The 113152-nt window shown below is 63.4% G+C and carries 101 protein-coding genes and 2 pseudogenes (2 of these 103 running past the window's edge); 51 read left to right on the top strand and 52 right to left on the bottom strand.

Annotated elements, in window-relative coordinates:
* The 8 genes from AC3EML_RS23540 to AC3EML_RS23505 form a co-directional block, all read right to left on the bottom strand.
* Window positions 1-1739, bottom strand: the 5' portion of a protein-coding gene (locus AC3EML_RS23540) for an ASKHA domain-containing protein (RefSeq protein ID WP_352520537.1). Its footprint begins 331 nt before the window's first position; 1739 of the gene's 2070 nt are visible here — the first part of the coding sequence; its start codon is at window positions 1737-1739; its stop codon lies beyond the left edge, outside the window.
* 380 nt (window positions 1740-2119) lie between these two features.
* Window positions 2120-3100, bottom strand: coding sequence for a methyltetrahydrofolate cobalamin methyltransferase (locus AC3EML_RS23535; RefSeq protein WP_023688111.1), 981 nt, complete (start codon window positions 3098-3100; stop codon window positions 2120-2122).
* Window positions 3101-3180: 80 nt separating this feature from the next.
* A complete protein-coding gene (locus tag AC3EML_RS23530) occupies window positions 3181-4272 on the bottom strand; it encodes a methylenetetrahydrofolate reductase (protein WP_023744709.1) in 1092 nt (363 codons plus the stop codon).
* Entirely contained in the window at window positions 4269-4892 is a 624-nt protein-coding gene (locus tag AC3EML_RS23525) for a methylenetetrahydrofolate reductase C-terminal domain-containing protein (protein WP_023696447.1), read from the bottom strand. Before AC3EML_RS23525 ends, AC3EML_RS23530 begins: the two co-directional genes overlap by 4 nt.
* Window positions 4885-5187: a virulence factor gene (locus AC3EML_RS23520; protein ID WP_023670397.1), complete on the bottom strand. Its 303-nt coding sequence runs from the start codon at window positions 5185-5187 to the stop codon at window positions 4885-4887. The genes AC3EML_RS23525 and AC3EML_RS23520 overlap by 8 nt, the downstream gene beginning before the upstream one ends.
* A gap of 188 nt (window positions 5188-5375) precedes the next feature.
* Window positions 5376-6158 (bottom strand): formyl transferase, encoded by a 783-nt coding sequence (locus AC3EML_RS23515; protein ID WP_023751614.1) that lies wholly within the window; start codon window positions 6156-6158, stop codon window positions 5376-5378.
* A 110-nt stretch (window positions 6159-6268) separates the two neighbouring features.
* Entirely contained in the window at window positions 6269-6844 is a 576-nt protein-coding gene (locus AC3EML_RS23510; protein ID WP_023670399.1) for a DUF4893 domain-containing protein, read from the bottom strand.
* Window positions 6845-6958: 114 nt separating this feature from the next.
* Window positions 6959-7588, bottom strand: coding sequence for a DUF1638 domain-containing protein (locus AC3EML_RS23505; protein WP_023691015.1), 630 nt, complete (start codon window positions 7586-7588; stop codon window positions 6959-6961).
* Window positions 7589-7653: 65 nt separating this feature from the next.
* On the opposite strand from AC3EML_RS23505, the gene AC3EML_RS23500 reads away from it, so the two are divergent.
* Window positions 7654-7794 carry an entericidin A/B family lipoprotein gene (locus tag AC3EML_RS23500; protein WP_023670401.1) on the top strand — a complete coding sequence of 47 codons (141 nt, stop codon included), beginning with the start codon at window positions 7654-7656 and terminating at the stop codon, window positions 7792-7794.
* Between the two features lie 88 nt (window positions 7795-7882).
* Here AC3EML_RS23500 and AC3EML_RS23495 read toward each other — a convergent pair whose 3' ends face one another.
* Window positions 7883-8581 (bottom strand): corrinoid protein, encoded by a 699-nt coding sequence (locus AC3EML_RS23495; protein WP_023688118.1) that lies wholly within the window; start codon window positions 8579-8581, stop codon window positions 7883-7885.
* Window positions 8582-8840: 259 nt separating this feature from the next.
* Here AC3EML_RS23495 and AC3EML_RS23490 point away from each other — a divergent pair, with 259 nt between their 5' ends.
* The 7 genes from AC3EML_RS23490 (at window position 8841) to AC3EML_RS23460 (ending at window position 16690) form a co-directional block, all read left to right on the top strand.
* Window positions 8841-10415: a trimethylamine methyltransferase family protein gene (locus AC3EML_RS23490; RefSeq protein ID WP_023670403.1), complete on the top strand. Its 1575-nt coding sequence runs from the start codon at window positions 8841-8843 to the stop codon at window positions 10413-10415.
* 89 nt (window positions 10416-10504) lie between these two features.
* A complete protein-coding gene (locus AC3EML_RS23485; RefSeq protein WP_352520536.1) occupies window positions 10505-11191 on the top strand; it encodes a 4Fe-4S dicluster domain-containing protein in 687 nt (228 codons plus the stop codon).
* A 104-nt stretch (window positions 11192-11295) separates the two neighbouring features.
* A complete protein-coding gene (locus AC3EML_RS23480) occupies window positions 11296-12033 on the top strand; it encodes a dienelactone hydrolase family protein (protein ID WP_023691017.1) in 738 nt (245 codons plus the stop codon).
* A gap of 95 nt (window positions 12034-12128) precedes the next feature.
* Window positions 12129-13307 carry a BaiN/RdsA family NAD(P)/FAD-dependent oxidoreductase gene (locus AC3EML_RS23475; protein WP_352520535.1) on the top strand — a complete coding sequence of 393 codons (1179 nt, stop codon included), beginning with the start codon at window positions 12129-12131 and terminating at the stop codon, window positions 13305-13307.
* A gap of 215 nt (window positions 13308-13522) precedes the next feature.
* A complete protein-coding gene (locus tag AC3EML_RS23470) occupies window positions 13523-14083 on the top strand; it encodes an RNA polymerase sigma factor (RefSeq protein WP_023688122.1) in 561 nt (186 codons plus the stop codon).
* Between the two features lie 2 nt (window positions 14084-14085).
* Window positions 14086-16197 carry a vWA domain-containing protein gene (locus AC3EML_RS23465; RefSeq protein WP_352520534.1) on the top strand — a complete coding sequence of 704 codons (2112 nt, stop codon included), beginning with the start codon at window positions 14086-14088 and terminating at the stop codon, window positions 16195-16197.
* 226 nt (window positions 16198-16423) lie between these two features.
* Window positions 16424-16690 carry a hypothetical protein gene (locus AC3EML_RS23460; RefSeq protein WP_023724232.1) on the top strand — a complete coding sequence of 89 codons (267 nt, stop codon included), beginning with the start codon at window positions 16424-16426 and terminating at the stop codon, window positions 16688-16690.
* A gap of 8 nt (window positions 16691-16698) precedes the next feature.
* Here the strand turns inward: AC3EML_RS23460 and bmt are convergent, their stop codons facing one another.
* Window positions 16699-17721: a betaine--homocysteine S-methyltransferase gene (bmt, locus tag AC3EML_RS23455; RefSeq protein ID WP_352497847.1), complete on the bottom strand. Its 1023-nt coding sequence runs from the start codon at window positions 17719-17721 to the stop codon at window positions 16699-16701.
* 114 nt (window positions 17722-17835) lie between these two features.
* Entirely contained in the window at window positions 17836-18693 is an 858-nt protein-coding gene (locus tag AC3EML_RS23450) for a helix-turn-helix domain-containing protein (RefSeq protein WP_352520533.1), read from the bottom strand.
* A gap of 224 nt (window positions 18694-18917) precedes the next feature.
* Here AC3EML_RS23450 and AC3EML_RS23445 point away from each other — a divergent pair, with 224 nt between their 5' ends.
* Both AC3EML_RS23445 and AC3EML_RS23440 read left to right on the top strand, forming a co-directional pair.
* Window positions 18918-19928, top strand: coding sequence for a fatty acid desaturase (locus AC3EML_RS23445; protein ID WP_031200512.1), 1011 nt, complete (start codon window positions 18918-18920; stop codon window positions 19926-19928).
* Window positions 19929-20019: 91 nt separating this feature from the next.
* Window positions 20020-20847: a phosphate/phosphite/phosphonate ABC transporter substrate-binding protein gene (locus AC3EML_RS23440; RefSeq protein ID WP_352520532.1), complete on the top strand. Its 828-nt coding sequence runs from the start codon at window positions 20020-20022 to the stop codon at window positions 20845-20847.
* Here AC3EML_RS23440 and AC3EML_RS23435 read toward each other — a convergent pair.
* The 4 genes from AC3EML_RS23435 to AC3EML_RS23420 all read right to left on the bottom strand — a co-directional run bounded on the left by AC3EML_RS23435 (window position 20812) and on the right by AC3EML_RS23420 (window position 28010).
* Window positions 20812-22119: a M24 family metallopeptidase gene (locus tag AC3EML_RS23435; protein WP_023706078.1), complete on the bottom strand. Its 1308-nt coding sequence runs from the start codon at window positions 22117-22119 to the stop codon at window positions 20812-20814. The genes AC3EML_RS23440 and AC3EML_RS23435 overlap by 36 nt on opposite strands.
* A gap of 55 nt (window positions 22120-22174) precedes the next feature.
* Window positions 22175-23704, bottom strand: a complete 1530-nt coding sequence (locus AC3EML_RS23430; RefSeq protein WP_352520531.1) for an ArnT family glycosyltransferase — start codon at window positions 23702-23704, stop codon at window positions 22175-22177.
* 84 nt (window positions 23705-23788) lie between these two features.
* Complete coding sequence (locus AC3EML_RS23425; RefSeq protein ID WP_352520530.1) at window positions 23789-26359, bottom strand: GcvT family protein; 2571 nt, start codon at window positions 26357-26359, stop codon at window positions 23789-23791.
* A gap of 73 nt (window positions 26360-26432) precedes the next feature.
* On the bottom strand, window positions 26433-28010 hold the full coding sequence (locus tag AC3EML_RS23420) for a trimethylamine methyltransferase family protein (protein WP_023753424.1): 1578 nt from the start codon (window positions 28008-28010) through the stop codon (window positions 26433-26435).
* Between the two features lie 273 nt (window positions 28011-28283).
* On the opposite strand from AC3EML_RS23420, the gene AC3EML_RS23415 reads away from it, so the two are divergent.
* The 5 genes from AC3EML_RS23415 to AC3EML_RS23395 all read left to right on the top strand — a co-directional run bounded on the left by AC3EML_RS23415 (window position 28284) and on the right by AC3EML_RS23395 (window position 34499).
* Window positions 28284-29477: an MFS transporter gene (locus AC3EML_RS23415; RefSeq protein ID WP_352520529.1), complete on the top strand. Its 1194-nt coding sequence runs from the start codon at window positions 28284-28286 to the stop codon at window positions 29475-29477.
* A 110-nt stretch (window positions 29478-29587) separates the two neighbouring features.
* Window positions 29588-30745, top strand: a complete 1158-nt coding sequence (locus tag AC3EML_RS23410; protein ID WP_023730703.1) for an MFS transporter — start codon at window positions 29588-29590, stop codon at window positions 30743-30745.
* A gap of 97 nt (window positions 30746-30842) precedes the next feature.
* Window positions 30843-32912 (top strand): prolyl oligopeptidase family serine peptidase, encoded by a 2070-nt coding sequence (locus AC3EML_RS23405; protein WP_352520528.1) that lies wholly within the window; start codon window positions 30843-30845, stop codon window positions 32910-32912.
* 32 nt (window positions 32913-32944) lie between these two features.
* Entirely contained in the window at window positions 32945-33067 is a 123-nt protein-coding gene (locus AC3EML_RS23400) for a hypothetical protein (protein ID WP_023670422.1), read from the top strand.
* A gap of 52 nt (window positions 33068-33119) precedes the next feature.
* Window positions 33120-34499 carry an aspartate aminotransferase family protein gene (locus AC3EML_RS23395; protein ID WP_352520527.1) on the top strand — a complete coding sequence of 460 codons (1380 nt, stop codon included), beginning with the start codon at window positions 33120-33122 and terminating at the stop codon, window positions 34497-34499.
* Between the two features lie 425 nt (window positions 34500-34924).
* Here the strand turns inward: AC3EML_RS23395 and mmsB are convergent, their stop codons facing one another.
* The 3 genes from mmsB to AC3EML_RS23380 form a co-directional block, all read right to left on the bottom strand.
* Complete coding sequence (gene mmsB / locus AC3EML_RS23390; RefSeq protein WP_023691030.1) at window positions 34925-35809, bottom strand: 3-hydroxyisobutyrate dehydrogenase; 885 nt, start codon at window positions 35807-35809, stop codon at window positions 34925-34927.
* Between the two features lie 63 nt (window positions 35810-35872).
* Window positions 35873-36241 (bottom strand): four helix bundle protein, encoded by a 369-nt coding sequence (locus AC3EML_RS23385; protein WP_352520526.1) that lies wholly within the window; start codon window positions 36239-36241, stop codon window positions 35873-35875.
* A gap of 35 nt (window positions 36242-36276) precedes the next feature.
* On the bottom strand, window positions 36277-37446 hold the full coding sequence (locus tag AC3EML_RS23380; RefSeq protein ID WP_352520525.1) for an isobutyryl-CoA dehydrogenase: 1170 nt from the start codon (window positions 37444-37446) through the stop codon (window positions 36277-36279).
* Between the two features lie 149 nt (window positions 37447-37595).
* On the opposite strand from AC3EML_RS23380, the gene AC3EML_RS23375 reads away from it, so the two are divergent.
* The gene (locus AC3EML_RS23375; RefSeq protein WP_352520524.1) at window positions 37596-38204 is read left to right on the top strand and encodes a dimethylsulfonioproprionate lyase family protein; all 609 of its coding nucleotides are present in this window, start codon (window positions 37596-37598) and stop codon (window positions 38202-38204) included.
* Between the two features lie 2 nt (window positions 38205-38206).
* A complete protein-coding gene (locus AC3EML_RS23370; RefSeq protein ID WP_352520523.1) occupies window positions 38207-39682 on the top strand; it encodes a cobyric acid synthase in 1476 nt (491 codons plus the stop codon).
* 150 nt (window positions 39683-39832) lie between these two features.
* Here the strand turns inward: AC3EML_RS23370 and AC3EML_RS23365 are convergent, their stop codons facing one another.
* Both AC3EML_RS23365 and AC3EML_RS23360 read right to left on the bottom strand, forming a co-directional pair.
* Window positions 39833-40003: a hypothetical protein gene (locus AC3EML_RS23365; protein ID WP_023670429.1), complete on the bottom strand. Its 171-nt coding sequence runs from the start codon at window positions 40001-40003 to the stop codon at window positions 39833-39835.
* A 52-nt stretch (window positions 40004-40055) separates the two neighbouring features.
* Window positions 40056-40841, bottom strand: coding sequence for a TSUP family transporter (locus AC3EML_RS23360; RefSeq protein WP_023733743.1), 786 nt, complete (start codon window positions 40839-40841; stop codon window positions 40056-40058).
* Between the two features lie 195 nt (window positions 40842-41036).
* Here AC3EML_RS23360 and AC3EML_RS23355 point away from each other — a divergent pair, with 195 nt between their 5' ends.
* Window positions 41037-41468 (top strand): TerB family tellurite resistance protein, encoded by a 432-nt coding sequence (locus AC3EML_RS23355; protein ID WP_023688142.1) that lies wholly within the window; start codon window positions 41037-41039, stop codon window positions 41466-41468.
* Between the two features lie 115 nt (window positions 41469-41583).
* Here AC3EML_RS23355 and AC3EML_RS23350 read toward each other — a convergent pair whose 3' ends face one another.
* The 5 genes from AC3EML_RS23350 to AC3EML_RS23330 all read right to left on the bottom strand — a co-directional run bounded on the left by AC3EML_RS23350 (window position 41584) and on the right by AC3EML_RS23330 (window position 48219).
* Window positions 41584-43206, bottom strand: a complete 1623-nt coding sequence (locus AC3EML_RS23350; protein ID WP_352520522.1) for an ABC transporter ATP-binding protein — start codon at window positions 43204-43206, stop codon at window positions 41584-41586.
* Window positions 43203-44072, bottom strand: coding sequence for an ABC transporter permease (locus AC3EML_RS23345; protein ID WP_023691037.1), 870 nt, complete (start codon window positions 44070-44072; stop codon window positions 43203-43205). The genes AC3EML_RS23350 and AC3EML_RS23345 overlap by 4 nt, the downstream gene beginning before the upstream one ends.
* Window positions 44069-45016 carry an ABC transporter permease gene (locus tag AC3EML_RS23340; protein ID WP_352520521.1) on the bottom strand — a complete coding sequence of 316 codons (948 nt, stop codon included), beginning with the start codon at window positions 45014-45016 and terminating at the stop codon, window positions 44069-44071. Before AC3EML_RS23340 ends, AC3EML_RS23345 begins: the two co-directional genes overlap by 4 nt.
* A 325-nt stretch (window positions 45017-45341) precedes the next feature.
* A complete protein-coding gene (locus tag AC3EML_RS23335; RefSeq protein ID WP_352520520.1) occupies window positions 45342-46817 on the bottom strand; it encodes an ABC transporter substrate-binding protein in 1476 nt (491 codons plus the stop codon).
* Between the two features lie 121 nt (window positions 46818-46938).
* Window positions 46939-48219 carry an acetylornithine deacetylase/succinyl-diaminopimelate desuccinylase family protein gene (locus tag AC3EML_RS23330; RefSeq protein WP_023706064.1) on the bottom strand — a complete coding sequence of 427 codons (1281 nt, stop codon included), beginning with the start codon at window positions 48217-48219 and terminating at the stop codon, window positions 46939-46941.
* Between the two features lie 222 nt (window positions 48220-48441).
* Between AC3EML_RS23330 and AC3EML_RS23325 the strand changes: the two genes are divergently transcribed.
* Window positions 48442-48873, top strand: a complete 432-nt coding sequence (locus AC3EML_RS23325; protein WP_023681747.1) for a L,D-transpeptidase — start codon at window positions 48442-48444, stop codon at window positions 48871-48873.
* 13 nt (window positions 48874-48886) lie between these two features.
* Here AC3EML_RS23325 and AC3EML_RS23320 read toward each other — a convergent pair whose 3' ends face one another.
* The 7 genes from AC3EML_RS23320 to AC3EML_RS23290 all read right to left on the bottom strand — a co-directional run bounded on the left by AC3EML_RS23320 (window position 48887) and on the right by AC3EML_RS23290 (window position 57716).
* Window positions 48887-49894, bottom strand: coding sequence for a lipid A biosynthesis lauroyl acyltransferase (locus tag AC3EML_RS23320; protein ID WP_031196351.1), 1008 nt, complete (start codon window positions 49892-49894; stop codon window positions 48887-48889).
* A gap of 4 nt (window positions 49895-49898) precedes the next feature.
* On the bottom strand, window positions 49899-50927 hold the full coding sequence (locus tag AC3EML_RS23315; protein WP_023815478.1) for a zinc-binding dehydrogenase: 1029 nt from the start codon (window positions 50925-50927) through the stop codon (window positions 49899-49901).
* A gap of 36 nt (window positions 50928-50963) precedes the next feature.
* Window positions 50964-52235 (bottom strand): beta-ketoacyl-ACP synthase, encoded by a 1272-nt coding sequence (locus AC3EML_RS23310; RefSeq protein WP_023706061.1) that lies wholly within the window; start codon window positions 52233-52235, stop codon window positions 50964-50966.
* A 42-nt stretch (window positions 52236-52277) separates the two neighbouring features.
* Window positions 52278-53471: a beta-ketoacyl-ACP synthase gene (locus tag AC3EML_RS23305; RefSeq protein WP_023735253.1), complete on the bottom strand. Its 1194-nt coding sequence runs from the start codon at window positions 53469-53471 to the stop codon at window positions 52278-52280.
* 55 nt (window positions 53472-53526) lie between these two features.
* Window positions 53527-53808 carry an acyl carrier protein gene (locus AC3EML_RS23300; RefSeq protein WP_010909964.1) on the bottom strand — a complete coding sequence of 94 codons (282 nt, stop codon included), beginning with the start codon at window positions 53806-53808 and terminating at the stop codon, window positions 53527-53529.
* A gap of 209 nt (window positions 53809-54017) precedes the next feature.
* Window positions 54018-54566 carry a histidine phosphatase family protein gene (locus tag AC3EML_RS23295; RefSeq protein ID WP_023670442.1) on the bottom strand — a complete coding sequence of 183 codons (549 nt, stop codon included), beginning with the start codon at window positions 54564-54566 and terminating at the stop codon, window positions 54018-54020.
* Window positions 54567-54665: 99 nt separating this feature from the next.
* Complete coding sequence (locus AC3EML_RS23290) at window positions 54666-57716, bottom strand: caspase family protein (protein ID WP_352520519.1); 3051 nt, start codon at window positions 57714-57716, stop codon at window positions 54666-54668.
* A 143-nt stretch (window positions 57717-57859) separates the two neighbouring features.
* Between AC3EML_RS23290 and AC3EML_RS23285 the strand changes: the two genes are divergently transcribed.
* The 3 genes from AC3EML_RS23285 to AC3EML_RS23275 all read left to right on the top strand — a co-directional run bounded on the left by AC3EML_RS23285 (window position 57860) and on the right by AC3EML_RS23275 (window position 61738).
* Window positions 57860-58810: an AEC family transporter gene (locus AC3EML_RS23285; protein WP_023735255.1), complete on the top strand. Its 951-nt coding sequence runs from the start codon at window positions 57860-57862 to the stop codon at window positions 58808-58810.
* A 251-nt stretch (window positions 58811-59061) separates the two neighbouring features.
* Window positions 59062-60519 (top strand): NAD-dependent succinate-semialdehyde dehydrogenase, encoded by a 1458-nt coding sequence (locus AC3EML_RS23280; protein ID WP_023670445.1) that lies wholly within the window; start codon window positions 59062-59064, stop codon window positions 60517-60519.
* 193 nt (window positions 60520-60712) lie between these two features.
* Window positions 60713-61738 (top strand): aldose epimerase family protein, encoded by a 1026-nt coding sequence (locus AC3EML_RS23275; protein ID WP_023681740.1) that lies wholly within the window; start codon window positions 60713-60715, stop codon window positions 61736-61738.
* Window positions 61739-61747: 9 nt separating this feature from the next.
* Here the strand turns inward: AC3EML_RS23275 and AC3EML_RS23270 are convergent, their stop codons facing one another.
* Window positions 61748-62668, bottom strand: coding sequence for a sugar kinase (locus AC3EML_RS23270; protein WP_352520518.1), 921 nt, complete (start codon window positions 62666-62668; stop codon window positions 61748-61750).
* A 154-nt stretch (window positions 62669-62822) separates the two neighbouring features.
* On the opposite strand from AC3EML_RS23270, the gene AC3EML_RS23265 reads away from it, so the two are divergent.
* Both AC3EML_RS23265 and AC3EML_RS23260 read left to right on the top strand, forming a co-directional pair.
* A complete protein-coding gene (locus AC3EML_RS23265; RefSeq protein WP_023696485.1) occupies window positions 62823-63266 on the top strand; it encodes a FixH family protein in 444 nt (147 codons plus the stop codon).
* A gap of 4 nt (window positions 63267-63270) precedes the next feature.
* Entirely contained in the window at window positions 63271-64470 is a 1200-nt protein-coding gene (locus AC3EML_RS23260; protein ID WP_023696486.1) for a cytochrome-c peroxidase, read from the top strand.
* Between the two features lies 1 nt (window position 64471).
* Here the strand turns inward: AC3EML_RS23260 and AC3EML_RS23255 are convergent, their stop codons facing one another.
* Window positions 64472-64924, bottom strand: coding sequence for an Lrp/AsnC family transcriptional regulator (locus AC3EML_RS23255; RefSeq protein WP_352520517.1), 453 nt, complete (start codon window positions 64922-64924; stop codon window positions 64472-64474).
* Window positions 64925-65087: 163 nt separating this feature from the next.
* Here AC3EML_RS23255 and putA point away from each other — a divergent pair, with 163 nt between their 5' ends.
* Complete coding sequence (gene putA / locus AC3EML_RS23250; RefSeq protein WP_352520516.1) at window positions 65088-68696, top strand: bifunctional proline dehydrogenase/L-glutamate gamma-semialdehyde dehydrogenase PutA; 3609 nt, start codon at window positions 65088-65090, stop codon at window positions 68694-68696.
* A gap of 87 nt (window positions 68697-68783) precedes the next feature.
* The gene (locus AC3EML_RS23245) at window positions 68784-69848 is read left to right on the top strand and encodes a glycosyltransferase (protein WP_352520515.1); all 1065 of its coding nucleotides are present in this window, start codon (window positions 68784-68786) and stop codon (window positions 69846-69848) included.
* Between the two features lie 45 nt (window positions 69849-69893).
* On the opposite strand, the pseudogene hmuQ reads toward AC3EML_RS23245, so the two are convergent.
* The 4 genes and pseudogenes from hmuQ to AC3EML_RS23225 all read right to left on the bottom strand — a co-directional run bounded on the left by hmuQ (window position 69894) and on the right by AC3EML_RS23225 (window position 73931).
* Window positions 69894-70207 (bottom strand): annotated as a pseudogene (gene hmuQ / locus AC3EML_RS23240) (heme-degrading protein HmuQ).
* 55 nt (window positions 70208-70262) lie between these two features.
* The gene (locus tag AC3EML_RS23235) at window positions 70263-71222 is read right to left on the bottom strand and encodes an energy transducer TonB family protein (protein ID WP_352520514.1); all 960 of its coding nucleotides are present in this window, start codon (window positions 71220-71222) and stop codon (window positions 70263-70265) included.
* 127 nt (window positions 71223-71349) lie between these two features.
* Window positions 71350-71784, bottom strand: a complete 435-nt coding sequence (locus AC3EML_RS23230) for a hypothetical protein (protein WP_023673858.1) — start codon at window positions 71782-71784, stop codon at window positions 71350-71352.
* A gap of 5 nt (window positions 71785-71789) precedes the next feature.
* Window positions 71790-73931, bottom strand: a complete 2142-nt coding sequence (locus AC3EML_RS23225; protein WP_352520513.1) for a TonB-dependent hemoglobin/transferrin/lactoferrin family receptor — start codon at window positions 73929-73931, stop codon at window positions 71790-71792.
* A 272-nt stretch (window positions 73932-74203) separates the two neighbouring features.
* Between AC3EML_RS23225 and hemP the strand changes: the two genes are divergently transcribed.
* The 5 genes and pseudogenes from hemP (at window position 74204) to AC3EML_RS23200 (ending at window position 78322) form a co-directional block, all read left to right on the top strand.
* A complete protein-coding gene (hemP, locus tag AC3EML_RS23220) occupies window positions 74204-74410 on the top strand; it encodes a hemin uptake protein HemP (RefSeq protein ID WP_352520512.1) in 207 nt (68 codons plus the stop codon).
* Window positions 74411-74459: 49 nt separating this feature from the next.
* On the top strand, window positions 74460-75518 hold the full coding sequence (locus tag AC3EML_RS23215) for a hemin-degrading factor (protein ID WP_352520511.1): 1059 nt from the start codon (window positions 74460-74462) through the stop codon (window positions 75516-75518).
* Window positions 75519-75528: 10 nt separating this feature from the next.
* A pseudogene (locus AC3EML_RS23210) lies at window positions 75529-76411 on the top strand (heme/hemin ABC transporter substrate-binding protein).
* 4 nt (window positions 76412-76415) lie between these two features.
* The gene (locus AC3EML_RS23205; protein ID WP_352520510.1) at window positions 76416-77510 is read left to right on the top strand and encodes a FecCD family ABC transporter permease; all 1095 of its coding nucleotides are present in this window, start codon (window positions 76416-76418) and stop codon (window positions 77508-77510) included.
* 23 nt (window positions 77511-77533) lie between these two features.
* The gene (locus AC3EML_RS23200; protein ID WP_352520509.1) at window positions 77534-78322 is read left to right on the top strand and encodes a heme ABC transporter ATP-binding protein; all 789 of its coding nucleotides are present in this window, start codon (window positions 77534-77536) and stop codon (window positions 78320-78322) included.
* Window positions 78323-78430: 108 nt separating this feature from the next.
* Here AC3EML_RS23200 and rirA read toward each other — a convergent pair whose 3' ends face one another.
* Window positions 78431-78892 carry an iron-responsive transcriptional regulator RirA gene (rirA, locus tag AC3EML_RS23195; RefSeq protein WP_023672640.1) on the bottom strand — a complete coding sequence of 154 codons (462 nt, stop codon included), beginning with the start codon at window positions 78890-78892 and terminating at the stop codon, window positions 78431-78433.
* Between the two features lie 295 nt (window positions 78893-79187).
* Here rirA and AC3EML_RS23190 point away from each other — a divergent pair, with 295 nt between their 5' ends.
* The 3 genes from AC3EML_RS23190 to AC3EML_RS23180 all read left to right on the top strand — a co-directional run bounded on the left by AC3EML_RS23190 (window position 79188) and on the right by AC3EML_RS23180 (window position 81671).
* Window positions 79188-80483 carry a DUF445 domain-containing protein gene (locus tag AC3EML_RS23190; RefSeq protein WP_023714385.1) on the top strand — a complete coding sequence of 432 codons (1296 nt, stop codon included), beginning with the start codon at window positions 79188-79190 and terminating at the stop codon, window positions 80481-80483.
* 107 nt (window positions 80484-80590) lie between these two features.
* Window positions 80591-81013, top strand: coding sequence for a phasin family protein (locus tag AC3EML_RS23185; RefSeq protein ID WP_023672638.1), 423 nt, complete (start codon window positions 80591-80593; stop codon window positions 81011-81013).
* Window positions 81014-81173: 160 nt separating this feature from the next.
* Complete coding sequence (locus AC3EML_RS23180) at window positions 81174-81671, top strand: MaoC family dehydratase (protein WP_023681725.1); 498 nt, start codon at window positions 81174-81176, stop codon at window positions 81669-81671.
* Between the two features lie 15 nt (window positions 81672-81686).
* On the opposite strand, the gene AC3EML_RS23175 is transcribed toward AC3EML_RS23180, so the two are convergent.
* Window positions 81687-83159, bottom strand: coding sequence for an MFS transporter (locus AC3EML_RS23175; protein ID WP_352520508.1), 1473 nt, complete (start codon window positions 83157-83159; stop codon window positions 81687-81689).
* 131 nt (window positions 83160-83290) lie between these two features.
* Between AC3EML_RS23175 and AC3EML_RS23170 the strand changes: the two genes are divergently transcribed.
* The gene (locus AC3EML_RS23170) at window positions 83291-84184 is read left to right on the top strand and encodes a LysR family transcriptional regulator (protein ID WP_352520507.1); all 894 of its coding nucleotides are present in this window, start codon (window positions 83291-83293) and stop codon (window positions 84182-84184) included.
* A gap of 4 nt (window positions 84185-84188) precedes the next feature.
* Here AC3EML_RS23170 and AC3EML_RS23165 read toward each other — a convergent pair whose 3' ends face one another.
* Window positions 84189-85607: an aminotransferase-like domain-containing protein gene (locus AC3EML_RS23165; RefSeq protein ID WP_352520506.1), complete on the bottom strand. Its 1419-nt coding sequence runs from the start codon at window positions 85605-85607 to the stop codon at window positions 84189-84191.
* Between the two features lie 106 nt (window positions 85608-85713).
* Here AC3EML_RS23165 and AC3EML_RS23160 point away from each other — a divergent pair, with 106 nt between their 5' ends.
* Window positions 85714-86577, top strand: coding sequence for a DMT family transporter (locus AC3EML_RS23160; RefSeq protein ID WP_023725648.1), 864 nt, complete (start codon window positions 85714-85716; stop codon window positions 86575-86577).
* A 498-nt stretch (window positions 86578-87075) separates the two neighbouring features.
* On the opposite strand, the gene AC3EML_RS23155 is transcribed toward AC3EML_RS23160, so the two are convergent.
* From AC3EML_RS23155 to AC3EML_RS23145, 3 genes are read right to left on the bottom strand one after another with little or no spacing between them, the layout of a single operon-like run.
* Complete coding sequence (locus AC3EML_RS23155) at window positions 87076-88116, bottom strand: zinc-dependent alcohol dehydrogenase family protein (protein WP_352520505.1); 1041 nt, start codon at window positions 88114-88116, stop codon at window positions 87076-87078.
* A 33-nt stretch (window positions 88117-88149) separates the two neighbouring features.
* Window positions 88150-88800 carry a maleylacetoacetate isomerase gene (gene maiA, locus AC3EML_RS23150; RefSeq protein WP_352499600.1) on the bottom strand — a complete coding sequence of 217 codons (651 nt, stop codon included), beginning with the start codon at window positions 88798-88800 and terminating at the stop codon, window positions 88150-88152.
* A gap of 4 nt (window positions 88801-88804) precedes the next feature.
* A complete protein-coding gene (locus tag AC3EML_RS23145) occupies window positions 88805-89527 on the bottom strand; it encodes a fumarylacetoacetate hydrolase family protein (protein WP_352520504.1) in 723 nt (240 codons plus the stop codon).
* A 209-nt stretch (window positions 89528-89736) separates the two neighbouring features.
* Here AC3EML_RS23145 and AC3EML_RS23140 point away from each other — a divergent pair, with 209 nt between their 5' ends.
* The gene (locus AC3EML_RS23140) at window positions 89737-90420 is read left to right on the top strand and encodes a response regulator (RefSeq protein ID WP_023672627.1); all 684 of its coding nucleotides are present in this window, start codon (window positions 89737-89739) and stop codon (window positions 90418-90420) included.
* Window positions 90421-90543: 123 nt separating this feature from the next.
* Here the strand turns inward: AC3EML_RS23140 and AC3EML_RS23135 are convergent, their stop codons facing one another.
* Window positions 90544-91887 carry a hybrid sensor histidine kinase/response regulator gene (locus AC3EML_RS23135; protein WP_352520503.1) on the bottom strand — a complete coding sequence of 448 codons (1344 nt, stop codon included), beginning with the start codon at window positions 91885-91887 and terminating at the stop codon, window positions 90544-90546.
* Between the two features lie 3 nt (window positions 91888-91890).
* On the bottom strand, window positions 91891-93075 hold the full coding sequence (locus AC3EML_RS23130; protein ID WP_353622726.1) for an FIST N-terminal domain-containing protein: 1185 nt from the start codon (window positions 93073-93075) through the stop codon (window positions 91891-91893).
* Window positions 93076-93323: 248 nt separating this feature from the next.
* Between AC3EML_RS23130 and AC3EML_RS23125 the strand changes: the two genes are divergently transcribed.
* The 4 genes from AC3EML_RS23125 (at window position 93324) to AC3EML_RS23110 (ending at window position 98506) form a co-directional block, all read left to right on the top strand.
* Window positions 93324-93824, top strand: a complete 501-nt coding sequence (locus tag AC3EML_RS23125) for a (2Fe-2S)-binding protein (protein WP_023681712.1) — start codon at window positions 93324-93326, stop codon at window positions 93822-93824.
* A gap of 123 nt (window positions 93825-93947) precedes the next feature.
* Window positions 93948-96293, top strand: coding sequence for a xanthine dehydrogenase family protein molybdopterin-binding subunit (locus AC3EML_RS23120; protein WP_352520502.1), 2346 nt, complete (start codon window positions 93948-93950; stop codon window positions 96291-96293).
* A 104-nt stretch (window positions 96294-96397) separates the two neighbouring features.
* Window positions 96398-97195 carry an FAD binding domain-containing protein gene (locus AC3EML_RS23115; protein ID WP_023672622.1) on the top strand — a complete coding sequence of 266 codons (798 nt, stop codon included), beginning with the start codon at window positions 96398-96400 and terminating at the stop codon, window positions 97193-97195.
* 288 nt (window positions 97196-97483) lie between these two features.
* On the top strand, window positions 97484-98506 hold the full coding sequence (locus AC3EML_RS23110; protein ID WP_023688179.1) for an acyltransferase family protein: 1023 nt from the start codon (window positions 97484-97486) through the stop codon (window positions 98504-98506).
* Window positions 98507-98572: 66 nt separating this feature from the next.
* On the opposite strand, the gene AC3EML_RS23105 is transcribed toward AC3EML_RS23110, so the two are convergent.
* From AC3EML_RS23105 to AC3EML_RS23085, 5 genes are all read right to left on the bottom strand, one after another.
* A complete protein-coding gene (locus AC3EML_RS23105) occupies window positions 98573-99079 on the bottom strand; it encodes a GNAT family N-acetyltransferase (protein ID WP_352520568.1) in 507 nt (168 codons plus the stop codon).
* The gene (locus AC3EML_RS23100) at window positions 99079-99834 is read right to left on the bottom strand and encodes a copper homeostasis protein CutC (RefSeq protein ID WP_352520501.1); all 756 of its coding nucleotides are present in this window, start codon (window positions 99832-99834) and stop codon (window positions 99079-99081) included. Before AC3EML_RS23100 ends, AC3EML_RS23105 begins: the two co-directional genes overlap by 1 nt.
* A 124-nt stretch (window positions 99835-99958) precedes the next feature.
* Entirely contained in the window at window positions 99959-100393 is a 435-nt protein-coding gene (locus AC3EML_RS23095; protein ID WP_023823039.1) for a cupin domain-containing protein, read from the bottom strand.
* A gap of 77 nt (window positions 100394-100470) precedes the next feature.
* Complete coding sequence (locus AC3EML_RS23090) at window positions 100471-100857, bottom strand: hypothetical protein (RefSeq protein ID WP_023730737.1); 387 nt, start codon at window positions 100855-100857, stop codon at window positions 100471-100473.
* 64 nt (window positions 100858-100921) lie between these two features.
* Window positions 100922-101518 carry an alpha-ketoglutarate-dependent dioxygenase AlkB gene (locus AC3EML_RS23085; RefSeq protein ID WP_023672616.1) on the bottom strand — a complete coding sequence of 199 codons (597 nt, stop codon included), beginning with the start codon at window positions 101516-101518 and terminating at the stop codon, window positions 100922-100924.
* Window positions 101519-101666: 148 nt separating this feature from the next.
* Here AC3EML_RS23085 and AC3EML_RS23080 point away from each other — a divergent pair, with 148 nt between their 5' ends.
* The 9 genes from AC3EML_RS23080 to apnL all read left to right on the top strand — a co-directional run bounded on the left by AC3EML_RS23080 (window position 101667) and on the right by apnL (window position 111129).
* A complete protein-coding gene (locus AC3EML_RS23080) occupies window positions 101667-101894 on the top strand; it encodes a KTSC domain-containing protein (RefSeq protein ID WP_023691072.1) in 228 nt (75 codons plus the stop codon).
* Between the two features lie 136 nt (window positions 101895-102030).
* Window positions 102031-102414, top strand: a complete 384-nt coding sequence (locus AC3EML_RS23075; RefSeq protein ID WP_352520500.1) for a hypothetical protein — start codon at window positions 102031-102033, stop codon at window positions 102412-102414.
* A gap of 419 nt (window positions 102415-102833) precedes the next feature.
* Window positions 102834-103661 (top strand): phosphogluconate dehydrogenase C-terminal domain-containing protein, encoded by an 828-nt coding sequence (locus AC3EML_RS23070; protein ID WP_352520499.1) that lies wholly within the window; start codon window positions 102834-102836, stop codon window positions 103659-103661.
* A gap of 304 nt (window positions 103662-103965) precedes the next feature.
* A complete protein-coding gene (locus AC3EML_RS23065; protein WP_023681704.1) occupies window positions 103966-104907 on the top strand; it encodes a D-ribose ABC transporter substrate-binding protein in 942 nt (313 codons plus the stop codon).
* A gap of 95 nt (window positions 104908-105002) precedes the next feature.
* Window positions 105003-105647: a DUF2291 family protein gene (locus AC3EML_RS23060; protein WP_352520498.1), complete on the top strand. Its 645-nt coding sequence runs from the start codon at window positions 105003-105005 to the stop codon at window positions 105645-105647.
* On the top strand, window positions 105644-107200 hold the full coding sequence (locus tag AC3EML_RS23055) for a sugar ABC transporter ATP-binding protein (RefSeq protein ID WP_352520497.1): 1557 nt from the start codon (window positions 105644-105646) through the stop codon (window positions 107198-107200). Before AC3EML_RS23060 ends, AC3EML_RS23055 begins: the two co-directional genes overlap by 4 nt.
* Window positions 107193-108257 (top strand): ABC transporter permease, encoded by a 1065-nt coding sequence (locus AC3EML_RS23050; protein WP_023681701.1) that lies wholly within the window; start codon window positions 107193-107195, stop codon window positions 108255-108257. The genes AC3EML_RS23055 and AC3EML_RS23050 overlap by 8 nt, the downstream gene beginning before the upstream one ends.
* Window positions 108258-108259: 2 nt before the next feature.
* Window positions 108260-109294, top strand: coding sequence for a Gfo/Idh/MocA family protein (locus tag AC3EML_RS23045; protein WP_023681700.1), 1035 nt, complete (start codon window positions 108260-108262; stop codon window positions 109292-109294).
* Window positions 109291-111129: a D-apionate lactonase gene (gene apnL, locus AC3EML_RS23040; protein ID WP_023725662.1), complete on the top strand. Its 1839-nt coding sequence runs from the start codon at window positions 109291-109293 to the stop codon at window positions 111127-111129. Before AC3EML_RS23045 ends, apnL begins: the two co-directional genes overlap by 4 nt.
* Before the next feature lie 2 nt (window positions 111130-111131).
* On the opposite strand, the gene AC3EML_RS23035 is transcribed toward apnL, so the two are convergent.
* Window positions 111132-111845: a transcriptional regulator NanR gene (locus AC3EML_RS23035; RefSeq protein WP_023672607.1), complete on the bottom strand. Its 714-nt coding sequence runs from the start codon at window positions 111843-111845 to the stop codon at window positions 111132-111134.
* Between the two features lie 188 nt (window positions 111846-112033).
* Here AC3EML_RS23035 and oiaX point away from each other — a divergent pair, with 188 nt between their 5' ends.
* Window positions 112034-113152: the 5' portion of a 3-oxo-isoapionate-4-phosphate decarboxylase OiaX gene (gene oiaX / locus AC3EML_RS23030; protein ID WP_023688192.1), read on the top strand. 132 nt of this gene lie beyond the right edge of the window; only the first 1119 of its 1251 coding nucleotides appear in the window; it begins with the start codon at window positions 112034-112036; its stop codon lies beyond the right edge, outside the window.

Below are 113152 nucleotides of genomic sequence, written 5' to 3'. Positions count from 1 at the left end.
AGGCCGAGCACCATGGCGTATTTCGGATCGATGAACGAGCCGAAGGCGCCGGCGAAATGGATGCGGTCGACGTGTTCGGTGTTCTGCTTTTCCATCAGAAGCTTGGTGCCGGCATAGAGCGCCGCCTTGGCAAGCTGGATGGCGCGCACGTCGGTCTGCGTGATGGTGATCTTGGGTTCGCCTTCCTTCAAGACATAAGAGAAGGTGCGGCCGTTGACCGTGACGCGCGGCGACCGCTCGGCCAGCGACCCGTCGATGACGCCATCCTCGGAGATGATGCCGGCGAGGTACATTTCGGCCACGATCTCAATGATGCCGGAGCCGCAAATGCCGGTGACGCCGGTCGCCTGCACGCTATCGACGAAGCCGGGATCGTCGGACCAGAGTTCAGAGCCGATGACGCGGTATTTCGGCTCGAGCGTATCGGGGTCGATGCGCACGCGCTCGATTGCGCCGGGGGCGGCGCGTTGGCCGCCGGAGATTTCGGCGCCCTCGAAGGCGGGACCGGTGGGCGAGGAGGCTGCGACCACCCGCTTGCGGTTGCCAAGCACGATCTCGGCATTGGTGCCGACGTCGACGATCAGCATCATCTCGTCCTGGCGGTGCGGGCCTTCCGACAGCGTCACCGCCGCCGCATCGGCGCCGACATGGCCGGCAATACAGGGCAGCATATAGAGGCGGCCGCCCTGGTTGAGCTTCAGGCCGATATCGGAGGCCTTGATGCGCACCGCGCCCGAGACGGCGAGTGCGAAGGGCGCGCCGCCGAGTTCGGTCGGATCGATGCCGAGGAACAGATGGTGCATGATCGGATTGCCGACAAAGACGGAATCCAGGATGTCGTTGCGCTGGACATTGCCTTCGGCGCAGACCTTGTCGACCAGGCCCGAGATCGCCTCGCGCACGGCGACCGTCATGCCTTCGCGGCCGTCCGGGTTCATCATCACATAGGAGACGCGGCTCATCAGATCCTCGCCGAAGCGGATCTGCGGGTTGGAGGTGCCCGACGAAGCGGCGACGCGGCCCGACAGCAACGACACCAGATGCATGGCGATGGTGGTCGAGCCGATGTCGCAGGCCAGTCCATAGGCCTCGTTCTTGAGGCCGGGCCAGAGTGCTATGACGCGGGCGATGTCGCTTTCGGCGTCCTTGTGGATGGCGGCGGTGGCGGTCCAATTACCCTTGCGCAAGATGCCCTGCACCTGCGGCATCAGGTAGAAGTCAAATTCGAGGTTTTTGAAGCCCCAATCCTTCATCAGCGCGATCTTGAGGCGGTCGAGATCGCCGAGCGGCTTGTGCATGTCGGGCTCTTCGATCTCGACATAGCACATGCGGATCGCTGAATCGCGGGCGATGACGCGGGTGTCGGCATCCTTGCGGATGGTCTGTGCATTGATGACCGTGTCCTGCGGCACGTCGATGACGAGGTCGCCGAGGATCTGCGCCGAGCAGGAGAGGCGGCGCCGCTCGGGCAGGCCGCGGACGCGCTCGTAGCGCTCTTCCTTGGCGCCCTTGGGCGAGATGTGGTCGTTGGACGAGACGATCTTGTGCTTGGCGAAATTGCCTTCCTGCACCTCGATCTGGCAGCGCCCACAGGTGGCGCGGCCGCCGCAGACGCTTTCGACATAGACACCGAGCTGGCGCGCGGCGTCGAGCACCGGCGTGCCGACAGGAAACCGCCCGCGCTTGCCTGACGGCATGAACAGCACGAGCGGATCGGTAATGTTTGCAGGCGAGTTCATATTTTCATTACTCGACTAAGCCGGCACTGGGAAAAGATTTCACATATGCGAGGCTTGCCAGATAGGAAGCGATGAGCGGCAGCGGATACCATCGCAGCCAAAACATGGAGAAATTGTCCAGTCTTTGCCGGTCCAATGTCCTTGCGGGAATTGCCCCGAGCAGAAGTGGAAATGCGATCAGGACAAACATTAGCAAGGCAGTGGCGTAGATACACAGAACAAAATACCGGAGGTATCCATAACTCAGATAGCCGAAGGCATAGGACCCGGCCAAAAGCATAAATACGCTGCAAAAAGCCACTCGCAGAATTACCTGCCAGTTCGGCATTTCAGGCCTTGTGCGGTCTTGATCTGTCAAGAAAACCGTGTCCTGTCTCGCTCTATCCCCTGGCCATGCGGGCTTCACGGCCGCCGCGACGGCGACCGCCATTGCCATTGCCGCCGCCTTCGCCCGGAGCGTTAACCGCGGTGGGCGCTGCGACCGCCTGACCGCCTTCGGCCGGCTTGTAGTCCTTGTAGGTCCTGATCCAGTTGGTGCAGTTCTCGTCGGTGCCGTTGAGCACATTGGCGCCGCGCACGGCTTCCATTTCCTGCGGGCGCACCGGGTTCATGATCGCCGAGGTCATGCCGGCGCCGATCACCATCGGGATGAAGGCGGCGTTGATGCCGTGGCGGTGCGGCAGGCCGAACGAGATGTTGGACAGGCCGCAAGTGGTGTTGACCTTGAGCTCTTCGCGCAGACGGCGCAGCAACGCGAAGACCTGGCGGCCGGCATCGCCGAGCGCGCCGATCGGCATCACCAGCGGGTCAACGACGACGTCATGCGCCGGAATGCCGAAATCGGCGCAGCGCTGCACGATCTTCTTGGCGACGGCGAAGCGCACATCCGGATCCATCGAAATGCCGGTCTCGTCGTTGGAGATGGCGACGACTGGAACGTTGTACTTCTTGACCAGCGGCAGGATGGCTTCGAGCTTTTCCTCTTCGCCGGTCACGGAGTTGACCAGCGGCCGGCCCTTGGCGACCTTGAGCGCTGCCTCGATGGCGGCGGTCACCGACGAGTCGATCGACAGCGGCAGGTCGACCAGGCCCTGGACGATCTCCAGCGTCTGCACCAGCAGGCCGGGTTCGGTTTCGTTCGGATTAACGGAGGTGACGCCGGCATTGACGTCGAGCATTGTGGCGCCGCAGGCGGCCTGTTCCAGCGCATCCTTGATGACGGTCTCGAAATTGCCGGCGATCATCTCGGCGGCCAGCTTCTTGCGGCCGGTCGGGTTGATGCGCTCGCCGATGACGCAGAAAGGCTGGTCGAAGCCGATGATGATCTCTCGTGTCGCCGAGGCGACGATGGTCCGGGTCATGAAGTTTCTCCGCCTGATATAAAGATTTCTTTATATCGTTGTCTGGTTTCATTCAAGCGAATGGCTGGCCGTCCGCGCTGTCAGTGCGCGGTCTTCACCATATCCACCTGCGTTTCGGTAATGTCGTCGTGCAGTATGCTCTCGAGCCGGTCGGCGACCATCTGATCGTCGTGGCGGATCTCACGTTTCCATGGCTGGCGGCCTTTCAGCACACCCGATTCATCGACGATCTCGGCGACATATTCCTCCTGGCGGTAGGCCATCACATGGATGCCGGAGACACCAGGAATTTCCTTCACCTCGTTGATGATGTCGGTGCAGAGCTGCTTGCCTTCCTTCTTCTGGTCCTGCGCGCCTTCCAGCCGCTTGATGATGGTATCGGGAATATGAATGCCCGGCACGTTGGAGCGGATCCATTTGGCCGTCTTGGCCGAAGCCAGCGGGCCGACGCCGCACAGGATGAAAACTTTTTCCGTATGCCCCAAGTCCCGCGCCCTCTGCATGAAGGTTCTGAACATCGGCACGTCGAAGCAATACTGCGTCTGCACGAACTGCGCGCCGGCGGCGATCTTCTTGCCGAGATGGATCGGGCGGAAATCGAAGGGTGGCGCGAAGGGGTTGACGGCGGCGCCGAGGAAAATTTGCGGCGGCGTCGTCAACTTGCGGCCGGACAGGAACTTGCCGTTGTCGCGCATGATGCGGCAGGTTTCCAGCAACGACATGGAATCGAGGTCGAAGACAGGCTTGGCGCCGGGCTGGTCGCCGGCCTGGACGCCGTCGCCGGTGAGGCACAGCATGTTGGCGACGCCCATCGCCGCACCGCCCAGCACGTCGCCCTGGATGGCGATCCGGTTCCTGTCACGGCAGGCAATCTGCATGATCGGGGCATAGCCCATGCGGGTCAAAAGCGCGCAGATGCCGACCGAGGACATGTGGCAGTTGGCGCCGGAGGCATCGACGGCATTGATGGCGTCGACCCAGCCGTCGAAGATTTTCGCGCGGTTATAGACGTCTTCGGGATCGGCGCTGTCGGGCGGGTTGAGCTCGGTAGTGACCGCGAATTCGCCGCGCCGCAGCACACGCTCCAGTCGGCCACGTGAGGAGTGGCCGGGCAGGGGATCGAGCGGCAGATGGATGCCGGCCGGGTTTTCGTCGCGCTGGCGGCCGATCACGCGGCCGCTCCAGTGTTGGCTTTGGCAGCGGCTTCACGGGCCGCTGCCGACTGCGCCGTCACCCGCAGCCAGGCCGAGGTTTCGCGCAGCGACTGGTCTACGGGCTTCTGAACGGTCAGGATCCTGTCGCCATGCTCCATGTTCCGCGAACCTTCCCAGGCCTTGACCCAGACGCAAGGCATGTCGGGCTCGACCTCGCAATTGCCGTTGGCGCGCACGCCGCCACACGGACCGTTGCGCAGCTGTTTGGGGCAGTTCATCGGGCACGACATGCCGGTCGAGGACAATATGCACTGACCGCACATGCGGCAGTCGAACATGAAGCCTTTTACGCGTTTTTCAACGAACTTGATCGGCGCTTCGACGCGGCCGTAGCCAAGGCCTTTCCACAGCGGATGGAGCAGCAGGAACATGTCTGCGAATCTGGAGTAGAACCATTCGAGCAATCGCGAATGGCGGATCGACCACAGCCTGATCGCAAACGAGCGCTGCACGCGCCGCTGCGGCGATACGTCGGCCGGCTTGTAGTCCGATTTCGGCGCTGCTTTCTTGACCTGAGTGGCTTGGGTAACCGGCTGGGTAACCCTTGGCCCCTCTTTGGCAGGAGTGGTTTCAGACATTTTCTTTCCCGCCTGCCTTGACCAGAGCGACCAGCCGCTCGCGGTCGTATTTCGCGTCGATGTCGCTGAATGCCTTCTCGACCTCGGCTTCGAGGTCGTCGCCGACCGGGATCGGATCGGCCTTGCGCCATTCGGCGAGGTAATCGTCGGTGCCGCCGGCGCCGGTGCGCATGGCGCACATATCGATCGCCTCGGTGAAGCGCAGCGGCAGTTCGCGCTTGGCGTTCTGCCGGCCCTTCTTGACGATGACCTGGGCGGGGATGTCGCGCCAATAGACGACGATCAGATCGGCCATGAATTCTCTCACTCCCTGTAGGGCGCCGTGCGTCCATGAGGGAAACGACGCTCCACCACTTTGTCCAGCAGGTGCGAGCATTGCCGGATGCGCAGTGGGGCTGCTTGTTATGGGACGACGCGCGCGCATTCAAAAGCGACGCTATTGGACGTCGCAAAAAGAAAGGCGAGATTCCGAGGGAAGGCTGGCTACCAAACCCGCTTGGTCAGGCCGGTCCAGAGATAGAACCAGATCGTCGGATGGTACCATTGTTTCGAGGGCAGGTCCGGCTTGATCGTGGCCAACTTTCCGTCCAAGGCGTCGCGGATCGCCTCGACGCAGATGTCGCGCGAGAACGCCGCCTGGCGCAACGCATAGCTCGAAATCGTGTCGCCGGGCTCCGGCTTGCCGCGCGCCTGTTTCAACACGCCGCCGGTGTCGACGCCGGCGTCGACCAGATGCACGGTGGTGCCGAAATTCTGGAGATCGCCGCAGGCCAGCGCCCAGTAGCCGCCATTCATGCCGCGGTATTTGGGCGCGATGCCGGCGTGGTAGTTGAGCACCGGGCAGGGCATTTGCGCCAGCGTCTGCCGGGACAAAATCCGGCAGCCGGCGAGCAGCACCACGCCCGGGCGGATGTCGGCGACCGCCTGCAGGCAATCGGGCCCGTCGGCGGAGGAGACGTGGATGATCTTTTGTCCCGGCCTCGGCTCTGTCTGCAGTTTTTGCGCTGCGATCAGCCGCTCCGCGTGCCCGGCGAAGAAGCGTTTGCCGAGCCTGGTCAGCACCATCGTGCCAAGCTGGCCGATGGCCGAAAACAAGCCTTGGCGGCGCGCCCGGCCGAGCAGCAATTGTTTTTTGGATTCAGGGCTTTCGAGGATGACGCTGACAGGACCGAACTGGTCGGCGATGGCGTTGACGATGGCCCAGATGTGCGGCCCGCCTTCGGTGACGATGACGATCGCAGCACTTTTTTCAACCGCTGATGCCATGGCGCGCTTTCTTGCCGGCGCGCAACCATTTGCCGTGCGCTGCCCGGCTCAATTCTGTGCCGGGCGAGGTTAAATCTTGATGACCGCCCGGCCAGCGAGAGACCAACGGATCAGCGCTTGAACTCGATGATGTCAAGTTTCGATTCGTAGTAGGGCGCCGGGAATTCGATGCGCCATTCATTGGCGCTGGTGCGGAAGGCATAGCCGACCTGGTCGCTTTCCGGGCCGCTGCCATAGGGTTTTGGCTTGTTGTCATTGACATAGCCGGAGCCGAGATAGATCGCGCGTTTTTCGCTATCGTCGAAGAAACGGCCCTTGGTGCGTTGCGAGCCGCTGACCTTTTCCAGCTGCCAGCCGGAGCCATCGTCCGTGACCTTGCACTTGAACCAGCCATAGATGACCAGCGGGCCGGTCAGGCCCACCTTGATGGTTCGGCATTGCCAGTTGCCGCTCAGGTCCTTGTCGGAAAAGGCCACTATCGGCTTTGCCAGCAGCGCGTCGAGTTGGCTGACCTCAGCCGGGTCTCCCGCTTTTGCCTCGGCCAGCGCCGCCTTGCGGGTCTCGCCATATTTGTCGAGGCGAACCTTGTCGGCAGGCGTGATGATCTTCTGCACCTCGCCGTCGGCGCGAGCGGGCAAGACGAGGCAGAGGAGGCCAAGGGCGGCGAGCAGGACGCGAGGGGTCATCGGGACGTTCCGTGTTCGGATGGCTGAATCAGCCTGTTTGCTTGTTGCTCACAACTTAACCATCCGCGGCGGCCTGTCATCTGTTCTCGACAGCGTCCCGGCTCAAGAACCGCTTCAGGCGTGGGCGGCGGCCTGCGCCAGCCCGGCCGTCAGGTCGCCATAGCCCGTCGAGCGGCGCTCATAGGCGAGGCCAAGCATCTTCGCGGCCTTCTCGGCGACCTTGTCGAGTTCCGGATCGTCGGTCTGGGCGATGTAGATCAGCTTCTGGTAGTTGCCGAAATAGTCCTTGATCAGCTCCGGGTGCTTGTCGAGGCCGAGCGGCTTCATGAAGAAGGCGTCGAACTGGCGGCACAGGAAATCGGTCATGTAGAACGACATCATGTCGTCGTCGGCGACCTTCGCATAGGCGTCCATGCCCTGGTAGAAGGCAAAGCAGTGCGGCCCGGCCATGCGCTCGACGCCGTGCTTCTCCAGGACCCGGTCGAGCATGCCGCCGGTACCGCAATCGGCATAGCCAACGAAGATGTTGCTATAGCCTTCCGCCTTGGCCTTTTCGATCGCCTTGTCCATCGCCGGTGCGATGCGGTCGGGGTAGAAATGGAACTCCGCCGGCAGGCAGGTCAGGTCGAGATGGTCGAGCTTGAGCTGCTCCTTGACGGCCAAAACTTCGCGCGCAATCATTCCACAGGCGATGACCAGCAGCCTGTCGTCTTGATTCGGTTTCGTTTTTTGCATTCTGGCCATGGAACCCGGTCGAAGCGGCCTTCGTTGCTGTGGGGCGAATCTATCGAGAGAGGGATAAACCGTCCATGAAACTGTTACGCGTTGCGCCGATTGCAATCCTTGCCTGCGTCCTGGCGCTTACGGCCTGTGCCAACACCGTCCGTGGTGTCGGCCGGGATATCAAATCGACTGCGAAAGCCGTCGACGACACCGTCACCAAACCCTGACGCAGCCATCCGTTCCAATAGCTGGAACAAAAAAGCCGCGCTGCAAGGCGCGGCTTTCGATTGTGGCCCAGACGCCTTGCGTAACAGATCAGGCTGAAGCGCGCACGTTATGCTTGCGCTTCATGAAGTCCTTGGCGGTCTCGACCGCCACAGCCGCGTCGCGGCAATAGGCATCGGCGCCGACGGCCTTGCCGAATTCCTCGTTTAGCGGCGCGCCGCCGACCAGGACGACATAGTCGTCGCGGATGCCCTTTTCCTTCATCGTGTCGATGACGACCTTCATGTAAGGCATGGTCGTGGTCAAAAGCGCCGACATGCCGATAATGTCGGGCTGGTGCTGCTCGATGGCGTCGAGGTATTTTTCCACCGCATTGTTGATGCCGAGATCGATGACGTCGAAGCCGGCACCTTCCATCATCATGCCGACGAGGTTCTTGCCGATGTCGTGGATGTCGCCCTTGACGGTGCCGATCACCATCTTGCCCTGCTTCGGCGCGCCGGTGGCGGCCAGCAGCGGGCGCAGGATGAACATGCCGGCTTTCATCGCGTTGGCCGACAGCAGCACCTCGGGAACGAACAGGATGCCGTCGCGAAAGTCCTCGCCGACGATGCGCATGCCTTCGACCAGAGCTTCGGTCAGCACCTTGTAGGGCACCCAGCCGCGCTCGAGCAGGATGTTGGTGCCTTCCTCGATCTCTTCCTTCAGCCCGTCATAGAGATCGTCGTGCATCTGCTGCACCAACTCGTCGTCGGAAAGCTCGGAGAGGATGATCTCGTCGTCGGCCATTTTTCTCGGGCTCCTTGCCGCGCGGATGCGATCACGGCGGCTTAAAATAATCGCGTCAATACCTAACCCGGCGGGGGCAGGTATCCATAGCTGATTTGCGACTTCCCGCAAAAGGAAAGCGACCGCAAATCTATTGGAATTCTTGTCGATTTTGCGACAGGCGTTGGCGCTGGCGGGCCGTTTCGAATAGGGTGCATGACTACGATCCGGGCGAGAAGCCGCCTACGCGGCCGCAAACGGTTTTTAGGGAAAAACGATCATGAGTGAAAACGCGTCAGTCGACCAGGAAGCGTCCAATGCGCGACGTGGACGTGCTGCCAGCGGCGGCGCGGCTGCAAGGCGGGCGGCGCGCTCGGGCGGCGGACCGGGCACCCAGCTCACCTATATCAAGCGCAAGATCAACATCTATGAGGTCCTCAACGAGGAAGGCCTGGCGATTATCGAAAACAACACCGATACGGTGCTGGAAGAGATCGGCATCATCTTTCGCGACGACGCCGAGGCGCTGCAGCTTTGGAAAGAGGCGGGCGCCGACGTCAAGGGCGAGCGCGTGCATTTTCCCAAGGGCCTCTGCCGCTCGCTGCTGAAGACCGCGCCGCCCATCTACACCCAGCATGCGCGCAACGCCGAGCGTTCGGTGCAGATCGGCGGCAACGCCACGGTCTTCGCGCCGGTCTATGGTCCGCCCTTCGTGCGCGATCTCGACGGTGTCAGGCGCTACGCGACGATCGAGGATTTCCGGAATTTCGTGAAGCTCGCCTATATGGCGCCGTCGATCCACCATTCGGGCGGCACGGTGTGCGAGCCGGTCGATGTGCCGGTCAACAAACGCCACCTCGACATGATCTACAGCCACATCAAATATTCGGACAAACCGTTCATGGGTTCGGTGACGGCGCCAGAGCGGGCCGAAGACACCGTCGCCATGGCCAAGATCGTGTTCGGCGACGATTTCGTCGAAAACAACACCGTGCTGACCAGCCTGATCAACGCCAATTCGCCGATGGTGTTCGACGAAACCATGCTGGGCGCGCTGAAAGTCTATTCGCGCCACAACCAGGCTTGCATCGTCACGCCGTTCATCCTAGCCGGCGCGATGAGCCCGGTGACCGTTGCCGGCACGCTGACGCAGGTTCTGGCAGAGGTGCTGGCCGGCGCCTCTTTCACGCAGTTGATCCGTCCCGGCGCGCCGGTGCTGTTCGGCACCTTCGCCTCGTCGATCTCCATGCAGTCTGGTGCGCCGACCTTCGGCACGCCGGAGCCGTCGCTGGTTTCCTACGGCGCCGCACAGCTTGCGCGCCGCCTCGGCCTGCCGTTCCGCACCGGCGGCTCGCTCTGCGCCTCCAAGGTTCCGGACGCGCAGGCCGCCTATGAGAGCGCCAACACGCTCAACTCGACCATTCTTGCCGGCACCAATTTCGTCCTGCATTCGGCGGGCTGGCTCGAAGGCGGTCTCGCCTCCTGCTACGAAAAATTCATGATGGACATCGATCAGCTCGGCATGACGCAAAAGTTTTCCGAAGGCGTCGACCTCTCGGAAAACGGCCAGGCGATGGACGCCATCCGCCAGGTCGGCCCGGGCAGCCACTATCTCGGCTGCGACCACACCCAGGCCAATTTCCAGACCGCCTTCTACCGCTCCAGCATCGCCGACAACAATTCCTACGAGCAGTGGCTGGCCGAGGGCGAGAAGACAGCGCCGCAGCGCGCCAACGAACTCGCCCGCCGCTGGCTGGAGACCTACGAGGCGCCTTATCTCGATCCGGGCATCGACGACGGGTTGAAGGACTACATCGCAACGAAGAAGGCGTCGATGGCTGACGCCTTCACCTGAAAGGAGCCCGAGTCAGGCGGGGCTAAAGTCGCCAACATCATCCACAAGGAAGTCTGGCGGAGCGCTTTCTCCGACCCGGACAAGAAGGGATGATTGCGCGGCGCCGGGCTGACGAGATAGCGGCCGCGCTTTCCGCCGACGGCCTCATCCTGCGCGGCGGCTTCAATTTCGCAACAAGCGAAACGCCGCCGCATAGCCCTTCAGCCGCCCCTGCCAAATCCGTGCTGTTGGTCGGGCAGGCGGGAGCGGCACCCTGGCCGCATTTCCTGCGCTGGCGCGACCGGCAACCGCAAACCATTGCTAATCCGCTCGACACATGGTCGCGCGAAGTGATCGGTGCGGTGGCGGAGAAATTCGGCGCGCGCGCCGTTTCGCCTTCGGACAGACCTTATCTGCCGTTCCAGCAATGGGCGATGCGAGCGGAGGGGCTGAGACCGTCGCCGCTGGGCATCCTGATGCATCCGCAGTACGGGCTCTGGCATGCCTATCGCGGCGCGTTGCTGTTCGAAGACGAGATCGCGGCTCCAGAAGCTCACGCATCGATTCACCTTTGCGACGCCTGTGTGGCAAAACCTTGCCTGAAATCCTGTCCGGTTGACGCCTATTCCGCGGATGGTTTCGCTCATCAGGCTTGCCTGGCGCATGTGCGGGGATCGAAGGGCGAACCATGCCGCGGCGGCGGCTGCCTCGACCGCAACGCTTGTCCGTATGGCACGGCCCATCGCTATCCGCCTGAGGTTCAGGCCTTTCACATGACGGCGTTTGCCGGCCTGTAGCCGGGTCGAAAGCCCGCACAAAGTGTTGAACGGGATTGTCAGGGAACGGCTTGCCCTGACGGTGCCTGCTTATATGTATCGCACGACATTTAACGGAGCGGGCCATGGCGAAGCAGGACATTGAGATCAAGACCGGGGACGGCGTGGCGAAAGCCGGGCTGTTCCGCTCGGCGACCGCTTCCTCGTCCAGGGCCGGCATCATTCTCTATATGGACGCTTTCGGTCCGCGACCGGCGCTCGACGCAATGGCGGAACGGCTGGCAGGCGAGGGCTATGCCGTGCTGGTGCCGGATCTTTTCTATCGCAAAGCACCCTACGGGCCGTTCGAGCCCAAGACCGCTTTCGTCGTCGAGGAGACCAAGGTCGCGCTGACGGCGTTGGTCCACGGCACGACACAGGACATGACCATCCGCGACAGCAGGGCGTTCCTCGACACGCTTACCGCTGAAGGTGTCACCGGACCGGTCGGTGTCGTCGGTTACTGCATGGGCGGGGCGCGGGCTTTGAATGCGGCTGCAACCTATCCCGATCGCATCGTGGCGGCGGCGAGCTTCCATGGCGGCAATCTGGCCAGCGATGCCGCCGACAGCCCGCACCGCAAGGCCGCAATGATCAAGGCGCGCGTCTATGTCGGGACATCGGGCGTCGACCGCAGCTTTCCGCCGGAGCAGTCGGCGCGGCTGGTCGAGGCGCTGCGCGTGGCGGAGGTCGACCACGCCATCGAAAACTATGCCGGCATGGCGCATGGCTGGTGCGTGTCGGACCACAGCGTCTTCAACGCGGCCGGCGCCGAACGTCATTGGAAGCGACTGACGACGCTGTTCGCCGAGACGCTGATCTAACGAGGCGTTGCCTGAAGTCGCAACGAACGGGTAGAGACTGCACGATTGGCGCGGCCTGTTAAAACAGCGCCAGTCGAGCGGGAACGAACAGCCTGATGCAATCCTATGATGTCGTGGTGATCGGCGCCGGTGCGGCCGGAATGATGTGCGCCATCGAGGCGGGCAAGCGCGGCCGCTCGGTCCTGGTGCTCGATCACGCGGCAAAGCCCGGCGAGAAGATCCGCATCTCCGGCGGTGGCCGCTGCAATTTCACCAACATCCACACCAGCCCGAAGAATTTCATCTCCGGCAATCCGCATTTCTGCATTTCGGCGCTCAGCCGCTACACGCAAGGCGACTTCATCGCGCTCGTCGAACGCCATGGCATTGCCTATCACGAGAAGACGCTGGGACAGCTGTTTTGCGACGGCTCGGCGCGCCAGGTCATCGACATGCTGGTTTCCGACATGCAGGATTGGGGTGTGGAACTGGCGTTGTCGACCGAGGTGAGGAACGTCAGCAAGACCGCGGACGGGTTTGTGCTGACGCTCTCCGCTGGCAGCGTCGCTTGCAGCTCGTTAGTCGTGGCTTGCGGGGGCAAGTCGATCCCCAAAATGGGCGCGTCCGGTTTCGGCTACGAGCTTGCGGCGCAATTCGGCCTTGCGGTGGTGGAAACACGGCCTGCGCTGGTGCCGCTTACCTTCGACGCAAGAACGCTGGAGCGGCTGGCGCCTTTGGCCGGCAATGCCGTCGATGCCGAAATCGCCTGCGGCAAGACGCGGTTTTCAGAAGCGATGCTGTTTACGCATCGCGGCTTGAGCGGGCCTTCCATCCTGCAAATATCGTCCTATTGGCGCGAGGGCGACGAGATCCGCATCGCCATGCTGCCGGGGAGGGATGTGGCGGAACTGCTTCGCGCCGCCCGGCGCGTCAACGGCAGGCAAGCGGTGCAGACGGTGCTTGCAAACCATTTGCCGAAGCGCCTTGCGCAAGCAGTCGCCGAGCGCAGTGGGATCGATGGCAATCTCGCTGATTTGACAGACCTGCAAATGAAAACCGTCGAAGCCGCCGTCAACGACTGGCGCATCAAGCCGGCCGGCTCCGAGGGTTACCGCACGGCGGAAGTGACGCTTGGCGGTGTCGATACCAACGGGCTCGATCAGAAGACGATGCAGGCGAAATCCGTGCCGGGGCTGTTTTTCATCGGCGAAGTCGTCGATGTCACGGGCTGGCTGGGCGGCTATAATTTTCAGTGGGCTTGGTCGTCCGGCTGGGCCTCGGGCCAGGTGTGCTGATATTCAGGTGAGGCCGGCCTGCAAACGACGGCTTTCTGTGCTTCCGGTGCTCGCGCACCAAAAGTACGCTCCGCTCCGGTTCTCGAAATCCATCGTTTTCGGCTCGGCCTCACCTGAATCTCAGCGCACCTGTTGCGCGTGCATCCGTCGCCTCGGAAAAAAATCTTTCCATAACCCCAAGGATTGGCCATTAGCCTTCGTCCAACAGGCAAATGATGGCGATGATGCTGGATGAAAGCGAAGCCTCCGACGCCGAATTGATCGGGCGGGCGAAGGGCGGAGACAGGGGTGCCTTCGGCAAATTGCTGGAGCGGCACTACGACTTCGTCTATCGCGCCGCCTATCGCTGGTGCGGAAAGAAGGCCGATGCCGAAGACATCGCCCAGGAGGTCTGTGTCCGTCTCGGCAAGGCGATCCGCGACTACCGCGGCGGCGGCGCGTTTACGACATGGCTCTATTCCGTGACGCTGAACGCGGCGCGCGACATGATGCGCAAGACGACGCGCGAAAACGTCAAGACCGAGGCTTTCGGCGCCTACAGCATGATATCGGGAGAGGCATCCGCCGAGCCCGAAGATCCGACTGAGGCGCTCTGGGCAGCGGTGCGGCAATTGCCGGACAAGCAGCGCGATGCAGTACTTCTGGTCTATGGCGAAGGTTTGAGCCATGCGGCCGCCGCCGAGGCGATGGCAATCTCGGAGACGACGGTTTCCTGGCACATCCATGAAGCGAAGAAACGGCTGAAGACGTTGATTCGTTCAGCCGGGGAAGTGTGACCATGGTCGACGACAACGAACTCAACAGGCTGCGCGATGCAGCAGTACCTGCGCCGGGCGAGAGCGCGAAGACACGCGCCTTCGAAGCCGCCATGCGCGCCTATGATCAGGAAAATATTTCTGCCGTCACCCAAGGATCGGTCGGCGGGCTTCGTCTCACAGAGCGAGCACAAAAGCTCTGGAGCGAGATCATGCAAAAGAAACTCATCGCCACGCCAGCCATTGCCGGGCTCGTCGCCCTGCCGATCGCCGGATACGCCACCTTCCACATGCTGAGGGAACAGCCGTTGCCGTTCGGTAGCGACGAGAAGATCACTGAGACGCTGGCCGACAAGCCGGCAACCAATGGGCCGGCGATCAACGCGCCGGTAAAAGAAAAGCAGGCGCCTGAAGGCGACAAGAAGGCCGACGCCGATGTGCGAAGCCGCGACACCACTACGCCGCTTACGCCACCCGCGTCGCCGAAGCCCGAATCGACCGTTGCTGTCGCCCCGGCGCAGCAGGATGCGCTGGGACGCGGCGTGTTGGCCGAGCCTGCGCCAGTTGAGAGCCGCGAGTTGTCGCTTGACGGCACCGCTGCCCCGGCCGGCGGCGCGCGGGTCGACCGCATGGCCGGCGCGACCGAATCCAAGTACCTGGCGCAGCCTTCGACGATGCCGGCCGACCAGATAGCGCCGCAGGAGCCAAACCGCGACCGCGTCGAGGATTTCAAGACCAATCCTGTGCATGCAGCGCTTCAGGATCCGGTCTCGACCTTCTCGATCGACGTCGACACCGCTTCCTATTCCTTCGTCCGCGGCTCGCTGAAGCAGGGCTACCTGCCGCAGGCCGACACGGTGCGCGTCGAGGAGATGGTCAATTACTTCCCCTATGACTGGAAGGGGCCGGACTCGGCTTCGACGCCGTTCAATTCGACCGTCAGCGTCATGCCGACGCCGTGGAACGGGCACACCAAGCTGATGCACGTCGCCATCAAGGGCTTCGACATCAAGCCGGTCGAGCAGCCGAAGGCCAATCTGGTGTTCCTGATCGACGTCTCGGGTTCGATGGATGAGCCGGACAAGCTGCCGCTGCTCAAGTCGGCTTTCCGGCTGCTGGTCAGCAAGCTCAAGGCGGACGACACCATCTCGATCGTCACCTATGCCGGTGACGCCGGCACCGTGTTGATGCCGACCAAGGTCACCGAGAAGGACAAGATCCTCAACGCCATCGACAATCTGTCGCCCGGCGGCTCGACGGCCGGCGAGGCGGGCATCAAGGAAGCCTACAAGCTTGCCCAGCAGTCCTTCGTCAAGGATGGCATCAACCGTGTGATGCTGGCCACGGACGGCGACTTCAATGTCGGCCAGACCGATGACGACGATCTGAAGCGGCTGATCGAGCAGGAGCGCAAGACCGGCGTCTTCCTGTCGGTGTTCGGCTTTGGACGCGGCAATCTGAACGACCAGATGATGCAGACCATCGCCCAGAACGGCAACGGCACCGCCGCCTATATCGACACGCTGGCCGAGGCCGAGAAGGTTCTGGTCGAGGATGCTTCCTCGACGCTGTTCACCATCGCCAAGGACGTCAAGGTCCAGGTCGAGTTCAATCCGGACAAGGTCTCGGAGTACCGGCTGATCGGCTATGAAACCCGCGCCTTGAACCGCGAGGACTTCAACAATGATCGCGTCGATGCCGGCGATATCGGCTCCGGTCATTCGGTGACCGCCATCTACGAGATCACGCCGAAGGGCAGTGGCGGCGAGCAGATGGATCCGCTGCGCTACGGCCAGGCAACGGTCAACAATGGCGGCGTCGCCAATGCCGACGAATATGCCTTTGTGAAAATCCGCTACAAGCTGCCGAACGAAGACGTCTCGAAGCTGATCACCACGCCGGTGACCTCGGCCAACGAGGTCGCGTCCTTCGACCAGGCCAGCACCGACCAGCGTTTCTCCGTCGCTGTCGCCGCCTTCGGCCAGAAGCTGCGCGACGAGGATGCGACCGCGAAGTTCGGCTACGACAAGATCATGGAGATTGCCACCGCCGCCCGAGGAGCCGACCCGTTTGGGTACAGGTCCGAGTTCCTTTCGCTTGTGCGCCTTGCCTCGGCGCTGGGCGGTAACCGGTAGTGGCAATAACGCCGGTTCCTTTCAGACGGGGGTCGTTCTGATACGGGGAACCGGCTATGGGCGGGTGAGGCAGGCCGGCGGGGGAAACCCTGCCGGCCTTTTTTCCGGGTACTGGCGATGTCCGGCCGATCATTAAATTGTGTGGCTTTTCCGGAACGTCATCGCAATGCTCCGAATGTTATCCCATGGTTAGGGACTGGGCTTGGGGAGCCGGGAATTGCAGATCATGAACATTGGAAACACGACGCCGGCGGTGAGACACACGCAGGCGTCGGGAACGCTGTCGCCAGAATCCAGGCGCATCATGGATGACGTCGACGCAGCCCGGAATACCGCAAAGTCGGCGCTGACCAATGACCGCTTTCGCGTCATGCTGGAGCAGATCGGCAATCCGCAGTCGTCGGGTGACCTGGTGACGATGAATGAAAGCGCCGACAGCACCGCCCTGGATTTCACGACGGCGCTATCGCGTTACGCTGAAAACAGCGAATAAGTTCGATATCAGGCCCGGCTGCGGCGGCGTTCGCGGCGGGCTTCGCTGGTCTCGGCGGTGTTTTCCGTCGCCACCTTGTTGCGCATCGGACCGATGCGCTCGACGATCGCCGCGACGGTCGGGCGTTCGGATTTGGTGTGCGCGTCGAGCGCCTTGCGCATGGCGGCAAGGTGCTGGAACGACGTGCCGCAGCAGCCGCCGATGATCTTCGCGCCGCCATCCACCGCCAGCCGGACATAGTCGGCCATCAGCTCCGGCGTGCCGGAATAATGGATCTCGGTGCCACGAAATTCGGGAATGCCGCAATTGCCCTTGACGATCACCGTCGCTTCCGGCTTCGCCTCGGTCATGTCGAGCAGCGAGGCCAGGATGTCGGAGGCGCCGACACCGCAATTGGCGCCGACACCGAGCGGTGTCTCTGAAAGTCCGTCGACGACGCCGTGGATATCCCTGGGCAGCAGGCCCATCATGGTGCGGCCGGCAGTGTCGAACGAACCGGTATAGGTGTAGGGCAGGCCGACGCGGATGGCGGCCTCCGCCGCGGCGCGGATTTCGTCCGGCGCAGACATGGTCTCGATCCAGGCGACTTCGGCGCCACCTTCCTTGAGACCCTCGATCTGCTCGGCAAAAGCCTCGACTGCTTCGTCATAGGTCATGGCGCCGAGCGGCACCAGCAACTCGCCGGTCGGACCGACCGAGCCGGCGACGATGACTTTCCTGCCGGCCTTGTCGGCGACCGCGCGGGCAATCTCGGCGGCGCGCTTGTTCAGCGCATGCACGCGGTCCTGCGCATGATGCAGCTTCAGCCGGTGGCGGGTGCCGCCGAACGAGTTGGTGAGGATGATATCGGCGCCGGCGTCGACGAAATTCTGGTGCAGGCTGGTGATGGTGTCGGGCGCTGTCTCGTTCAGCAACTCGGGCGCTTCGCCGGCCTCGAGGCCCATGGCGAACAGATTGGTGCCAGTGGCACCATCGGCGAGCAGCACGCCCTTTTCGGCCAGCAGAGCATCGATGGGATTGTTCGCGGTCATCGGATCGACTTTCAGATATTTGAATGGAATAAGGATATAAAGAAGTCTTTATGTCCAGTCAATGTGTTTGCAACCTGCAATGCCGCGCGGCGCACCTTTCCGGGGCGTTGGGGATCAGGCATAACCCGATGGAAATGACGCGCCGGCCAGATTGCGCGCGTAGGCGGCGGCCTCATGCGGGTTGATGTCGGCGGCCCGGATCAGATTGTCGAAATGCTGGGTCAGCGCTTGGACCGGCTGGGTGGCGTTCAGCACGACATACATGTCGCCGACATAGATGGCGGCGCGGTAGGGACCGAAGATTGTCAGCGGGATCGAATAGCGCATGCGGCCGTCATAGAGGAACAGGCGGAAGGTGGGGTAGAGATCGTCAAGCAGCGTCGCCATATGGGCAAGCTGCTGCCGGCGGTCAGCCTCGGGAAAGCGGTCCCAGACGCCCAGGCCGCGGGCAAAGATCTCAAGCGTATGGCGCGGCATGCAGACCTCCATGTCGGTCTCAGGGCGCCGGTTGTACTCGATGCGGTACTGCGTCTCGCTGGCCTGCGCCAGACGGCTGCGGTTGGTGATGTTGGCTTCGTAGTCGACCAACTGGCGTGTGCGCAGGAGGTCTGGAATGCCGGCCGGCACATAGCGGATCTTGGTGCCGGCGGCCTCGGCGAACCATTTGGCCAAAAGCGTGCGGTCGAAGCCGTCGGGCGCCTCTTCGATCTCCAGGCTTTCGCGGATTTCGCCGGTGACGCCTTCGTCCTGGGAGAGGCCGAGCAGCCAGTCCAGCGAGATCTTGAATTCGGCGGCGATGTTGAGCAGCGTTTCGGCACGTGGCAGGCGCGTCGAGGCGCCGGACATCAGTTGCGACAGCGCCGACCGGTCGATGCCGACTGCAGACGCGAAAGCTGACTGGTTGAGATCGGACCGTGTCAGGAGCAGCTTCAGGCGCTCCCGGAAGATTGCCGAAAGGTCCCGTTTGTCCACTGTTCGTTCTCCGCACTCTCTTAGGAAAAATTTGCGCCCGAGCCGTCGAATCAGCACTTCCAGCGTAAATGAATCCGTAGGGTTGTTTACAATGCATAACATCTGCGGTCAAAAATGCGCAATCGCAACATTTTGTACACTTTGTCTCGTTGAGCGGAATCGCTTCTCCTGACACTATGCTGTCAGGAACCAATTCCGGCGACTGAGGGACAGTGGTCGATAGCATGACAGGCAAGCGCATCAAGCGACGCGACGCAGCGGCCATCGAGTGGCCGACCGTGCTCCTCGCTTTCTTCTGTTACGGAATGTGGCTCGCTGCCGGGCTCCTGCTCTGGCCCTCTTATCCGATCCCGGCACTTCTTCTCCTGGGCTTCATCCTGGCCTTGCAGTCGTCGATCATGCACGAAGTGCTGCATGGCCATCCGACGCGCAGCGCGCTCATCAACGAAGCCTTCGTCTTCCTGCCGATCGGCTTGGTCTGGCCGTTCCGTCGCTTCAAGACGCTCCATTTGCGCCACCACGCCGACGAGCGCCTGACGGATCCCCTCGACGATCCCGAGAGCTATTACCAGGCGTTGTGGATGCATGACGATCTGCCGCCGACGATGAAATTCCTGCTCAAGATCAACAACACCATGGCCGGCCGTTTCTTCCTCGGCCCCTGGCTGTCCTGCATCGGTTTCTTCGTCGACGATGCCAAGCATGTGATTGCCGGCGACAAGGTGATCGGCAAGGCATGGCTGCTGCATGCGATCGGCCTCGCCATCGTAGTGCCGATCGTGCAGTTCGGCTTCGGCATTCCCGTATGGCTCTACATTCTGGTGCCGGTCTGGCTCGGCCAGTCGCTGATCGCGGTCCGGACTTTCGCCGAACATCAGTGGTCCGAGCACCCTGAAGGACGCACGGTGATCATCGAGCGCTCGCCGCTGTCGTTCCTGTTCCTCAACAACAATCTGCACTTCGTCCACCACAAGACGCCGACGGTTGCCTGGTACAGACTTCCAAAACTGTTTGCGGACCGCCGCGACGAGTGGCTGCGGATGAACAATGGCTACGCCTATCCGAACTATTTCGCACTGATCAAAGCCTACGCATTCAAGGCCAAGGAGCCGATCGTGCACCCGGTGCTGCGCCGCCAGGCGGAGCCGGGCAGGGCGTTCAAGCCGCGCATCAGGGCGCGCAGCATCAGCGGGCTTGGCAGCGCGCCGGTTCCGGCCGAGCCGCCGAAGGAATAATCCCCGGACTTCCCGAACCCGTGTCGGCCAATTCTGATTGGACGCCGCGTTTTTGCGATCCTTTCCCGAGCCATGATGATTGAGTGTCGGCATGAGTGATTTGGTTGCGGCATTGCCGATGTACGACTGGCCCGAAGTGCGCGGCGAGGTCGACGCGCAATGGGCAGCGTTGCGCGAGGCTTTTCGGCACAAGGGCGTCGATGCGCCGCAGACAATCGTGCGCCGCAATGGCGACCTGCCGCCGGTGCCGGGGGGTATCCAGGACGCCGAGGGCAGACTGATCGCGCCCGATCCGGCGACACTGCCGCCGAACGAACTCGACCATCATCAGCTTTGGCTCCATCCGGCGCTGCTGTTCGCGCAGACCTGCTGGGGGCCGATGGAACTTGGCCTGAACAAGCATGTGCAGGTGGTCGGCCAGCCGAGCTACGACGCTTACGAAGGCGGCCAGGGCGAACTCTATTCCAGCGCGCTGGTGATGCGGACGGGCGAGGGACCGGAGGTTCGCTCGCCCGCGGATGGCAAAGCCTTGCTGCCGCTCGATCTGATGCGTGGCAAGCGTTTTACCTACAACAGCCTCGATTCGATGTCGGGCATCATCGCGCTGACGCGCGACCTGCAGGCCGCCGGCGAAAGCCTGGATATCTTTTCCTCACGCAGCGAAAGCGGTGGCCATCGCCGCTCGATCATCGCGGTCGCCGAGGGCAAGGCGGATATAGCTGCCATCGACTGTGAGAGCTGGGCGCTGGCGCAGCGTTTCGAGCCTGCGGCAAACGCCGTGAAGGTCGTCGGCTGGACGGCAAGGCGCAAAGGCCTGCCCTACATCACCGCCAGGACGACGCCGGAAAAGACGCTCAAGGCTCTGCGCGAGGCGCTTGCCGGATCAGCCGAGCAGCCTCGCATCCAACGGGTAGGTTGAAAGCTGCTCGTTACCGGTCTCGGTGATCAGGATCTGTTCCTCGATCTTGACGCCCTCATGGCCGCCGAGACGGCCGATATAGCTTTCCACGCACAGCACCATTCCCGGCTCCAGCACGCCATCGGGCGTGTCCGGCGTCCAGTCGCTGGCATGTGGCAGGGTTGGATACTCGTCGGCGAGGCCGACGCCGTGATAGAGCACGCCGTAGCGCGCCGGGAAGCAATCTCCCGGCGGCACCACGGAGCGTTCGACCAGGTCGCGGAAGGATATGCCGGGCTGCATCAATTGCGTGTTGTGGGCGATCTGGTCGGCGGCGATGTGGAAGAGGTCCCGTTGCTCGTTCGATGGTCTCGCATCGCCGCAAAGCCAGGTGCGGGAGAGATCGGCGCAGAAGCCGTAGGGACCGATCAGGTCGGTATCGAAGGCGACGAGGTCGCCTTCCTCGATCACACGCGATGAGCATTCCTGGAACCACGGATTGGTGCGCGGCCCCGAGGCAAGCAGCCGGGTTTCGATCCATTCGCCGCCGCGCGCAATGTTGCCGCGGTGGAGTTCGGCCCACAATTCGTTTTCGGAAATGCCCGGCGTCAGCGCCTTCTCCATTTCACCCATCGCCGCTTCGCAAGCGACGATTGCGCGGCGCATGGCGAGGATCTCGTCCGGCGATTTGATCAGCCGCGCATTTTCCATCACCGCTTCGCCATTGCCGATCGAAATGCCGAGCCGGGCGAGTTCCTCGACGCCTTCCGGGTTGATGTGGTCGACCGCAATGCGGCTGTTGCCGCCGCCATGCTCCTTGACCAGATCGGCGATGCCGGCCGCCCAGCGGCGGACTTTGTGCTCGGTCAGCTCGCCGCCATAGAGATACATCCACGACACTGCCGGCCGCACCTCGTCGACGACGCCGGAATGATCGGACAGATGCTCGCAGGAGAAATAGTCGAACAGCACCACGGGTCCCTCAGTGGCGACGAAGCAGTGGCGGGTCGGATTGTGCGCGACCCACAGCTGCATGTTGGTCGAATCGGTGGCGTAGCGGATGTTGACGGGGTCGTAGAGCAGCGCGCCGGCGTAGTTTCGGCGCCTCAGTTCGGCGCGGAGGCGCTCGAGCCGGTATTTGCGCATCGCGGCAAGATCGGGCGCGGCGATGCCTGCCGCTTGCCATTCGGCTTCAGCCAGCGCGCCATAGCCCAGCACATGCTGGTTCAGCGACGCCGCCTTCTGGCGCGATGTTTCGCGCAAGGCTTCGACGGAGCCGGGCTCGAACGGCATGATCTTGCGATGACGACCGAACCCTTGTTTCTCCACCCGACGCCTCCCTGCCGACTTACTGTGGCGCTGCGCCCGCGGCCGCTTTCTTCAGCCGCGTGACCGTCAGCGTGCGGGTGGGCGGCTCGCTGTCGAACAGCATCGGAACGACCAACTGCTGCGGCGAGCCGTCAGCGACATAGCCGGCCTCGCTCAAGGCCCGCAGGATGCCCTCGGGAGGTTCCTTGTCATTGGCCATCACGAGCACCGCCGGCTCGATCAGCAAATGGCCGAAGTCCGGCATCTCGTCGTCGAGCACGACCAGATCGGGATCGACAAGACGCAGATTTCCCACCCAGTGCCAGCTCGATATCGCCGTGCGAACCGGACCGTTTGCCGTCAGCTGGCCATAGAGCGACTGGTAGTCGACACGCACGATGCTGCCGCGGCTGTCGCCGCCATTGAGGTGCGTGTACCAGGTCACCGGCAGCACGAGGATGGCAAGCGTTGCGCCGACAAAGACGACGACGTCCTGCACCTTCCTTCCCTTGTCGCCTCTGGCATCCATCCGCGAGGCCAGCGCGACCGGCAGCAACACAAGAATGGGAAGCATCCAGCGATCGCGAAATTGCGTCGTCCCGCTCGCCAGGACGAGCACGATGGTCATCGCCAGGGCAAAAGCGATGGTGCGCCACACCAGTTTCTCGGTCCATGGCGCCGGTTGCAGCGCGGGCGCTGGCTTTTTCCATGCGATGAGCAAAGCCGCGACGAATATGCCGGCCGGCAACACGGCGAAATACAGGATAGCCTTGCCCAGTCCGCGCATTCCGTAGAATGCGGTTTGTATGGCGCTTTCTCCTCTGCCCATGCCGAAGCCGCCGCTGTGCGACAGCAACTGGTCGGTGTAGGTCAGGTTCCAGTAGAGCGTCGGCAGGCAAAGCAGCACCGCCACGACAAGGCTGATCGAAAACCGGCGGTTGAGGATGACGCCGCGCGTTTCGCGCAGCGACAGGGTGGACAGCATCAGCGCGCCGAGAAAGATCGCGTTGTTGTATTTCGACAGGATGGCGGCGGCCATCGCCACGCCAAACAGCACATAGGTGGCCAGCGAACGCCGCTGCACCAGTTCAACGAGCGCAAGAAACAGCACCACTGAAAAACAGAAAGCGGCGATCGAGTGGGTGAGGGCGTGCTGCATCTCCCACACCATCTGCGGAAACAACAGCAGGCCGAACAATGCGGCGGCGCCAGCGCGGCTGGAATAGCCCAGGCGGCGGACAGCGATGAAAACCGACGCCAGCGCCGCTCCGATCAGCAGGTACTTCACGATCTTGAGCGCCAGGATGTTCGTTCCGACCACGGCGGCGACGAGGCGGGCAAGCCAGGTGTAGAGCGGCGGCTGCGAGCCGCCATAGCCAGCCCAGAGGTAGTGCATGTACATCAGCTGTTCGGAATCGTCGACGCCGACACCGGTTCCTACGACATGGGACAGCAGCGCCATCACCACGATCTGGACGACGCAATAGACCGCGACGCAGACCAGTGCGGCGTTGAAGGGACCGACCTTGCCTTCGCCGAGCCAGTCCGTCCATTTCTCTAGATACTGCAAGGGGATCGTCTTCTCATCGAGGGAAAATGCCTGCGGCCAACTGCCGAAGGCCCCTTACACGATCTCACGCTCCCTGTCGCCTTTTCAGGTCCGCATCTTCTCGCCGCTGGGGTCGAAGGGCGCCTCGACATTGATGCGCGCCGGACGCCGGTGGCCGAGGATCTCGATCTCGAACAGTCCGGCACTTTCGTCCTCGGCGAGTGCCGCCGGCACATAGCCCTGCGCCATCGACTTCTGCACATAGTGCGCATAACCGCCCGAGGTGACCCAGCCGACCACGCGCCAGTCGCGGTCGACGATGCCGCGCACGGCGGAAGCTCCTTCGGCAGCCTTTGAGCCACGCACTTCCTTGCCTGCCGTATCGAAGCGTGGCGCGCCATAGCCATGCGGCTTTTCCACCGTGCCATAGTCCTTGCCGACCTTGGCCCAGATCGGCTCGTCGCCCATGACATCGGCGTCGGCCGCATCGACGATGAAGGAGACACGGCGCAGTTTCGGCCCTTCCGCCTGTTCCTTGGCAGCGGCCTCGCGGCCGATGAAGTCGTTCTTCTCCAGCTTGATGAAGCGGTCCATCCCGCCTTCGAACGGGCCGTAGATCGGCCGCAGTTCGCGGTACCAGGTCGGGAAGTTCTTCTCCAAGCGCATGGAGAGCAAAGCGCGCATGCCGAAATCGACGAGGCCGAACTCCTCGCCGGCGTCCTTGATCGCCTTGTAGACCAGGCGCTCATAGGCCGGCGCCATCCAGATTTCATAGCCGAGATCGCCGGTATAGGTGATGCGGTTGACCATGCAGGGCGCGCCGCCGACCGCCATTTCGCGGAAATCCATGAAGCGGAAAGCTTTCGTCGAGATGTCGACATCGACCAGCTTCTGCAAGAGGTCGCGCGATTTCGGACCGGCGATCGACAGGCCGACCAGCGTCTGATCGAAGCGGTGGATACGCACCGAACCATTCTTCGGCAGATGCGTCTCGAACCAGCGCATGTGGTATTTCTGCGCGGCGGACGAGCCCCAGATCATGAATCTGTCTTCGCCTGCCTTGGCGATGGTGAAGTCGCCGATCAGCTTGCCGAATTCGTTGATCATCGGCGTCAGCACGATGCGGCCGGTCTTCGGCATGCGGTTGGTCATCAGCCGGTTGAGGAAATCCTCAGCCGCAGGTCCCGACACTTCGTATTTGGCGAAGTTGGCGATTTCGGTGACGCCGACGCGTTCGCGCGTGGCGCGCACTTCCTCGCCGATAGGACCGAAATCGTTTGAGCGGTGGAAGGAGACGACGTCCTTCGGCTCCTTGCCCTTCGGCGCGAACCACAGCGGGGTCTCCAGGCCCCAGCTATCGCCCATGACGGCGTTGTTGGCGAGCATGGTATCGTAGAGCGGCGTCGTCTGCGCCGGACGCGCAGCCGGCAGCTCTTCATTGGGGAAGCGGATGGAGAAGCGGCGCGAATAGTTTTCGCGCACCTTTGCGTTGGTGTAGCGCAGGCCGGCCCACTCGCCGAAGCGGGCGACATCCATGCCCCAGACGTCGAAGCCGGGATCGCCATGCACCATCCAGTTGGACAAAGCGAGGCCGACGCCGCCGCCCTGGCTGAAGCCGGCCATGACGGCGCAGGCGCACCAGAAATTGGTCAGGCCCTGCACCGGCCCGACCAGCGGATTTCCGTCGAGCGCAAAGGTGAAGGGGCCGTTGATGATCTGCTTGATGCCGGCTTTCTCGATGCCGGGGAAATGCTTGAAGCCGATCTCCAGCGACGGCGCGATGCGGTCGAGGTCGGGCGGCAGCAGTTCATGGCCGAAATCCCACGGCGTGTTGACCGGCGACCATGGCTTGCAGGCCTTTTCATAGGTGCCGAGCAGGATGCCGTTGCGCTCCTGGCGGGTGTAGATCTCGCCCTTGAAGTCGAGCACGCCGATCATCTCGCGGCCGGTCGATTTGTTGAATTCCTCGACCTCGGGCATCGGCTCGGTGAGCAGGTACATGTGCTCCATGGCCAGCACCGGCAGTTCGACGCCGACCATGCGGCCGATCTCGCGCGCCCACAGGCCGCCGCAGTTGACGACATGCTCGGCGTGGACGGTGCCCTGTTCGGTGACGACGTTCCAGGTGCCGTCAACTTCCTGCGTCAGCTCGACGACGCGGTTGCGCAGCACGATCTCGGCGCCCAGCTTCTTGGCCGCCTTGGAGTAGGCGATCGTCGTGCCGGAGGGATCGAGATGGCCTTCGACCGGATCCCACATGGCGCCGACGAAATTGGTCTCGTCCATCAGCGGGAACATCGCCTTGGCTTCGGAGGGCGTGATCAGCTCGGTGTCCATGCCGAGATAGCGGCCCTTGGCGTGGGCCAGGCGCAGAAAATCCATGCGCTCGGGCGTATCGGCCATCATCACGCCGCCGGTCAGATGCAGCGAGCAGGACTGGCCGGAGATTTCCTCGATCTCCTTGTAGAGCTGCACCGTATAGGCTTGCAGCTTGGCGACGTTGGGATCGCCGTTCAGCGTGTGGAAGCCGCCGGCTGCGTGCCAGGACGAGCCGGAGGTGAGCTCGGAACGCTCGATCAGCATGATGTCGGTCCAGCCGGCCTTGGCCAGGTGATAGAGCACCGAGCAGCCAACGACGCCGCCGCCAATGACAACCGCTTTTACATGAGATTTCATGAGAGATAGGTCCGTTTTTGCGTAAATTGAATCAGGTGTGTCGGTTGGCAGGATGCCGCCAGTTGCTTGCCGATCAAAAATCGGTCGGCGCGCCGCCTTCGGCCGTGCGCTTTTCGACGAAGTCGTTGAGCTCTTCGCGGATCGCCGGGTCCATATAGGGTTCCTCGTAGGATGCCAGCCGCTCCTTCCAGACCTTGTTGGCCTTTTCCAGCGCGGTCGGCGATCCGGCTTCCGCCCAGGTCTCGAAATTGCGCCAGTCGGAGAGGATGGGCGAGTAGAAGGCTGTCTTGTAGCGGTCCTGCGTGTGCTGGGTGCCGAAGAAATGGCCGCCGGGGCCGACCGACTGGATGGCGTCGAAGCCGAGCGCTTCGTCGGACAGGTCGAGCGGGGTGAGGAACTCGGCCACCATCTGCAACAGGTCGATGTCCAGCATGGTCTTCTCGTAGGAACAGCGCAGGCCGCCTTCGAGCCAGCCGGCGCCGTGCATCATCAGATTGCCGCCGCCCTGGATGGCGCCCCACAGCGAGAACACGCTTTCATAGGCTGCCTGCGCGTCGACGGTGTTGGCGGCGCAGGTATTGGAGGTGCGGTAGGGGATCTTGTAACGGCGGGCAAGCTGGCCGCCGACAAGCTGCGCCTTCATATATTCAGGCGTGCCGAAGGCCGGCGAGCCCGACTTCATGTCGACATTCGAGGTGAAGCCGCCATAGCCAACCGGCGCGCCCTTTCTCACCATCTGGGCAAAGGCGATGCCGGACAGCGCCTCGGCATTTTGCTGCACCAGCGCACCGGCGATGGTCACCGGCGCCATCGCGCCGGACAGGGTGAAGGGCGTGATGACGACGACCTGACCCTTGCTCGACATCTGGATGATGCCTTCCATCATCGGCACATCCAGTTTCAGCGGCGAATTGGTGTTGATGATGGTGAAGACGGACGGCTCTTCGAGCATCTGCTCATGGCTGATGCCGCGGGCGATCCTGGCGATCTCGATGCCGTCGACATTGCGCTCCTTGCCGAGCGAATAGATGTGGAACACCTTGTCGGTCAGCGTGGCGAGGTCGCGGATGCATTCGAGGTGGCGCACGGAAGGATGGATGTCGGTCGGCTCGACCGGATAACCGCCGGTGCAGTTCAGGATGTTGTGCATCTGTGCCAGGCGCAGGAAGTTGCGGTAGTCCTGCTGGTTGCCCGGACGGCGGCCGCGATCGAGGTCGGAGCAGTTCGGTGCCGACGCCATCATCGACAGGATCACATTGTTGCCGCCGAAGCGCACATTGTGCGCCGGGTTGCGGGCATGGAGCGTGAATTCCGACGGGCAGTTGGAGATGAGATCGAGGATCATGTCGCTGTCGAAGCGCACGCGCTCGCTGCCCTCGCGGACATCGGCGCCGTTTTCCTTCATCATGCGGCGCGCTTCGTCATGCAGCACGTCGACGCCTATTTCCCTCAAGACGCGCAGCGAGGCGAGGTGGATCGATTCCAGCTCGTCGTCAGAGACCAGCTTGGTCGGCGTTAGCGGATTTCTCAGTTGCCGAAAAGCCGGCTGTTCGAAGGCGGCCGAGCCGCCGGCGCGCTTGCCCGCACGGCCACCGCGACGGGCCCGGTCGGTTGCCAAAGGCGGTTCGGCTGGATGCAGGGCGGCGGTCATGATGGTCCTCGTACGATGCTGGTAGCGGGCGGCATAATGGACCGGCGGCTGTCCGACCATTGCGGAGGCGGCGACCACTAGGACGAGGGAAGCGACATGCTCGAACGGCAGTCCGATAGCTGACAACCTTGCCGGGGATTGGCGGACAGGACGCGCCCCACTGCGGCTCTTTGCGCAAGGGGATTTCAGGCGCGGCCCTTCCTTTCCCTAAATCGAACCGCTAGCTCAGTGGTTTGCCGCTGGATGGGGCCGGCAATTTATGTGGAAGGCATCATGGCTGCGACCGGTTCGAGCGATGGCGAAGCGGGGACGCAATGGGCGGCGCTTGCCGGCGTAACTGCCGCCCTCGCGATGTTCGGTGCGGCGCAAGGGCTGAGCTCGCCGCTGTTTACGCTGCTGATGCAGAAGCAAGGCATGTCGCCGGCGCTGATCGGCTTGTCGGCAGCGATGATGCCGCTTGGCCTGATCCTTTCGGCCTCGTTCGTGCCGGCAGCCATTCGGCTGGTCGACGCGCGCAACCTGGCTGTGGGTTGCTCATTGATTGGGGCGCTGTGCTTCCTCGGCATCGGCTACCTGCAGGACTGGGTGGGCTGGTTCGTCATCCGCTTCATCATCGGTATCGTCATCAACCCGCTCTATATACTGGGCGAAGTATGGGCGCTGTCGCTGGCGCCGCCGTCGCGCCGCGGCAGGGTGATGGGGGCATTCAACACCGTGCTGGGCGCTGGCTATGCTGCGGGGCCTTTGGTCCTGACCGCGGTAGGGATATCGGGCTGGGTTCCTTTCCTGGTCGGCATGGCCGGCTTCATCCTGTGCGCCGCGATCCTTCGTGCTGTTTCCTCAAGCCTCGCCGGCTTCGAGGATGACGGCCAATTGCCCGGCGGCTTTTTCGGTTTCGCCAGGCTGGCGCCGGCGCTGTTGTTTGCCGTGCTGGTTTCGGCGGCGGTCCAGCAGGGCACCTACGCATTGATGCCGGTCTTCGGTGCTGCCTATGGCCTGCCCGAAAGGACGCTGGCGGCCCTGGTGATGGCACTGTCGCTGGGAAACATCTTCCTGCAAATCCCGCTCGGCCTGCTTGCCGAGCGTTTCGGCGGGCGGGCGATGATCATCTTCTGTGCGTTGGCGACAACGGCCTGCGCGGTTTTGCTGCCGTTGTTGATCACGACGCCGGCGATCTGGCTCGTCCTTCTCGTCATGGGAGCGGTCGGCTATGGCGTCTACACCATGGCGCTGGTGGAGCTCGGCAGCCGCTTCAAGGGAACCGTGCTGGTCGCCGGTAACGCCGCCTTTGCCTTGATGTGGGGCGCCGGCGGCATTGTCGGCCCGCCCGGCGCCGGTGCGCTGATGCAGGTCATCGGTCCGCTCGGCCTGCCGGTGGTGATCGCCGGACTCGACGCGCTGCTGGTGAGCTTCGCGCTTTACCGATCGTTCAAGCGCCAAACTCCTGACAGGCCCAAAAACTCCTGACAGGCCCAAACTCATGACAGGCCTTGTCTGGAGCAAACGGTTTTTACCGGGGCGGGGCTTACCCGCGTCGGACAGAAAAGCTAGTCCTGAGCCTGGTTTAGGTGCCAATGATGAACCTGGCGGAAGCTGACAACGAGAAGATGCAGTGGGCGGCGATCAGCGGCGTGATCGCGACCGTCTCGGTGTTCGCCATCGCGCAAGGCCTGTCCTATCCGCTGCTGAGCTTCATCCTGCAACGCCAAGGCGTTTCGCCGGCCATCATCGGGCTCTCGGCGGCAATGACGCCGATCGGCTTCATTGTCTCGTCGCCGCTGATCCCGGCACTGGCGCGCCGGTTCGGGGCAGGGCGCACCGCGCTTACCTGCGCGGCGCTTTCGGCTATTGTGCTTGCGCTGATCGGCTGGACCCAGAATGTCTATCTGTGGTTTCCGCTGCGCTTCTTGATCGGGGTGGTGACCAACCCGCTCTATGTCTTGAGCGAAATCTGGGTCATTGCACTGGCGCCGCCATCGCGCCGCGGTCGCGTCATGGGTGTCTATTCAACCATCATCTCGGCCGGCTTCGCTGCCGGGCCGCTCTGCCTGCTCGTTGTCGGCACCGTGGGATGGCCGCCATTCCTGGTGGGGATCGCCGCCTTCATCTTCTGCGGCGCCTGCCTGGCGCTGGTGCTGCCGCAACTGCCGAAGGTCGACGAAGCCGGGCGCAGGGTTTCGGTCATGGGCTTCATGCCACTGGCATGGCTATTGCTGTCGGCGGTGGTCGTTGCCGCCGGTTTCGAACAGGGCGTGCTGGCGCTGCTGCCGGTCTACGGCACGCACTATGGCATCGCGGAAGCGCGCATGTCGGCGCTGCTGTCGGTGATGATCGCAGGCAACATCGCCATGCAGGTGCCGCTCGGCTTGCTGGCGGAACGGCTGACGGCGCGTCTGGTGCGATTCATCTGCGTCGTGGTGACGGTGCTGGGCTGCGCCCTGTTGCCGCTGCTCATCGAGACGCCGCTGATCTGGCCTTGCGTCTTTATCTGGGGCGCGGTCTCCTATGGCATCTACACCATGTCGATCATCGAGCTCGGCGAGCGCTTTACCGGCTCGGCGCTGGTCGCCGGCAATGCCGCCTTCTCCCTGATGTGGGGCATCGGCGGCATCGTGGTGCCGCCGCTGGCGGGTGGCGTCATGGATGTGATCGGCGCCTCCGGTCTGCCGATCACGCTGGGCGCGATTTGTCTGGCACTGGCTGTGGCCACGGTCCTGCGCCGGCGGATGGTTTGAGGCCGCATTCCCCCGATGACCTGACGTACCATCTTGAATAAAACCGCTTGCAACGCGATGTAGGCAGGGCTGCCCGCCACTAGCCTGGAGACCATGCGTGACCCAATCGACGACAAAACGCCAGACGGATGCCACCGCGGAGGACAAGTTCCTCTGGCTGGAGGACCGGACCAGCAAGGAATCGCTCGACTGGGTGCATCGCCAGAACCAGATCACCGTGGCCGAACTACAGGGCGATCCGTCCTACCAGGCGGCCTTCGAGACGGCGCTCGACCTGATGACGGCCGAGGACAACATTGCGGTCGGTGCCGCGCTCAACGGCCAAGTCTATAATTTCTGGCAGGACAAGACCAATGTGCTCGGCCTCTGGCGCCGCGCGACGGTTGCTTCCTACAAGACCGAGAAGCCTGTGTGGGAGACGATCATCGACTTCGACGTGCTGTCGGCCAAGGAGGGGGTGAAGTGGGTGTTCAGCGGCGCCAGCCGCCTTTACCCCGATTTCAACCTTTGCCTGGTGGCGATGTCGCCGGATGGCGGCGATGCGAGCGAGATGCGCGAATTCGACATCGAGACCAAATCATTCATCGAGGGCGGCTTCCGCGCTCCCGCCTCGAAATCCGGCTTTTCCTGGCTGGACAGGGACACGGTCATTGTCTCGGCTGCCTTCGATGAAGACGACAAGACCCAGTCCGGTTATCCGCGCGTCGTCAAGCTGTGGAAGCGCGGCACCCGGTTGGAGGAGGCGACGCCGATCTTCGAGGCCGAGAAGCAGGATCTCGCGGCCGGCGCGGGGGTCGAGCATGATGGCGACAGGCAGTATTTGTTTCTGGCCCGCACGATCGCCTTCTTCTCCTCGCACAGTTTTCTGCGCCTGCCGTCGGGCGAAAACCGGCGCATCCCGCTGCCGGACGATGTCACCGACACCGCGCTGTTCAAGGGCCGGTTCGTGTTCGGGGTGCGCAGCCCATGGACGGCGCCGGGCGGCACTGAGTGCTTGCCGGACGGCCTCTATTCCTTCGATTTCGAACACTGGATGGACACCGGCGACCTGGGCCCTGTTGAAACCATGCTCGCGCCAGCGCACCGTGTTTCGGTCGCCGGCATTGCCCGCACTCAGGACCGGCTGTTCATCAATCTGATGGACAATGTGCGCGGCAAGGTCGTTGTCGCCGAGCGCAGCGGCGACCGCTGGTCGCTGAAGCCGGTGGCGCTGCCCGAGAACGGCAATGTCGGCATCGCGCATGCCGAGCATTTCGGTTCCAGCGTCTCCTTCTCCTTCACCGATTTCCTGACGCCGAGTTCGATCATCTGGTCGGACGATGACGGGGTGACGCTGGCCACCGTGAAATCGCAGCCGGCGCGGTTCGACGCCGCGCCGCTGGTCTCGGAACAGTTCGAGGCGCGCTCGAAGGACGGCACCATGATCCCGTATTTCGTCGTCAGGCGGCGCGACCAGAAGGGTCCGGTACCGACGCTTCTCTATGGTTATGGCGGCTTCGAAATACCGCTGCTGCCCGGCTATGCCGGCGTGCGCGGCAGGCTGTGGCTGGAGAAGGGCAATGCCTATGTGCAGGCCTGCATTCGCGGCGGCGGCGAGTTTGGGCCGGCCTGGCATCAGGCGGCGCTGAAGGGCAATCGCCAGACTGCCTTCGACGATTTCGCCGCGGTGGCGCAGGACGTCGTCAGGCGCGGCATAGCCACGGCTGCTTCCCTCGGCATCCAGGGCGGCTCGAATGGCGGCCTGCTTACCGGCGTTTCCCTGACGCAGCATCCCGAACTGTTCGGCGCCGTCATCATCGAGGTGCCGCTGCTCGACATGCTGCGCTACACCGAACTGCCGCCAGGCGCCTCGTGGATCGGCGAATATGGCGATCCGGCAAAACCGGAAGAAGCCAAGTGGCTCGCCGCCTATTCGCCGTACCATCATGTCTCGGCCGATGCCGTCTATCCCCCGGTGCTGCTCACGACATCGACCGCCGACGACCGCGTCCATCCCGGCCACGCCCGCAAGATGGCGGCGAAGCTGCAGGAAGCAGGTCACGGCAAGACGTTGTTCTTCGAGGAGACGGAAGGCGGCCATGGCGGTCGCGGCGACCGCCGGCCGCAAGCGGCGCAAACCGCCATGAAATACGTGTTCCTGCAAAGGGTATTGAGCGGCACCGCTTGAATTCCGGGCCTCGGGCGGCATAGACTGCCGCCATGGTCTACATGAGCACATCCGGCGCCTTCGGGGTCGCGGTGACACCGTCGCCGCGCACGCTGCGCGCCGAACTGCTCAGGCTGTGCGCCCGCATCGGCTATTCGCCGCCCGCCGTCCTCTGACGAAGTCGCCCCGGCAGCTTGCCGGTTTGATTCCAGAGGAAAGAGCAAACCCATGACTTACCAGAATTATTCGCTGAAGCAGCTTCAGCAGATTGACGCCGCGCATCATCTGCATCCCTTCACCGACCACAAGGAATTGCGCGAGACCGGCTCGCGCATCATCACCCACGCCAACGGCCCGTTCATCTACGATGCCGACGGCACCGAAATACTCGACGGCATGGCCGGGCTGTGGTGCGTCAATGTCGGCTATGGCCGCGACGAGCTGGCCGACGCCGCTTACGCGCAGATGAAGGAATTGCCCTACTATAATTCCTTCTTCAAATGCTCGACGCCGACGCCCGTGCTGCTGTCGAAGAAGCTGGCCGAGCTGGCGCCCAAGGGCATCGCCCAGGTGTTTTACGGCTCCTCCGGCTCGGAGGCCAACGACACGGCGCTGCGGCTCGTGCGCCACTATTGGGTGCTGGAAGGCAAACCGGAGAAGAACCGCATCATCTCGCGCAAGTCGGCCTATCACGGCTCGACCGTCGCCGGCACGTCGCTCGGCGGCATGGATTTGATGCACAAGCAGCTCGGCGGGGCGGTTCCCAACATCGTCCATGTGATGATGCCCTATGCCTATGAGTTGGCGCTGCCTGGCGAAAGCGACCATGATTTCGGCCTGCGCGCGGCCAAGGCGGTCGAGGATGCCATTCTGGAGGCCGGCGCCGACAAGGTGGCGGCCTTCATCGGCGAGCCGGTGATGGGAGCGGGCGGGGTGAAAATACCGCCGATGAGCTATTGGCCGGAAGTGCAGCGCATCTGCCGCAAATACGATGTGCTTTTGATGCTGGACGAGGTCATCACCGGCTATGGCCGCACCGGCGAATGGTTTGCGGCGCAGACCTTCGGCATCGAGCCCGACACCATCACCACGGCCAAGGCACTGACCTCGGGCTATCAGCCGCTGTCGGCGCTGCTGGTCGGCGACCGTATCGCGGCGACGCTGGTCGAAAAGGGCGGCGAATTCTACCACGGCTATACCTATTCGGGTCACCCGGTGGCCTGCGCGGTGGCGCTGAAGAATCTCGAGATCATGGAGCGAGAAGGCCTGGTCGACAGGGTCAGGAACGACACTGGACCTTACTTCGCCCAGGCGCTGCAGGAGCGCATTGCCGGCCACGAACTGGTCGGCGAGGTGCGATCGATCGGGCTGATGGGCGCGGTCGAGATCGTCAAGGACAAGGCGACCAAGGAGCGCTTCCTGCCGGCGGGCAGTGCCGCCGTCACCGTCCGCGACCACGGCATCGCGCAAGGCCTGATGCTGCGCGCCACCGGCGACACGATGATCCTGTCGCCGCCGCTGATCTGGACCCGCGCGACGATCGACATGGCTTGCGATCGCATCGCCAAAGCGCTGGATCTGGCGCAAGCGGATTTGCGCAAGAAGTAGATGGAACGACAGCCGGACGCCTTGCAATCAGGGCGCCCGGACTGTGCGCCTGCTTATCGTCAGGGTCGAAGGGGTCAGCGCACCGATCGTGCTGGTCAATGAAGACCATCAGGCAATTCCGAACGCTGCAATCGGAATATAATTCAGACCGAACAGTATAGGACTGCAAAACGCAAAAAACCGCGCTCCATCGGAACGCGGCTTTGCCAGATACGCATGGCATTTCGCCAACAATACACTTGCGAAACTTACGGGCTCCGGTACGCGAGACCTGATCCGGAGCGCCGGGCGGATGCGATATGTCCGCCTCGCCATCCGTTATATAGGCACATCGTTACCGCCGGGTTATCGAGAGCTTAAGCAAATCTAAATTTGCAATTTTTCCGGGCAATAAAAATCGAGAAAAGCTCTGCCAAATTCGAAACTTATAGAGAACTGCCGCGAAGGAAATTTATGATGCCGGAAAAATCCGATCCGCCATTTCCCTGGGCGTTGAACAGCGCATAAAGCTGGGCCGCTTCGGCCCCCATTGGCGTCACCGCGCCGGCGCTTTGGGCCGCCTCCTGCGCCAGTTTCAGGTCCTTCAGCATGAGTGCTGCGGCAAAGCCCGGTTTGTAGTCGCGGTTGGCGGGTGAGGCCGGCACGGGACCCGGCACCGGGCAATAGGTGGTCAGCGACCAGCACTGGCCCGACGAGGTCGAGGCAACGTCGAACAGGGCCTGATGCGAGAGGCCGAGCTTTTCGGCCAGCACGAAGGCCTCTGCGACGCCGATCATCGAAATGCCGAGCATCATGTTATTGCAGATTTTGGCTGCCTGACCGGCGCCGTCGTCACCGCAATGGACGATGCGGCCTGCCATCGGCTTCAGGACCGGTTCGGCCTTGGCGAAGGCATCCTTGGCGCCGCCGGCCATGAAGGTCAGCGTTCCCGCAGCAGCACCGCCGGTGCCGCCGGAGACGGGGGCGTCGATCGAATGCAGCCCGTGCTTCCTTGCTACGGCATGCGCCTTGCGGGCCGACTCGACATCGATGGTCGAGGAATCAATGAACAGGGCGCCTGGTTTGGCCTTGGGTGCGATGTCCTCGTAGACCGAGAGCACGTGCTTGCCGGCGGGAAGCATGGTGATCACGACATCGGCGTCCTTCACCGCCGCCACGGCATTCGCCATGACAATGACGCCATGCTCGCGGGCGACGGTGAGGTTTTCCGGCATCAGGTCAAAGCCGTGCACCGCGTGCCCCGCCTTGACGAGATTGGCAGCCATCGGATTGCCCATATTTCCGAGACCAATGAAGGCGATGGTGGTCATAGCGGTGCTCCATGATGAGTAGGCAGTAGGCAGTAGGCAGTAGGCAGTAGGCAGTAGGGCGACCTATTCGGGTGCGAGTTTGAGAATAAGTTGGCGAAGCATTTTTCCGATGGCCTCGGCCGCCAGAAGCAGGTGCTCAGCTTGCCCATGCGTGGCAACGCCAATGCGTTGAGCGATTTGGAGGTGTGTCTCGAACTCCTTAAGCGAGCCTTGGGCTATCCTGAGAAATTGCTGATAGGAGCCTCGGTTGTCTCGGCCATAGCCTTCCGCGATGTTTGCAGGGATAGAGGTTGCTGAACGGCGGATTTGGCTGGTCAGCCCATACAATTCCTCTTTGGGCCATGTCTTGGTCAATGAGTAGGTGCTGACAGCCAGATCCATCGCCTGCTGCCATACGATAAGATCCTTGTACGAGTTGATCTTGCCGGTCATCCTTTGCCTACTGCCTACTGCCTACTGCCTACTGCCTACTGCCGTCCAATCAACGCCCGCGCGATGATGACGCGCATGATCTCGTTGGTGCCTTCGAGGATCTGGTGGACGCGCAGGTCGCGCACCAGTTTTTCGATACCGTAATCATGAAGATAGCCATAACCGCCATGCAGCTGCAGCGCCTCGTTGGCGACGTTGAAGCCGATGTCGGTGACGAAGCGCTTGGCCATGGCCGACCATTTGCCGGCATCCGACGCCTTGCGGTCGAGTTTCGAGGCGGCGGCGTAGAGAAAGATCCGCGCTGCCTGCAATTCGGTCTCCATGTCGGCCAACCTGAACTGCAGCGCCTGGAACTGGTTGATCTTCGAGCCGAAAGCCTTGCGCTCGGCGGTATAGGACAGCGCCTTGTCGAGCGCAGATTGCGCGCCGCCGAGCGAACAGGCAGCGATGTTGAGGCGGCCGCCATCAAGCCCGGCCATTGCGATGCCGAAACCGGCGCCTTCGCCCGACAGCAGGTTTGCGGCCGGCACCTTGCAGTCCTCGAAGATCACCTGGCGGGTCGACTGCATGTGCCAGCCCATCTTGTGCTCGTTGGCGCCGAAGGACAGGCCGGGCGCATCCTTTGATACAACGAAGGTGGAAATGCCTTTCGGCCCGTCGGCGCCGGTGCGCGCCATGACGACATAGAGGTCGCTGTCGCCGGCCCCGGAGATGAACTGCTTGGCGCCGTTAAGCACATAGTCGTCGCCGCTCTTCACCGCGCGCGTCGTCAGCGCCGCGGCATCCGAGCCTGAGCCCGGCTCGGTCAGGCAGTAGCTCGCCAGCCATTCCATCGAGGTCAGCTTCGGCAGGAAGCGTTGGCGCTGCTCGTCGTCGCCGAAGCGGTCGATCATCGACGCCGCCATATTGTGGATCGAGATGAAGGAGGAAAACGCCGGATCGGCGTGCGACAGTGCCTCGAAGATCAGCACGGCGTCGAGCCGGCCGAGCGCCGAGCCGCCGACATCGTCCCTGACATAGATGCCGCCAAGGCCAAGCGGGCCGGTCTCGCGGATTACATCGGCGGGAAAGTGTCTTGCCCGGTCCCATTCGAGCGCATTGGGCGCAACGCGATCGGCGGCGAAGGCCTGTGCCATCTCCTGGATGGCGCGCTGCTCCTCATTGAGTTCGAACTGACTGGTGCTCGCATCGACCGCGGCGTCCATGGCGTGCTCCCTGTGTTTCCCCAGCTGGGGTTGGCTTGCTGGCCTGTTGTTTTTGGCTTTGCGCGCCGCTCAATCTAGACCAATGATGCCGCCGCGCAACCCGGCTCGCCGCGCAGCCGCTGTGCATGAATGGATCAACGGAGCATTGCGTGCCGACATATTTCGACGAATTGCTCGACCGCTTCCATGCCTATCTCCGGGGCGTGGACAACGCGCTGGTGCGGGACGCCGTGACCCGGATCGGCTGGAATATGACGGCGCGCGTGCTCGAAGCGCATCCGCTGCCTTGCCTTGGTCTGCTCGACCGCATTGTCAAACTGGCGCCGCCGGACCCGCAGCCTCTGGTGCAACTGCTGGCGGAGCGTCGTGACGATCTGTGCTGGGGGCAGACCTACAACGCGAGCGATTTTGGTGAAGCGTTCTTGCAGAACTACGGCTGGCTGGAGGTGTTTGGCACGCGCGGCCATTTCGCCAATGAAGAGGTCGCGGCCGGATTGCTGATCCTGGGGCCCGGCATCACCTATCCCGACCATCATCACATTGCCGAGGAGATCTACATTCCGCTGACCGGCGGCACCGAGTGGCGCATGGGCGAAGGCGGCTTTCACACCCGCCAGGCGGGCGAAATTATCCATCACGCCTCCAATGTCAGCCATGCCATGCGCACCGGCAGCGAAGCGTTGCTGGCGCTCTACATCTGGCGCGGCGGGCCGCTGGCGCAGAAATCGACCGTTTCCGGCGCGCAGGGCAGGGGCTGAGCATGGCCAAGGCGATCATGCTGCAAGGCACGGGTTCGGATGTCGGCAAGACGGTGCTGGTGGCGGGGCTCTGCCGCGCGGCCAGGAATCGCGGGCTGAAAGTCAGGCCGTTCAAGCCGCAGAACATGTCGAACAATGCCGCCGTCGCCGACATTCCCGGCGACAACCGCCCCGGCGGCGGCGAGATTGGCCGTGGGCAATGGCTGCAAGCGCTGGCGTGTGGTGTTCAGCCGACCGTGCATATGAATCCGGTGCTGCTCAAACCCCAGAGCGACATCGGTTCGCAGGTGATCGTGCAAGGCAAGGTGTTCGGCGAGGCGCGAGCGCGCGACTACCAGACAATGAAAGCGGGGCTGATGGACGCCGTGCTGGAGTCCTGGACGAAGGTCGGTGAGGGCGCCGATCTGGTCATCGTCGAGGGCGCCGGATCGCCGGCCGAAATCAACCTGCGCAGCCGCGACATCGCCAATATGGGCTTTGCCACACGCGCCGACGTGCCGGTGATCCTGGTCGGCGACATCGACCGCGGGGGCGTCATCGCTTCGGTCGCCGGCACGCATCTGATCCTGCCGGAGGAAGACAGGCGCATGATCGTCGGCTACCTCATTAACAAGTTCCGCGGCGATGTCTCGCTGTTCGACGACGGCATCCGGTCGATCGAAAGCTTCACCGGCTGGCGCTGCTTTGGCGTCGTGCCGTGGCTGAAGGCGGCGGCGCGATTGCCTTCGGAGGATTCGGTCGTGCTCGAACGCCTGGCATCGGGCGAGAAGCGGGCGTTGAAGGTCGCCGTGCCGATGCTTGGCCGCATCGCCAATTTCGACGACCTCGACCCGCTCAAGGCCGAGCCGCAGGTCGAAGTGGTGTTCGTGCCGCCGGGGCAGCGCTTGCCGGAGGATGCCGGCCTGGTGGTCATTCCCGGTTCCAAATCGACGATCGGCGATCTCATGAAGTTCCGCGAGAATGGCTGGGATCGCGATCTCCTCGCCCACCGCAAACGCGGCGGCCATATCGTCGGCATTTGCGGCGGTTTCCAGATGCTCGGCCGCCTGGTGCGCGATCCCGATGGCATCGAGGGCAGCGTCACCGAGGCCGAAGGTCTTGGTCTGCTCGACATCGAGACGGTGATGGAGCCGGAAAAGACGGTGCGCAATGTCAGCGCCCGCTCGGTGCCGTTCGGCCTCGCGCTCGAGGGCTACGAAATTCATCTCGGCCGCACCACCGGGCCGGACATGGCGCGGCCGTCGGCTGTGATCAACGGGACCGACGACGGTGCCATTTCCGCCGATGCCAAGGTTTTTGGCACCTATCTGCACGGCCTGTTTTCCGCCGACGCTTTCCGGGCGAGATTCCTGGAAAGCCTCGGCGTGAAAGGCGGCGGCATCGACTATCGCGCGGAGGTGGAAAAAGCGCTGGACGAGATCGCCACCGAGATGGAGCGCCATCTTGAGTGCGATGCGATTTTTGGGTTAGCAAGGTAGGACCATCCACCGTTTCGTCATCCTCGGGTCTGCGCGTCCGCTTTGCTTCGTGGTCATCCTTCCGCGCGGAAGAGCCTAACGGACCATGCATCCAAAGCAAAAGCGCCCGGCTTTTGACCGGGCGCTTCGAATTGCAGAAGTCGCGGGCGCCTAGGCGCCGCGCATCAGGCAGGCGGCGGCAAGCACGATGTATGCGATGAGGACAATCCACACCGCAGCCAGAGGAATGAACGCAAGAACGCCAAGCGCGGCGAGCACGCCGATGATGGCGATGACAAGGGATATGATGAAAACAAGCTGAGTGGGTGCACTAAGATTCATGTGTGGTCCCTCCAACATGATTCGTACAACGGCACTCTATCAGGCGTGAGGCTTATACACCAATCAGCTGGCGCAATGGGTTCGCCGGGTCGGCCAGCAGCTTCACCGCCAGAGCCAGGCAGATGATCACCAGCAGCGGCTTGATCAGCCGGGCGCCGATGCGGATGGCAAGGCTGGCGCCGAGCCGGGCGCCGAGGAACTGGGCGACGCCCATCATCAGCCCGATCTTCCAGTAGACGACGCCGGCGACCGCAAAGACGATGAAGCCGCCGATGTTGGAGGCGAAATTGAGCAGCTTGGTGTGTGCCGTAGCCTTGAGCACGCCGAAGCCGGCAAGGCTGACGAAGGCCAGCATATAGAAGGAGCCGGCTCCCGGCCCGAACAGCCCGTCATAGAAGCCGACCAAAGGGGCGATGATCAGCCCGAACAGGAAGGGCGACAGGCGCTCGGCGCGGTCGACATCGTTCATGTTGGGTTTCACGGCGAAGTAGATCGCGATGGCGATCAAAAGCAGCGGCAGCAGCGCCCGCAGGAGATCACCTGGCACGAATGCCGCCAGCAAGGCGCCGACGGCACTGCCGGTAAGGGCCAGAAGCGCCGATGGCAGCTGTCGACGCAGATCGACACGGCCATTCCTGGCATAGTGGATGGTCGCCGAAGCGGTGCCGAAAATGCCCTGCAGCTTGTTGGTTCCAAGTGCTGCGACCGGCGGGAATCCGGCAAGCAGCAGGGCCGGGATGGTGATCAGCCCGCCGCCGCCGGCTATCGAATCGACAAAGCCGGCTGCAAAGGCGGCCAAGGCAAGCATGATGACGGTGTGGGTAGCGAGGTCGAGCATCGGGATTTCTGAACATTCCGGCGGGAAAGGTGATGCCGCGCCTTCTCATGGCCATCTGGTTTGCGCAAGGCCGATTCCGCGCTACGTCCATCCAAGCGCGTTGCGCTTGGATTTCCTGTGGTGCATGTCATTATCTCAGTACCGCTGCGCAGTTTTGGGTCATGTGCGCTGGGCGGGCTCGGGAAAGGGACACTGTTGGCGATGGCATTGCTCGACCAGATACGCTCGATCTTCGATGGTGACCCCGGCGTGCGCAAGGTTGCCGACGACCCTGTGCTGTCGGCGGAACTCTTGATGCTGTTTCGCATGATCCTGGCCGACGGCTCGGTTTCGGAGAGCGAGATGGTCGCCTTCCGGCGCATCTGCAAGGACGCCTTCGGCATCCCGGAAACCAGCATCGACGCGGTCATCGAATATCTCAATGATTTCGGCTACGAGACCAACGGTTCGCAAGCCATTGCGCTGTTCCGCGATCTCGATGTCGAACGGCGCAAGTTGCTGGCGCTCCACATGGCGGAGATCGCCAAAGCCGATTCCAAACTGGCCGAGAGCGAAGTGCGGCTGTTGCGCCGCACGCTCGATTTGCTCGACATCAGCCCGGTCGATGTGGTGAAGCCGGAGGAGTGAGGCAGACCAGGGGCAACGGCCGCCCAGCCGGGTCCCCGCTGCTTCGCAGCGCCCCAGCGTTCGTGACCTTTCATCGTGCCACTGGCACGATGAATTCGCTGCGCGAACCGGTCACTCACCCCTGTTCCTGCATACGGTGAGCGATCGCCCGATGCAGATCGGGCGCAGCCGCGACCAGCGCCCTGGCCGCCTCCGACTGCGGATGATCGAGCACGTCACCGGTCTTGCCGCGCTCGACGATCCTGCCGTCATGCATGACCAGCACCTCATCGGTGATGGCGCGGGCGACGGTCAAATCGTGAGTGATGAAGAGATAGGCGATGCCGAGCTTCTGGTTGAGCTCTGCGAACAGATCGAGGATCTGGGCGCGGATCGAGACGTCGAGCGCCGAGACCGGCTCGTCGGCGACGACCAGCTTCGGCCTGGTGATGATGGCGCGGGCGATCGACAGGCGCTGGCGCTGGCCGCCGGAAAACTCATGCGGATATTTGTCCATGTCGCTGGTGCCGAGGCCGACCTCGTGCAGTGCGTGCGCCACCATCTCCCGCCGCTCGGCCGGTGACGGCTTCGTCTCCAGTACATGCAGCGGCTCGGCGACCAGTTTTACGACCTTCTGGCGCGGGTCGAAAGAGCCGTAGGGATCCTGGAACACCACCTGCATGTCGCGCCGCGCGGCTTTGAGCTCCGCCTCGCTTTTGCCGGTTATGGTCTCGCCGCGAAAGCGGATCGTTCCCGATGTCGATTTGTCGAGCGCCAGGATCATGCGGGCAAGCGTTGACTTGCCGCAGCCGGAGCGGCCGACCAGCGCCACCGATTGGCCCGGCGCCAGCGACAAGGACACGTCGTCGACGGCGCGGATCGGAGCCGCTGACTTGAACAGGGAGGTGCGCCGGCCCGGATAGTCCCGTGTCACGCCTTCGACCTCAAGCAGCGGTTTGCCCTGGCCGGCGGCGTGAACCTTGGCGCGCGCGGGCACGTGCATGGAGGCCAGCGCCAGCTGGCGCGTGTAGGGATGCAGCTGTTCCGACAGCGTGCGTGCGGTGTCGCCGGCTTCCATCACCTCGCCATGGCGCAGGATGGTGATGCGGTCGGCCATTTCGGTGACGACCGCGAGATCGTGCGAGATCAACAGCAGGCCCATTCGGTTTTCGCTGACAAGGCCGCGCAAGAGGTCGAGGATCTGCGCCTGCAGCACCACGTCGAGCGCCGTGGTCGGCTCGTCGGCGATGAGCAGCTTGGGTTTCAATGCGCAGGCAATGGCGATGACGACGCGCTGGCGCTGGCCGCCCGACAGTTCGTGCGGATAGCGCGACAGCGGGAATTTGGCCTCCGGCAGGCCAACGCGGTCGAGCATTTTGCGCGCGCGGTCTTCGGCGTCGGCACGGCTTGCCCTAGTGTGCCAGCGTATGCCTTCGGCGACCTGCTCGCCGATGGTCTTGACGGGGTTGAGCGCCGTCATCGGCTCCTGGAACACCATGCCGATGTCGTCCCCACGCAGCGCGCACATCTGGTCCTCGGTTGCGGCCAGAATATCGATGCCGTCGAAGGTCACGCGGCCGGTGGCGCGCGCCGCATGCGGCAGAAGCTGCATGATGGTCAGCGCCGTCATCGATTTGCCGGAACCGGATTCACCGACCAGGCCCATCACCTCGCCGGGCGCGACGGAGAGCTCGACCCCTTTCAGGATCGGCGTGTCGCCGATCGCCAGCGACAGGTTCTCGATCTGCAGCAGGCTCATCGCTGCCGCCGCGATTTCGGGTCGAGTATGTCGGCGATGCCGTCGCCGAGCAGATTGAGCCCAAGCACGGTGATGACGATGGCCATGCCGGGGAAGATGGCCATCCACGGCGCCACCACCATGCGCGTCTGGGCGTCGAACAGCATGCGGCCCCAGCTCGGCATTGGCGGCTGGGCGCCGAGGCCGACATAGGAGAGACCGGCTTCGGCCAAAATGCCGAGCGCGAACTGGATGGTGCCTTGCACCAGAAGCAGCGTGGCGATGTTGGGCAGCACGTGCTCGATTGTAATCTGCGTCTTGCTCTTGCCGGCGGCGCGCGCGGCGAGAATGAATTCGCGTGGCCAGATCGCCAGCGCGCCGGCGCGGGCGACGCGCGCAAACACCGGGATGTTGAAGATGCCGATGGCGATGATGGCGTTGATGGCGCCCGGTCCGAAGATGGCGGTGATCATGATCGCCGACAAAAGCGCCGGGAAGGCGAAGACAAGGTCGTTCAGCCGCATCAGCGCCTCGTCGACGAACCCGCCGCGCGCCGCGGCGAAGGCGCCGAGCGGCACGCCGACGCCCATGCCGATGCCGACCGCGACCAGCGCCACGGCGATCGAGTTGCGGGCGCCGACCATGATCATCGACAGGATGTCGCGGCCGAAATGATCGGTGCCGAACCAGTGCGCCGCAGAGGGCGCGAGCGTCTTGTCCGAGATCACCAGTTTGGTCACGTCGTAGGGCGTCCAGACGTAGGAGATGACCGCTATTGCAGCCACCAGCACCGTGATGGCGAAGCCGATGAGGAAGGAGCGGTTGCGGAAGGCCTTGGCCAGAATGCTGCCCAACGTCTCCTGCGGGATGTCGATGTGCAGCGTCATTGCCGGCCTCGAAGGCGCGGATCGACGATGGCGTAGGAGACGTCGACGACGAGGTTGACGGCAATGACGGCGACGACCAGCAGCATGACGATGCTTTCGACGACGATCAGGTCGCGCTGGGTGATCGCCTGGAACACCAGCCGTCCGAGGCCGGGGAGATAAAAGACGTTCTCGATGATGATGGTGCCGGCGAGCAGGAAGGCGAATTGCAGGCCCAGAATGGTCAGAACCGGGATCATCGCGTTGCGCAGCGCGTGCCGCCATAGTACGGCACGATAGGGCAGGCCCTTGGCGCGGGCGGTGCGGATATAATCCTCGTTCAGCACCTCGAGCAGCGCGGAGCGGGCAACGCGCGCCAGGATCGCCGCCTGCGGCAGCGCAAGTGCTACGGCCGGCAGCAGCAGCGATTTCAGCGCCGGCCAGACACCGGCGCTCCAGCCGGGAAAGCCGCCGGCCGGCACCAGCCGCAGCCAGACGGCAAAGAGGTAGATCAGCATCAGCGCGAACCAGAAGTTCGGGATGGCGACGCCGAGTTGGGCGGCGCCCATGGCAATCGTGTCACCGGCCCCCCCGCGCCGGCTGGCGGAATAGAGCCCGACCGGGATGGCAATGATGGTGGACAGCGCCAGCGCGATCAGCGCCAGCGGCAGGGAAACCGCCATGCGCTCGCGGACAAGGTCGATGACCGGCACTGAATAAGTGTAGGAGCGGCCGAAATCGAGGCTGAGCAGACCGCCGACCCAATGAAGGTAGCGCAGGAGAAGCGGCGCGTTGAGGCCCATCTGGTTGCGCAGGAGTTCGACCTGCTCGGCGCTGGCGTTGAGGCCCAGCATCAGCCGCGCCGGGTCGCCGGGCAGGATTTCGAGCACGGCGAAGACGACCATCGAGGCCAGGATCAAGGTTGCGATCGCGATGGCGAGGCGTTTGAGGAGGTAGGCGGTCATGGTGGAGGGGCGCCCGGTGCGGCTGCGCCTTGAAAGTCGAGTTCCCCCCCACCCCCCTCTGTCCTGCCGGACCCGGCCCTTCGCTGTCGCTTCGGGCGTTCGTTGTTCGGAAAGCCAAGCAGTTGGCTTTCCGTCCGCTGCGCGGACCACTCCTCACCCCCCGCAAGGGGGGAGATCAGCAGGTTCTGTGTCGTCGACCAGCGTTCAACGTTCGCGATAGGCGAAAGCGGAGATGAGAGCCCGATCTCCCCCCTTGCGGGGGAGATGCCCGGCAGGGCAGAGGGGGGTGTGACGGAGCGCAAACGCCGCCCTTTGGCCCGCCGCCTCAATTCGCCCACTTCACCTTGGTCAGGTCATTCGCCTGGATCGGGGCGTTTTCCCACAGGCCCTGCAGCTTGGCGTCCCAGACGCCGACCTTCGGCAGTTCATAGAGGAACCCCACCACGGCGTCGTCGGCCAGGATCTTCTGTGCTTCGCCGAGCAGCGTGTTGCGCTTGGCGTCGTCGGAGGTGAGGTTCAGCTCGGCGATGATCTTGTCGAAGGCGGGGTTGTCGTAGTTGAAGTAGTAGTCCTTGCGCGAGTAGATATCGATGTCGTTGGGCTCGGTGTGGGAGACGATGGTCAGGTCGTAATCCTTCTTGGTGAACACCTGATCCAGCCACTGCGCCCATTCGACCGGAATGATTTCCAGGTCGATGCCGACGTCGCGCAGCTGCGAGGCGATGATCTCGCCGCCAAGCCGTGCATAGGAAGGCGGCGGCAGTTTCAGCGTCGCCTTGATTCCGTTTTCGAAGCCGGCTTGCTTCAGCAGCTCCTTGGCCTTGTCGACATTGTGCGGGTACAGGCCGGTGAGGTCGACATAGGCCTTGCTGGCGGGCGACATGTGCGAGCCGATCGGCACGCCGAGGCCGGCCGAGGCGCCGTCGATGATCGCCTTGCGGTCGAGCGCGAAGGCAATTGCCTGCCGCACCTCGAGCTTGTCGAAAGGCGGCTTCTTGTTGTTGATCGCCAGAATGGTCTCGCCCTCAGTCGAGCCGATCACCACCTTGAAGCGCGGATCGTCCTTGACCTGCGCGACGCTGTCGGGATCGAAGAAAGGGAAAGCCTGGATGTCGCCGGAGAGCAGCGCCGGCACGGCGGCGGCGGCGTCGGGAACGATGCGGAATTCGGCCTTGTCGAGGGATACCGGAGCGCCCCAGTAGTTGTCGGATTTGACCAGCGTGATCGACGAGCCCTTGGCCCAGCTCTGGAATTTGAACGGGCCGGTGCCGATGGGCTTTTCCTTGTTGGTGTCGGCGCTCTCCGGCGCCACGATCACCGCGTCGCCCCAGCCCAGATTGTAGAGGAACGACCCCTGCGGGTTCTTCAGCGTCACCTTGACCGTTGTCGGATCGACGACTTCGACCGTATCGATGGCGGCGAACAGGGCCTTTTGCGCGTTGACCGAATTGTCGGCGCGGGCGCGGTCGAGCGAGAACTTCACGTCGCCGGCGTCGAAATCGCTGCCGTCATGGAATTTGACGCCGGTGTGCAGCTTGAAGGTGTAGACCTTGCCATCGTCGGAAATGGCCCAGCTCTCGGCAAGGTCGGGCAGCACTTCGCCATTCGGACCGATGCGGGTCAGGCCCTCGAAGACGTTGGCGTAGAGCACTTCGTCGATCGCCGCGGCAGCACCGGCGGTCGGATCGAGATGTGGCGGCTCGAGCGTAATGCCGATCACCAGGTCGGTGCGTGCGGCAAATGCCTGACTGCCGGCCAGTGCCAGCACCGCGGCGGCAAGAATGGTTTTCCACAATTTCATCGTGCAACTCCCAAATGCTCGAACCCTGGTGCGATAGAAGCGTGATTTCGAGGTGGAGTAAATTGCGTTTCGTGCTCCGCAGCGGCGCGGGGAGGAATGTTTTTTCAGCGAAGTCGATGGTTCAGTCCGCGGCCGTGCCCCTAAGCAGCACATTCAGCCCAATCGCCATCACCTTGGCCGACTCCACCATATCAGAGATACCGACCCATTCGTCGGGCCGGTGGGCGAGGTCCAAAATGCCCGGGCCATAGGCGATGCAATCATAGATGTGGCCGATGCGGGCGATGTGCTTCTGGTCGTAAGTGCCTGGTGAAATGACATAATCCGGCTCACGGTCGAAGATCGCCATGATGCCTTGCGCCACCGCCTTGACCACCGGCGCGTCGCGCTCGGTCATCAGCGGCAGCACCTCCATCAGGTCGCGAATCTCGTAGTCGAACTTTTTGCGCTCGCGCTTCAGCCGGTCGAGGATATCGGTCACCTCGCTCTTGACCGTGGCAAGGTCCTCCTCGAGCAGGAAGCGGCGGTCGATGGTCAGCCGGCAGGCGTCGGGCACGTTGGGTGAGGGCAGGCCGGGGCGGAAATCCTCGGTCTGGCCGCCATGGATCGAGTTGATGTTCATGGTCGAGCGCTTTGCGCCTTGGGGCACGACAGGCATGCGCGTCACCTTGCGGTCGAGCGCCGGAAACAGTTCATCCTCGAAGGCCTGCAGCACGGCGCCCATGTGGCGCACCGCATTGTCGCCGAGGAACGGCATCGAGCCATGCGCGATCTCGCCCTTGGTCTCGATCTCCGCCCACCAGACGCCGCGATGGCCAAGACAGATGCGGTCCTTGTTCAGCGGCTCCGGGATGATGACGTGGTCGACCTTGGGTTTCGAGAAATAGCCAAGCTTCGCCAGATGGGCGACGCCGCCGAAGCCGCCGGACTCCTCATCGACCGTGCCCGAAATTTCGATGGCGCCGGGAAAGTCGGGGAATACCTCCATGAAGGCTTCCGCCGCGATGATCGAGGCGGCCATGCCCCCTTTCATGTCGCAGGCGCCGCGGCCGTAGACCTTGCCGTCCTTCACCACCCCGGCAAAGGGATCGACGCTCCAGCCTTCGCCGGCTTCGACCACATCGATGTGCGAGTTGAAATGGACACAGGCTCCAGGCGAGCGGCCGTCGAAGCGGGCGACGACATTGACGCGGGGATAGCGGTCGGTGTCGCCGGGCGTGCCTTCGGCGCGGATGAATTCGGTTTCGAAGCCAAGCCTGCCTAGGCGCGCACCGATATATTCGGCGCAGGGGCGATAGGCTTCGCCAGGCGGGTTGATGGTCGGGAAGCGGATCAGGTCGGCGGTCAGTGCGACCAGGTCATCAACACGGGCGTCTATCGCTTTGAAGAGTCGTTTGTTCATTCCCGGATTTGAGCAGGCAAGGGGGTGGTTTTGCAAGCATCGCGCCACTGGCGCCGAAACTTCGTGTCGCAGCGGCAACTATGGCGGAAAATCGTTCAAATTCGCTGCTTTAGATTGGCGAATTTATCAAGGAGTGTGTGTTAGATCACTCACCTGTCGTTAAAAAGATGAAAAACCGCGTGATGACAGGGCAGGCAAGGGGCATCAAAGGGGTTTGATCTCATGACTAAAATCGTTCTCATGGCAGCTGCTTTTGCGGCGATGCTGTTCGGCACGTCCATCGAAAGCAGGGCTGCCTCGCTGGTGGCCAGCATCGACGTCTCGTCGCAGACCATGACCGTCAGCCAATACGGCCAGGTGCTTTATCGCTGGAGCGTGTCGACCGCCCGCAGTGGCTATTTCACGCCGCGCGGCACCTATCGGCCGCAACGCACGGCGCGGATGTGGTATTCGAAGAAATACCACATGTCGCCAATGCCTTACTCGGTGTTCTTCCATGGCGGCTACGCCATCCACGGCACCGGCGCGGTCAGGCAGCTAGGGCGTCCGGCATCGCATGGCTGCGTGCGGCTGCACACCGCCAATGCCGCGATGTTCTATGCGATGGTGCGCGAAGTCGGCTTCGGCAATACGCGGATCGTTGTGACGAACTGAGGCTTTCGACGACTTAAGATTGACGCTGCCCCTGGCCGGTGGCGTTGGCCTGTCCGCGCCGGCGGCGACGCCGGCCTGAGATTTCCCACCTTTTGTGGAACCACATCCACTGTCCCGGATCTTCGCGCACCCAGCGCTCGACCACGTCGGCGAGCAGTTGGGTGGTGGCCGCGACATCGACGCTGCCGCTTTCATTGCGCGGCAAGGTCAGCTTGTCCTCGATCTCGAGGCGGAAGCGGTTGCCTGGCAGCCGCACACATCGCGCCGGATAGACGTCGCAATCATAGTGACGGGCGAGCATGCCCAGAACCGGATTGCTCTGGCATGGGCGATTAAAGAAGATCGTCTCCAGTCCGCTGGAGAATTTCTGGTCGACCAAAACGCCGATATTGCCGCCTTTCTCCAGAATCGACGCCAACGCGAAGGAGGCGCCGGTCGAAGACGGCAGCAAGGCGCCCATGCTCGAACGCCGCGTCGAATGGATATAATCGGCGAGGTAGGGATTGTTCGGCGGACGAAACAGCGCCGTGATCTTCATGCCGAACGTCGCGGCAGCCACCGGCAGCAATTCAAAATTGCCGAGATGGCCGGTGAACAGGATATGCGGTTTGTCCTCGCCAGCTATCTGATGGAAATGATCGGCGCCACCGACTTCGACGCGGCCGGGCGTCGCTGCGTTCGGATCATAGTCGAAGAGGGCGTCAAGAAAGATGTATTCGGCGGCGAGCCGGGCCATGTTGCCCCACATGTCGGAGGCGATGGCCTCGATCTCGACATCGCTCTTTTCGGGATAGGCAAGGCGCAGATTGTTGATGGCGACACGGTGGCGCCCGACCCACGGACCGATGCGCCGTGCCGCCCGGTCGGCGAAATTGAGCGCCCTGTCCGCGGGCAAGAGGCGCAGCAGCGAGATGATCGTCATCGCCACGCGCGCCACCAGCCAGTGCTCCATCTGGCGCAGTCTTCGGCCATAGCGGAACATGAAGTCCCGGCGGGCTTTCTTGAACACCTTGCCGACCATAGTCCTAAGAAACGCGCAGGATGATCTTGCCGAACACGTCGCGGCCTTCCATGCGCTTCAACGCGGCGTCGATGCCGTCGAAGCCGACTTCGGTGTCGATGACAGGTGCGACCTGTCCCGCCGCCATCTTCTGCATGGCGTTGGCCATGTTCTCCATGCGGCAGCCGAAGGACCCAAGCAGCTTCAGCTGCTGCTGGAACAGCTGCATCAGATTGATCTGCGTCGACACGCCGGAGGTCGAGCCGCAGGTGACCAGGCGGCCGCCGCGCTTGAGGCACAGCATCGAGGCGGCAAAGGTGTCGGCGCCGACATGTTCGAAGACGACGTCGACGCCCTTCTTCCTGGTGAGCTTGCGCACGACGCCTTCGAAACGATCGTCGCGGTAGTTGATGACATGGTCGGCGCCGAGCGCCTTGGCCTTGTCGATCTTGTCGTTGGAACCGACCGTGGTGATGATGGTGCAACCCATGCGCTTGGCCAGCTGGATCGCCGCCGAGCCGATGCCGGAGCCGCCGGCATGGATGAGGATGGTTTCGCCGGGCTGCAGCTTGGCATTGTCGAACAGCATGTGCTCGACGGTGCCGAAGGTGACGGGGGCGACAGCCGCGCCGACATCGGTCACGCCGGGAGGAGCAGGGACCAGCAGGCGCGCCGGCAGGTTGATCTTCTCCTGGGCAAAGCCGTCGAGATGGAAGCCGTGGACGCCCGAGACATGTTCGCAGAGATTGTCGCGGCCTTCGCGGCAGGCGCGGCAAAGGCCGCAGGTGCGCGCGCCGTAGATCGACAGCAATTGTCCGGGCAGCAGGCTGGAGACGCCGGGGCCGACAGCTTCGACCTCGCCGGAGGCTTCGGCGCCGACGACCAGCGGCAGCTTACGCTTGGCGAAGGCCATGCCACGCCAGCCCCAGACGTCGATATGGTTCAGCGCCACCGCCTTGATGCGCAGCGTGACTTCGCCCAATGCGGGGGGCGGCGGGGGCGGCAGGTCCACCGTTTCAAGACGGCGGTCCTCGATAAGTTGCAGTGCGCGCATGGAGCCTGTCAGTTCAGTCTGGCTGAAAAAGGTCGCTTAGACCGGTTCCCGCGCCATGACAAGGCAAGTGTTCTGGCCGCCGAAGCCGAACGAGTTCGAGAGCACGGTGCCGACTTCGGCATTGCGCTTCTTGTTGGGCACCACGTCGAGCACGATTGCCGGGTCGGGATTGTCGTAGTTGATGGTCGGCGGAATGACGCTTTCGCGCATGGTCATCAGCGAAAACGCCGCTTCGACAGCACCCGCCGCCGACAGCGTGTGGCCGATCATCGACTTGTTGGACGAGACCGGCATCGAGCCGATGCGATCGCCGAACACGGTCGACAGCGACAGATGCTCCATCTTGTCGTTTTCCGGCGTCGAGGTGCCGTGAGCGTTGACGTAGTCGATCTCGTCCTTGCTCAGGCCGGCATCCGCAAGGGCGGCGCGGACTGCTGCGATCGCCGGGGAACCGTCGGGCTTGGAACGGGTGCGATGGAAATCGTCGGCCTTTTCACCGCAGCCGCGCAGGATGCCGAGAACGCTGGCGCCCCGGGCAAGGGCTGCCTCAAGCGATTCCAGCACCAGAGCGCCGGAGCCTTCGGCCAGCACAAAGCCGTCGCGGTCCTTGGAGAAGGGTTTTGACGCCTTTTCAGGGATGTCATTGTGGGTCGACAGCGCCGAGAGCAACGAAAAGCGGATCAGCGCCTCGGCGGTTGCCGAACCGTCGGCGCCGATGGACAGCGCCCGGTCGCATTCGCCGCGGCGGATCGCTTCGACGCCGAGCTGGATGGCGGTGGCGCCCGAAGCGCAGGCCGTCGACAGTGTGATCGGCAGGCCGCGCGTGCCAAAGCGGTCGGCCAGCCGGTCGGCGATCGCGCCGAACTGCGTGCTTGCGAACGTATCTGTTTCCTTCAGCCCGCGCGCCACCCTGAGCAGCCTTTCGGCGCCGGCGCCTTTGCCGTCGGAATTGTAGAGCGCGAAGCGGTCGTGCCAGTCGAGTTCGACCGGCGGCGAGGCGAGGAACAGAGGCCCGCCAAAATCAGAGGAATCGAGGCCGGATTCGGCCACCGCCTCATTCGCGGCGGTTTCGGCCAGTTCGTAGGTCAGCAGGCTGGCGCCTTTCGAGCTTGAGTCGAGGAAATCGACCATGCCGGAGATGCGGGTGTTGAGGTGGTCGACGGGAAAGCGGGTGATCGGGTGGATGCCCGATTTGCCGGAGGTCAGTGCCGCCCAGTTATCGGCCTTGCCGATGCCGAGCGACGTTACCACACCGATGCCGGTGACGGCGACGATCGGCCTGCCCATGTGATCTCTGAGATTGGCCATCCGGAACCTCTTAACTTTGCAGCATGATCGCGCAGCGCTGCTTCAAGCAGCAGCGTTGACCAGAGCCATGCCCTCGAATTGGTGATAGCCGATCGCCGTTGCGAGCACGGTTTCGGGAATGCCTTCGAACGGCTTCTCGGCCGCGGCGTCGAATACTGGGTAGGCGGCCTTGCGGTCAACGGCCAGGGCGGCGAGGGCGACCGCGAATGGAAACTGCGCTTCCTTCATATGCCCGGTCAGCGTGGCGAAGCCGCGCGCCGATATCGCCGGATTGGCATCCAGCGCTGACTTTTCGGCTGACGTTGCGGTATGCGCGCCGGAGGCGCCCGACAGGGCAAGCAGCTTGCCGCTTGGGAGAGTTGCCTGTTTGAGCAGTGTCGCGATCTCGGCGTCAAGCTCGCCGCGCGAGCGCCGGGCGCGGCCTGAGACGACCGGTCCGAGCTCGGCATAGATTTTCCGCCCACGGCTTTGCGCGTGTTCGCGCTGCTCCAGCACCAGGAACGCGCCGCCGGAGCCGGAGACCAGGCCGCCGCCCTCGGCGCCCTGTCTCTGCCAGACCGGCTTCCATGGGCCGCGATGCAGATAGCCGGCCAATTCATAGCCGAGCAGCATGTCGGAATGTTCGGTCTGGAAGGCGCCACCTACCAGTATGTGGGTCGACTGTCCGGAGCGGATGCGCGCCGCGGCGGTCTCGACGGCGGCGACGCCGGCACCTTCCTCGCCCATGAAGGTCCTCGACGATCCCGTCACCTTGTGGACGATGGAGATGTTGCCGGCGAGCAGATTGGAGAGCTGGGCCAGGAAAAGCGTCGGCCGCAATTCGGTGGTCAGCTTCTCGTTGAGCAGCACGTCGCGGTCGTTGCGGCTCTCGGACGCGGCGAGGATGGCGGCATCGACCGCCTCGTCCCGCTCGCCGCCGCCGGCAGCGACAACCATGTCCATGGTCGTGCAGAGTTCGTCATTGCCCTTGATGCCGGCGTCGTCCAGCGCCATGCCGGCGGCATAGGTGCCCAGCCGCTGCCAGGTTTCCATCTGCCGCTGGTCGCCGCGCTTGGCGATCTGCAGGTTCCAGTCGATCTCCGGCAGGGGATGCACGGTGTAGGGCCCAAAGCGCGCGGCTTCGAGCACCGGCTCCAGGCCCGGCTGCGCCAGCTTCTGCCAGTGGGTATCCGGACCCTCTCCCAGCGAGGAGACAAGGCCGATACCGGTGATGACGACGTCGCGAGGGCTGCTCATGAGCGGCTTTGTGGGTCAGGCGGCGCAGCCCGTCAAGGCCGCGCGCTTGCCGATATCAGGCGGTCTTGGCGGCGACCAGCGCGTCGATCTTGGCGCACAGGTTCTTCATGACGAAGTAATCGTCGGTCGAAGCCTTGCCGTCATTGACTTCCTGGGTCCACTTTTCCAGCGGCACCTTGATGCCGAATTCCTTGTCGATGGCAAAGACGATATCGAGGAAATCGAGACTGTCGATGCCGAGATCGTCGATCGTGTGGCTCTCGGGAGTGATGGTATCGATGTCGATCTCGCTGGTGTCGGCAATGATCTTGGCGACTTTGTCGAACGTGGTGGACAAGGGCTCTTCCTTCGGTTGCGGGCGGAATCTGTCCGCATCTGGTTTGGGCGCTGTCTAATCGGTTTTTCCCGGCAGGAAAAGGCCTGATGCGCCGGGCGCAGATGGGATGGCCTTCCCATAAAGACAAGAAGGGCCGCCCGACAAGCCGGCGGCCCTCCCAGTTGACGTTACGTCAGCTCAGTTTTCACGGAGCTTGACCACTGGCTTTCTCAGAACGTGACGCGGCCGAGCACGCGCAAGCCATCGCCCTGCGGCTCGACCACCACCGCTTCGCCCTCGCGCGGCGAGACGCCGGTCAGCGCGACGATGTTTTCGAGATGCGTGACCATGACCAGATTGTCGGAACCGGTGTAGGCGCGGATTTCCTTCATCACCGCGTCGAGCTGCGCGGCCTTCTCGGTCGGATCGCTCCTCAGGAGGTCGAGCGGCGCAAAAAGCTCCGGCTCCGCCTCGAAGGCGATGCGGGCAGTGTCGAGGCAGCGGCAATAGCGGCTGGACAGCACCCGCTCGATGGGGGCGGCGCGGGCGCCGAACAAGGCGCCGATCTTGCTCGCCTGCTGCTTGCCGCGCGCCGATAGGTTGACCTGGGTGGCGCAGTTGTCGATGACGAAATTGGCGGGGTCGGTGGTGCCGGTGACCAGCGCGTGGCGAAGCAGCACGACATGGCCGCCGTCACGCAGCAGCGCCCAGCCGGCGTCGGTCGCGTGGGCGACGGCGGGAACAGCAAGCAGGAACAGCGACAGCACAAATCGAATCATCGAAACCTTTTCCGGGAGCCTGATGCCGCTCCGGTCATTCTGATATAGGGATCGGAAAGCCGGCACAAAGACAAGCGAAAGGCGAACCCTCGGTTCGCTTCACATTTTCGCCATTTGCTTCTTCGCCAGCTCGATCTTCTGATCGGTGAGCGGGATAGGGATCGTGTAGCCGGCTTCGGTGAAGCCCTGCTTGGCGTTCTCGAAGAATTCGATCGCCTTGAGATATTCCGGCTTGCCCGCGCCATAGCTGGCGCGGTTCCAGTGGACGTCGCCGATATTGTTCTGCTCGAAGGCCCACTGCAGCGGCTGACTTTCGCGCGTAAACACCTTCAGCGCCGCCGTGAACGCCGCTTCGGCGTCGTTGAGATATTTGTCGGTCCGCTGGAGATTGCCGAGATTGAGCAGGCTCATACCGATGCCATTTTGAGCGTTGGCCCAGTCGACCGGCGCGGCCTCGATGGTGAGTATTTCGAGCGCTGCCCGCCGCGCCGCAATCGAATCCTGCAGCGTCTTGGCATCGCCATTGCTCATGCTCAACCAGTGCAGCGTCGAGCCCAGGCCGGCCTGGGCCATTGCCCATTGCCGCGGGTTCGTCTCGCGCTTGTACTCGCGCAACGCATTGCCGTAGGCGTCGACCGCCTCGCTGTAATGCTCGGGCTTGTCGGTGACGCCGCCGAGAAGCTGCAGCGTGTTGCCGAGATTGTAGTAGCTCATCGCCCAGTCCTGCGGGAACTTCCGCCTGACATAGACCTGCCGTGCCGCCTGGAAGGCTGCCGCCGACTGTTCCAGCTTGGCCGCATCACGGGTGCGCTGACCAAGGGTCTGATAGATCGATCCAAGATTGTTCTGGGCTGACGCCCAGTCCATCGGGAAGCGCTTGCGGGTAAACACCGTCAGAGCGTCGTTGTAGGCAGCTGCAGCTTCTTCCAGCGTAGCCGTGCCCATATCGAAGCGGGCGATACCGCTCAGCGCATTGCCCAGGTTGAGGCGGCTGGTCGCCCAGGACACCGGGAAGGTTTCGCGGGTTCGCACTTCCAGCGCGGCGCGGAAAGCGTTGGCCGCCTCATTGATCTTGGCCTTATCGTTGAGCTGGATGCCAAGGGTGACCAGCGTGTTGCCGAGATTGTTCTCGATCATCGCCCATTCTACCGGCGCTTTTTCGCGCGTGTATTCCTCAAGCGCCAGCCGGTAGGCGGCTTCGGCCTGCTTAAGATGCTCGCCGGTGGGTTCGCGTTCGGAGAGCGCATAGAGGGCGAGGCCAAGATTGTTCTGCGAAGAGGCCCAGTCCAAAGGCAGCTTGTCGCGCGGGCGCCTCTCCAGCGTGGCGCGCATTGCCGCCACCGCATCGTTCAGGCGCTTGGGGTCGCTTTCGCGTTCGCCGATCTTCAGCAGCACATTGGCCAGGTTGTTCTGCGCAGCGGCCCAGTTGCGATCATCTTTCTCGCGCTCGAAAACGGCAAGCGAACCGCGGAAGATCTGCGCTGCCTCTTCCAGATGCGCGGTCTCGGTTTCGCGTTCGCCGATGGTTTGCAGCACGACCGCCATGTTGTTGCGAGTGATTGCCCAATCGCGGTTCTGTTCGCCATTGGGAATGAAGTTCAAGATGACATGATAGGCCTCGATGGAGTGCTGCAGCGCATCGAGGTCGCCGGTGGCGTAGCCATGAGCGTTCAACGCCTCGGCCTCCTGGTTCTTGTAGTTCCAGCGCAGCTTTTCGTCCCACTTCTCGACCAGCGAAAACGCCTTGGCGTAGTCGGTGGCGGCGGATTTGTAGTCGAAGACCAGCGCGGCGGCGTCGGCGCGTTTGGCATAGATGGCGGCGTCGGCGATGCGCTTTTGCCGGAGCAGGTCCTCGGCCTCATCCACCGCACCGCTGTTTTCCTCGATCCGGCCGACCGCGTCGTCGAGGAATTTGCGCGCCGTCACCATGGCGCCCTGGCCGATGGCCTTGTCGGCGGATGCGACCAGGCGACTGATCTCGGGATCGTCGGTGCGTAATGCGGCGCGCTCGGCCATCATCTTCTTCAGACGCTCGGCCTGGCTGTCCAGCACCTTCTGCAGGTCGTTGGGATCCTCAGGGATCTTTTCCGTGCCGAGCGCCTTGAGCACGCCGTAGAGCGCGTCAAGGGGCACGCCGTCCTGGAGAGAAGCCAACTCCACCTGAGCCCGTTTGGGATCGGGCAGGTCGGAAATGGTCAGCAGCAATTGCCGCCGCTCGCCGGTGATCAGCCCGTCGTCGCCGGTCGGTTCGGGCGGCGCGACGCCGAAATAGAGCAGGCGACGCAGGCTCTCGCTGACCCAGGGGCGCTGCTTTGCCTTGGTGTCGAGATAGACCTCCTCGGTTACCATGCGCATGACCGAGCCGAACTCGGTGCCTTTCATCGCGGTGAGGTGGCGCAGCAGGGCGGCGGCGTAGGGGCTGTTTTCGCCGGCGACGCCATCGAGCGCCGGTCGGCCCGGCTCGGCGGCGAAGCCGACCACGGTTCCCAGGCTGGCATCATCCACTGAGGCATCGGCGAGGGCTTTTGCGCCGCGCACCGGTTCCAGCCCGCCGGCGCCGACGGGCTCGGCGGAAGCCGTCGGCCCGCGTCGCACGACCGCGTCCGGCGGAAACGGGTTGGTGCGGCAGGCGTCAAGCAGCACGATCGTCACCGGCATGGTCTTTTTCAGCTCGTCCATGACGGCTGAAATCGGCACCAGCGCCTCACCAGCATTTTTCAACGACGAGACGTCGGCGTCGACCGGCACCAGATAGTTCTCGCCGCCGGCCTCGATGCCGTGGCCGGAATAATAGATGAAGGCTACGTCGGCGCCTTCGGCGTCCTCGACAAAGCGATCGAGATCGCGCTTCAGCTTGGCGGCATCGCGATCGGTGACGTTGCGGGCGTCGAAGCCGAGGTCGGTCAGCATCTTGGCCATGTCGCGGGCGTCGTTGGCCGGGTTGGCAAGGGCTGCGATGTGTTCGTATTTCGACTGGCCGATGATCAGCGCCACGCCCTTGAGACTTTTGGTCTCGGCGGCCTGGGCCTCAGATACGCCAAGGCAAAGCAGTATAACGACGAAAGCCGCCAGCCACCCCTGTCTGACCAGCCACCCCTGTCTGACCAGCCACTCCCGTCTGAAATGACGCTGTTTCGGCGTCGCGACCATTCTTTGTGTCCGCCCTAATGATCCCAAGCCTGTATAGCGCTGTCACCCGACCATGATCAAATTCAGGCGCCGGCCGGATCGAGGATCGATTTCTGAAGATCAGGGCGATTGCACTGCAATCCGGGCTCGCCTATCCCTGAAAAATGTCGCCGCTCACGGAAACCGTTCTTTTCGTCTTCAGCCTTGTCGCGCTCGGCTATCTCGCCGGGCTCACCGGCTATCTAAAGCCGGCGAGCGGCGAGGGTATCGCCGAGTTCGCCATCAACGTCGCGATGCCGCTGCTGCTGTTTCGGACGATGGTGAATTCGGATTTCCACGGCGTGGCGCCCTGGTCGCTGTGGGGTGCTTATTTCGCGGCGGTTGCAATGACATGGGCCGCCGGCCATCTGGTGACGACACGGATCTTCGGGCGGGACGCGCGCACCGGCATCGTCGGTGGAGTGTCGTCATCCTTCTCGAATGTGGTGTTGCTGGGCATTCCCTTCGTTCTCGGCGTATTCGGGTCCAGCGGATTCGAAGTGCTGTCGCTGCTCGTTTCCGTGCATCTGCCGACCATGATGATGGCTTCGATCATCATGTTCGAGATATTTGGCCGCGGCGGCAGCGAGCCCGTACACCCGCTGCGCATCATCCAGAGCTTTCTGAGAAGACTGTTCACCAATCCGTTGATCATCGGCATCCTGGCCGGGCTGGCATGGCGCCTCACCGGCGCGCCGCTGCCGAACCTTGCCATGCGACTGGCCGATGCGCTGGCTAACACCGCCGGGCCGGTGGCGCTGTTCGCCATGGGGCTCAGCCTGCGCCGTTTCGGCATTTCCGGTAACATCCGACCGGCGCTGGCGCTGTCGACGCTGAAACTGTTCCTGATGCCGGCGCTGGTGCTCGGCCTGGTCTGGCTGTTTGGCCTGCCGCCCTTGACGGCCAAAGTGGCGGTCGTGGTGGCGGCGCTGCCGTCCGGCATCAATTCCTATCTCATCGCCGTGCAGTTCAACACCGGCCAGGCGCTGGCGTCGAACCAGATGACCATCGCCACGGCAAGCGCGGTTGTTACAACCGCCTTTTGGCTGACGGTGGTGGTGCATGTCTTTGGGTAGGCTTGGTCTTCTGTAAGGCTGGTCTTTGGCAAGGCTGGTCTTTGACAAGGCTGCGGCCCAAACTAATTTACATGTGAATTTTCTCTGGCGTTGGGCTGGCCCAAAGCCTATATGCCATCTTGCAATTGCTTGCCGGGCTTGCCCTAGGTAAAGAGCAGTGGCTTCAGCGTGTCGGCTCCGCCGCCATTGTGCACGCTCGTTCAAGAGATCCAGGAAACCGGCCCGTCAGTGCGCCGAACGGAGGCTAGACCATGCTGCAGAAAACCAGCCATTTCATGCGCCAGGCCAATCTCATCAACGGCGAATGGGTGCAGGCCGACAGCGGCCAGACGGTCGACGTCAACAACCCGGCCACCGGTCTCAAGATCGGCACCGTGCCGAAGTCGGGCAAGGCGGAAACCCGCCGCGCCATCGAAGCCGCAAGCGAAGCCTTCAAGACCTGGCGCAAGACGACCGCGCTCGAGCGCTCGAAGCTGTTGCGCAAGCTGCATGACGCGATGATGGACAATCAGGATGTGCTGGCCGAACTGCTCACCATCGAGCAGGGCAAGTCGCTCGCCGAATCCAAGGGCGAGATCGGTTCGGCCGCCGCCTATATCATGTGGTTTGCCGAGGAAGGCCGCCGCACCTATGGCGATGTCGTGCCATCGCCATGGGGCGATCGCCGCATCCTGGTGACCAAGGAGCCGGTCGGCGTCATTGCCGCCATCACGCCGTGGAATTTCCCCTCCTCGATGCTTGCCCGCAAGCTTGGCCCCGCGCTTGCCGCTGGCTGCACCGCCGTGGTCAAGCCGGCCTCGCAGACGCCGTATTCCGGCCTTGCATGGGGCGCGCTCGCCGAGGAAGTCGGCTTCCCCAAGGGCGTCATCAACATCCTGACGGGTGCTGCCGGCGAAATCGGCGACGAGATCTGCGCCAATCCGCTGGTGTCGAAGATCACCTTCACCGGCTCGACCGAGATCGGCAAGCTGCTGATTCAGAAGTCGTCCGTCACCGTCAAGAAGGTCTCGATGGAACTCGGCGGCAATGCGCCGTTCCTGGTCTTCGACGATGCCGACCTCGATCGCGCCGTCGCCGGCGCCATCACCGCCAAATACCGCAATTCAGGCCAGACCTGCGTGTGCACCAACCGCTTCCTGGTGCAGGCCGGCATCTACGACAAGTTTGTCGAGAAGCTGGCCGCTGCCAGCAATGCGCTGAAGGTTGGCTCGGGCCTGGAAGAGGGCGTGCAGCAGGGACCGCTGATCGACGTGAAGGCGGTCGAGAAGGTCGAGGAATTCATCGCCGACGCCACGTCGAAGGGCGGCAAGGTCGTTGCCGGCGGCAAGCGCCACGCGCTTGGCGGCTCATTCTTCCAGCCGACCGTCATCGCCGATGCGAAGCCCGACATGCGCTTCATGAAGGAAGAGATTTTTGGCCCGATCGCCCCGGTGTTCAAGTTCGAGACCGAGGAGGAAGCCATTGCGCTCGCCAACGACACCGAGTTCGGCCTGGCCGCCTATTTCTACACCGGCGACCTCGGCCGCGCCTTCCGGGTCATGGAAGGCCTGAAATACGGCATGGTCGGCGTCAATGAAGGCCTGATCACCACGCCGGAAGCGCCGTTCGGCGGCGTCAAGGAATCGGGCCTCGGCAAGGAAGGCGGACATCAGGGCATCGAGGATTATCTCGACACCAAATATGTCTGCATCGGGGGTCTCGGCCTCTAAATCATTCACGGGCAGGGCAGGCCGCGCGCCTGCCCTTGCCAGACGACATTCAGCCGGACTGGAGCGGTTCAGCGTTTCACGGAAACGCCGAACCGCTCCAGTTCTTTGTTTTTTGCAATTCCGGACGGAAAACCGTTTCACACTTTTCCTGGAATTGCTCTAAGTCGACAGATCGATGAATTAGCATTTGGACATAGCGATGAAGGACGGCGAAGTCTTCGGCACGACGCAGGCAGGCGAACCCGTTCGCCGTTTCACCATCCGGGGCGGCGGCGTCAGCGCCAACATCATCGGGCTCGGCGCAATCATCCAGGATCTGCGGCTCGCCGGGCACGACGCGCCGCTGGTGCTGGGCTACGATCGCTTCGAGCCTTACGAGACTGACCGGGCCTTCTTCGGCGCGGTCGTCGGCCGCTATGCCAACCGCATCCGCGACGGCCGCTTCACCATTGCCGGCCAGCGCTACCAGACCGAGCGCAATTTCCTCGGCAAGCACACGCTGCATGGCGGCTCGGAGGGCTTCTTCCATCGGCCGTGGACGGTTTCGCTGCACGGCCGGGATTTTGTCACGCTGACCCTGCACGATCCTGAGGGCACGATGGGCTTTCCCGGCGCGCTCGACGTCACCTGCACCTACCGGCTGAAGATTCCCGGCACGCTCTCGATGGAACTGACCGCCACTTGCGAGGAGCCGACGCTGTGCAATCTGGCGCAGCATTCCTATTTCAATCTCGACGATGGCGGCGCCGGCGACATTCTCGACCACCGGCTGATGCTGAACGCCGGCGCCTATACGCCTGTCGATGGCGAGATGATCCCGACCGGCGTCGTCAAACCTGTCGACGGCACGCCCTTCGACTTCCGCCAGGCGCGGCCGCTGCGGATGGAAACGGAAGGCGAGCAGCTTCCCTACGACGTCAATTTCTGCCTGGCGTCAGCCCGGGGCCCGCTTCACCAGGTGGCGTGGGCGCAAGGCGCCAATTCCGGCGTCGAGATGGAAGTCTGGACCACCGAGCCGGGCCTGCAGCTTTACACCGGCCAGTATGTCGCGCCGACCTCGGGCGGCCTGGACGGACGGCGCTACAAGGCGTTTTCCGGCTTTTGCCTGGAAGCGCAGACCTGGCCCGACGCGCCGAACCGGCCCTATTTCCCGCAGGCCACGCTGTGGCCGGGCCAGATCTATCATCAGGTGACGGAATATCGTTTCAGGCTTCCCTAAGGTCTTAGACTAGCCCTCGAAAGCGGTTCTTAGAACCTCGAACGGCGCCAGCGCGCCTCGCACCTGCACGACAGCGGCGGCGACGCGATGCGCGCGCTGCACGGCATCCGCCGGGGCATGGCCGGCAAGCCGGGCGGCGAGATAGCCGCCATTGAAGGAATCGCCGGCGCCGGTGGTGTCGACCGGGGTGGCGACATGCTGGGCCGGAACCGGCTGCAGGGCTCCGCCAGTGGCGATCAGCGCGGGCTTCTCGCCATTCTTGACGACGACTTCGCCGACGAGTTTTCCGAACCGCTCGGCGGTCGCTTGCGATGCCGTGTCGCCAAACAGCATCTGCTCGTCGGGAAAGGTCGGCAGCGCGATGTCGGTGACGGCAAGCGCGTCGAGGATCGCGGCTTGCGCCTCCTCGCGGCTCTGCCACAGGCGCGGCCGGTAGTTGGGGTCGAAGGCGACGAGCGAACCGGCAGCCCGCGCCTTGGACACTTCCGCCAGCAACGTCTTGCGCGCGGCGGCATCCAGAATTGCCAAAGTGATTCCGGAAAAATACACAAGAGCCTGGTTTTCAAGGCTTTTTGCCAAGGCGGCCGGGTCCGAGGCGAGCCGCCTGGCCGCCGCGTCGCTGCGCCAGTAGGTGAAGGCGCGTTCGGCGCCGGTCAAGGTGATGGCGTAGAGGCCGGGCCGCGCGCCTGGGATGACCGGGCTGGCGCCGATGTCGATGCCGTTTTCGGCGAAGAACGAAATCTGGCCCTGCGAGAAGGGATCGTCGCCGAAGGCCGAGACATAGGTCGCCGGCCGCTCGCCGCTCAGCGCATGCAGCGCCCACAGCGTGTTGAACGTGTCGCCGGCAAAGCCCATGCGCCAGTTCGGCCCGGCCTGGCCGGACAGCTCGAGCATGCATTCACCGATCGAAGCGACGCCGTCTGCTGCCATGTATCTGTCTCCGGATCAGTTCGCTGCTGTAGCTTTTTGCGGCCGGCAGCGCCATGCTTGGCGGCGGCGGTTTTTTGCGCCAGAAGCGTTTTCCCACAGAAGCGGCGGGACGCGAATTGCTTCCCGAGACGTTATGCCCAGAAGAGGAACCGGTTTGGCATCGATATGGCGTTATCTTCTTGCGGGCGTTGGTCTGGCCGGCTTGCTGGCTGGCATATTGGCGATCGTCTATCTGACCGCGCCGCAGTCGGCGCCGGGCCCGGATATTTCGCGCTCGAAGAAGACGGCGAACGGCTTGTTTGTCGCCAGCATTCAGCCGGAACGCGGCGTTATCCGGCAAGGCGAACTGCAATCCTGGTTGCTGACCCTGAAGACGGTCAAGGGCGATTCCGTGGAAGGTGCGGCGATCTCGGTGTCCGGCGGCATGCCGCAGCACAATCACGGCTTGCCGACCAGTCCGCAGGCGACCGATTATCTTGGCGAGGGGCGCTACAGGATCGAGGGGCTGAAATTCACCATGAGCGGCGTGTGGCAGTTGCGCTTCGCCATTTCGGCGGCGGCCGGTTCCGACACGGTCGTCTTCAACGTGGTGCTGTGAGCGGATGAACGGCCTGTTGCGCCTTCTGGCATTGGCGGCGGTCGTGCTCGTTGCCGGCTGCGGCAAACCGGATTTTTCCGATGCCGAGAAGAAGACCATCGCTTCGCTGGCGCTGAACACCTTGCCGGCGCTCAAACCCGACACCACCAACCGGTTCGCCGACGTGCCGGCCGCCGCCGCCCTGGGCTCCACTCTGTTCTTCGATCAGGGGATGAGCCGTGACGGGAACGTATCCTGCTCGACCTGCCACAAGATCGACCGGCAATTCCAGGATGACCTGCCGCAATCCGTCGGCGTTGGCCGAACCAACAGGCGCTCGATGCCGCTGGCCGGCATTGCCCGCAATCCGTGGTTCTTCTGGGATGGACGGCGCGACAGCCTGTGGGCGCAGGCGCTGACGCCGCTGGAAAACCCGCTTGAGCAGGCGGGGAACCGCGCGGCCTTCGCGCATTACATCCAGAAGCGGTTCGGCGAGCGCTATGAGCGCATCTTCGGGCCACTGCCGGATCTTTCCGCCGTGCCGGCCAACGCCAGCCCGCTCGGCAATGAGGCCGAGCAGGCGGCGTGGAAGGCAATGACCGCGGCGCAAATGGACGACGTCAACCGCGTCTTTTCCAACATCGGCAAGGCGATCGCCGCCTTCGAACGGTCGATCGAACCGGCACAGACGCGCTTTGACCGCTTTGCCATCGATCTTGCGTCAGGCGCCAAGCCGAAAGCCGACGATGCCTTTTCGCAGGAGGAGATGCTCGGGCTGAAACTGTTCATCGGCAAGGCCAATTGCGTCACCTGCCATAACGGCCCGCGCTTCACCGACAACGCTTTCCACAACACCGGCGTGCGGCCGGTCAGGGATTTGCCATTGGATCGCGGCCGTTTCGATGCGGTGGCCCAGGTTCAGGCCGACCCATTCAACTGCTTCGGCGCCTTTCGCGATGGCGACGCCGGCGCCTGCGGAGAACTGCGCTTCATCGTCAAGGCAGCACCCGAACTGATGCGTGCCTACAAGACGCCGTCGCTGCGGGGCGCGGCGACACGGCCGCCCTATATGCATGCCGGACAGTTCTCCACGCTGGAGGAGGTGGTGGCGCACTACGCGAAGGCGGAGGCGGCCGTTGAAGGCACCTCCGAAGTGCACCCGTTGCAACTGTCGGACCGCGAACGCGCGGCGCTGGTGGCGTTTTTGAAGACGCTGTCGGAGTGAGCTAGCGATCCTTCACCGTCTCCATCGCCACGAAGGTCGAGGTCTGGGCGACGTGGGGGAGCGCCGAGATGCGCTCACCGAGAACACGGCGATAGGCGGCGATGTCGGTGGTACGGACTTTCAGGAGATAATCGAAGCTCGACGCCATCATGTGGCACTGCTCGATCTCCGGCACGGCCTGCACCGCGCGATTGAAAGCATCGAGCGCGGCCGAGCGTGTGTCCGACAATTTGACCTGGACGAAGGCGACATGACCTTCGCCCATGCGCTCGCGATCGATGATCGCCTGATAGCCCCTGATATAGCCGTCCTTCTCCAGGCGCTTCACCCGCGCCTGCACCGGCGTCTTCGACAGGCCGACCTTGCCGGCCAGTTCCGACATGGACAGCCGCCCGTCGCGCGCCAGCGCCGACAGGATGTTTCTGTCGAGGCGGTCCAATTGGTCTCCTGTCACGGATATCACAGTCCATCTGATAACAATTTAGCCGCATGATAGACCGCTCGGCCTGCCATGTCGATTTCTTTGGACCGGCCGAAAATGCGGCTCTGTGCTAGCTTGCGCCATTCGGTCCGGCGACCGCCGGCCCGCTCCCAGATGCTTGCTCCGCAGGACCGCCATGCCGCTCGACACCATCCGCCAGCAGATCCGCGCCAACTACCTGCCCGACGAAGACGCGGCTGTGAAGCGCCTGGCTGCCGCGACAGAACTTTCGGCCGATGACCGCAAAGCCGTCTCGGCCCGTGCCGCGGATCTGGTGCGCGCGGTGCGCGGCTCGTCCGACCCGCGGCTGATGGAGGTTTTTCTCTCGGCCTACGGCCTCTCCACCAAGGAAGGCGTGGCGCTGATGTGCCTGGCCGAGGCACTGCTGCGCGTGCCTGACACCGAGACCATGGACGACCTGATCGCCGACAAGATCGCACCGCATGACTGGTCGGCGCATTCGGGCGGTTCGAGCTCGATCTTCGTCAACGCCTCGACCTGGGCGCTGATGCTGACCGGCCGTGTGCTCGACGAAGGCGAGGGCGGCATTGAAGGCACGCTGCGCTCGATGGTTCGCCGGCTGGGCGAACCGGTGATCCGCAAGGCGGTCGCCGCCGCCATGCGCGAAATGGGCGAGCAGTTCGTGCTCGGCCGCACCATTGCGGAAGCCGTCAAGCGCGGCAAGTCGATGATCCAGAAAGGTTATCTCTATTCCTTCGACATGCTGGGCGAGGCCGCCCGCACCGAGGCCGATGCGCTGCGCTACCTCAAGGCCTATGCCGACGCGATCTCCTCGCTCGATTCAGGCTCCAACGGTCCCGATATCCGCCAGAACCACGGCATCTCGGTCAAACTGTCGGCGCTGCATCCGCGCTATGAAGAGGCACAGAAGGAAAAGATGCTGCCGGTGATGGCCGAGCGGCTGCTGTCGCTGGCGCTGGCCGCACGCCATTCGCGCATGGGCCTCAACATCGACGCCGAGGAGGCCGACCGGCTCGACCTGTCGCTCGATGTCATCGAGCGCGTGCTGGCTGAGCCGGAGCTTGCCGGCTGGAACGGCTTTGGCGTCGTCGTCCAGGCCTACGGCCCGCGCGCGGCCTTCACCATCGACTGGCTCTATGCGCTGGCGAAAAAGTACGACCGCAACATCATGGTGCGGCTGGTCAAGGGCGCCTATTGGGACACCGAGATCAAGCGGGCGCAGACGCTCGGGCTTTCCGGCTACCCCGTCTTCACCCGCAAGGCCAACACCGATGTTTCCTATATGGCCTGCGCTAGGAAGCTGCTTGGCATGACCGACCGTATCTATCCGCAATTCGCCACGCACAATGCCCATACCGTCGCCGCCATCCTGTCGATGGCTGACAACCGTGACGCTTTCGAATTCCAGCGCCTGCACGGCATGGGCGAAGCGCTGCATGAGACGGTGCGCCGGGCCGAAGGCACGCGCTGCCGCATCTATGCGCCGGTCGGCGCGCACTCCGACCTCTTGGCCTATCTGGTTCGCCGCCTGCTGGAGAATGGCGCCAACTCCTCCTTCGTCCATCAGCTCACCGACGAGGACGTCCAGCCGGAGGATATTGCGCGCGATCCGCTCGAGACGGTCGAGAGCCAGGGCCCCGCCGCCAATCCGGCAATCGCTCGTCCTGCGACGATCTTCGGCGCTGGTCGGCGCAACTCGAAGGGGTTCGACATCACCGATCCGGTGACGCTGGCGGCGATCGACAAGGCCAAGGCGGCCTTTGCCGGGCCCGAGCGCTGGCATGCCAAGCCGATGACGCGCGCCGCCGGCTACGGCAAGCAGCGCCCGGTGGTCAATCCGGCAAAGCCTGCCGAGATCGTCGGCACGGTCGCCGAAGCCGCTGCCAAGCAGGTCGCGACCGCGGTGCGCTTTGCTGTGGAAGCGCAGCCGTCCTGGGCGAAGCGTCCCGTTGCCGAGCGCGCCGCCATCCTCAACCGCGCCGCCGACCTCTATGAGGCCAATGCGGTCGAGTTTTTCGCGCTGGCTACAAGGGAAGCCGGCAAGTCGCTGGCCGACGGCGTGGCTGAAGTGCGCGAAGCCGTCGACTTCCTGCGCTACTACGCTGCCGAAGCGGCCAACAACGAAGCGGGCACCGAGGCGCGCGGCGCGATCGTGTGCATTTCGCCGTGGAATTTCCCGCTCGCCATCTTCACCGGCCAGATCGCGGCAGCGCTCGTCACCGGCAATTCGGTCATCGCCAAGCCAGCCGAACAGACGCCGCTGATCGCCTTCCGCGCCGTCGAGCTGCTGCGCGAGGCCGGCGTGCCGGAAGATGTGATCCAGCTTCTGCCGGGCGACGGTCCGTCGGTCGGCGGACCGCTGACCGCGGATCCGCGCATTGCCGGCGTCTGCTTCACCGGCTCGACCGAGGTTGCAAAGCTGATCGAGAAGCAACTGGCCGAGACAGCCGCGCCCGACGCCATGCTGATCGCGGAGACCGGCGGTCTCAATGCCATGATCGTCGATTCCACAGCACTGCCCGAACAGGCGGTGCGCGACATCCTGGCGTCCGCCTTCCAGAGTGCGGGTCAGCGCTGTTCGGCGCTGCGCGTGCTCTACGTGCAGAAGGATGTCGAGAAGAAGATGCTGGAGATGCTGAAGGGCGCCATGGAAGCGCTCACCATCGGCGATCCCTGGCAGATTTCGACCGATGTCGGGCCGGTCATCGATGACGAGGCGCAGGAATCGATCCGCGAGTATTGCACCAAGATGGGGCTGCAGGGCCGGTTGATTGCCAAACTCGAAGCACCGAAGGACGGCCGCTTCGTTGCGCCGCATGTGTTCCGGGTCAAAGGCATCGAGGAGATGGAGCGCGAAGTGTTCGGCCCGGTGCTGCATGTCGCCAGCTTCGACGCCGACGGGATCGACGCCGTCATCGCCGCCATCAACCGCAAGGGCTATGGCCTGACCTTCGGCCTGCACACCCGCATCGAAGGCCGCGCCCAGCATTTCGTCGACGGCATCCATGCCGGCAACATCTATGTCAACCGCAACCAGATCGGCGCCGTCGTCGGTTCGCAGCCCTTTGGCGGCGAGGGGCTTTCGGGCACCGGGCCGAAGGCCGGCGGGCCGCATTATCTCCGGCGGTTCCGCAAAGGGCCGGAGGCGGGCACGGAGATTGCCGAGGGCCACAAGGTGACGGCGACCGAACTGGCCGACAATCTGCCCGATCCGACGCTTGGCGGCTGGTCGACGCGGCCGGACCGCATCGCCATCTTGAGAAAGCATCTGCGCGGCAAGGGCGCTGCAGCGATCGGCGCTGCAGCCGCCATCGATTTCGGCCAGGTCGACCTGCCCGGACCGACCGGCGAGGCCAACACGCTGTCGCTGTCGCCGCGTGGCCGGGTGCTGTGCCTCGGTCCGGACGCCGACACGCTGCTTGCCCAGACGATCCAGGCGCTGGCCGCCGGCAATGCGGTGCTGGCCGTGGCGCCGAGCGCGCCGGCGGCACTGTCGGCGCTGACCGGCAAGGGGTTGCCGCTGGCGGCCATAGACGGTCGGCCAGACCCAGTCGAAGCGCGTTCGCTGCGCGTCGATGTCGTCGCCTTCTCGGGCAGGCCCGAGGCGGCGCGGATCGTGCGCAAGGTCATTGCCGACCGCAGCGGGCCGATCGTGCCGCTGGTCAGCGAGGTGCTCAACCCGGCGGCCTATGCGCATGAACGCGCTGTCTGCGTCGACACCACGGCCGCCGGCGGCAATGCCAGCCTGCTCGCGGCGGCCTAGGGGGCTTTTCGCGGCTCGCTTGCCTGCGTCGGGTTGCAAGGGTATGCGCAAGGGATAGAGAGCAACTCGAGCGGGGCAGCCGAACAGATGGAAGACACGTCCCGACCGTTTGAGCTGCCGCGCGTGGCGGTGGTCATCACCTGCTTCAATTATCGGCCGTACGTCGAACAGGCGATCCGCTCGGCGCTGGCGCAGACCTACCGGAATTGGGAATGCGTCATCGTCGACGATGCCTCGACGGACGGCTCGGCCGACCATGTCCGACAGCTTCTAAGGGATATAGACGACCCGCGCCTGCGCCTGTTGGCGCGCAAGGAGAATGGCGGCCAGACCGCGGGATTCCGCGACGGCTTTGCCGCAACCGACGCGCCCTTCGTCGCGTTTCTCGACGCCGATGACGTGTGGCTGCCGGATTTTCTCCTCGCGCATCTGTCCGCCCACCTCAACACGACGCATTCGGCCGCACTGTCGAGTTCCGATGTGTTCCTTGTCGATGGCGACGGCACCTTGCTGGGCGGTACCTTCCTTGCCTTGCGCAAACCGCGGTCCGGAGCGGATCGCAGTGGCGTCGCCATCGCGCCCGGTGGCCGGCTTGCCGGCATGGCGCCCGGGATCGCCTACGCATCGGAGCATCCGGTAACCTATTTCGCACCTGCGGTGACGGGCTGGCTGTGGTCGCAATGCTCGGCGATCATGTACCGGCGTGGCGCGCTGGAACCGGTATTGTCCTTCCCGTTCAAGGCCAAGGTCGGGACGGATTATCTGACGGCGACACTCGCGCACCAGGCCGGCGGCAGCCTCATCCTGTCAGAAGGTCTCGGCCTCTATCGCCTGCATGGCTCCAACCTGTCCACCGGAACTGCCTTTGCCGGCGGCAATGTGCGGCAAACGCCTGCATACAGGAGCTACAGGAGCGTGTTGGCGGCGGATGCCGCAGACTATTTGCTGGCGAATTCTGCCTGGCTCAGCGATCTCAACGGGCGCAATTTCATAGCTGCATTCCTGACGCAGCATGTGCGCCAGTTCCCGGAGCTGGCCGGTGATCCGCGGTTGGCGCGCTACCTGACACGCGGACAGCCCTGGCGGCGGCTGCGCCTGCACATTGCCCAGTGGCTTCGGCGACTGGGCGGCCGGAATTCAACCGGAACCTGACGGCATCTGCCCGTCGTCAGATCTCGTCGACGGGTGAAATCTCAATCAGGCGCCTTCGACGACCGAAAAGCCTTCGAACTGCGGGTGGCCAGATAGTGCACCTTCGAGGTGCCAGCGTTGCGGTGGGCGGCGCGAAAATTCTCGGATTTGGTCCAGACGACGAAATCCTCATGGCTTGCCCACACCGTGTGCGAGGCAAACAGCGTGTAACCCTCGGGCTCGTTGACCGGGCCGCGCAGCAAGTGGAATTCCCTGAAGCCTTTCATTTCCGAGAGGCTCGAATCGCGGTTCTTCCAGACATCCTCGAAAGCGGTCTCGGAGCCGTTCTGGACCTTGAAGCGGTTCATGGCGATGTACATTGGGCTTCCTCTTGAATTGGTGGACGATGACATTTGGCGAAGGTCTGCGAGCTGGTTAAAACGGACCGATCCGCGCCCTGAACACCCAACTTGATAATCCGATCTCGGGTGGAATGGGCGGGAACGGGGCTTGCTGGCGCACCAGTTTCAAAGCGAATTGGTCTAGTTCGGCAGACCCTGAACTTTCGACAAGCTGCAAGTCGCTGACGCTGCCGTCAGCCATGACGACGAAATAGACCCTGGCATTGTTGCGAGCCTTAGCTTGAATTTCCTTCGAAACGCGCCGGTTAGCGCGGGCAAGCTTCTTTTGAATTTCACCGCCGTAACGAGATTCCATCGCATTGCCAGCCGCGTCCTGGTTTTTACCCTTGCTGGCAACCGCCGGTGCGTCGCGTTCTTCGCCATCTGCCGCACCGCGGGTATCTCCAGATCCGGCTGGAGGGGTCGGCCGCGGGCTCGGGACTGGTGGTTTGGCAGCAGGCAAATCAACGGCGGGCTCGTCGGCGGGCGGTGCCTCTGAACTTTGCGTTTGAACCCCTGGCGGAGTCGACGTCTGAGCGCTTGGGGCGACAGTTTGATCATTCGGGATGGCGGCCGTCAGTGTATCTGGCGCGGCGGTCGCCTGTTCGGCGGCTTCCGGCGCAGGCTTGGGCGCCGCCGGCTCCTTTACCGGTTGAGGCGCCTCGGTCGGCGGCACGGGTCGAACGGCCTCGGGCTTGGCCGGCTGCGGATCGGTTACCACGGTAACATCGACCGCGTCGGGAGCCTGGCTGTCCAAGGCGCTGCCGACCACCTCGGCGCCCGATTGGTCGGTGCCTTCGGATTGTATCGCGTTACTGGAATCGAATGTCCCTGCGGGTCCGATGAAGAACGCCGCTGCGGCAGCGGCATGGAGCAGGCAGGACGCGACGATCGCCACAGTCCATTTGCGGTCCGCGGCTGCCGGCTGTGCGAGCTCGTCCATCGTAATCGCCGGTTCGTTGCCGGCGTCGGGGAGGGGGGTGATGTCCTGCATGGTTCGCGGCGAGACCTGCCGCGAGCGGGGTGGGATTGTCAAATCAAGATCGGTTGCCGGCCATGACGGCGGAGCTGCGACGGGTCGTGTCGCATTGTCGTGCAGGAAGGCGGGATGCAGGCCCACCTCAGACGCCGAATGCGATACCGGTCTTGGTCTGCGTCTTCAGGCCGCGCATGCAGGCGCCCGGTTCGACGCCGGCGCATTCGGTGGCGCTGTTGATCAGCACGCGGCTGAGTTTGGTGCAGTCGGTGCCGGCGAGGTCGAAGCGGGTCACCTTGGTCTTGCCGGCCGGCAGGTCCTTGAAGTCGAGCACGCTCAGGCGGTCGACAATGCCGGCCTCGTTGAACAGCGCGATTTCGAATGCCGCCTTGGAAAGATCGGCGCCGAGCGCATTGTTGACGACGAAGGTCAGCCGGCAACCCTTTTCGGAGGGCTGCGCGGCATTGAGCTCGAGGCTGAGTTGCGGAGCCGACGCGGACTGAGCCCACGCCGGCATCAAGCCAAGCGACATCGCCAGCGTCGAGGTCAGGAGGCGAAGCGATGCCGTCAAACTTGTCATGGGTGTCAGCCTCCAAAGCGCATGGTTGCGGCCAGCTTCAGCGTGATGCCGGGTTCATAGATGACGGCGGTGGTACCGCCGTTCAGCGGGTTGGTGTATTTGACGTCGAACAAATTGTCGGCGCGGAAGTCCACCTTCAGATTGTCGGTGGCCTGGTAACTGGCGAAGGCGTTGACCAGAGTATAATCCTTGGCCACGGGGTTGCCCTTCGGCTTGCCGTTGTACTGCACCTCGCCGCCGACGGTCAGCTTGTCCTGAAGGAAGCGGAAGCCGAGCTGCCCGGTGACCTGCGAGGACGGGATGGTGGCAAGGTCGGCCCGCTCGCCTTCATCGGAGAAGGTGTGGCCGTTGATGATCGAGGCTGAGAGGCCCGCATAGCCCCAGCCGGCATCGTAGACGCTTTCCAGTTCGAAGCCGTTTATCTCGGCCTGGGCGACGTTCTGGTACTGGAAGCATATTGGGATGCCGGGGCCGAACGGGCAACCGCTGGTCGGGTCGAATGCCGACAACGTGACGCCTTCGATGTAGTCGTCGACATCGTTGTGGAAGTAGCCGGCCTTGAGCCGGAACGCGTCGCCGGCCTCGATAAGGTCGTTCAGCTTGTAGTTGACGCCGAATTCAGTGGTCTTGCCGGTTTCTGGCCGCAGGTTCGGATTGGGCAGGAACGGGAAGGTGACGCCCGCCGGATGGTTGCCGCTGATCAGCGTCTCGGTCAGCGACGGCGAGCGGTAGCCTTCCGCGTAGGTGCCATAGAACTGCAGGCCCGCCAGGCTGGCGCTTTCGAAGGGCGTGACACCAACGGTGATGCGCGGCGACAGCCTGTCGCCCGACGTTTCGTGGGTGCTGTCTTCGAGGCTGTAATTGTCGTAACGCAGCCCGGCAATGACCTCGAGCCAGTCCCAGGTGAGCTTGTCCTGGATGTAGGCGCCCGAAACACTACGCTTGCCCGATGGGGTGTAGAAGCCGTCGCCGCCGGCGGTGCCGCCGGTCTCGACATCGTCACCCACCCAGTCGCCGCCATAGGTCAATTCGTGCGCAACACCGGCTGTTTCGAAGCGCGACGTGTTCCAGATGTCGACGCCGGCCGTGCCAACGTCGAAGGTCGAGGTCGAACCGACGGGCAGCAGCACGGGAAGGCCGGTCGACGGATCGAAGCGGTTCTGCGGGACCAGCGTGGTGAGGTCGAGATTGGTCTTGTTGTAGGAGGCGTTGATGTGGAGATCGAGCCAGCTCCTGGCGTCGTCGGTGATGTTGTAGCGGGCGGTGAAGGTGTTCGACTTCAGGTCGACGTCGTTGGCCTGCACGCCGCCGCTGGTTTCCGTCCAGCCGTCGCTCGAGCCGACCCAGCCGAGCTTCAATTCGCTGTTTTCGCTCGGGCGGATGGTGGTCTTGAGCAGGCCGCTCAGCACGTCGAAGCCGGTTCCGGCGACGGTGTCGCCGCTGCCGTTCTTGTAGTCATCGTAGTCGCGGTAGACGATGTTGCCCAGCACATCCAAATCGTCGTTGAATTTGTAGGCGCCGCTGGCGCTTGCGGTCCAGCCCTTGCCGTTGCTTTCATAGCGCCCGGTGACGGAGCCGGCCCAGGTTTCGCCCGGTCTGAGGAAATCCACCGCATCCTTGGTGTCGAAGAAGACGACGCCGCCAATGGCGCCGGAGCCATAGGTGTTGGCGGTCGGTCCGCGAATGACGTCAACGGATTTGATGAGCTCGGGATCGACATAGAAGGTCGACTGCGTGCCGTGGTCTGAGCGCTGGAAATTCTGCCTGGCGCCGTCGACGATGACGGCGACGCGACCGAAATCCTGCAGGCCGCGGATGTTGATGCTGGAGCTGACGCGTCGCGCATCGGCCTGCACGGCGACACCAGGCACACCGAGCAGCATTTCGTTCGGCGTCGTCGCCATGCGGCGGTCGAGCTGTTCCTGGTCGACATGGCTGGCTGAGGCCAGCGTTTCGATTGCCGTCTCGCCGGTGCGGCTGATGACGAGGATCTTGTCCAGCAGGGTCGCGCCGGCGGGCGCCGGCTTGGTGTCCTCGGTTTTCCTGGTCTGGTCGGCCTGGTCAGCGGCCGGCTGAGCGGCCTGCTGAGCGCTGGCCGGCGATGTCAGCAGCGCGATCGTCGCTGCCCCCGCAAGCAAGGCTGCCATTGCCTTTGCCATAGGCCGATGCACCGGATCGGCGTTCGCCAGACCCAGTCGTCCACAATTTCCCAAGCCCATGCCCCAACTCCAAAATTCCAGGTTCGATGCTGGCTGGCTTGGTGCTCGCTGGCATTTTTCATTCTGTCCGGCGTCTTAAATGTTGGCTCATTTTGTCCGGTATTGCACTGACTAATAAACATGATTATTCGAGTCAAGAAATGAATCGGCATTTTTACAACGCTAGCCAGTTGCCCGGCACAGGAAAGAGATCGAAAGAGATGAACACCCACAATCCCAACAACTTCCGTTACCGCGTCCGCCGTTCCGAGGAGACGCCGACCCGCTTCGACCGGGTGCCGCTGGCGGTGCGGACGCTGTCCTCCAACACGCTGTTCCAGGGCGAGCACGAGATCGGCATCGAGCACCATGGGGCGCTCTATCGGCTGAAGATCACCCGCCAGGGCAAGCTCATCCTCAACAAGTGACGAAACAGCCAGGCAGGCCAAAACGCCAGGCAGGACAGGTAAGCAGGACATGGACCAGCGCGTAAAACCCGCCCCGCATGAAATCCTGCGAGCGCGGGCAGACAATCCGAAAGCGCGGGAGCGCGATCTTGCCGCCGAGCTCGGTATTTCCGAAGCCGAACTGGTCGCCGCGCATTGCGGCGACGGTGTCGTGCGCGTCGAGCCCAGGGTCAACGATCTGCTGACCGGCCTCGACGCCGTCGGCGAGGTGATGGCGCTGACCCGCAACGAAAGCGCGGTGCACGAGAAGATCGGCGTCTACGACAAGGTTGTCACAGGCGCGCACAATGCCATGGTGCTGGGCGAAAACATCGACCTGCGTATCTTTCCAAAGGTCTGGGCGCATGGCTTTGCCGTGGAAAAGCGCGACGGTGGCGACATCCGCCGCAGCCTGCAATTCTTCGACGCGGCCGGCGATGCGGTGCACAAGGTGCATCTGCGGCCGGCGTCCAATCTCTATGCCTACCAGAAGCTCGTGGCCGCACTCGAATCGCCGAACCAGGAGGCGACTGTGTCTATCGCAGGCCTGGCCGACGACGACGCGGAGACGTCGGGCGTTGCCGCAGACACCGACGATCTGCGTGACCGCTGGAGCCGGCTGACCGACGTCCACCAGTTCTTTGGCATGTTGAAAGCGCTGAAGCTCACCCGCCACCAGGCCGTGCGCATGGTCGGCCAGGACTATGCCTGGCTGCTCGACAATAACGCCATCGGCGCCATGTTCCACCATGCCGCCGCCGACGGCATGCCGATCATGTGTTTTGTCGGAAACCGAGGCTGCATCCAGATCCATTCCGGTCCCGTCAAGTCGATCAAGCCGATGGGGCCGTGGATCAACGTCATGGACGAGACGTTCCACCTGCATCTGCGCACCGACCACATCCAGGAGGTGTGGGCGGTGCGCAAACCGACCAAGGACGGTCATGTTACCTCGCTCGAAGCCTATGGCGCCGACGGCAAGATGATCATCCAGTTCTTCGGCAAGCGCCATGAAGGCGAGGGCGAGCGCGACGACTGGCGGTTCCTTGCCGAGAACCTGCCGCGCATTCCAAGCCCGACCGCAGCCTGAGGAAACGACGATGATTTCACTGTTCAGGACGCTTGCCGCGGCCATGGGCCTGTCGCTGTTTATTGCCGCCCCAGTGCCGGCCAGCGAGAACGTGGCCGTGTTTGCCGACACGTCGCGGATCGTGGCGATCGGCGGTTTCGATCACCGAGATCGTCTACGCGCTTGGCGAGGAAGGTCATCTCGTCGCCCGTGATTCGACCAGCCGCTACCCCGCCGCCGCGGTCGCGCTGCCCGACGTCGGCTATATGCGCCAGCTGTCGCCGGAAGGCGTGTTGTCGGTCAATCCTTCGGGCATTCTGGCGCTGCATGGCAGTGGGCCGAAGGAAGCGGTCGATGTGCTGAAAAAGTCGAGCGTTCCGTTCATCGACGTGCCCGAGCATTACAGCCATGACGGCATCCTGGAAAAGATCCGCATCGTCGGCAAGGCGCTTGGCGTCGACGCCAAGGCCGAGACGCTGGTGGCTGAGACCGACGCCAAGCTGAAGGCGGCCGAGAAGCAGACGGCGTCGATCAAGCAGCGCAAGCGCATCCTGTTCGTGCTGTCGATCCAGGGCGGCAAGATCCTGGCCGCCGGCACCGACACCGCCGGTGACGGCATCATCAAGCTCGCCGGTGCGGTCAACGCCGTCGAAGGTTTTTCCGGCTACAAGCAGATGTCCGACGAGGCCATCGTAACCGCCAGGCCGGACGTGATCCTGGCGATGAAAAATGCCGGACCGCCGATTGCGGAGGCCGAGCTGTTTGCCATCCCGTCGATCACCTCGACGCCGGCCGGTGAAGGCCGCAAACTGACCCTGATGGATGGCAGCTATCTCCTCGGCTTCGGGCCGCGCACGGCCGATGCCATCCACGATCTGGCCGCCTCGCTCTATGGCAGCCAGGTCACGGACTGAGCCGATGGTGGATCAGTCGATCGCCGGCGCGGCGGGCAAGGTGGCCGAGGGCGATCGTTCCGGGCGCGCTCGCATGGTTATTGTGCTCCTGTGTGTGGCGCTTGCCCTTTCGATGTTCCTGTCGCTGAGGTCGGGCGCTTCCGATGCATCGGCCGTTGGTGTCATTCGTGACTGGCTGACCGGCGCCATGCCGGACGACGCCGCGCTTGGTGCCCGCGACCGGTTGATCGTCTACGATATCCGCATGCCGCGCGTACTGCTCGGTGTGCTCATCGGGGCGGCACTGGCCGTATCGGGTGCGGTCATGCAAGGCCTGTTTCGCAACCCGCTCGCCGATCCCGGCCTGATCGGCGTTTCCGCCGGGTCGAGCCTCGGCGCGGTCGCCGTCATCGTGCTCGGCACGACGTGGCTGGCGCCGCTCACTCTGGCGCTCGGCGGGCTGGCCTTGCCGCTCGCCGCTTTCTGCGGCGGCCTTGCGGTCACGCTGGTGCTCTACCGCGTCGCCACGCGGCAGGGGCGCACATCGGTCGCCACCATGCTGCTTGCCGGCATTGCGCTCGCAGCCCTTGCCATGGCGCTGACCGGTATCCTGATTTTCATGGCCGACGACCGGCAGTTGCGCGATCTGACCTTCTGGCAACTGGGCTCGCTGGGCGGCGCGACCTGGCCGAAGATCGCTTCCGTCGGTCCGATCATCATCCTGGCGCTTGCGGCAATGCCGTTCCTGGCCAAAGGCCTCAACGCCCTGGCGCTCGGCGAGGCGACGGCCGGACATCTCGGCATCCCGGTACAGCGGCTGAAATACACCGCGATCGTCGGCGTCTCGGCAGCGGTCGGCGCCTCTGTCGCAGTCAGCGGAGGCATCGGTTTTGTCGGCATCGTCGTGCCGCATCTGCTGCGGCTGCTGATCGGTCCGGACAATCGCTATCTCTTGCCGGCTTCGGCGCTGCTCGGCGCCTCGATGCTGCTGATTGCCGATGCCGTCGCCCGCGTCATCGTGGCGCCGGCCGAACTGCCGATCGGCATCGTCACGGCGATCGCCGGCGCACCGTTCTTCCTCTGGATCCTGCTGCGCAAGCGCGGGGTAATCGACTTGTGAGATTTGAAACCTATGAGGCCGGCATGATCGAAGCACGCGATGTCTCGGTAGCGATCGGCGGCAAGCGCATTGTTGCCAATGTCGATTTCGTCGCGCGGCCGGGCGAAATTGCGGCAATCGTCGGACCCAACGGCTCGGGCAAGACGACGTTTTTGAAGGCGTTGTCGGGCGATCTGGCGTTTGTGGGGACAGTGGCCGTCAACGGGCGCGACCTCTCCGAGATGAAGCCGGTGGAGGCCGCGACCGTGCGTGCCGTGCTGCCGCAGACCGCGACGCTGTCCTTTCCCTTCACCGTGCACGAAGTGGTCAGGCTCGGCCTTATCGGCGGCCGTTCCGGCGTTCTGCCGGGCGAAGATGATCGTCTGCCCGAGCGGGCGCTGGTGCGGGTCGACCTCGACGGCTTTGCCGGCCGTTTCTATCAGGAGCTCTCGGGCGGCGAGCAACAGCGCGTGCAACTGGCGCGCGTGCTGTGCCAGGTCTGGGCGCCGGTGCTGGACGGCAAGCCGCGCTATCTCTATCTCGACGAGCCGGTCTCCAGCCTCGATATCAAGCACCAGCTGATCATCATGAACATCGCCCGCGATTTCGCCCGGCGCGGCGGCGGTGTGATCGCCATCCTGCACGACCTCAATCTGACGGCCATGTATGCCGACCGGATTTTCGTGATGCATCGCGGCCGGCTCGCCGCCGACGGTTCACCGCAGGAGGTGCTGAGCGACGATCTGATCGAAAAGGTGTTCGATTGTCGGCTAAGGGTCGGTGTGTTGCCGGCGGCGAACATGCCGTTTGTCTTGCCGCAGTCAGCCGCCTAAAGCGCGTCGCGTTTGAACGGACTCAGGCGACGCGCTTTAGGTCTTTGTCTTTATGCATGTCGTTGTCTCAAAACCGGGGCCACTTTTGAGCGACATGCACTAGAAAACTCAGGCGGCCGGAGCTCGCTGCACCAGCATGTCGATGCCGAGCAAATGACGCACATTCGGGCGCGCCGCCACCATATCGGCGATGGTGTAGCGGGAGAGTACGGCAAAGAAGGCGTTGAGCGCCTCGCGCAGCGCCGAATTCAGCTGGCAGCTGTCGACCAGCGGGCATTCGGCGGCATCGTTCTCGAAGCATTCGGCCATGGCAAAGCTCTCTTCGGTCACCCGTACGACGTCGAACAGGCTGATCTGCTCGGCGGGGCGGCCGATCCTCACGCCGCCATTCCTGCCGCGTACTGTCTCGACCAGGCCATGCTCGACCAGCGGCTGCAGGATCTTGAACAGGAAAAGCTCCGACACCGAATAGGCGGCCGCAATCTCGGGGATGCGGCTCAGGCGATCGTTGTTGGCGGCGCAATACATCAGGATGCGCATGGCGTAGTTGGTCTGGCGCGTCAGCCGCATTTCATTCCTCACCCGAGTGCTGGCGCGTTGGAACTGCACCAGATTTTAGATTGTGCTGGTGCGGCTTTCTCACCCGGAGTTTCGGATTCGCCCACACTGGCCTGATCGGAATATGGCCTATACCTTGGAACAATTCCAGACTGGGATTGCATGATAGATGAACATTCTTGTCAACTTTGCGTGCGAAACCGGCAATTCCCGGGCGAAATCGGCCCATCCGATCATGCTACGGGCCCAAACACCCCCTAAATAGCCCATGCCAGATAGCCAAGAGATCGATGAGGAGCGGCGTATCATGTCCCAATCGGCTTCGTCCCTGGCGCCTGGCGGTTTTGATGCCGAGACGGGCGCCAAGCTTTTCGCGTTGCGGCGGACAAAGTTCCTCGCCACGGCTGCGCTGGTGCTTTGCGTCGTGGTTTTTGCCGTGGCCAAATCGTTCGAGGCTAAGTATCCGTGGCTGGGCTTCGTGGCGGCCTTCGCCGAGGCGGCGACCATTGGCGGCCTGGCCGACTGGTACGCGGTGGTGGCGCTGTTCAAGCGGCCGCTGGGCCTGCCGATCCCGCACACCGCCATCATCCCAGCGAACCAGAACCGCATCGCCGATAATCTGGGCCGCTTCATCGAGGTCAATTTTCTGGCGCCGGAGCCGGTGCGGGAAAAGCTGGCCGAGGTCGATTTTGCAGCACTGGTCGCCGACTGGCTGACTGACGCCGAACGCTCTGCCGGCCTGTCGCGCTTCGTCGTACGGCTGGTCCCGCAGACGCTTGCGGCGATCGAGCAATCCGGCCTGCGCGGCTTCGTCACCAGCCGCATGCTGGAGCAGATCGACAAGGTGCCACTGGCGCCGCTCGCGGCCGAATTGCTGTCGGCACTGACCGACGACCGCCGCCACCAGAAACTCTTCGACGAATTCACCAGGGTGATAGGCCGGTTCCTGAACGATGAAGAGGCGCTGGCGACCATGCGCGAGAAAATCCGCGAGGAATTGCCGTCGCTGTTCAACCTGTTCAGAGCCGACGCCTATCTGCTGAAGAAGATAGTCGCTTCCGCCGGTTCGCTGCTTGACGAGGTGCGCGCCGACCCCGACCATCCGATGCGCGCCGAATTCGACCGTTTCGCGCACAGCTTCATCGAGCGGCTCAGAACCTCGAAGCAATACGCCAAACGGGCCGAGAAGCTGAAACGCGATTTCCTGGCGCGGCCGGAAGTGAAGTCGCTCGCCGGCGACATGTGGCAGAGCCTCAGCCTGTTCATCGAACAGGACGCCAAGGCGGAGAATTCGATTGTTCGCGCGCATCTCGCCAACATGTTCGTCGAGGTCGGCCGCCATCTCTCAGGCGATCCGCAGATCAGGGCCGACATGAACCAGGGCTTTGTCGTGGCGCTGTCGTCATTCGTCGAGAGCCAGAAGAGCGGTGTGTCGACGTTCATCGCCGATCAGGTCAAGCGCTGGGACCTTGCCCAGCTGACGAGGCTGATCGAGATGAACATCGGCAGGGACCTGCAATATATCCGCTTCAATGGCATGATTATTGGCGGCCTGGCCGGTCTCGTGCTCTACACGGCGGAGAGGCTGTTTCTCGCTGGCTGATGCTGCATTTGCCGCTGAATTGCTTGGGCGTCCGAATGGACACACGGCGCGCGAGTGCTATTGTCCAGAACAGGGTTCAGCATTTGCGACACTGGGGAGCACGAGCAATGGCCAAACAACCCGACTCCGATTCGTTCCTTGACATGTTCAGCCGGTTCGGCCGTGACCTGAAGGTGCCGAATGTCGAGGCGATCCTCGCGCATCATCGCAAGAACCTCGAGGCCCTGGAAAGATCGGCGCGGGCGGGAGCTGCCGGCGCGACCTCATTGTTGTCCAGACAGCGCGAGATGCTGCAGGACACGCTGCGTGAAGTCAGCGACATGGCGCAGAGCTACAAGGCGCCGGGCAATCCCCAGGAACTGATGACAAAACAGGCGGAGTTCGCCAGGAAATCCTTCGAAGCCGCCCTGAAAAATGCCGGCGAAGTGGCCGAGCTGGTCAAGAAATCCGGCACCGAATCGATCGAAATCCTGCGCAGCCGCATCAAGGAAGCGATGGAGGAAATCCGCTCGGGCTATGACAAGAAGTGACTCTCAACGCAACCATGAGAGGAGTGGGCCGGTTGCGGCGCATGAGCATGGACGAGGGACGCTGTTTGGCGGAAAATGACGGAACGGAATCGCAACGGGCGAATTGACAGGAGCCGTCCGTTCGTGGTCCGAGGCACTGGGAGCCACCGGGAAAGCAGGAATGACGGAACTACGGCCGAAAACGCCGCCGACCTTCGAGCAGTTAAGGGCGATGGCCGGGCAGGAGCTCGGCGTGTCGGAATGGACGACCGTCGACCAGAACCGCATCAACCAGTTTGCCGAATGCACAGGCGACCATCAGTGGATCCACGTCGATCCGGAGCGGGCGAAGCGGCAGAGCCCATTTCGCACCACGATCGCGCATGGCTATCTGACGCTGTCGATCATCGGCGCGCTGGCGCTGGGTATGGGCATCGTACCCGAAAACACGCAAGCCGCCTTCAATTACGGCTTCGACAAGGTGCGGTTCTTGGCGCCTGTCAGGGTCGGCGCACGCATCCGGCTGCGCACGACGCTGTTGTCGGTGGAGGACAAGGGGCCGGGCCAGTATCTGATGAAGGCCGCCAATACGGTCGAGATCGAGGGCGAACAGAGGCCGGCGCTGACCGCCGAAACGCTGGTCATGCTTTATGAGCGGCGCAAGCGGGCGGGAGCGTAAGCTCCCTATCTTCGGTCATGATGGTTGTTGCCGCACCGACAGCCTGCCGCCGGCGCGGGTCGAGAGCAGTGCCAGCAACAGCGCAGCCACCGCCAGGACCGTTGCCGTCTGAAAGGTAACCTGCATGCCGTGCGCGGCTGCCGCTGAGGTCAGCATGTCCTGGCTTTGCCGTTCTCCCGTCGAGGCAGCCGCAAAAATGGCGCCCATAAGCGATGCGCCGGTGATCAGGCCGAGATTGCGCGACAGATTGAGCAGGCCGGACACCACGCCGCGCTCGCCGGCAGCGACACCGCTCATGACGGCGGCATTGTTGGATGTCTGGAACAGGGCGTACCCGAAGCAGGTGACGGCGATCGGCACGATATAGCTGGCAATGCCGAGTTTTGTTGCGGCGAGCGACAACAATGAGGTTCCGACGGCAAGACTGAACAGTCCGACGACCATCATCCTGTGCGCGCCGAAGCGATCGGTGAGGCGGCCGGCGACGAGCGCCGAGAGCGCGGAGACCAGCGGACCTGTCGACAGGACCACGCCGACCATCGCAGCATTGAGCCCCAGCGCTCGCGACAGATAGAATGGAGCGACCACCAGGGTCGCCATCATCACTGTGGCGACAACGAGGTTCGAGGCGAGGCTGGCACTGAGCCGGATGTCGTACAACCGGGCAAGCCGGATCAAGGGATTCTTCGCCCTCTTCTGCGCGACGCCGAACAGAACGACGCCGATGCCGGCGGCAACCAGCAGGCCGATGTTGAGGGCGCCGAAATGGCCGCGGCCGAGCGTCATGGCCAATGCATAGGCGGCCAGCGTCAGGGCCAGCAAGACCGTCCCGATCGCATCGAAGCTGTTTTGAGCTGCTTCCGCAGTCTTGTCGCGGGCAGGCAGGGCCAGCGAGGCGAGGGCAAAGGTCAGGAGGCCGAGCGGCACATTGACGAGGAAGATCGCCCGCCAGCCGAAGCCGGCGATCAGCAGGCCGCCAAGCGAGGGGCCGAGCGTCGTGCCGATTGCCGACATGGCGCCGAGCAGGCCCATAGCGCTGCCGGTTCTCTCCTTGGTCACGGTCTCCGCGACAAAGGCCAGCGTCAGCGCCATCATCAGCGCGGCACCCAGCCCTTGCACTGCGCGCGCCGCGATCAGCAGCCAGAGCGTTGGCGCCAGGCCGCAGAGCACCGAGGCCAGTGTGAACAGCGCGATGCCGCCGAGCAGCAACGGCCGGCGGCCGACCATGTCAGCCAGGCGCCCGGCGCTGACGATCAGGGCGGTGATGGCGAGCAGATAGGCGAGAACCACCCATTGCACGGACTGGAAGGACGCACCGAACGCCTGCATTAGGGAAGGCAGTCCGACGCTGGCAATGCTGGTTCCAAGCGAGGACAGCAGCGTGGCGAGCGACAGGCTGGCCAATGCCAAGACAGGAGAGTGGGCCAGGCCTGCGGACCGGGTGTTCTGCGGCGCCGATGCGCACTCGTTCTGCTCGGCAGTTGCCATGGCGATTTCCTCCTTGTCAGTCCCGCAACCGGACCTGTCGGAGATCTAGTCGTCAGGGTGGAATGGCGGAAGGCGCAGCATTTGCATCTTATTCGTGCGCCAAACGCCATGGCATGTGCTACAATCCGCCGATGGCATCGCCCGATCTCAATCTGCTGTTCGCGCTCGACGTTTTGCTCGCCGAAGGCAGCGTGGCGCGCGCGGCAACCCGGCTGCGGCTCAGCCCTTCGGCGATGAGCCGCACGCTGGCGCGGCTGCGGGAAGCGACCGGTGATCCGCTGCTGGTCCGCGCCGGCCGCGGCCTGGTCCCGACGCCGCGCGCGGAGGCATTGCGGCAGCAGGCCGGCCGTGTCGTCCACGATGCGGAAACGCTATTGCGTCCCGCCAGGCTGCTCGATCTGGCAAAGCTGGAACAGATCTTCACGCTGCGCACCAATGAAGGGTTCGTCGAGGAATTCGGGCCGCGTCTTGTCGCCCGCATCCAGGCCGAGGCGCCGGGCGTGCGGCTGCGCTTTGCGCCGAAAGCCGACAAGGATGTCGCCTCGTTGCGCGACGCGGACATCGACCTCGAAATCGGCGTTGCCGGCGAGGCCGGACCTGAAGTGCTGATACAGGCGCTGTTTCGCGACCGCTTCGTCGGTGCTGTGCGAGCCGGCCACCCTTTGAGTGAAGGCGCGGTAACGCCTGAACGCTACGCGGCCGGCCGCCACATCAGCGTTTCACGGCGGGGTCGGGAAAGAGGGCCGATCGATCAGACTTTGGCGGTGCTCGGCCTGCAGCGAACCGTGGCGTGCATGATCTCCGGCTTTTCGGCTGCACTCTCCATGGCGCGCGCTTCGGACCTTATCGCCAGCGTGCCCGAACGGCACACGCAAGGCGCACGCGCCGGCATGGTCAGCTTTCTGCTGCCGGTTGCCACGGTGGAGGTCACCATCTCGATGCTCTGGCATCCACGGCTCGATGCCGATCCGGCGCAACGCTGGCTGCGAGATTGCATTCGGGAGGTCTGCGCGGCCTCCCGCTGAGCGCTCAGCGCGCCATTGCCGCCTTGAGCACCCTGAAAATCCGCTCGTCTTGGCATTGGGCAACGTTGAAGCGCAGGAACCGGCTGGCGGTTCCCGACAGGCTGAATGCATTGCCGGGCGCCAGCACGATGTTGTCGGCCAGCGCGCGGCGTGCCATTTCAGCCGCGTCCACGCCATCCGGCAGGCTGCACCACAGGAACAAGCCGGCCGGTTGGTCGATCCAGGGCGTGATGCCGATCGCCTTCAGGCGCGCGCCCGTCTCGCCCATGGCGCGGGAAAGCCGCGCGCGCAGCAATTCCATGTGCTTGCGGTAGCTGCCGTCCCTAAGCAGCGTCAGCACCAGTTCGGCCGCCAGCCGGCCGCCGCCGAAGGTGGTGGCAATCTTGAGGTCGGTGAGTTGCTCGATCCAGTCGCGCGGTGCCGCGATGAAGCCGCAGCGAACCGATGCCGATAGCGTCTTGGAGAAGCTGCCGATATGGACGACGCGGTTGAGGCCGTCGAACGCCGCCAGCCGGGGCGCGGGGCTGTGCTCGAAATCGGCGAAGATATCGTCCTCGATGATGGTCAGGTCCGACTGGTCGGCGAGTTTCAGCAGCCGGTGCGCGGTGACCGGCGACAGGATCGCGCCGGTCGGGTTGTGGATGACGGAATTGGTGATGTAGAGGCGCGGTCTGTGCTCGGCCAGTGCCTGGGCGAACAGCTCGATATCAGGCCCGGATGGCGTGTAGGGCACGCTGACGACCTTGGCGCGGTGGGCGCGCAGCAGCGCATGGAAATTGAAATAGCAGGGGTCGTCGACCAGCACGGTATCGCCGGGTTCGATCAGGAAGCGGCACAGAAGATCGATGGCCTGCGTGCCCGATTCGGTCAGCATGATCTGTTCGGGCGAGACCTCGATGCCGTGGCCAGCCATGCGCCGCGCGAGCAATTGCCTGAGCGGCGGCAGGCCGAGCGGCGTGCCGTAATCGGCTAGGTCGACATCGTCGGCGCGCGCCACGGTGCGCAGCGCCCGGCGCAAGGCCCCCTGCGGCATCCATGAGGCCGGCATCCAGCCGCAGCCGGGTTTCAGCATCTCGTCGCCGGCTTCCAGTGACTGGCGCGAAACCCAAAGCGGATCGACAGCGCGGTCGAGCCGCGGGCCGATCTCGGCCAGCGACAGTGGCGCCAGCGATCCGGCGGCATAAAAACCCGAACCCGGCCGGGAGCGAATCGCGCCTTCGGCGGCAAGCCGTTCATAAGCTTCGACGACGGTGGATTTCGACACCCGCATGGCCTTGGCGAAGGCGCGGATCGAAGGCAGCCGCGCGCCCGGCGTCAGGCTGCGCGCGGCAATCCGCTGGCGGATGGTCGCCATGACAGTTTCGACCAGAGTGGCCGCGGCAGGAGCGTATGCCGTGTCGGTTTCCAGAACGAGTTTGGTCATCTGTATTGCTCAATTGGCCATTACAGTTCGATAGAATTGTACCGCATTGTCTCTAGCTCCACCATAGGGTCAAGCCCGATACAGAGCCAAAGCAATGGAGCCTGGAATGGACAAGAGCACGAGCGGCTGGGTGAACGGATTCGTCGGCGTGCTGATCTTCAGCGGCTCGCTGCCGGCGACGCGTGTGGCGGTGGCGGATTTCGATCCGACATTCCTGACCTCGGCCCGCGCGGCAATTGCCGGACTGCTCGGCCTGGCGATGCTCGTGCTGTTCCGGCAGAAGCGGCCAGAGCGCAGCGATTTTCTGTCGCTGGTGATCGTGGCGCTTGGCGTGGTGGTCGGCTTTCCCCTGCTGACCGCGCTGGCGCTGAAGCACGTCACCTCCGCCCATTCCATCATCTTCGTCGGCCTGTTGCCGCTGGCCACCGCGATCTTCGGCGTGCTACGCGGCGGCGAGCGTCCGCGCCCTGCCTTCTGGCTGTTTTCCTGTGTCGGCAGTGCGCTGGTTGCGGGTTTTGCCCTGACGCAAGGCGTGACGGCGTCTCCGGTCGGCGACGGCCTGATGCTGGCCGCCATCATCGTCTGCGGCCTGGGCTACGCCGAGGGGGCCGCACTATCGCGCGGGCTCGGCGGTTGGCAGGTGATCTGCTGGGCGCTGGCGATCTCGCTGCCGATCATGCTGGTGCTGACGTTCGCGACGCTGCCGCCATCCTTCGCCGGCATCGGCTCCGGCGCCTGGATCGGTCTCGCCTATGTCTCGCTGTTCAGCATGCTGATCGGCTTCGTGTTCTGGTATCGCGGCCTCGCCCAAGGCGGCATCGCCGCCGTCGGGCAATTGCAGTTGCTGCAGCCCTTCTTCGGACTGGCGCTGGCGGCGACGCTTCTGCACGAGCAGGTCAGCCCGCTGATGGTGGTTGTCACGCTGGGTGTGGTCGCCTGCGTGGTCGGGGCGAAGAGGTTTGCGCGGTAGGATTGGCTGATTCGGCCGCGGTCTCATTAATGTGAAATGACAGAACTTGGTGGAAGCAGTCACTCCGCGATCAGGTTGGGCCACGAGTCGGAAAGCGGAGCGGGGTTGCCGGATCAAGGCCAACCTCGAAAACCCGAAGCGGTACAACTGTATCGTGTGGATGAACGCGGCCGGGCCAATTTCCCCATACCACCTCAGCCATAAACCTGCGGCCGCGACATTCGACCTCAATCAAGTCACCAACCACCGGAGCCGTTCCAGCAAATCGGTTTTCGTCTGCGCGAAGCTCACGTTCCGTGACTACTTCGCCATCCTTTAGTGCAATACGCTTTACCCAATAGGCCATAGCGACAGTATAGTCCTGTGTGTGGCTGGTCCAGCCAGGTTCAATCCGATGATCGCTTGGGGTCGATTCTGACGGACTAGCGCAACCTTGTCGAGCGATTCTACTGGCGTCTTGGTTGCATGGACTGTTCTGCAATTTCTATCGAATCGCTGTCAGAATTTCGTCACAACCCCGATGCCAATCCCCTCGAACCCGCCCATCGCCATCAGGGCGGCTGGCGCCTCGTCGAGGCTGATCTTTCTGCCGACCAGCAGATCGGGCTTCAGCTTGCCGGTGCGGATCATGTCCATCATTGCGGGGTAGCGATGGGCCTGCATGCCGTGGCTGCCGAGGATTTCGAGCTCGAAGGCAATCACCTTGTCCATCGGCACCTGTGGCCGGGCATGCTCGCCCAGCATCAGGCCGACCTGCACATGGCGGCCACGCCGGCGCAGATTGGAAATCGAGTTGAACGACGTCGTGGGGTGGCCGAGCGCGTCCATCGACATGTGTGCGCCGCCATTGGTGATCTGCTTGACCGCCTTGACGACATTCGGCGTGTTCGAGGCATTGATGGTCGCCACGGCGCCGATCTTTTTGGCGAACTCCAGCTTCTCGTCGGTAAGGTCGATGGCGATGACATTGGCGCCCATGGAACTGGCGATCATGATCGCCGACAGGCCGACGCCGCCGCAGCCATGCACCGCCACCCATTCGCCCGGCGTCACCCGGCCCTGGTCGACAATGGCGCGAAACGAGGTGACGAAGCGGCAGCCGAGGCTGGCGGCGGTGGCGAATTCCATCTCCTCGGGCAGCCGCACGAGGTTGGTGTCGGCATGTTCGATGGCGACATATTCGGCAAACGAGCCCCAGGCGGTGAAGCCTGGCTGCGTTTGATGCTCGCAGACCTGGTGGTTGCCGGAGGTGCATTCGAAACAGCGGCCGCAGCCGACGCAGAACGGCACGGTGACGCGTTCGCCGGCCTTCCAGCGGGTCACCCGCTTGCCGACGGCTACGACGATGCCGGCCAGTTCGTGACCGGGAACATGCGGCAGGGTGATGCCGTCATCATGGCCCATCCAGCCATGCCAGTCGCTGCGGCACAGCCCCGTCGCCTCGACCTTGATGACGACGCCATCGGCGGCCGGCTTCGGATCCGGCACGGTCTGGATCGTCGGCGCTTGGCCGAATTTCTCGAAGACGACGGCTTTCATCGGGTGGTCCTCATGCTCTGCGCCAGTGCGCTTCTATTCCGCATCTATCTGATTCTCCGGTGCTGCCTTCTGAAAGGCCGGCAGCGCCATGCAGGCGGCGTGGATGCGCGAGATCTCGGGGTAGGGTGTCAGGTCGACGCCGAAGCGGGCGTTGCTGGCGATCTGGGCGACCAGGCAGATGTCGGCGAGGCCCGGTGCGTCGCCATGGCAAAATGTGCCGGTCTCATCCGATGAAGCCAGAATCTTTTCAAGCGGCTGGAACCCTTCGTTCACCCAGTGGCGAAACCAGTGGATGACATCCTGGTCGCCGGCGCCGAACAAAGTGCGCAGCGAGGTCAGCACCCGCAGATTGTTCACCGGGTGGATGTCGCAGGCGATCATCTGCGCCAGCATTCGCACGCGCGCCCGGCCGAGCGCGTCCTTCGGCAACAGCGGCGGTTCGGGATGGGTCTCGTCGAGATATTCGATGATCGCCAGCGACTGCGTCAACAGCGTGCCGTCGCCCAGGATCAGCGCCGGTACCAGCGCTTGCGGATTGACCGCGCGGTAAGCCGGCTCCAGATGGTCGCCATGACGCAGATGATGCGGCACGTAGTCGTAGCTTAGCCCCTTCATCTCCAGCGCGATGCGCACGCGGTAGGAGGTGGAGGAGCGGTAGTAGTTGTGGAGGACGAGGTCGCTCATCGGGTCACGGCTTGTCGGTGGAATTTTGGCCGATCGAATCTTGGCCGACAGTGATCTCGATGGTGCCGATGCCGTCGACGCCGCCGGTCATCGTCTGTCCCGGCGCCACCGCGCCGACGCCCGCCGGCGTGCCGGTGAAGATCAGGTCGCCCGGTTGTAGTACAACCGCACTGCTGCAGATCGAAACGATATCGGCGATCGGCCAGATCAGTTCGGCGAGGTCGCCCTCCTGCTTCACCGCGCCGTCGACGGCGAGCCAGATGCGGCCCTTTTGCGGATGGCCGGATTTGGCGGCCGGCACCAGCGGGCCGCAGGGTGCCGATCGGTCGAAGGCCTTCGACCAGTCCCAGGGCCGCGCTGCTTTCTTGGCTTCGTCCTGCAGGTCGCGGCGGGTGAGGTCGATGCCGGCGCCGTAGCCCCAGACATGCTCGAGGGCTTCAGCGCGGGGGATGCGGAAGCCGGCCTTGCCGATCGCAGCGACCAGCTCGATCTCGTGGTGCAGGTTTTTGGTCAAGGGCGGGTAGGGGACCGTGGTGCCGCTATCGACCACCGCATCGGCCGGCTTGGTGAAGAAGAAGGGCGGGTCGCGCTCGTCATTGCCGAGTTCGCGGGCGTGCGCGGCGTAGTTGCGGCCGACGCAGAAGATGCGGCGCACCGCAAAGCGCTCGGCAGAGCCTTCTATGGCGACCGATGGTGTTGCGGGCAAGGGAAGGACGAAGTCTGTCATGCGGGGTCTCTGCCTGGGTTGTTGCCGGCACATTCGACCGATTTGGACGGCCGGGCAAGGCGTCAGCGCCAGCAAAAGCATCGGCTGCGCCTTGATTGTCGGATAAAGTCGGCTTCGCCTCCGGGGGTTAAGATGGCGATAGACTATTTGCCAATAAGCTGGCCATACCAGCGGGAGTATCGTGCCCACGGAGAACTGAAACGAACACCATGACCGCAATCAACGATCGCGCCCGGTTTCTGATCATCGACGACCATCCGCTGTTTCGCGAGGCGCTGCACAGCGCCGTGCAGATGGCCTATCCGGAAGTCGACACCGTGGAGGCGCGCTCGATCGCCGAGGCGCTCGATCTCCTGGGTGGGATAAAACCGTTCGATCTGGCGCTGCTCGATCTCAACATGCCTGATGTCCATGGCTTCGATGGGCTGCTGCAGCTCAGGACCCGCCATCCGCGGCTGCCGGTGGTCGTCGTCTCGGGCTATGAGGAGCCGAAGATCATCTCCGAGGCGTTGTCCTATGGCGCTGCCGGCTTCATCCCGAAATCGGCGCGCAAGAGCGATCTTGCGGCCGCAATCCGCTCGGTGATGGAGGGCGCGATCTATGTGCCGGAGACATATGAGGGACAGCCGCCCGACGCCGACAGCGCCGACCGCGCCGATATGGTGCAGCGGCTGGCCAAACTGACGCCGCAGCAGCTGCGCGTGCTGCAGATGCTGCGCCAGGGCCTGCTCAACAAGCAGATCGCCTACGAGCTGCAGGTCGGCGAGACCACGGTCAAGGCGCATGTCTCGGAGATCCTGCGCAAGCTCAACGTCTACAGCCGCACGCAAGCGGTGATTGAGGTGTCGAAGCTGGACAATGCGGAGCTGTTTCGCGATCAGGCCGGGTTTTGATCTTTACCCTCCCCCTTGTGGGGAGGGTCGATCCGCGAAGCGGAGCGGGGTGGGGGAGCTTGGCGCTGCACCCCGCCCCGGCGTTGCGCGCCGACCCTCCCCATCGAGGGGAGGGTATGGGGCTCAAGCCAGCAAATGCGCCAGCAGCGCCCTTAGCTGCGCCGGTTTCAGCGGCTTGCGCATCAGTTCGATGCCGGCGGCGCGGGCGGCTTTTGCGACGGCCTCCGATCCGTCGGCGGTGACGATCAGCGCTGGCACGGCGCGGCCGAGATAGTCGCGGACTTCGGCTATTGTTGCGGTGCCGAGGTCGCCGTCGTCGAGATGCTGGTCGGCAATGACGATGTCGGGCACCCAGTCGGTGTCGCCAAGCAGGCTGATCGCAGCCTCGGTCGAGGTCGCGGCGCGCACCAGGCACTGCCAGCGCTCGAGCAGGAAGGTCATCGCCTGCAACACGTCGGCGTCATTTTCGACCAGCAGCACCTTGGTGCCGAACAGGCCGTAGCCGCGCGGCCGCTCCATCTCGGCAAGGCTGGCGATGGCGTCGGCGCTGGCGCCGATGCCGACCGGCACGTCGATGTGGAAGATGGTGCCGCGCCCAACCCTCGAGGAGAACGTCACGGGATGACCGAGCGCGGCGGCCATGCGCCGCACGATGGCAAGGCCCAGGCCCAGCCCGCCGCCGGAGATCCCGGTGTCGGCTGGAATGGCGGAGCCGCGATGGAACTCCTCGAACACCGCCTCGCGCTGGTCGTCGGGAATGCCGCAGCCGGTGTCGGCGACATCGATGCGGATGGTATCGCCGCGATGCCTTGTGCCGACAAGCACGCCGCCCGAAGGGGTATAGCGCAGCGCATTGGACAGGATGTTTTGCAGGATGCGGCGCAAGAGCGTGCGGTCCGAACGCACCACGGCGCTGACCGGGCGGAACTTCAGCGCCAGCCCCTTCATCTCGGCCACGGGCAGGAAATCCGACCGCAGCGAGGAAAACAGCGTCTCCAGATTGACGTCGCCAATGTCGGGCTGGACCACGCCGGCGTCGAGCTTGGAAATGTCGAGCAGCGTGCGCAACAGGTCTTCCATCGTCTCCAGCGAGCGCTCGACCTGACGGACGAGTTTCTTGCCCTCGTCGCTGGTCTGCACTTCGGCCAGTGCCGAGACCGAGAGGTGGGCGGCGTTCAGCGGCTGCAGCACGTCATGGCTGGCGGCGGCCAGGAACCTGGTCTTGGACAGGTTTGCCAGCTCGGCGTTTTCCTTGGCGGCGCTGAGGTCGATGTTCGACTGTTCCAGCCGGCGCAAGGTCGAGTGCAGTTCCTCGGTGCGGATGCGCACCCGGTTTTCCAGTGAAATTGCGGTCTGGAACAGCGAGAAGGCATTGCCTTGCTGGTCCATCGAGCGCTCGACGCGGCTGACCAGAGCGGCGTTGATCTTCTTCAGCCTGTCGACGTCGTCGATGTCCCTGAGCGGCATGGGCTATTCCGCCGCCTGGCGTTCGCCGAAGGCGATGCCGGTGAAGGTTTGGTTCAGATGCATCGAGCGGTACTGTTCGCCATAGGTGCCGAAGCCGATGACATTGTTGACCCGGTAGAGCTCCGAAATGTCGCGGAACACCTGGCGGTTTCGCGCATCGAGCCGGCGCAGCACGCAATCGAAGCCGAGGATCATGTCGATGCCGCCGAGCCGTTGCTCGACGTCGCGCAGTGCGGCGCGCGTGGATTCCACCATGTCCTTGGGCTGGGCGATGGACAGCACGACGCCGTCGTCTATGGCGCAGAAGAATGACAGCGAGCCGTCGGGATGCATCTTCTGGATCGAGCGGCAGTAAAATTCGCCACCCACTTTCACCACCACCGGGTGCGAAGCGAAGCTCATCGGCGTCAGGTTCTGCGCAACGATGCCGACGGAGGCTGCATACTCCTCAGCCGCATTGGTGGCGTTGAATTCGCGCACGGTGCGGTGGTCCGGATCGGATGCCGTCACCACCAGCTTCTCGTCGGTGGGGATGAAATTGTCGGTCTTGAAGACATGGAACGGGATCTCGGTGGCGATCAGCACAATGATGGCGCTGTCTGACGCTACCTTGCCGTTCGAAATCAGCCTGGTGGTTTCGAATTTCAAATCGTCGCCCGCCGAACCGCCGATCAGCGGGATGTCGTCCAGCCCCCAATGGATGGCCGAGGTCACCGCTTCCTCTGCAAAGGACAGGCCGTCGATGAAGCAGAGCGCGAAAGTGCTTTTGGCATGGCAACTGCCGGTGCGTCCGCGCAGCAACCGCCGCAAGCCCTCGACTTCATCAGTGATCCTGTCCATTCCCGACGAGGAGAGATTGTCGACCATGGTGCTGACCGCCGAAAACGACGCGGAGGGAAAGAGCAGCGCCAGCACATGGCCTTCCTCCAGGCCCTGGGGGGTGATCTCGCCGGCGGTCGAGCAGGCGGCGTAGGCCAGCGTCGGTGCGTGGGTCTTCAGCCCTTGCGAAAGGACGCTCGCGTCAAACAAGCTCTGGGAGAAGAACAGCAGGGCAAAGCCGGCATCGATGGCTGCGGCCTCGACAGCGACCGCCAGGGCGAATGCATCGGCGTCGGGCTCGTCGGTGGTGAGCGCCGACAGACCGGATGCATAGCTCGTCCGTGAACTGGCCAGAGGCTTCCTCCCGATATCCTCCGACGCTTCCTGCGCGCGCCCGTTTTATGTCTCTCGGCGAGCTGGCGTCGAGGGCATTGTTGCCCCCTATTCGCTCTTTGGCAATGGGGCGGACAGGCCCATGATTTTCGTTTTCTCCATGACCGAAAGTACAATGAGCGCCGTGTGTTTTTTGCGCTTTGTGCAGTGTACCAATAGCGCATGGCCGAGCGCCAAAGCCGCATCGGCAGCATGACTACCAAGGTCATACCCAGGGAGGATGCATGTCGGACGTTTCGTTTGTCGTGAACGGAAAACGGATCAGCGGCGCTGCCGAGGACCGAACGCTTCTGGTTCATTTCCTGCGCGAAAATCTTGGTCTCACCGGAACGCATGTCGGTTGTGACACCTCTCAATGCGGCGCCTGCGTCGTGCATGTCGACGGCAAGGCGGTGAAGTCCTGTTCGATGCTGGCCGTGCAGGCCTCCGGGTCGACCGTGGTGACGATCGAAGGGCTTGCCAATGGCGGCGACCTGCATCCGATGCAGGCCGCGTTCAAGGAACATCATGGGCTGCAATGCGGCTTCTGCACGCCGGGCATGATCATGACCGCGACCGACATGATCGCGCGCCATCCCGAAGGCCTTGACGAGGCGACGGTGCGCGCCGAGCTCGAAGGCAACATCTGCCGCTGCACCGGCTACCACAACATCGTCAAGGCGATCCTCGCCGCATCGCAGACTATGGCGAAGGTGCCGAAGGGCAGGGCGAAACAGGCAGCGTAAGAAAGAAGCGAGTAGCGAATAGGGAGTAGCGAGTAGTCGGTTTAGCCGAACCGCTCCGAGCACAATTCCCTACTCACTAATCACTATTCGCCACTCACTATTCGCTATTCCGGAGGAATTCCTATGGGCATTGAAGGTATCGGCGCTCGGGTCGTGCGCAAGGAAGACAAACGCTTCATCACCGGCGCCGGCCGCTATGTCGACGACATGGTGGTTCCCGGCATGAAGCATGCCGCTTTCGTGCGCAGCCCGCACGCGCATGCTCAGATTAAGAAGATCGACGTCAGACGAGCGCAGGCGATGCCCGGCGTCATCGGCGTCTTGACCGGCAAGGAGCTCAAGGCCGACGGCATCGGCAACCTGATCTGCGGCTGGATGATCCATTCCAAGGACGGCTCGCCGATGAAGATGGGCGCGTGGTCGCCGCTGGCGGTCGACAAGGTGCGCTATGTCGGCGACGCGGTCGTCATCGTGGTGGCGGAAACCAAGGGCCAGGCCCGCGACGCGGCCGAAGCGGTCGAGATCACCTACAAGGAATTGAAGGCGGTGGTCGATGCCACCAAGGCGCTGCAAAAAGGTGCGCCGCAGGTCCATGCCGAAGCCGAGGACAATCTTATCTTCGACTGGGAGATCGGCGATGCCAAGGCGACCGACGCGGCGATCCAGGCGGCGGCCCATGTCACCCGCATGAAGATCGTCAACAACCGGCTGGTTCCCAACGCCATGGAGCCGCGCGCGGCCCTTGGCCATTACGACAAGGCCGAGGACCATTTTACCTGCTGGACGACGTCGCAGAACCCGCATGTCGCGCGGCTAGTGATGAGCGCCTTCTACAATGTCGCGCCGGAAAACAAGCTGCGCGTCATTGCGCCCGATGTCGGCGGCGGCTTCGGCTCGAAGATCTACATCTATCCCGAAGAGATCGTCTGCCTGTGGGCGTCGAAGAAGACCGGCGTGCCGGTCAAATGGGTCGCCGACCGCACCGAAAGCTTCCTCACCGACGCACATGGCCGCGACCATGTCTCGACGGTCGAAATGGCGTTCGACAAGAACAACAAGATCACCGGCTTCAAAGTCGACACCATCGCCAATCTCGGCGCCTACATGTCGCTGTTCTCGTCTTGCGTGCCGACCTATCTCTACGCGACGCTGCTGTCGGGCCAGTACAACATCCCGACGATCCACGCCAATGTGCGCACCGTCTACACCAACACGGCACCCGTCGACGCCTATCGCGGGGCAGGGCGGCCGGAAGCCACGTATCTGCTCGAACGGACAATGGAGACGGCCGCGCGTGAACTTGGGGTCTCGCCGGCGGAGTTGCGGCGCATCAATTTCATCACCGAGTTTCCGCACCAGACGCCGGTCATCATGAATTATGACGCCGGCGATTACGGCGCTTCGCTCGATGCGGCGACACAGGCGTCCGACTATGCCGGCTTTGCCAAGCGCAAAGCGGCGGCCGCCAGCCAGGGCAGACTGCGCGGCATCGGCATGAGCTGCTATATCGAGGCCTGCGGCATCGCGCCGTCGGCGGCGGTCGGTTCGCTCGGCGCCGGCGTCGGTCTGTGGGAATCGGCCGAAGTGCGGGTCAATGCCGTCGGCACGATCGAGGTGCTGACCGGCTCGCACAGCCATGGCCAGGGCCATGAGACGACCTTCGCGCAACTCGTCAACCAGCGTTTTGGCGTGCCACTGGACTCGGTCTCGATCGTCCATGGAGATACCGACAAGGTGCAGATGGGTATGGGCACCTACGGCTCGCGCTCGGGCGCGGTCGGCATGTCGGCAATTGCCAAGGCGCTCGACAAGGTCGAGGCCAAGGCCAAGAAAATCGCCGCCCATCTGCTCGAGGCCGACGAGGGCGACATCGTCATCGAGAATGGCGAGGTCAAGGTCGCCGGCACCGACAAGAGCCTGCCCTGGTTCCAGGTGGCGCTTGCCGCCTACACCGCTCACAATCTGCCGGCAGGCATGGAGCCGGGACTGAAGGAAACAGCCTTCTACGATCCGGCGAACTTCACTTTCCCGGCGGGCTGCTACATCTGCGAGGTCGAGATCGATCCGGAAACCGGCACGACCGAGATCGTCCAGTTCGTCGCGGCGGACGATTTCGGCAACATCATCAACCCGATGATCGTCGAGGGTCAGGTGCATGGCGGCATCGCCCAGGGTATCGGCCAGGCGCTGCTGGAAGGCGCGCACTATGACGATAGCGGGCAGCTGCTGACGGCGAGCTACATGGACTATACCATGCCGCGCGCGGGCGACCTGCCGTCGTTCAAGGTGTCGACCTCGAACACGCCGTGTCCAAGCAATCCGCTCGGCATCAAGGGCTGCGGCGAGGCCGGCGCCATCGGCTCGCCGCCGGCGGTCATCAACGCCATCACCGACGCTTTGGGGATTGTGGACATCGCCATGCCGGCCTCGCCGTCGACGGTGTGGGCGGCGATTAGGGCGAAGAAATGAGTGAGTAGGGAGTAGTGAGTAGGGAATGGGCATTACCGGAGATGACAGCGTCCCTATTCCCTACTCCATACTCACTACTGCTAACCACTTCAGGGGAGGATCCCATGTACGCAGTCAACTACCACCGCGCCGCCTCGGTCGCCGACGCCGCCAAGCTGGTGAAGAGCGGCGACGCCAGGCTTTTGTCAGGCGGCATGACGCTGATCCCGGCGATGAAGACGCGGCTCGCCGCACCCTCCGACCTGATCGACCTGTCGCGGATCAAGGAACTGCAAGGCGTCAAGGTGTCGGGCAAGACCGTCACCATCGGCGCCGCCACAACCCATTACGACGTCGCCAATGACGAGAAGCTGCGGAAGGCCTGTCCGGCGCTTGCGCACCTTGCGTCGCTGATTGGCGATCCGGCGGTGCGCCACAAGGGCACGATCGGCGGCTCGGTCGCCAACAACGACCCAGCCGCCGATTATCCGGCGGCGCTCTTGGCGCTGGGCGCCACCATCGTCACCAACAAGCGCGAGATTTCAGCCGCGAAATTCTTCACCGGCCTGTTCGAAACGGCGCTGAAAGAAGGCGAGATCATCACCGCGGTGAGTTTTACCGCGCCGGCCAAGGCTGCTTACGAAAAATTCCGCAACCCGGCCTCGCGCTATGCGATTGTCGGCGTGTTCGTGGCCAAGGGCAAGGACGGGGTCAGCGTTGCCGTTACCGGTGCCGGCGATGACGGCGTGTTCCGCTCGAAGGAGATCGAAGCCGCACTGGCGAAGAATTTTGCCGCATCGGCGCTCGACGGCGTGAAAGTGCCGGCGAAGAATTTGATGACCGACCTCCACGCTTCGGCCGAATACCGTGCCAATTTGATCGCCGTGATGGCCAAGCGCGCGGTGGCGGCAGCCAACGCCTGACATCATAAAGCTACTGACAAGGAAAGGGGCCATCGCGGCCCCTTTGTTCGTCTGCGGCGGGCTGTAACTGCCCAGTCCTTGCGGGTTCGCTGCCACGCGCAAATCCGTTGTTTCAGGTAATTCCCGTGCAAGAACAGGCGCATACTTCCCAAGGGACTGCCTAGCCCCATTCTCGCACTTGCACAATCTGATATTGCACTGCAATATGTATAGCTTGGCGGAACACGGGGTGGATTCTGCGCGCGGCGGTGTGAGCTGCGCCAAGATCTTGCGTCGTAGAGGATCGGCATGGCCGACATCTCCGCAGCGTCTGTTGCCCTGCCGCGGGCCACAGCCGACAAAGCAGCCAGAGCAAGACTGGCCTATCTCGATGGCTGGCGCGGGCTTTCGATCGCACTGGTGCTGATCGGCCATTTCTTCCCCGTTCCCGGGATCAATCTCGGCGTGCTCGGCGTCGAGTTCTTCTTCGTGCTCTCAGGCCGGCTGATGGGCGAGATACTGTTCATCGAACGCTTCCCGCTGAAAAAATTCTTCAAGCGCCGCTTTTCGCGCATCTATCCCGCGCTTTTGGTGTTCGTGATATCAGCCATGATCGGGCTCTCCGGCACCTTTATCGCCTTCAAATGGAAGGCGGCGCTGACCGCGCTGACATTCACCTACAACTATGCCGGAATTCTCATCACCCGCGCCGGCGCGCTCGACCACATCTGGTCGCTATGCGTGGAAGAGCATGCCTACATCATCCTGGCGCTGATCAGCGTGGTGGTGACCGGGCGGGGTAATGTCGTTCGGCTGCTGGTGACGCTGTCGCTGCTGGCGATGGCCAATGGCGCCATTTCGTACTGGGTACTCGGCATGGATTACGAGCACAGCTATTGGCGCACCGATGTGCATATCGCCTCGATCCTGCTGTCGGCATCGATCTGCCTGCTCAAGCACGATGATCGGCTGCCGGCATTCCTGAAGAGCCCCTATGTCAGCCTCGTGTCGGCGGCGGCGGCTATATTGCTGTTCCTCGATCCGGTGCCGACGCCGATCCATTACCTACTGGCGGTGCCGTTGCTGGCGCTTGCCGTGAATACGCTGGACACCAGCAACTGGCATCTTACCGGCCTGCTTTCATCCAGGCCGATGGTGATGATCGGGCTATGGTCGTACTCGCTCTATCTCTGGCAACAGCCCTTCTACAAATTCGTCGCCGAGCAGGGCAGTGCGCCGATCCCGATGCTGGCGGCTGTCTTCGCCTGTGCACTATGCAGCTACTATCTGGTCGAGAAGCCCGCGCGGGCCTGGCTGAACCGGAATTGGTGAGGGCTACGGACTCCTAATCTTATGCTGCCGCGACGATCTGCTTGCCGATCATCAGCCAGCGACCCATCAGCCGGCGATCTCCTTGAGGTAGTAGCGCACCGCCTTCTTGCCGCCATGGATCACCGCGTCGCCGACCTCGGCGAAGCCAAGCGCGGCATGGAAGGCGTCCGAAGCCGGATTGGGAGGTTCGGCATTCACCTCGCAGGTGACGATGCTGTGGCCCGCGCGGGCGACTTCCCCGAACAGATCCTCGTAGAGCCGGCGGGCATGGCCGCGGCCGCGCGCTTGCGCCGCGACGACGACGCGGTCGACATAGACGAAGCGTGGATAGCGCTCGCGGAACCAGAGGAAATTCGGGCTGTCGTAGGCCGCATTCTGGTCGAAGGTCATGATGAAGGCTTCGAGCGCGCCGATGCGCCTGACGTAAAACGCTTCGCCAAGCAGGAAAGACAGCCGTTCGGGCTCGAGCCATGACAGTTCGGCGGCGTGCTCATTGTTGAGTGCGAGGATGGCCGCTTCGTCCTGAGGCGAGACACGGCTGATCGGCGACGGCCCAGTCACGGCTTCGCTCATCATGCTCTGGCCGCCGCAATCGTCGCGGCAACCAGCGCCCCATCGGTGACTGTGGTGCGGTATTCGCGGTCCAGATCGCCGCCGCCCATGCCGACTTGCGGGTTGCGGTAGGCCATGGCGCTCGGTACGTCCTTGAGCGCGGCGAAATGCAGTTCCCTCAGCCCGGTTGATGCCAGCACCCCGGCGATGTTTTCGGGGTCCAGCGCGCCGCAGCCGAGGATGATGATGCGGCCGTCGGCCTGGCGGACGAGATCCGCCAACAGGCCGGCGCCTTCCACCGCGGTGTCCCTCTGGCCGCTGGTCAGCACGCGGCCGACCTTGCAGCGGATCAGCGCTTCCAGCGCCTCGGCCGGGTCGCGCGTCATGTCGAAGGCGCGGTGGCAGGTAACGGCGAGCTGACCGGCGGCATCGACCAGCGCGCCCATGCGGGTTTCATCGATGGTGCCGTCGGCATCGAGGCAACCGACAACGACGCCGGCGACGCCGAGGTCACGAAGCGCTGCGACATCGGCGAGCATCGAGCTGTATTCGGCCTCGCTGTAGAGGAAATCGCCGCCGCGCGGCCGCACGATGACATGGAAGGGAATGGTCGCGCTCTCGAGTGCGGCGCGCACCGTGCCGAGGCTGGGCGTGATGCCGCCTTCGACCAGGCTGGCGCAGAGCTCGACCCGGTCGGCGCCGGCGGCCTGCGCAGCCAGCAGTCCATCGATGCCTTCGACGCAGATTTCGATCAGGGGGCGAGCATTTCCGGCCAAGGGGCGATCCTTCATGATTGCATGACGGCCAGCCCTAGCATCGGCTCGGTTGGCGGGGAAGCCGGAACAGCCAGTCGCTGCTTGGGCCAGCCCGGCAACCCTGCCTAGGTCCGTAGCGAGAGATCTATTGTTTCTGCAGCACCGTGTTCTTGGCGCCTTGTTCGACCTGGTCGATGACCAGCAGCTTGACCGGGCCGTCGCCGATGTTGGTGGCCTGGTGCCACTGGCCGATCATCTCGATGATGAAATCGCCCGTCTTGTAGGTGTTGCTGTTGCCGGTCTCGACATTCGTCACTTTGAGTGTCCCGGCCTCGACATAGGCGTAGCGGGCAAACGGGTGCTTGTGCACCGGCAGAGTGGCGCCGACCGCAATGTCATAGGCTGAAACCAGGACCTGGACGTTTTTCTGCGGCAGCACGATCGGCTGGCCGGACGCCGTCTGGCTGCGATCGGCAAGCGGTGTGACGACAACCGGCGGGATGGTACTGTCCAGCGCCCGAGCGGGGTTTGCAGATAGCGCTGCCGCGAACAGCAGCATCGATGCCAGAATCTTTCGCATGGTTCCTCCAGGTTCTACCGCCACCGCGCGGCGCGACGCCAAACTTCTATCTCTCGTCAGTTACTGGAGACACAACGTCATCCGCCGGTGCCGTCGTCCATCATCGTATTCGTGAGCGCTTCATAGATGTTGCTGCATACCTGGGACCGCGGACAGTGTTTTACGATGAATACCGGCACGACAGTCAGTGCGGCGGCGATCAGGATTTGCAGGAAGAGAGGAGCAGGCTCGAAGCGTTTGCCAAACAAGGCTCGGCAAGCGAAGTAGAGACTTTGAGCCAGGCATGCCCAGACAAGGACATGCAACAGCGTGCTCGTTGCTCGGGCATAGGGCGTTATGTATCCGTCGGGAAAGCCGACCATGCCAAGGTCGACGAGCCACTGCAGAGCCAGAACGCAGGACAGGCATGCCCACAGAAAGAGCGCCACGCGGGTAACCAAAACTCTGCTGCGATCCACGCTCATGTGCGATCGAAGCACAACTGCGCTCGGTCTTCCAGAGCGGCTGCTGCGTGGCTTGGAGTGTGGCCTATTTCAGAGTGCGCAGCGTGATCGAATAGCGGTGCCCGGCGACCGGCGGAATGCTGTGCTCCCACTCGTGGCGCGCCGGGCCGTCAATGAGATAGACAGATCTCGGCTGAACCTCGATCGTCTTGCGATCCCATTTCGAGCCGTTTTTTCGGCGCAGCCGAAAGCTGCAGGGCGCCAGCAGCGAGACGCCGGCGACGAGATCGAAATGCGGCTTGTCGCGATGCCAACCTATGCCCGCGCCCGGCCGATACTCGTTGATGAGCACTTGCGCGAATTCCGTGGCCTGCCTGCCGGCAAAATCCGCGACCTTGTCGCGAAGCGGCAGCAGGAATTTCGGGATGGGCGGCGCTTCGACGACCTGGCGCCGGTCGTAGTCGTAGCGCCAGCCGAAGCCGGCGACCTGCCGGTTGGCAAGGTGGCCGTGGAAATCGAACGGCTTGAAGGACAGTTCATTGAGGTGACGGACCAGTTCCGCCTCTTCGTCCGTTGTGATCAGGCTAGGCCGGTAAGAAAATCCTTCCGGCAGCGTGTCGGCCGCGCCGAAGAGATCGCCCTGGCTGGCATACGCTGTTGTACTGGATTTCGTCTGTGCCATCTGACGGAGAGATAGGAAGCCTCGCCACCCGGGCAAGATTTTCGGCGTTGTGGTGCGCCTCCCTGTCGGAACCTCCGCATCGTTGCGGCATTACGCATGTTCGAAGCAGGATTTGGAGAAGATTTGGGGACGAAGCGGGATTTTCGACATGCCGTCCACTGCCATCCGCAATACCCACTACGACCCGTCGACGAAAATCCTCTCGGTCTGGTTCGTCCCGAGCGGAGCCCGCTACGACTACGAGGAGGTCGAGCCCGAGACCTACGCGGCGTTCCGCGCCGCCTTCTCGAAAGGGCAATTTTTCAACGAGTTCGTGCGCGATCGCTACCGGTTTCACCTGGTTGAAGAAGGGCGTCCGCGAGCAACCGGGTTCTGAAGGTGCGGTGATCCGTATAAGGTCGCGAACCCCAATTGCTTTTCAAATTGACTTGTTTCAACCTGCTTTGTGGGGACGGACAATGCCGTGGTCGAGATGGCCGTAACATTGGGGGAGGCAGCTTTTGAAATGCATATTGATTATACTCGGCGTGGTAGGTGTCCTGTCTTCCGCTGCGTCTGCAAAAGATAATCGACAACACATCGACCCTGCCTATCAAAAAAACATCAACTATCTGGCCGGGCTGTCCGACGCCCAGTTGAAATTGGTCGTAACATGGTCAGCTAACGTCATCGCCGTTACGACGCGATGCCCGGCGCTGCAGCTGACTCCAGACGGAAAATCCAAAATAACGGCGATATACATCTTGTACGATGTGCAAGATAAACACCTGATACCCAATCCCCCCGAATTCAAGAGAGCCATCAGGTTTTATGAAGGCGCTTACCGCACGGCGGCGCAACGCACTGACAGCTGTCGGGCGGAGAAAGCCAAGGACCCGGGAAGCTACGGTAAATAGTTGTCGGCATGATCGACTAGCAGTGATTTGGCTCGCCGGAACCCCGGCGAAGCGCGAATTCTCTATAGCCCCTTCGCCAAATCGCCGCGAGAACTCACGGCCCGAAAACGCGACCGGACCGCGCGGACGCGCTTCGCCTTGCTGGTGACGCCCCCACCGTCACTTCGCAACCGAGCCCCCGAGAAAATGGACCTAGAGGCTTCTAGCGCGGGCATCGATTGTCTGGAAAGGCAACGGCGCTCTGGCTTGGTTGAATTATCGGCCGCCACCGCGGAAATCGTGCGGACGGAAGCCAAACGGGCGCCCGTATAGCCGCTCATCAAAGCCCTGTTCAACTCCTCAATTCGTGGTAAGGTGATTATACCAGTTAATAACATGACGATCGGCGCGGCCGTCGTTTAATGCGGGAGTAGGGATAGATGACGACGATTGCGCTGTTCGGTGCCGGCGGCAAAATGGGTTACCGCCTGTCGACCAATTTTCGCGGATCGCCCTACACGGTACGCCATGTCGAGGTCAGCGAGGCCGGCCGCGAGCGGCTGAAGACCGGACTGGGCTTCGACGCGGTCAGTGCCGATGCGGCGCTCGACGGGGCGGATATCGTCATCCTGGCCGTTCCCGACACGCATATCGGCAAGGTGGCGGCTGATATCGAGAGCAAGCTCGCGCCTGGCACGATGGTGATAGTGCTCGACGCGGCCGCACCCTTCGCCGGCCATCTGCCCAACCGGCCGGACCTGACCTATTTCGTCACCCATCCCTGTCATCCGCCGATCTTCAACGACGAGACCGACATGGCGGCCAAGAAGGATTATTTTGGCGGCGTCATGGCCAAGCAGCATATGGTCAGCGCGCTGATGCAGGGGCCGGAAGCGGACTACGCCAAGGGCGAGGCGGTCGCAAAAATCATCTGGGCGCCGGTCATGCGCTCGCACCGTGTCACCGTCGAACAGATGGCGCTGCTGGAGCCCGGTCTATCGGAGACGGTGTGCGCGTCACTGCTTGTCGTCATGAAGGAAGCCGTCGACGAGGTCGTCGCGCGAGGCGTCGACCAACAGGCGGCGCTCGACTTCCTGCTCGGCCACATGAACGTGCTCGGCGCCGTGATTTTCGGCGAGACCAAGGGCGTATTCTCGGATGCCTGCAACAAGGCGATCGAATTCGGCAAGCCGGTGCTGATGCGCGACGACTGGAAGCGGGTGTTCGAGCCCGAAGAGATCGCCGCGAGCATTCGGCGCATTACCTGAGACAGGCCGAGTCGGGCGCTTGCCGGAGCGCCTCGATGGCTCGACACACCCGCCATGACGAACAGATGTTTTGCTCAGTGGGAACATGTCACCTCAATTAGTGATTGACTCATCATACCAGTTGGCTTAGCTGTTGATGGCTTGGGCAAGGGTTCGCGGGAAGTACGAAGCCTGGGCGAGTGGAGGGACGGCGGGGGAGCAGCGATCGTTTGGGAAGTGAACCGATCGGCGGCCCGCGTTGCGCGATGAATTCGAATGCAGAGGCCTTGATTTATCAAGGCAATTTTTCAAACGGGAGGACATCATGAAACTCACACGCAGAATGACACTTGCGGCGTTCGCCGGCATGCTGGCGCTTGGCACGGCGGTACCCGCCTATGCGGCCGACCTCATTGCCATCATCACGCCCTCGCACGACAATCCGTTCTTCAAGGCGGAAGCCGTCGGCGCCGAAGCCAAGGCCAAGGAACTCGGCTACGAAGCGCTTGTGCTCGTCCATGACGACGACGCCAACAAGCAATCCGAATTGATCGATACGGCGATCGGCCGCGGCGCCAAGGCGATCATCCTCGACAATGCCGGCGCCGACGCCACTGTCGCTGCCGTGCAGAAGGCCAAGGACGCGGGCGTGCCGTCGTTCCTGATCGATCGCGAGATCAACGCCACCGGCGTCGCCGTGGCTCAGATCGTCTCCAACAACTACCAGGGCGCCCAGCTCGGCGCGCAGGAGTTCGTCAAGCTGATGGGCGAGAAGGGCAATTTCGTCGAGCTGGTCGGCAAGGAATCCGACACCAATGCCGGCATTCGCTCGAAGGGCTATCATGACGTCATCGACGATTATCCGGATCTGAAGATGGTCGCCCAGCAATCGGCCAACTGGAGCCAGACGGAAGCCTATTCCAAGATGGAATCGATCCTGCAGGCCAACCCGGATATCAAGGGCGTCATCTCCGGCAACGACACCATGGCGATGGGCGCGTATGCGGCGCTGGTTGCGGCGAACCGCAAGGACGTCATCGTCGTTGGCTTCGACGGATCCAACGACGTGCGCGACTCCATCACCGCGGGCGGCATCAAGGCAACCGTCCTGCAGCCGGCCTATGCGCAGGCGCAGATGGCGGTCGAGCAGGCCAACGACTTCATCAAGAACAAGAAGTCGCCGGCCAAGGAAAAGCAGCTGATGGACTGCGTCTTGGTCAATGGTGACAATGCTGCCAAGCTGGAAACGTTTGCGCTGACCAACTGAGCCGGCGTGACATGAATAGCGAGGGGCGACCCAAGGGTCGTCCCTCGTCGCCATTTTCCGTGGGTGCCGACCACCATGCTGAACAACAAACCATCATGCTGAACAACAAGCCGAACTGGCCGATCCTTGTCGTTGCAGTCGGCATCAGCCTGACCGCCTGCAAGATCCTGCCGACGCCCTCGGGGGACAGCGGCAGCGCCGCCGCCTTCAATCCGGACAAGATGGTCGAGGAGATCTGGGCCGCGAAGGTCGTGCCTTACCTCCAGCAGAAGGCCGGGCCGTTTGCCGAGGTCCACGCTCTGGCGAAAACCGATCCTGCTTCCGCTGGCGCCAAATATGGCAATCCGAACAAGCAGGCGAATTCGCCATGGACCTTCGCGGTTCGCGTCGAGGGCAAGATCATCGCAGCCAACACGGCGTCACGCGCGGCAACGATGGATATCGATGTCGACGGCGACGGCAAGGCCGATGCGCGTGTGCAAATCGGACCGGCGATGCGGGGAACCGCGCTGCGCGACAGTCTCGATTTCATCCAGTTCAACGATTTTACCAATCAGATCGACTTTGCCCAGTTCGGCAAGGCGTTCAACGCCTATGCCGTCAAGGCCGTGCTTGCCAAACTGCCGCGTGACGCCCTGGAAGGCCGGACCGCCAAGGTTCTCGGTGCCTATACGCTCGAAAGCGGCCAGGACCTGCCGCTGGTGACGCCGGCGGAGGCAGAGATCGGGCCGAAGCCATGAGTGCCGCCGCCGCTCACGATGTCATCCTGAAGCTGGAAGACGTCTCGAAGGTCTATTCCGGCACCGTCGCGGTCAAGCGCGCGAATTTCGAGGTACGCAAGGGGGCGGTCAATGTGCTGGTCGGCGAAAACGGCGCCGGCAAATCGACGCTGATGAAGATTATCGCCGGCGTCGAACAGCCGACGCTCGGCCGGATCCTCCTGGAAGGGGAGGAGGTCTCCTTCTCGTCCTCGGGCGACGCGGTGAACCGCGGCATCGGCATGGTGTTCCAGGAGCTGAACCTGTTTGGCAATATGACCGTCGCCGAGAACATCTTCGCCACGCGCGAGATCACCAACCGGTTCCGCAAGATCGACCGCAAGGAGCAGGAGCGTCGCGCGGCGCAATTTCTCGAACGCCTGCAGGCCGGGATAAGGCCCGACATGCTGGTCGAGGATCTGCGCATCGGCCAGCAGCAGCTGGTCGAGATCGCCAAGGCGGTTTCGCTCGATGCGCGCATCCTGATCATGGACGAGCCGACCTCGGCGCTCAGTGCGGCGGAAGTCGAGATCCTGTTCAAGGTGATCGCCGACCTCAAGGCGCGCGGCGTGGCGATCGTCTACATCTCGCACCGGCTGGAAGAACTGATCCGCATCGGCGACTACATCACCGTGCTGCGCGATGGGCACATCACCGGCCAGGAGGGGATGAAAAACGTCGACACCCGGTGGATCGTGCGGCAGATGATCGGCTCCGACGCCAAGGATTTCGCCAAGGCCGACGGCCATGTTCCCGGCGAAGAGATATTCCGCGCCGAGGACATCTGCCTGCCGCGCGCGACCGGCGGGCTGGCGGTCGATCACGTCTCGCTGTCGCTGCGCGCCGGCGAGATTCTCGGCATATACGGCCTGATGGGCGCCGGGCGGAGCGAGCTGTTCGACTGCATCATGGGCCGCCATGGCCAGGCTACCGGCGCGATCTTCATCGCCGGCAAAAAGGTCAAGGAGCGCGACACGACGCGGCGTATCCGGCGCGGGCTGGCGCTGATCCCCGAAGACCGCCAACGCGAAGGGCTAGTCTCGATCCTGTCCGTCGCGAGCAATCTGACACTGGCCAGCCTGTCGCGTTTTGTCCGCCTGTTTCACATTCGCGGCGGCCACGAGAAGCAGGCGGTGACGCAGATGGTGCGGGAACTGGCGATCAAGGTCGCCGACCCGGCGCAGGAGGTCTCATCGCTGTCGGGCGGCAACCAGCAAAAGGTGGTGATCGGCAAGGCGCTGCTCACCGGGCCGAAGGTGCTGCTGATGGATGAGCCCAGCCGTGGCATCGATGTCGGCGCCAAGGCCGACGTCTTCCGCACCATGCGCAAACTATCGCGCGATGGGCTCGGTATTCTGTTCGCCACCTCGGATCTCGATGAGGTGATGGCGCTGTCCGATCGCATCGCGGTGATGAGCAATGGAAAACTGACGGGCATGTTCGATCGCTCCGAGGCGACGGAGGCAGCCCTTGTCGCCGCCTCGGCACTTGGCCACGGACCGACCCCGCACACGGAGAAAAGCGCCCATGACTGACATCCCGGCCAAGGCGGCTGTCTCCTCCGTCTCGAGCGGCTCGCTGCTGCTGACGCTGATGAAGGCGAGGACGTTCATCGCGCTGATCGCCGTCTTGATCTTCTTTTCGATCGCGGCGCCGAATTTCCTGTCGACCGCCAACCTGATCCTGATGTCGAAACATGTGGCGCTGAACGCCTTCCTCGCCATGGGCATGACCTTCGTCATCATCACCGGCGGCATCGACCTGTCGGTCGGCTCGATCGTCGGTCTGTGTGGCATGGTCGCCGGCTACCTCGTGCTGAACGGCATCGACCTGCAATTCGGCTACACCATCTATTTCAACGTCGTCGAGATCGCGCTGATCACGCTGGCGGTCGGCATATTGATCGGCGCTGTCAACGGACTGCTGATCACCAGGTTGAACGTCGCGCCGTTCATCGCCACGCTCGGCGTGCTCTATGTCGCGCGCGGCCTGGCGTTGCTGTCGTCGGACGGCCGCACCTTCCCCAACCTCGTCGGCAAGCCGGAGCTTGGCACCACCGGGTTTGGTTTCCTCGGCGCCGGGCGGCTGCTCGGCCTGCCGGTGGCGATCTGGATACTGATCGTCGTTGCGCTGGCGGCGGCCTACCTCGCCAAATACACCCCGCTCGGCCGCCACATCTTCGCCGTCGGCGGCAATGAACGGGCGTCGCGAATTTCGGGCGTTCGTGTCAACATGGTGAAAATGTTCGTCTACATGTTCTCCGGCTTCTGCGCGGCGATCGTCGGCCTGATCATCTCGTCCGAACTGATGGCCTCGCACCCGGCAACAGGCGAAAGTTTCGAGCTCAACGCCATTGCGGCGGCGGTGCTCGGCGGCACCTCGATGTCGGGTGGGCGCGGCACGATCGGCGGCACCATTGTCGGCGCCTTCGTCATCGGCATTCTTTCGGACGGGTTGGTGATGATGGGCGTGAGTTCCTTCTGGCAGATGGTGATCAAGGGCCTTGTCATCATCGTCGCCGTCGTCGTCGACCAAGCGCAGCGCCGGCTGCAGAGCCGGGTGACGCTGATGCAGATGGCAAAGGCAGGCTGAGCATGGCGGAGTTGCGGGGAGGGCTCATCGGCTGCGGCTTCTTTGCCATCAACCAGATGCATGCCTGGCGCGACATTGAAGGCGCCGCGATGGTCGCCATTTGCGACCGCGACCCGGAGCGGCTGCGCATCATCGGCGACCAGTTCGGCATTGCGAAGCGCTACACCGACGCGGCAGAGATGTTTGCAAGCGAAAGCCTCGACTTCGTCGATATCGCCACCACCGTTCCCAGCCATCGTCCGCTGGTCGAGATGGCGGCGCTGCACCGTGTGCCGGTGATTTGCCAAAAGCCGTTCGCGCCGACGCTTGCCGACGCCAAGGCGATGGTGAGGGCCTGCGTGGAAGCCGGCGTACCGCTGATGGTGCATGAGAATTTTCGCTGGCAGTCGGCGATCCAGGCGGTGCGTGCCGTGCTCGACAGCGGCGAGATCGGCACGCCGTTCTTCGGGCGCATCTCCTTCCGCTCTGCCTATGACGTGTTTTCCGGCCAGCCCTATCTCGCCAAGGGAAAGCGCTTCATCATCGAGGACCTCGGTATCCACAGTCTCGACATCGCCCGTTTTCTACTGGGCGACGTGTCGACGATCACGACGCGAACCGCGCGCATCAACCCCGGCATCGCGGGCGAAGATGTCGCGACGATGCTGATGGACCACAAGAGCGGGGCGACGTCAGTGGTCGACTGTAGCTACGCGACGAAGCTCGCCACCGAACCGTTTCCCGAAACGCTGATCGAGATCGACGGCAGCGACGGCACGATCCGCTTGGCGCAGGGATATCGGCTCACCGTCACCGGCAGGAGCGGCACGAAGATCACCGACGTTTCGCCGCCCGTACTCGCCTGGGCATCGCGCCCATGGCACAACATCCAGGAGAGCGTCGTCGCCATCCAGCAGCACTGGGTCGACTGCCTGGCAAAGGGAACCGAGCCGGCGACCTCGGGCGCCGACAACCTCAAGACATTCGCGCTGGTCGAGGCGGCCTATCTGGGCGCCGCGAGCCACGAACCTGTCCACCTGGATGGCTTGCTGACATGACAGCCGACGCCTTCCTCCTCTACGGTACGCATGCCGTCGAGGCGGAGCCGGTCAGGCTGAATGCCGGTCTGCTCAGCGCCGACTTTGTCAACGGCAACCTGCGCACCATCCGTTACGGTGGCATCGAAGTGTTGCGCGCCATCGCCTACATCGTGCGCGACCGCGACTGGGGCACCTATGAACCGGCGCTGACGGACCTTGCCGTCGATCAGGACGCCGACAGCTTCTCCGTCAGCTACTCCGCAACTTGCTTAGCGCCGGGCGGAAGCCGGCTAGACTTTCGCGCTACGATCAAGGGCTCCGCCAACGGTAACCTGGTGTTCGACGTCTGCGCGGTCCCTGAAAGCGATTTCGAGACCAACCGTTGCGGTTTCTGCATCCTGCATCCGATCGCCGGCCTCGCCGGCAGTGCGGTGACGGTCGAGCATACCGACGGCAGCGTGGTGGCGACGAAACTGCCGCTGTTGATCGATCCCTGGCAGCCTTTCAAGGATTTGCGCGCGATCACCCATGAGGTCCGGCCGGGCATCACTGCCGAATGCCGGATGGAGGGCGACACTTTCGAGATGGAGGACCAGCGTAACTGGTCGGACGCGTCCTACAAGACCTATGTGCGGCCACTGGCGCTGCCTTGGCCCTATGTGCTGCCGGCCGGCCAAACTGTAAGCCAGACGGTTAGGCTTCGCATCACCGGCGAGGGGGGAATGCCGGCCGCAGCATCTGCCGCCGAACCGGTCAGCGTCGAACTCGGCGAGACCGGGCAGAGGCTGCCGGATCTCGGCGTGATCATCTACCCGGATGAGGTCGAAGCAGCGCTCGCAAATCTTTCGACATTGACCGAGCTCGGCCCGCAGCAACTTGTCTTCCACTACGATCCGACGCGCGGCCACGGTCTCGAAGCATTGCAGTCTTATGCAAGGCTCACCGCCGCCTATCCGGTGCAGACGACGCTGGAATGCGTCGTTGCCTGCGCGGGCGACCTCGATGCCGAGCTGTCAGGCGTTGCCGACATGGTGCGTCAAGCCGGGTTGAAGCTTTCGGCCATTGCCGTCTCGCCTTCGGTTGACCGGCAGTCGACACCGCCGGGCAGTGCGTGGCCGGACTGTCCGCCGCTCGAAGACGTCTATGACGCGGCGCGGCGCGCCTTTCCCGATATCCGGCTTGGTGGCGGCATGTTCAGCTATTTCACCGAGCTCAACCGCAAGCGCGTGCCGGGGGGCCTGCTCGATTTCGTCACCCACTGCACGTGCCCGATCGTGCACGCTGCCGACGATCTCAGCGTCATGCAGTCGCTGGAGGCGCTGCCCTTCATCACCGCGTCGACGCGGGCGATCTTCGGGGCAAAGCCCTACCGCATCGGTCCGTCGACGCTCGCCATGCGCCAGAACCCCTATGGCGGCGCGACCAAGGGCAATCCCGGGGGACAGCGCATCGCCATGGCCGATCGCGACCCTCGTCATGCCGGCCTGTTCGCTGCCGCATGGACGATCGGCTATGCCGCGCGTGTCGCGCCGGCCGGGCTGGAACTGCTCACGCTGTCCGGCTTCGCCGGGCCCTTCGGCGTGCTCGCAGCATCCGGCGAACCCGTCGCGGAAGGATCGCCTCGGCCGATCTTCGATGCCATCAAGGGGCTTTGCGAACTGGCCGGCCTTACGTATGTGGCGACGAAAACGAGCGACGAGACCAAGGTGCTGGCGCTGGCCGGCCGCTCCGCTTCGGGCAAGACCGTGGCGTGGCTGGCGAACCTGACGGCGGACGACGTGACGGTCGACATCTCAGCGCTTGGCCGAGGCCAACTGGTGATGACCCCTTACGCGATCACGCGGATCAGCTGAAATCAGTTGCCGGAGTTCATCACATAAAGCGCGCGCGAGCGCTCGAGGTGCTTGATCATCGCCTTCTCGGCGCCGTCGGCATCCTTCTTCTCGATGCGGCCGATGATCTCTTCATGCTCGGTCAGCGTGAACTGTTCCTTGCCGGTCCAGATCAGCATTTCGGTGTGATATTCCTTCAGCCAACCGAGCATCGCCTCGCTGACGGCGATATAGATCGGGTTGCCTGAAATGGCCGCGATCTGGGTGTGAAACTTCATGTCGGCTGAAATGAAAGCCTCGGAATCGCCGCGAAAGCCACGCTGTTCGGCAATTGTGGCCCGCAGCTGCTCAACGTCCTCGGCAGTGGCGTTTTCGGCGGCTTCCCTGACCATACCGCGCTCGAAGAAGATGCGCGCCGTTTTCAGGTGTTCCAACGTGTCCTTCGACGACGACAGGATGATCTTGGCTGCGCCATCGACCTGCTTGATGATCGACTTGGCGGTCAGCTGCAGCACCTTGGCGCGTTCCCCATGCGAGATCGCGACGAGGCCCATATTGCTCAGCGCCTGCATCGCCTCGCGGATCGCGGGACGGCCGACCTCGAAGCGCTCCATCAACTCGCGCTCCGACGGCATGTCGTCGCCCGGCGTCAATTCTCCGCTGGTGATCAGGCGCTTCAGCCGCAAAAACACTTCGTCGGAAAGTTTGCGCCGGACGATCGGCTCCGAACGGTTCATCGTCGCGAATCACTCCCTTGACCTGTGTCTATCTAGCACTGCCACCGCGATTTTCGGAACGCCTGTCTGACCGCTCGACCGTACCCCGCCAGACAGGATATCACTTGCAAAGCTTATGTACTCATTATACCAGGTTTCGACGATCAAGGAACTCTTTTCGAACCCCCTGCGGCCTCAGACAACGAACCATGATCACGTTCACCTACCGCATCGAGACATCAGGCAGCATCGAGAGGCTGGCAGCCAAGATCGCCAGCGACCAGTCGACTGGAACCTTCGTCGCGCTGCCCGGCGAGACCGAGGAACTGAAAGCCCGGGTGGCCGCGCGTGTCCTGGCCATTCGGCACCTGCCGGACGCACTTCGCCCCTCCATTCCCGAGGCCGGTAACGGGCCGTTCAAGCGCGCGGATGTCGACATCGCCTTTCCATTCGATGCCATCGGCCACGACCTGTCGGCTCTGATGACCATTGCCATCGGCGGCGCCTATTCGATCAAGGGCCTGTCCGGCATTCGCGTTGTCGACATGAAGCTGCCGGAGCAATTCCGCGGCGCGCATCCAGGTCCGCAATTCGGCGTCGCCGGCAGCCGCAGGCTGACAGGTGTCACGGATCGGCCGATCATCGGCACCATCGTCAAGCCGGCGCTGGGGCTGCGGCCCCCCGAGACCGCCGCGATGGTGGGCGAGCTGATCGCCGCCGGTGTCGATTTCATCAAGGACGATGAGAAGCTGATGAGCCCAGCCTATTCGCCGCTGGCGGAGCGGGTAAAGGCAATCATGCCGCTGATCCTCGACCACGAGCAGAGGACCGGCAAGAAGGTGATGTATGCCTTCGGCATCTCGCATGCCGACCCGGACGAGATGATGCGCAAACACGATCTGGTGGCCAAGGCCGGCGGCAATTGCGCGGTGGTCAACATCAACTCCGTCGGTTTCGGTGGCCTGGCCTTCTTGAGAAAACGCTCCAGCCTGGTGCTTCACGCTCATCGCAACGGCTGGGACATCCTCACCCGCCATCCCGGCCTCGGTATGAACTTCAAGGTCTGGCAACAGTTCTGGCGGCTGCTCGGCGTCGACCAGTTCCAGATCAACGGCATCCAATCGAAATACTGGGAGCCGGACGCGTCTTTCGTCGAGTCCTTCAAGGCGGTGACGACGCCGATTTTTGCGCCTGAGGATTGCGCCTTGCCTGTGGCGGGCTCCGGCCAATGGGGCGGGCAAGCACCCGAGACCTATGAACGGACCGGCCGGACGGTCGATCTGCTCTATCTGTGCGGCGGCGGCATCGTCAGCCATCCGGATGGACCG

Source organism: Mesorhizobium sp. P170090, from assembly GCF_057786115.1.
This window is presented reverse-complemented; position numbering and strand designations above follow the sequence as displayed.

Bases quoted from the DNA above. Each gene is read 5' to 3' on its own strand.
- AC3EML_RS23170 (WP_352520507.1), top strand. From the start codon at position 83,291: ATGGCATCGCCCGATCTCAATCTGCTGTTCGCGCTCGACGTTTTGCTC.
- AC3EML_RS23140 (WP_023672627.1), top strand. From the start codon at position 89,737: ATGACCGCAATCAACGATCGCGCCCGGTTTCTGATCATCGACGACCAT.
- AC3EML_RS23310 (WP_023706061.1), bottom strand. From the start codon at position 52,235: ATGGCCAATCTCAGAGATCACATGGGCAGGCCGATCGTCGCCGTCACC.
- hemP (WP_352520512.1), top strand. From the start codon at position 74,204: ATGAACACCCACAATCCCAACAACTTCCGTTACCGCGTCCGCCGTTCC.
- AC3EML_RS23050 (WP_023681701.1), top strand. From the start codon at position 107,193: ATGACTGACATCCCGGCCAAGGCGGCTGTCTCCTCCGTCTCGAGCGGC.
- mmsB (WP_023691030.1), bottom strand. From the start codon at position 35,809: ATGACCACCATCGCCTTCATTGGTCTCGGAAATATGGGCAATCCGATG.
- AC3EML_RS23225 (WP_352520513.1), bottom strand. From the start codon at position 73,931: ATGGCAGCCTTGCTTGCGGGGGCAGCGACGATCGCGCTGCTGACATCG.
- AC3EML_RS23305 (WP_023735253.1), bottom strand. From the start codon at position 53,471: ATGAGCAGCCCTCGCGACGTCGTCATCACCGGTATCGGCCTTGTCTCC.
- rirA (WP_023672640.1), bottom strand. From the start codon at position 78,892: ATGCGGCTGACGCGCCAGACCAACTACGCCATGCGCATCCTGATGTAT.
- AC3EML_RS23350 (WP_352520522.1), bottom strand. From the start codon at position 43,206: ATGAGCCTGCTGCAGATCGAGAACCTGTCGCTGGCGATCGGCGACACG.
- bmt (WP_352497847.1), bottom strand. From the start codon at position 17,721: ATGACCGCGAACAATCCCATCGATGCTCTGCTGGCCGAAAAGGGCGTG.
- AC3EML_RS23395 (WP_352520527.1), top strand. From the start codon at position 33,120: ATGACTTACCAGAATTATTCGCTGAAGCAGCTTCAGCAGATTGACGCC.
- AC3EML_RS23060 (WP_352520498.1), top strand. From the start codon at position 105,003: ATGCTGAACAACAAGCCGAACTGGCCGATCCTTGTCGTTGCAGTCGGC.
- AC3EML_RS23190 (WP_023714385.1), top strand. From the start codon at position 79,188: ATGTCCCAATCGGCTTCGTCCCTGGCGCCTGGCGGTTTTGATGCCGAG.
- AC3EML_RS23335 (WP_352520520.1), bottom strand. From the start codon at position 46,817: ATGAAATTGTGGAAAACCATTCTTGCCGCCGCGGTGCTGGCACTGGCC.
- AC3EML_RS23085 (WP_023672616.1), bottom strand. From the start codon at position 101,518: ATGGCACAGACGAAATCCAGTACAACAGCGTATGCCAGCCAGGGCGAT.
- AC3EML_RS23200 (WP_352520509.1), top strand. From the start codon at position 77,534: ATGATCGAAGCACGCGATGTCTCGGTAGCGATCGGCGGCAAGCGCATT.
- AC3EML_RS23495 (WP_023688118.1), bottom strand. From the start codon at position 8,581: ATGGCCGACGACGAGATCATCCTCTCCGAGCTTTCCGACGACGAGTTG.
- AC3EML_RS23165 (WP_352520506.1), bottom strand. From the start codon at position 85,607: ATGACCAAACTCGTTCTGGAAACCGACACGGCATACGCTCCTGCCGCG.
- AC3EML_RS23535 (WP_023688111.1), bottom strand. From the start codon at position 3,100: ATGACCCGGACCATCGTCGCCTCGGCGACACGAGAGATCATCATCGGC.
- AC3EML_RS23330 (WP_023706064.1), bottom strand. From the start codon at position 48,219: ATGAACAAACGACTCTTCAAAGCGATAGACGCCCGTGTTGATGACCTG.
- AC3EML_RS23215 (WP_352520511.1), top strand. From the start codon at position 74,460: ATGGACCAGCGCGTAAAACCCGCCCCGCATGAAATCCTGCGAGCGCGG.
- AC3EML_RS23145 (WP_352520504.1), bottom strand. From the start codon at position 89,527: ATGACAGACTTCGTCCTTCCCTTGCCCGCAACACCATCGGTCGCCATA.
- AC3EML_RS23465 (WP_352520534.1), top strand. From the start codon at position 14,086: ATGGTCGACGACAACGAACTCAACAGGCTGCGCGATGCAGCAGTACCT.
- AC3EML_RS23510 (WP_023670399.1), bottom strand. From the start codon at position 6,844: ATGACCCCTCGCGTCCTGCTCGCCGCCCTTGGCCTCCTCTGCCTCGTC.
- maiA (WP_352499600.1), bottom strand. From the start codon at position 88,800: ATGAGCGACCTCGTCCTCCACAACTACTACCGCTCCTCCACCTCCTAC.
- AC3EML_RS23105 (WP_352520568.1), bottom strand. From the start codon at position 99,079: ATGAGCGAAGCCGTGACTGGGCCGTCGCCGATCAGCCGTGTCTCGCCT.
- AC3EML_RS23160 (WP_023725648.1), top strand. From the start codon at position 85,714: ATGGACAAGAGCACGAGCGGCTGGGTGAACGGATTCGTCGGCGTGCTG.
- AC3EML_RS23175 (WP_352520508.1), bottom strand. From the start codon at position 83,159: ATGGCAACTGCCGAGCAGAACGAGTGCGCATCGGCGCCGCAGAACACC.
- AC3EML_RS23235 (WP_352520514.1), bottom strand. From the start codon at position 71,222: ATGCAGGACATCACCCCCCTCCCCGACGCCGGCAACGAACCGGCGATT.
- AC3EML_RS23490 (WP_023670403.1), top strand. From the start codon at position 8,841: ATGAGTGAAAACGCGTCAGTCGACCAGGAAGCGTCCAATGCGCGACGT.
- putA (WP_352520516.1), top strand. From the start codon at position 65,088: ATGCCGCTCGACACCATCCGCCAGCAGATCCGCGCCAACTACCTGCCC.
- AC3EML_RS23365 (WP_023670429.1), bottom strand. From the start codon at position 40,003: ATGAATCTTAGTGCACCCACTCAGCTTGTTTTCATCATATCCCTTGTC.
- AC3EML_RS23480 (WP_023691017.1), top strand. From the start codon at position 11,296: ATGGCGAAGCAGGACATTGAGATCAAGACCGGGGACGGCGTGGCGAAA.
- AC3EML_RS23515 (WP_023751614.1), bottom strand. From the start codon at position 6,158: ATGGCATCAGCGGTTGAAAAAAGTGCTGCGATCGTCATCGTCACCGAA.
- AC3EML_RS23155 (WP_352520505.1), bottom strand. From the start codon at position 88,116: ATGAAAGCCGTCGTCTTCGAGAAATTCGGCCAAGCGCCGACGATCCAG.
- AC3EML_RS23385 (WP_352520526.1), bottom strand. From the start codon at position 36,241: ATGACCGGCAAGATCAACTCGTACAAGGATCTTATCGTATGGCAGCAG.
- AC3EML_RS23290 (WP_352520519.1), bottom strand. From the start codon at position 57,716: ATGGTCGCGACGCCGAAACAGCGTCATTTCAGACGGGAGTGGCTGGTC.
- AC3EML_RS23445 (WP_031200512.1), top strand. From the start codon at position 18,918: ATGACAGGCAAGCGCATCAAGCGACGCGACGCAGCGGCCATCGAGTGG.
- AC3EML_RS23325 (WP_023681747.1), top strand. From the start codon at position 48,442: ATGACTAAAATCGTTCTCATGGCAGCTGCTTTTGCGGCGATGCTGTTC.
- AC3EML_RS23185 (WP_023672638.1), top strand. From the start codon at position 80,591: ATGGCCAAACAACCCGACTCCGATTCGTTCCTTGACATGTTCAGCCGG.
- AC3EML_RS23280 (WP_023670445.1), top strand. From the start codon at position 59,062: ATGCTGCAGAAAACCAGCCATTTCATGCGCCAGGCCAATCTCATCAAC.
- AC3EML_RS23500 (WP_023670401.1), top strand. From the start codon at position 7,654: ATGAAACTGTTACGCGTTGCGCCGATTGCAATCCTTGCCTGCGTCCTG.
- AC3EML_RS23205 (WP_352520510.1), top strand. From the start codon at position 76,416: ATGGTGGATCAGTCGATCGCCGGCGCGGCGGGCAAGGTGGCCGAGGGC.
- AC3EML_RS23285 (WP_023735255.1), top strand. From the start codon at position 57,860: ATGTCGCCGCTCACGGAAACCGTTCTTTTCGTCTTCAGCCTTGTCGCG.
- AC3EML_RS23435 (WP_023706078.1), bottom strand. From the start codon at position 22,119: ATGCCGTTCGAGCCCGGCTCCGTCGAAGCCTTGCGCGAAACATCGCGC.
- AC3EML_RS23470 (WP_023688122.1), top strand. From the start codon at position 13,523: ATGGCGATGATGCTGGATGAAAGCGAAGCCTCCGACGCCGAATTGATC.
- AC3EML_RS23410 (WP_023730703.1), top strand. From the start codon at position 29,588: ATGAACCTGGCGGAAGCTGACAACGAGAAGATGCAGTGGGCGGCGATC.
- AC3EML_RS23340 (WP_352520521.1), bottom strand. From the start codon at position 45,016: ATGACCGCCTACCTCCTCAAACGCCTCGCCATCGCGATCGCAACCTTG.
- AC3EML_RS23180 (WP_023681725.1), top strand. From the start codon at position 81,174: ATGACGGAACTACGGCCGAAAACGCCGCCGACCTTCGAGCAGTTAAGG.
- AC3EML_RS23295 (WP_023670442.1), bottom strand. From the start codon at position 54,566: ATGATTCGATTTGTGCTGTCGCTGTTCCTGCTTGCTGTTCCCGCCGTC.
- AC3EML_RS23260 (WP_023696486.1), top strand. From the start codon at position 63,271: ATGAACGGCCTGTTGCGCCTTCTGGCATTGGCGGCGGTCGTGCTCGTT.
- AC3EML_RS23070 (WP_352520499.1), top strand. From the start codon at position 102,834: ATGACGACGATTGCGCTGTTCGGTGCCGGCGGCAAAATGGGTTACCGC.
- AC3EML_RS23360 (WP_023733743.1), bottom strand. From the start codon at position 40,841: ATGCTCGACCTCGCTACCCACACCGTCATCATGCTTGCCTTGGCCGCC.
- AC3EML_RS23380 (WP_352520525.1), bottom strand. From the start codon at position 37,446: ATGGACGCCGCGGTCGATGCGAGCACCAGTCAGTTCGAACTCAATGAG.
- AC3EML_RS23485 (WP_352520536.1), top strand. From the start codon at position 10,505: ATGATTGCGCGGCGCCGGGCTGACGAGATAGCGGCCGCGCTTTCCGCC.
- AC3EML_RS23270 (WP_352520518.1), bottom strand. From the start codon at position 62,668: ATGGCAGCAGACGGCGTCGCTTCGATCGGTGAATGCATGCTCGAGCTG.
- AC3EML_RS23440 (WP_352520532.1), top strand. From the start codon at position 20,020: ATGAGTGATTTGGTTGCGGCATTGCCGATGTACGACTGGCCCGAAGTG.
- AC3EML_RS23415 (WP_352520529.1), top strand. From the start codon at position 28,284: ATGGCTGCGACCGGTTCGAGCGATGGCGAAGCGGGGACGCAATGGGCG.
- AC3EML_RS23460 (WP_023724232.1), top strand. From the start codon at position 16,424: ATGAACATTGGAAACACGACGCCGGCGGTGAGACACACGCAGGCGTCG.
- AC3EML_RS23425 (WP_352520530.1), bottom strand. From the start codon at position 26,359: ATGAAATCTCATGTAAAAGCGGTTGTCATTGGCGGCGGCGTCGTTGGC.
- AC3EML_RS23370 (WP_352520523.1), top strand. From the start codon at position 38,207: ATGGCCAAGGCGATCATGCTGCAAGGCACGGGTTCGGATGTCGGCAAG.
- AC3EML_RS23065 (WP_023681704.1), top strand. From the start codon at position 103,966: ATGAAACTCACACGCAGAATGACACTTGCGGCGTTCGCCGGCATGCTG.
- AC3EML_RS23400 (WP_023670422.1), top strand. From the start codon at position 32,945: ATGGTCTACATGAGCACATCCGGCGCCTTCGGGGTCGCGGTGACACCG.
- AC3EML_RS23135 (WP_352520503.1), bottom strand. From the start codon at position 91,887: ATGCCGCTCAGGGACATCGACGACGTCGACAGGCTGAAGAAGATCAAC.
- AC3EML_RS23320 (WP_031196351.1), bottom strand. From the start codon at position 49,894: ATGGTCGGCAAGGTGTTCAAGAAAGCCCGCCGGGACTTCATGTTCCGC.
- AC3EML_RS23120 (WP_352520502.1), top strand. From the start codon at position 93,948: ATGGGCATTGAAGGTATCGGCGCTCGGGTCGTGCGCAAGGAAGACAAA.
- AC3EML_RS23505 (WP_023691015.1), bottom strand. From the start codon at position 7,588: ATGGCCAGAATGCAAAAAACGAAACCGAATCAAGACGACAGGCTGCTG.
- AC3EML_RS23090 (WP_023730737.1), bottom strand. From the start codon at position 100,857: ATGAGCGTGGATCGCAGCAGAGTTTTGGTTACCCGCGTGGCGCTCTTT.
- AC3EML_RS23045 (WP_023681700.1), top strand. From the start codon at position 108,260: ATGGCGGAGTTGCGGGGAGGGCTCATCGGCTGCGGCTTCTTTGCCATC.
- AC3EML_RS23095 (WP_023823039.1), bottom strand. From the start codon at position 100,393: ATGCGAAAGATTCTGGCATCGATGCTGCTGTTCGCGGCAGCGCTATCT.
- AC3EML_RS23080 (WP_023691072.1), top strand. From the start codon at position 101,667: ATGCCGTCCACTGCCATCCGCAATACCCACTACGACCCGTCGACGAAA.
- AC3EML_RS23525 (WP_023696447.1), bottom strand. From the start codon at position 4,892: ATGTCTGAAACCACTCCTGCCAAAGAGGGGCCAAGGGTTACCCAGCCG.
- AC3EML_RS23055 (WP_352520497.1), top strand. From the start codon at position 105,644: ATGAGTGCCGCCGCCGCTCACGATGTCATCCTGAAGCTGGAAGACGTC.
- AC3EML_RS23345 (WP_023691037.1), bottom strand. From the start codon at position 44,072: ATGACGCTGCACATCGACATCCCGCAGGAGACGTTGGGCAGCATTCTG.
- AC3EML_RS23475 (WP_352520535.1), top strand. From the start codon at position 12,129: ATGCAATCCTATGATGTCGTGGTGATCGGCGCCGGTGCGGCCGGAATG.
- AC3EML_RS23315 (WP_023815478.1), bottom strand. From the start codon at position 50,927: ATGCGCGCACTGCAACTTATCGAGGACCGCCGTCTTGAAACGGTGGAC.
- apnL (WP_023725662.1), top strand. From the start codon at position 109,291: ATGACAGCCGACGCCTTCCTCCTCTACGGTACGCATGCCGTCGAGGCG.
- AC3EML_RS23125 (WP_023681712.1), top strand. From the start codon at position 93,324: ATGTCGGACGTTTCGTTTGTCGTGAACGGAAAACGGATCAGCGGCGCT.
- AC3EML_RS23230 (WP_023673858.1), bottom strand. From the start codon at position 71,784: ATGACAAGTTTGACGGCATCGCTTCGCCTCCTGACCTCGACGCTGGCG.
- AC3EML_RS23110 (WP_023688179.1), top strand. From the start codon at position 97,484: ATGGCCGACATCTCCGCAGCGTCTGTTGCCCTGCCGCGGGCCACAGCC.
- AC3EML_RS23115 (WP_023672622.1), top strand. From the start codon at position 96,398: ATGTACGCAGTCAACTACCACCGCGCCGCCTCGGTCGCCGACGCCGCC.
- AC3EML_RS23520 (WP_023670397.1), bottom strand. From the start codon at position 5,187: ATGGCCGATCTGATCGTCGTCTATTGGCGCGACATCCCCGCCCAGGTC.
- AC3EML_RS23245 (WP_352520515.1), top strand. From the start codon at position 68,784: ATGGAAGACACGTCCCGACCGTTTGAGCTGCCGCGCGTGGCGGTGGTC.
- AC3EML_RS23035 (WP_023672607.1), bottom strand. From the start codon at position 111,845: ATGAACCGTTCGGAGCCGATCGTCCGGCGCAAACTTTCCGACGAAGTG.
- AC3EML_RS23420 (WP_023753424.1), bottom strand. From the start codon at position 28,010: ATGACCGCCGCCCTGCATCCAGCCGAACCGCCTTTGGCAACCGACCGG.